The 114,823-nt window shown below is 63.9% G+C and carries 99 protein-coding genes, 4 tRNA genes, 1 other RNA gene and 2 pseudogenes (1 of these 106 cut by a window edge); 46 read left to right on the forward strand and 60 right to left on the reverse strand.

The genetic code is table 11. The features are described 5' to 3' along the window. The 3 genes in view from recD to recC are tightly spaced (each overlapping or abutting the next) and all read right to left on the reverse strand, a layout consistent with a single transcriptional unit that may run on beyond the window. Positions 1-1,113: the 5' portion of an exodeoxyribonuclease V subunit alpha gene (gene recD / locus BGI51_RS02710; RefSeq protein ID WP_252977193.1), read on the reverse strand. The gene continues 969 nt to the left of window position 1, outside the view; only the first 1,113 of its 2,082 coding nucleotides appear in the window; it begins with the start codon at positions 1,111-1,113; its stop codon lies beyond the left edge, outside the window. Then, the gene (recB, locus tag BGI51_RS02715) at positions 1,106-4,768 is read right to left on the reverse strand and encodes an exodeoxyribonuclease V subunit beta (protein WP_187980232.1); all 3,663 of its coding nucleotides are present in this window, start codon (positions 4,766-4,768) and stop codon (positions 1,106-1,108) included. The genes recD and recB overlap by 8 nt, the downstream gene beginning before the upstream one ends. Further along, positions 4,765-8,196 (reverse strand): exodeoxyribonuclease V subunit gamma, encoded by a 3,432-nt coding sequence (gene recC, locus BGI51_RS02720; protein WP_187980233.1) that lies wholly within the window; start codon positions 8,194-8,196, stop codon positions 4,765-4,767. The genes recB and recC overlap by 4 nt, the downstream gene beginning before the upstream one ends. A 182-nt stretch (positions 8,197-8,378) precedes the next feature. Between recC and BGI51_RS02725 the strand changes: the two genes are divergently transcribed. Beyond that, on the forward strand, positions 8,379-8,876 hold the full coding sequence (locus tag BGI51_RS02725) for a hypothetical protein (RefSeq protein WP_187980234.1): 498 nt from the start codon (positions 8,379-8,381) through the stop codon (positions 8,874-8,876). A 12-nt stretch (positions 8,877-8,888) separates the two neighbouring features. Here BGI51_RS02725 and yacG read toward each other — a convergent pair whose 3' ends face one another. The 5 genes and pseudogenes from yacG to pilB all read right to left on the reverse strand — a co-directional run bounded on the left by yacG (position 8,889) and on the right by pilB (position 13,685). After that, positions 8,889-9,086 (reverse strand): DNA gyrase inhibitor YacG, encoded by a 198-nt coding sequence (gene yacG, locus BGI51_RS02730; RefSeq protein WP_007160931.1) that lies wholly within the window; start codon positions 9,084-9,086, stop codon positions 8,889-8,891. Continuing rightward, complete coding sequence (gene coaE / locus BGI51_RS02735; RefSeq protein WP_187980235.1) at positions 9,083-9,694, reverse strand: dephospho-CoA kinase; 612 nt, start codon at positions 9,692-9,694, stop codon at positions 9,083-9,085. Before coaE ends, yacG begins: the two co-directional genes overlap by 4 nt. Further along, positions 9,691-10,562, reverse strand: a pseudogene (locus BGI51_RS02740) (prepilin peptidase). The gene coaE and the pseudogene BGI51_RS02740 overlap by 4 nt, the downstream one beginning before the upstream one ends. Further along, on the reverse strand, positions 10,562-11,779 hold the full coding sequence (locus BGI51_RS02745; RefSeq protein ID WP_187980236.1) for a type II secretion system F family protein: 1,218 nt from the start codon (positions 11,777-11,779) through the stop codon (positions 10,562-10,564). Before BGI51_RS02745 ends, BGI51_RS02740 begins: the two are co-directional and overlap by 1 nt. Positions 11,780-11,990: 211 nt before the next feature. Beyond that, a complete protein-coding gene (pilB, locus tag BGI51_RS02750; RefSeq protein WP_187980237.1) occupies positions 11,991-13,685 on the reverse strand; it encodes a type IV-A pilus assembly ATPase PilB in 1,695 nt (564 codons plus the stop codon). A gap of 212 nt (positions 13,686-13,897) precedes the next feature. On the opposite strand from pilB, the gene BGI51_RS02755 reads away from it, so the two are divergent. Continuing rightward, on the forward strand, positions 13,898-14,362 hold the full coding sequence (locus BGI51_RS02755) for a pilin (protein ID WP_187980238.1): 465 nt from the start codon (positions 13,898-13,900) through the stop codon (positions 14,360-14,362). Between the two features lie 68 nt (positions 14,363-14,430). Here the strand turns inward: BGI51_RS02755 and BGI51_RS02760 are convergent, their stop codons facing one another. Further along, positions 14,431-15,468 (reverse strand): SDR family oxidoreductase, encoded by a 1,038-nt coding sequence (locus tag BGI51_RS02760; protein ID WP_187980239.1) that lies wholly within the window; start codon positions 15,466-15,468, stop codon positions 14,431-14,433. A 290-nt stretch (positions 15,469-15,758) separates the two neighbouring features. Between BGI51_RS02760 and BGI51_RS02765 the strand changes: the two genes are divergently transcribed. The 6 genes from BGI51_RS02765 to cyoE all read left to right on the forward strand — a co-directional run bounded on the left by BGI51_RS02765 (position 15,759) and on the right by cyoE (position 21,012). Next, a tRNA-Thr gene (locus tag BGI51_RS02765) sits at positions 15,759-15,834 on the forward strand. 406 nt (positions 15,835-16,240) lie between these two features. Further along, positions 16,241-17,164: a ubiquinol oxidase subunit II gene (gene cyoA, locus BGI51_RS02770; protein ID WP_133861286.1), complete on the forward strand. Its 924-nt coding sequence runs from the start codon at positions 16,241-16,243 to the stop codon at positions 17,162-17,164. Positions 17,165-17,167: 3 nt separating this feature from the next. Continuing rightward, the gene (gene cyoB, locus BGI51_RS02775) at positions 17,168-19,156 is read left to right on the forward strand and encodes a cytochrome o ubiquinol oxidase subunit I (RefSeq protein WP_158896248.1); all 1,989 of its coding nucleotides are present in this window, start codon (positions 17,168-17,170) and stop codon (positions 19,154-19,156) included. A 4-nt stretch (positions 19,157-19,160) separates the two neighbouring features. Continuing rightward, positions 19,161-19,775, forward strand: a complete 615-nt coding sequence (locus BGI51_RS02780) for a cytochrome o ubiquinol oxidase subunit III (RefSeq protein ID WP_133861288.1) — start codon at positions 19,161-19,163, stop codon at positions 19,773-19,775. Then, positions 19,775-20,113 (forward strand): cytochrome o ubiquinol oxidase subunit IV, encoded by a 339-nt coding sequence (gene cyoD, locus BGI51_RS02785; RefSeq protein WP_133861289.1) that lies wholly within the window; start codon positions 19,775-19,777, stop codon positions 20,111-20,113. The genes BGI51_RS02780 and cyoD overlap by 1 nt, the downstream gene beginning before the upstream one ends. A gap of 11 nt (positions 20,114-20,124) precedes the next feature. After that, on the forward strand, positions 20,125-21,012 hold the full coding sequence (gene cyoE, locus BGI51_RS02790) for a heme o synthase (RefSeq protein WP_252977194.1): 888 nt from the start codon (positions 20,125-20,127) through the stop codon (positions 21,010-21,012). A 69-nt stretch (positions 21,013-21,081) separates the two neighbouring features. Here the strand turns inward: cyoE and BGI51_RS02795 are convergent, their stop codons facing one another. From BGI51_RS02795 to rluD, 10 genes are all read right to left on the reverse strand, one after another. After that, the gene (locus tag BGI51_RS02795) at positions 21,082-24,999 is read right to left on the reverse strand and encodes a pilus assembly protein (protein ID WP_252977195.1); all 3,918 of its coding nucleotides are present in this window, start codon (positions 24,997-24,999) and stop codon (positions 21,082-21,084) included. Then, entirely contained in the window at positions 24,996-25,574 is a 579-nt protein-coding gene (locus tag BGI51_RS02800; protein WP_252977196.1) for a pilus assembly PilX family protein, read from the reverse strand. Before BGI51_RS02800 ends, BGI51_RS02795 begins: the two co-directional genes overlap by 4 nt. Before the next feature lie 32 nt (positions 25,575-25,606). After that, a complete protein-coding gene (locus BGI51_RS02805) occupies positions 25,607-26,404 on the reverse strand; it encodes a PilW family protein (protein WP_187980242.1) in 798 nt (265 codons plus the stop codon). A 1-nt stretch (position 26,405) separates the two neighbouring features. Continuing rightward, positions 26,406-26,999 (reverse strand): type IV pilus modification protein PilV, encoded by a 594-nt coding sequence (pilV, locus tag BGI51_RS02810; RefSeq protein WP_187980243.1) that lies wholly within the window; start codon positions 26,997-26,999, stop codon positions 26,406-26,408. After that, complete coding sequence (locus tag BGI51_RS02815) at positions 27,000-27,533, reverse strand: GspH/FimT family pseudopilin (RefSeq protein WP_187980244.1); 534 nt, start codon at positions 27,531-27,533, stop codon at positions 27,000-27,002. It lies immediately after the preceding gene. Between the two features lie 270 nt (positions 27,534-27,803). Next, a tRNA-Lys gene (locus tag BGI51_RS02820) sits at positions 27,804-27,879 on the reverse strand. A gap of 91 nt (positions 27,880-27,970) precedes the next feature. Next, a tRNA-Asn gene (locus BGI51_RS02825) sits at positions 27,971-28,046 on the reverse strand. Positions 28,047-28,208: 162 nt separating this feature from the next. Beyond that, positions 28,209-30,773, reverse strand: a complete 2,565-nt coding sequence (gene clpB, locus BGI51_RS02830; protein ID WP_187980245.1) for an ATP-dependent chaperone ClpB — start codon at positions 30,771-30,773, stop codon at positions 28,209-28,211. Positions 30,774-30,904: 131 nt separating this feature from the next. After that, positions 30,905-31,636: a peptidoglycan editing factor PgeF gene (pgeF, locus tag BGI51_RS02835; protein ID WP_187980246.1), complete on the reverse strand. Its 732-nt coding sequence runs from the start codon at positions 31,634-31,636 to the stop codon at positions 30,905-30,907. Further along, positions 31,633-32,592: a 23S rRNA pseudouridine(1911/1915/1917) synthase RluD gene (rluD, locus tag BGI51_RS02840; RefSeq protein ID WP_187980247.1), complete on the reverse strand. Its 960-nt coding sequence runs from the start codon at positions 32,590-32,592 to the stop codon at positions 31,633-31,635. Before rluD ends, pgeF begins: the two co-directional genes overlap by 4 nt. 188 nt (positions 32,593-32,780) lie before the next feature. Between rluD and BGI51_RS02845 the strand changes: the two genes are divergently transcribed. Next, the gene (locus BGI51_RS02845; RefSeq protein WP_007160812.1) at positions 32,781-33,806 is read left to right on the forward strand and encodes an outer membrane protein assembly factor BamD; all 1,026 of its coding nucleotides are present in this window, start codon (positions 32,781-32,783) and stop codon (positions 33,804-33,806) included. Positions 33,807-33,873: 67 nt separating this feature from the next. On the opposite strand, the gene BGI51_RS02850 is transcribed toward BGI51_RS02845, so the two are convergent. Beyond that, complete coding sequence (locus BGI51_RS02850) at positions 33,874-35,496, reverse strand: NAD+ synthase (RefSeq protein WP_187980248.1); 1,623 nt, start codon at positions 35,494-35,496, stop codon at positions 33,874-33,876. A gap of 131 nt (positions 35,497-35,627) precedes the next feature. Between BGI51_RS02850 and BGI51_RS02855 the strand changes: the two genes are divergently transcribed. The 3 genes from BGI51_RS02855 to BGI51_RS02865 are packed head-to-tail and all read left to right on the forward strand — an operon-like array spanning position 35,628 to position 38,777. Next, positions 35,628-35,876 (forward strand): PP0621 family protein, encoded by a 249-nt coding sequence (locus tag BGI51_RS02855; RefSeq protein ID WP_187980249.1) that lies wholly within the window; start codon positions 35,628-35,630, stop codon positions 35,874-35,876. Then, a complete protein-coding gene (locus BGI51_RS02860) occupies positions 35,860-37,434 on the forward strand; it encodes a sensor histidine kinase (protein ID WP_187980250.1) in 1,575 nt (524 codons plus the stop codon). Before BGI51_RS02855 ends, BGI51_RS02860 begins: the two co-directional genes overlap by 17 nt. A gap of 2 nt (positions 37,435-37,436) precedes the next feature. Next, positions 37,437-38,777 carry a sigma-54-dependent transcriptional regulator gene (locus BGI51_RS02865; RefSeq protein ID WP_187980251.1) on the forward strand — a complete coding sequence of 447 codons (1,341 nt, stop codon included), beginning with the start codon at positions 37,437-37,439 and terminating at the stop codon, positions 38,775-38,777. Here the strand turns inward: BGI51_RS02865 and thiO are convergent, their stop codons facing one another. Further along, on the reverse strand, positions 38,778-39,881 hold the full coding sequence (gene thiO, locus BGI51_RS02870; protein WP_187980252.1) for a glycine oxidase ThiO: 1,104 nt from the start codon (positions 39,879-39,881) through the stop codon (positions 38,778-38,780). It lies immediately after the preceding gene. A 95-nt stretch (positions 39,882-39,976) separates the two neighbouring features. On the opposite strand from thiO, the gene BGI51_RS02875 reads away from it, so the two are divergent. The 7 genes from BGI51_RS02875 to BGI51_RS02905 all read left to right on the forward strand — a co-directional run bounded on the left by BGI51_RS02875 (position 39,977) and on the right by BGI51_RS02905 (position 47,498). Beyond that, positions 39,977-40,501, forward strand: coding sequence for a GspH/FimT family pseudopilin (locus BGI51_RS02875; RefSeq protein ID WP_187980253.1), 525 nt, complete (start codon positions 39,977-39,979; stop codon positions 40,499-40,501). A 63-nt stretch (positions 40,502-40,564) separates the two neighbouring features. Beyond that, a complete protein-coding gene (locus tag BGI51_RS02880) occupies positions 40,565-41,074 on the forward strand; it encodes a GspH/FimT family pseudopilin (RefSeq protein WP_252977199.1) in 510 nt (169 codons plus the stop codon). Continuing rightward, positions 41,071-41,574 carry a type IV pilus modification protein PilV gene (pilV, locus tag BGI51_RS02885; protein ID WP_187980254.1) on the forward strand — a complete coding sequence of 168 codons (504 nt, stop codon included), beginning with the start codon at positions 41,071-41,073 and terminating at the stop codon, positions 41,572-41,574. Before BGI51_RS02880 ends, pilV (BGI51_RS02885) begins: the two co-directional genes overlap by 4 nt. After that, positions 41,571-42,668, forward strand: a complete 1,098-nt coding sequence (locus tag BGI51_RS02890; protein WP_187980255.1) for a PilW family protein — start codon at positions 41,571-41,573, stop codon at positions 42,666-42,668. The genes pilV (BGI51_RS02885) and BGI51_RS02890 overlap by 4 nt, the downstream gene beginning before the upstream one ends. After that, positions 42,665-43,150, forward strand: a complete 486-nt coding sequence (locus tag BGI51_RS02895; RefSeq protein WP_187980256.1) for a pilus assembly PilX family protein — start codon at positions 42,665-42,667, stop codon at positions 43,148-43,150. The genes BGI51_RS02890 and BGI51_RS02895 overlap by 4 nt, the downstream gene beginning before the upstream one ends. Positions 43,151-43,164: 14 nt before the next feature. Then, complete coding sequence (locus BGI51_RS02900) at positions 43,165-47,037, forward strand: pilus assembly protein (RefSeq protein WP_187980257.1); 3,873 nt, start codon at positions 43,165-43,167, stop codon at positions 47,035-47,037. A 2-nt stretch (positions 47,038-47,039) separates the two neighbouring features. After that, a complete protein-coding gene (locus tag BGI51_RS02905) occupies positions 47,040-47,498 on the forward strand; it encodes a type IV pilin protein (protein ID WP_187980258.1) in 459 nt (152 codons plus the stop codon). A gap of 15 nt (positions 47,499-47,513) precedes the next feature. Here the strand turns inward: BGI51_RS02905 and ispH are convergent, their stop codons facing one another. The 6 genes and pseudogenes from ispH to murJ all read right to left on the reverse strand — a co-directional run bounded on the left by ispH (position 47,514) and on the right by murJ (position 54,828). Continuing rightward, the gene (gene ispH, locus BGI51_RS02910) at positions 47,514-48,458 is read right to left on the reverse strand and encodes a 4-hydroxy-3-methylbut-2-enyl diphosphate reductase (RefSeq protein WP_187980259.1); all 945 of its coding nucleotides are present in this window, start codon (positions 48,456-48,458) and stop codon (positions 47,514-47,516) included. 34 nt (positions 48,459-48,492) lie between these two features. Continuing rightward, positions 48,493-48,939 carry an FKBP-type peptidyl-prolyl cis-trans isomerase gene (locus tag BGI51_RS02915; protein WP_187980260.1) on the reverse strand — a complete coding sequence of 149 codons (447 nt, stop codon included), beginning with the start codon at positions 48,937-48,939 and terminating at the stop codon, positions 48,493-48,495. Next, on the reverse strand, positions 48,932-49,435 hold the full coding sequence (lspA, locus tag BGI51_RS02920) for a signal peptidase II (protein WP_133861310.1): 504 nt from the start codon (positions 49,433-49,435) through the stop codon (positions 48,932-48,934). Before lspA ends, BGI51_RS02915 begins: the two co-directional genes overlap by 8 nt. Beyond that, positions 49,428-52,262, reverse strand: a complete 2,835-nt coding sequence (gene ileS, locus BGI51_RS02925) for an isoleucine--tRNA ligase (RefSeq protein ID WP_187980261.1) — start codon at positions 52,260-52,262, stop codon at positions 49,428-49,430. Before ileS ends, lspA begins: the two co-directional genes overlap by 8 nt. A gap of 1 nt (position 52,263) precedes the next feature. Continuing rightward, a complete protein-coding gene (ribF, locus tag BGI51_RS02930; RefSeq protein ID WP_133861312.1) occupies positions 52,264-53,211 on the reverse strand; it encodes a bifunctional riboflavin kinase/FAD synthetase in 948 nt (315 codons plus the stop codon). Between the two features lie 79 nt (positions 53,212-53,290). After that, positions 53,291-54,828: pseudogene (gene murJ, locus BGI51_RS02935) on the reverse strand (murein biosynthesis integral membrane protein MurJ). A gap of 243 nt (positions 54,829-55,071) precedes the next feature. Here murJ and rpsT point away from each other — a divergent pair. Next, positions 55,072-55,350 carry a 30S ribosomal protein S20 gene (gene rpsT, locus BGI51_RS02940; protein WP_007160795.1) on the forward strand — a complete coding sequence of 93 codons (279 nt, stop codon included), beginning with the start codon at positions 55,072-55,074 and terminating at the stop codon, positions 55,348-55,350. 95 nt (positions 55,351-55,445) lie between these two features. On the opposite strand, the gene proB is transcribed toward rpsT, so the two are convergent. From proB to rplU, 4 genes are all read right to left on the reverse strand, one after another. Then, positions 55,446-56,564, reverse strand: coding sequence for a glutamate 5-kinase (gene proB, locus BGI51_RS02945; protein ID WP_017640856.1), 1,119 nt, complete (start codon positions 56,562-56,564; stop codon positions 55,446-55,448). A gap of 15 nt (positions 56,565-56,579) precedes the next feature. After that, positions 56,580-57,791 (reverse strand): Obg family GTPase CgtA, encoded by a 1,212-nt coding sequence (gene cgtA / locus BGI51_RS02950; protein ID WP_133861314.1) that lies wholly within the window; start codon positions 57,789-57,791, stop codon positions 56,580-56,582. A gap of 122 nt (positions 57,792-57,913) precedes the next feature. Next, a complete protein-coding gene (gene rpmA / locus BGI51_RS02955; RefSeq protein ID WP_007160792.1) occupies positions 57,914-58,174 on the reverse strand; it encodes a 50S ribosomal protein L27 in 261 nt (86 codons plus the stop codon). Between the two features lie 26 nt (positions 58,175-58,200). Next, positions 58,201-58,515, reverse strand: a complete 315-nt coding sequence (gene rplU / locus BGI51_RS02960; protein ID WP_007160791.1) for a 50S ribosomal protein L21 — start codon at positions 58,513-58,515, stop codon at positions 58,201-58,203. A 400-nt stretch (positions 58,516-58,915) separates the two neighbouring features. Between rplU and BGI51_RS02965 the strand changes: the two genes are divergently transcribed. Both BGI51_RS02965 and BGI51_RS02970 read left to right on the forward strand, forming a co-directional pair. Continuing rightward, on the forward strand, positions 58,916-59,890 hold the full coding sequence (locus BGI51_RS02965) for a polyprenyl synthetase family protein (RefSeq protein ID WP_133861316.1): 975 nt from the start codon (positions 58,916-58,918) through the stop codon (positions 59,888-59,890). Between the two features lie 137 nt (positions 59,891-60,027). Next, a complete protein-coding gene (locus BGI51_RS02970) occupies positions 60,028-60,282 on the forward strand; it encodes a PA4570 family protein (RefSeq protein WP_007160789.1) in 255 nt (84 codons plus the stop codon). 12 nt (positions 60,283-60,294) lie between these two features. Here BGI51_RS02970 and BGI51_RS02975 read toward each other — a convergent pair. From BGI51_RS02975 to BGI51_RS03010, 8 genes are all read right to left on the reverse strand, one after another. Then, positions 60,295-60,370, reverse strand: a non-coding RNA gene (locus tag BGI51_RS02975) — sX9 sRNA. Between the two features lie 61 nt (positions 60,371-60,431). After that, complete coding sequence (locus BGI51_RS02980) at positions 60,432-61,049, reverse strand: FKBP-type peptidyl-prolyl cis-trans isomerase (RefSeq protein ID WP_187980262.1); 618 nt, start codon at positions 61,047-61,049, stop codon at positions 60,432-60,434. A gap of 41 nt (positions 61,050-61,090) precedes the next feature. Further along, positions 61,091-61,249 (reverse strand): DUF2256 domain-containing protein, encoded by a 159-nt coding sequence (locus BGI51_RS02985; RefSeq protein WP_133861318.1) that lies wholly within the window; start codon positions 61,247-61,249, stop codon positions 61,091-61,093. Further along, positions 61,246-62,796: a cryptochrome/photolyase family protein gene (locus BGI51_RS02990; protein ID WP_187980263.1), complete on the reverse strand. Its 1,551-nt coding sequence runs from the start codon at positions 62,794-62,796 to the stop codon at positions 61,246-61,248. Before BGI51_RS02990 ends, BGI51_RS02985 begins: the two co-directional genes overlap by 4 nt. Further along, positions 62,793-63,098: a DUF6482 family protein gene (locus tag BGI51_RS02995; RefSeq protein ID WP_133861320.1), complete on the reverse strand. Its 306-nt coding sequence runs from the start codon at positions 63,096-63,098 to the stop codon at positions 62,793-62,795. The genes BGI51_RS02990 and BGI51_RS02995 overlap by 4 nt, the downstream gene beginning before the upstream one ends. A gap of 147 nt (positions 63,099-63,245) precedes the next feature. After that, entirely contained in the window at positions 63,246-63,734 is a 489-nt protein-coding gene (locus BGI51_RS03000; protein ID WP_133861321.1) for a TIGR00645 family protein, read from the reverse strand. 80 nt (positions 63,735-63,814) lie between these two features. Next, complete coding sequence (locus BGI51_RS03005) at positions 63,815-64,156, reverse strand: hypothetical protein (RefSeq protein ID WP_007160783.1); 342 nt, start codon at positions 64,154-64,156, stop codon at positions 63,815-63,817. Between the two features lie 161 nt (positions 64,157-64,317). After that, a complete protein-coding gene (locus BGI51_RS03010) occupies positions 64,318-66,762 on the reverse strand; it encodes a Lon protease family protein (protein ID WP_187980264.1) in 2,445 nt (814 codons plus the stop codon). A gap of 229 nt (positions 66,763-66,991) precedes the next feature. Here BGI51_RS03010 and BGI51_RS03015 point away from each other — a divergent pair, with 229 nt between their 5' ends. The 3 genes from BGI51_RS03015 to BGI51_RS03025 all read left to right on the forward strand — a co-directional run bounded on the left by BGI51_RS03015 (position 66,992) and on the right by BGI51_RS03025 (position 68,805). Continuing rightward, positions 66,992-67,336, forward strand: a complete 345-nt coding sequence (locus BGI51_RS03015; protein ID WP_133861323.1) for a hypothetical protein — start codon at positions 66,992-66,994, stop codon at positions 67,334-67,336. A 69-nt stretch (positions 67,337-67,405) separates the two neighbouring features. Continuing rightward, complete coding sequence (locus tag BGI51_RS03020; RefSeq protein WP_187980265.1) at positions 67,406-68,269, forward strand: EamA family transporter; 864 nt, start codon at positions 67,406-67,408, stop codon at positions 68,267-68,269. A gap of 41 nt (positions 68,270-68,310) precedes the next feature. After that, a complete protein-coding gene (locus tag BGI51_RS03025) occupies positions 68,311-68,805 on the forward strand; it encodes a gluconokinase (RefSeq protein WP_187980266.1) in 495 nt (164 codons plus the stop codon). A 17-nt stretch (positions 68,806-68,822) separates the two neighbouring features. Here the strand turns inward: BGI51_RS03025 and BGI51_RS03030 are convergent, their stop codons facing one another. The 9 genes from BGI51_RS03030 to BGI51_RS03070 all read right to left on the reverse strand — a co-directional run bounded on the left by BGI51_RS03030 (position 68,823) and on the right by BGI51_RS03070 (position 78,687). Then, the gene (locus tag BGI51_RS03030; protein ID WP_158891792.1) at positions 68,823-69,617 is read right to left on the reverse strand and encodes a thymidylate synthase; all 795 of its coding nucleotides are present in this window, start codon (positions 69,615-69,617) and stop codon (positions 68,823-68,825) included. Positions 69,618-69,744: 127 nt separating this feature from the next. Continuing rightward, positions 69,745-70,641: an ABC transporter permease subunit gene (locus tag BGI51_RS03035; RefSeq protein ID WP_133861327.1), complete on the reverse strand. Its 897-nt coding sequence runs from the start codon at positions 70,639-70,641 to the stop codon at positions 69,745-69,747. Continuing rightward, a complete protein-coding gene (locus tag BGI51_RS03040; RefSeq protein WP_133861328.1) occupies positions 70,638-71,546 on the reverse strand; it encodes an ABC transporter permease subunit in 909 nt (302 codons plus the stop codon). The genes BGI51_RS03035 and BGI51_RS03040 overlap by 4 nt, the downstream gene beginning before the upstream one ends. Next, positions 71,543-72,697: a polyamine ABC transporter ATP-binding protein gene (gene potA, locus BGI51_RS03045; protein WP_133861329.1), complete on the reverse strand. Its 1,155-nt coding sequence runs from the start codon at positions 72,695-72,697 to the stop codon at positions 71,543-71,545. Before potA ends, BGI51_RS03040 begins: the two co-directional genes overlap by 4 nt. A 55-nt stretch (positions 72,698-72,752) precedes the next feature. Further along, entirely contained in the window at positions 72,753-73,811 is a 1,059-nt protein-coding gene (locus BGI51_RS03050) for a polyamine ABC transporter substrate-binding protein (protein WP_169853377.1), read from the reverse strand. Between the two features lie 149 nt (positions 73,812-73,960). Continuing rightward, entirely contained in the window at positions 73,961-75,058 is a 1,098-nt protein-coding gene (locus BGI51_RS03055) for a polyamine ABC transporter substrate-binding protein (protein WP_133861330.1), read from the reverse strand. Positions 75,059-75,163: 105 nt separating this feature from the next. Further along, a complete protein-coding gene (locus BGI51_RS03060) occupies positions 75,164-76,522 on the reverse strand; it encodes an aspartate aminotransferase family protein (RefSeq protein ID WP_187980267.1) in 1,359 nt (452 codons plus the stop codon). Positions 76,523-76,544: 22 nt separating this feature from the next. Continuing rightward, the gene (locus tag BGI51_RS03065; protein ID WP_133861332.1) at positions 76,545-77,903 is read right to left on the reverse strand and encodes a glutamine synthetase family protein; all 1,359 of its coding nucleotides are present in this window, start codon (positions 77,901-77,903) and stop codon (positions 76,545-76,547) included. Positions 77,904-77,937: 34 nt separating this feature from the next. Further along, on the reverse strand, positions 77,938-78,687 hold the full coding sequence (locus tag BGI51_RS03070) for a gamma-glutamyl-gamma-aminobutyrate hydrolase family protein (protein ID WP_187980268.1): 750 nt from the start codon (positions 78,685-78,687) through the stop codon (positions 77,938-77,940). A 406-nt stretch (positions 78,688-79,093) separates the two neighbouring features. Between BGI51_RS03070 and BGI51_RS03075 the strand changes: the two genes are divergently transcribed. Further along, the gene (locus BGI51_RS03075; RefSeq protein ID WP_133861334.1) at positions 79,094-80,470 is read left to right on the forward strand and encodes a glutamine synthetase family protein; all 1,377 of its coding nucleotides are present in this window, start codon (positions 79,094-79,096) and stop codon (positions 80,468-80,470) included. A 142-nt stretch (positions 80,471-80,612) separates the two neighbouring features. Continuing rightward, on the forward strand, positions 80,613-81,710 hold the full coding sequence (gene aguA / locus BGI51_RS03080; RefSeq protein ID WP_187980269.1) for an agmatine deiminase: 1,098 nt from the start codon (positions 80,613-80,615) through the stop codon (positions 81,708-81,710). A 60-nt stretch (positions 81,711-81,770) separates the two neighbouring features. Here aguA and BGI51_RS03085 read toward each other — a convergent pair whose 3' ends face one another. The 3 genes from BGI51_RS03085 to desA form a co-directional block, all read right to left on the reverse strand. Next, positions 81,771-83,147 (reverse strand): OprD family porin, encoded by a 1,377-nt coding sequence (locus BGI51_RS03085; protein ID WP_133861336.1) that lies wholly within the window; start codon positions 83,145-83,147, stop codon positions 81,771-81,773. Between the two features lie 780 nt (positions 83,148-83,927). Continuing rightward, the gene (locus BGI51_RS03090) at positions 83,928-84,905 is read right to left on the reverse strand and encodes a sensor domain-containing diguanylate cyclase (protein ID WP_133861337.1); all 978 of its coding nucleotides are present in this window, start codon (positions 84,903-84,905) and stop codon (positions 83,928-83,930) included. Between the two features lie 113 nt (positions 84,906-85,018). Then, positions 85,019-86,212 carry a delta-9 fatty acid desaturase DesA gene (gene desA, locus BGI51_RS03095; protein ID WP_133861338.1) on the reverse strand — a complete coding sequence of 398 codons (1,194 nt, stop codon included), beginning with the start codon at positions 86,210-86,212 and terminating at the stop codon, positions 85,019-85,021. A gap of 250 nt (positions 86,213-86,462) precedes the next feature. Between desA and oscA the strand changes: the two genes are divergently transcribed. From oscA to BGI51_RS03125, 6 genes are all read left to right on the forward strand, one after another. After that, complete coding sequence (gene oscA, locus BGI51_RS03100; RefSeq protein WP_133861339.1) at positions 86,463-86,648, forward strand: sulfur starvation response protein OscA; 186 nt, start codon at positions 86,463-86,465, stop codon at positions 86,646-86,648. 77 nt (positions 86,649-86,725) lie between these two features. Next, complete coding sequence (locus tag BGI51_RS03105) at positions 86,726-87,727, forward strand: sulfate ABC transporter substrate-binding protein (RefSeq protein ID WP_187980270.1); 1,002 nt, start codon at positions 86,726-86,728, stop codon at positions 87,725-87,727. A 106-nt stretch (positions 87,728-87,833) separates the two neighbouring features. Next, positions 87,834-88,646 carry a sulfate ABC transporter permease subunit CysT gene (gene cysT, locus BGI51_RS03110; protein WP_133861341.1) on the forward strand — a complete coding sequence of 271 codons (813 nt, stop codon included), beginning with the start codon at positions 87,834-87,836 and terminating at the stop codon, positions 88,644-88,646. A 10-nt stretch (positions 88,647-88,656) separates the two neighbouring features. Next, entirely contained in the window at positions 88,657-89,523 is an 867-nt protein-coding gene (cysW, locus tag BGI51_RS03115; protein ID WP_158891769.1) for a sulfate ABC transporter permease subunit CysW, read from the forward strand. A gap of 6 nt (positions 89,524-89,529) precedes the next feature. Beyond that, a complete protein-coding gene (locus BGI51_RS03120; protein ID WP_187980271.1) occupies positions 89,530-90,498 on the forward strand; it encodes a sulfate/molybdate ABC transporter ATP-binding protein in 969 nt (322 codons plus the stop codon). A gap of 230 nt (positions 90,499-90,728) precedes the next feature. Continuing rightward, complete coding sequence (locus BGI51_RS03125) at positions 90,729-92,192, forward strand: methyl-accepting chemotaxis protein (protein ID WP_437179446.1); 1,464 nt, start codon at positions 90,729-90,731, stop codon at positions 92,190-92,192. Here the strand turns inward: BGI51_RS03125 and BGI51_RS03130 are convergent. The 3 genes from BGI51_RS03130 to gabD form a co-directional block, all read right to left on the reverse strand. Then, positions 92,189-93,385, reverse strand: coding sequence for an HDOD domain-containing protein (locus tag BGI51_RS03130; protein ID WP_187980273.1), 1,197 nt, complete (start codon positions 93,383-93,385; stop codon positions 92,189-92,191). The genes BGI51_RS03125 and BGI51_RS03130 overlap by 4 nt on opposite strands. Before the next feature lie 113 nt (positions 93,386-93,498). Further along, positions 93,499-94,779 carry a 4-aminobutyrate--2-oxoglutarate transaminase gene (gabT, locus tag BGI51_RS03135; protein WP_187980274.1) on the reverse strand — a complete coding sequence of 427 codons (1,281 nt, stop codon included), beginning with the start codon at positions 94,777-94,779 and terminating at the stop codon, positions 93,499-93,501. A gap of 220 nt (positions 94,780-94,999) precedes the next feature. Beyond that, the gene (gene gabD / locus BGI51_RS03140) at positions 95,000-96,448 is read right to left on the reverse strand and encodes an NADP-dependent succinate-semialdehyde dehydrogenase (protein ID WP_187980275.1); all 1,449 of its coding nucleotides are present in this window, start codon (positions 96,446-96,448) and stop codon (positions 95,000-95,002) included. A 342-nt stretch (positions 96,449-96,790) separates the two neighbouring features. Between gabD and BGI51_RS03145 the strand changes: the two genes are divergently transcribed. From BGI51_RS03145 to sugE, 4 genes are all read left to right on the forward strand, one after another. After that, a tRNA-Arg gene (locus BGI51_RS03145) sits at positions 96,791-96,867 on the forward strand. Positions 96,868-97,118: 251 nt separating this feature from the next. Continuing rightward, positions 97,119-97,349, forward strand: coding sequence for a hypothetical protein (locus tag BGI51_RS03150; protein ID WP_187980276.1), 231 nt, complete (start codon positions 97,119-97,121; stop codon positions 97,347-97,349). Positions 97,350-97,449: 100 nt separating this feature from the next. Further along, complete coding sequence (locus BGI51_RS03155; RefSeq protein WP_187980277.1) at positions 97,450-97,836, forward strand: hypothetical protein; 387 nt, start codon at positions 97,450-97,452, stop codon at positions 97,834-97,836. 173 nt (positions 97,837-98,009) lie between these two features. Then, positions 98,010-98,327 (forward strand): quaternary ammonium compound efflux SMR transporter SugE, encoded by a 318-nt coding sequence (gene sugE / locus BGI51_RS03160; RefSeq protein ID WP_158896176.1) that lies wholly within the window; start codon positions 98,010-98,012, stop codon positions 98,325-98,327. A 10-nt stretch (positions 98,328-98,337) separates the two neighbouring features. Here sugE and BGI51_RS03165 read toward each other — a convergent pair whose 3' ends face one another. After that, positions 98,338-98,808: a hypothetical protein gene (locus BGI51_RS03165; protein WP_187980278.1), complete on the reverse strand. Its 471-nt coding sequence runs from the start codon at positions 98,806-98,808 to the stop codon at positions 98,338-98,340. 28 nt (positions 98,809-98,836) lie between these two features. On the opposite strand from BGI51_RS03165, the gene BGI51_RS03170 reads away from it, so the two are divergent. The 9 genes from BGI51_RS03170 to BGI51_RS03210 all read left to right on the forward strand — a co-directional run bounded on the left by BGI51_RS03170 (position 98,837) and on the right by BGI51_RS03210 (position 108,546). After that, positions 98,837-99,997, forward strand: a complete 1,161-nt coding sequence (locus BGI51_RS03170) for a PQQ-dependent sugar dehydrogenase (RefSeq protein WP_252977200.1) — start codon at positions 98,837-98,839, stop codon at positions 99,995-99,997. 323 nt (positions 99,998-100,320) lie between these two features. Beyond that, on the forward strand, positions 100,321-101,394 hold the full coding sequence (locus BGI51_RS03175) for a saccharopine dehydrogenase family protein (protein ID WP_187980279.1): 1,074 nt from the start codon (positions 100,321-100,323) through the stop codon (positions 101,392-101,394). Between the two features lie 66 nt (positions 101,395-101,460). Continuing rightward, positions 101,461-102,402 (forward strand): Gfo/Idh/MocA family protein, encoded by a 942-nt coding sequence (locus BGI51_RS03180; RefSeq protein ID WP_187980280.1) that lies wholly within the window; start codon positions 101,461-101,463, stop codon positions 102,400-102,402. 109 nt (positions 102,403-102,511) lie between these two features. Beyond that, the gene (locus BGI51_RS03185; protein WP_187980281.1) at positions 102,512-104,152 is read left to right on the forward strand and encodes a methyl-accepting chemotaxis protein; all 1,641 of its coding nucleotides are present in this window, start codon (positions 102,512-102,514) and stop codon (positions 104,150-104,152) included. A 166-nt stretch (positions 104,153-104,318) separates the two neighbouring features. After that, positions 104,319-104,573, forward strand: coding sequence for a hypothetical protein (locus BGI51_RS03190; protein ID WP_133861354.1), 255 nt, complete (start codon positions 104,319-104,321; stop codon positions 104,571-104,573). Positions 104,574-104,937: 364 nt separating this feature from the next. After that, positions 104,938-105,831 carry an SDR family oxidoreductase gene (locus BGI51_RS03195; protein WP_187980282.1) on the forward strand — a complete coding sequence of 298 codons (894 nt, stop codon included), beginning with the start codon at positions 104,938-104,940 and terminating at the stop codon, positions 105,829-105,831. A 5-nt stretch (positions 105,832-105,836) separates the two neighbouring features. Next, positions 105,837-107,636 carry a glycoside hydrolase family 15 protein gene (locus BGI51_RS03200; protein WP_187980283.1) on the forward strand — a complete coding sequence of 600 codons (1,800 nt, stop codon included), beginning with the start codon at positions 105,837-105,839 and terminating at the stop codon, positions 107,634-107,636. After that, positions 107,633-108,214, forward strand: coding sequence for a DNA-3-methyladenine glycosylase (locus tag BGI51_RS03205; RefSeq protein ID WP_187980284.1), 582 nt, complete (start codon positions 107,633-107,635; stop codon positions 108,212-108,214). Before BGI51_RS03200 ends, BGI51_RS03205 begins: the two co-directional genes overlap by 4 nt. Before the next feature lie 41 nt (positions 108,215-108,255). Beyond that, positions 108,256-108,546, forward strand: coding sequence for a DUF2845 domain-containing protein (locus BGI51_RS03210; protein ID WP_187980285.1), 291 nt, complete (start codon positions 108,256-108,258; stop codon positions 108,544-108,546). Between the two features lie 661 nt (positions 108,547-109,207). Here the strand turns inward: BGI51_RS03210 and BGI51_RS03215 are convergent. The 5 genes from BGI51_RS03215 to pstS form a co-directional block, all read right to left on the reverse strand. Continuing rightward, positions 109,208-110,494, reverse strand: coding sequence for a putative porin (locus tag BGI51_RS03215; protein ID WP_187980286.1), 1,287 nt, complete (start codon positions 110,492-110,494; stop codon positions 109,208-109,210). Between the two features lie 291 nt (positions 110,495-110,785). After that, entirely contained in the window at positions 110,786-111,550 is a 765-nt protein-coding gene (gene pstB / locus BGI51_RS03220) for a phosphate ABC transporter ATP-binding protein PstB (protein ID WP_133861360.1), read from the reverse strand. Positions 111,551-111,555: 5 nt separating this feature from the next. Further along, a complete protein-coding gene (pstA, locus tag BGI51_RS03225) occupies positions 111,556-112,431 on the reverse strand; it encodes a phosphate ABC transporter permease PstA (RefSeq protein ID WP_044341612.1) in 876 nt (291 codons plus the stop codon). Further along, complete coding sequence (gene pstC / locus BGI51_RS03230; protein ID WP_187980287.1) at positions 112,431-113,405, reverse strand: phosphate ABC transporter permease subunit PstC; 975 nt, start codon at positions 113,403-113,405, stop codon at positions 112,431-112,433. Before pstC ends, pstA begins: the two co-directional genes overlap by 1 nt. Positions 113,406-113,481: 76 nt before the next feature. After that, positions 113,482-114,495: a phosphate ABC transporter substrate-binding protein PstS gene (gene pstS / locus BGI51_RS03235; protein ID WP_007160735.1), complete on the reverse strand. Its 1,014-nt coding sequence runs from the start codon at positions 114,493-114,495 to the stop codon at positions 113,482-113,484. Positions 114,496-114,823: the final 328 nt, after the last annotated feature.

The raw sequence follows: 114,823 nt of genomic DNA on the forward strand, positions 1-114,823 counted from the left end.
GGCCTCGGCATCCCGACAGAGATCGCCCAGCACCGCGCCCGCCTCCACCGAGGCCAGCTGATCCTTGTCACCCAGCAGGACCAGGCGTGCCCTGGGCGGCAAGGCCGCCAGCAGGCTGGCCATCATTTCCAGGTCGATCATCGAGGCTTCGTCCACCACCAGCACGTCCAGCGGCAAGGGCTGCCCGCGGTGATGGCGGAAGTGGCGGGTGTTGGGCCGACTACCCAGCAGCCGGTGTACCGTGGTCACCCCGGTGGGGATGTGCCGACGCAACTCGTCGTCCACCGGCAGGCGACTGACCTGGCCGCCGATGGATTCGGTGAGGCGCGCAGCCGCCTTGCCGGTCGGTGCGGCCAGGCGGATACGCAGGGGGCGACCGGCCGCCACCGCGGGCGCCTGGAGCAGCGCCAGCAGTCGCACCACGGTGGTGGTCTTGCCGGTGCCGGGGCCGCCGGTAATGATGCTGAAGGCGCCCCGTACCGCCAGGGCGCAGGCCAGTTTCTGCCAGTCGGGTTCGCCACCCGCGTCGGGATCCGGCGGAAACAGCCGGTCGAGGCGCTCCGCTAGATCCGCCGGCAGCGGCTCGAGAGTGGCCAGGCGCTGACGCAGGCTGGCGGCCACCGCCCGTTCGTAACTCCAGTAGCGCCGCAGGTAGAGGCGCTCGCCGCCCAGCACCAGCGGTCGTTCCGGACAGCTGCCGTCGCCATCGACCAGGACGCTGGCCCGCAGCGCCCGCTGCCAGGCGTCGAGGGTCTGGCCATGCAGCAACTGCGACGGCAAGAGCGAAGCGCGCGCCTCGTCGCCCTCGGGCGGCAGCGACAGGGCGGCGTCGGGATTGCGCAGGGTGGCGGCGAGGTCCAGGCAGACATGGCCATGGCCGAGTTGATGGCTGGCCAGGGCGGCGGCCAGCAGCACCGCCGAGTCGCCCTGGGGTTCGAGTTCGCCGAGAAAGCTGGTGAAGGCCCGGTCCACCTGGCGCAGCCAGCCGCGCTGCACCCAGAGCTCCAGCAGGCGAAAGAGGTCGTCACGCTGTTCGAGCGGGGCGAGGGGACGCTCCTGGGCCAGGGATGCCAGGCGCAGCAGCCGTTCGGTGGCGGGGCTGAAATCAGACATGGGCATTCTCCGCACCACTGAACAGCAGATCCAGGGTCTCGATCAGGGCCTGGGCGGGCCGCTCGACGAAGACGCCGTGGCCGGCCGGATCGCAGCCGCGCAGGAAGAGGTAGACGGCGCCGCCGAAGTGGCGCTCGTAGCTATAGTCGGGTAGCCGCGCCTTGAGCAGCCGGTGCACAGCCAGGCTGTAGAGCACGTACTGCAGGTCATAGCGCTTGGCCAGGACAGCGGCCTCCATGGCCGCACGGGTATAGGCCCCGGCCTCGGCGCCCAGCCAGTTGGACTTGTAGTCCACCACGAAATAGCGGCCCTCGTGCTCGAAGACCAGGTCGATGAAGCCCTTGAACAGGCCGTTGAGCTGGCCCGGCTCCAGCATCGGCCGCGCCTGGCCGCCATGGGTGCCACGACTCACCAGATCATCCAGCCGCTCCAGATCGACGCCATGGGTGGCGAACCAGAATTCCATCTCCACCTGGTAGCGCGCCAGTTCGCCCAGGTGCTGACTGCCTCCCGGCAACGGCAGCGGCAATTCCAGCAACTGGCGCAGCCAACCCTGCAGGATGGGAATCCAGTGATTCCAGCCACGCCGCTGGCAACGTCGGGCGATCAGGTCGTCCAGCCGCTCGGGCGCAGCCTGGATGGCGGTGAAGCCTTCCTCGCCGACCCACTCCAGCAGGCTGTGCAGAAAGGTGCCAGGACCGGGTCCGCGGGGAAAGCGGTGCAGGTCTTCGCCAGCCGCCGGCTGACGCGCCTCGTCCGGAGCGAGGCGATCATCGTCGAACAGCTTCTGGGCCGCCGGGGTATCCAGGTCCAGCTCCAGATTGAACGGCCCTTCCTCCCGCGCCTCGCCCAGCCGCGTGCCGATGCGCAGGGCACTGTAGGAGGCGATCCACCAGTCCTCGCGGGCCGCCCGCCGGGCTGTCAGCGCCTTGAGGGTCACCGGGGCTTCACGGGCCTCGGGCAGGCGGGCCGGATCGGCGGCGGGCAACGGCAGAATCAGGGTGTCGGATTGCGCACCGACCAGGGTGGTCAGGGCCGCGTCCAGGGCCGCCGAACTCGCCAGGGGCTCGCCACCGGTGGCCAGGTAGCCCAGAGCACTGCGGGCGAAGCCGGATTCCTTGCTGCGCCCGCGCTTGAGATCGACCACCCCGACCCAGCAGGCATGGCGGGCCCGGGTCAGGGCGACATACAGCAGGCGCAGGTCTTCGGCCAGACGCTCGTCGTCGGCGCGGGCCAGTTCCTCGGCGGAGGGCTTGAAGGTCCGGCGCACCTGCCCCTGGTCATCGTGATAGCGCAGCGGCAGCGTGGCGCCCTCCTCGGCGCGATAGGCGCAGGCGAAGGGCAGGAACACCAGCGGGTATTCCAGGCCCTTGGACTTGTGCACCGTCACCACCTTGACCAGCTCGGCGTCGCTTTCCAGGCGCAGGATCTGCTCGTCGGCGGCCCCCTGGGCGGCCAGCTGCTCGGCCAGGTGGCGAATCAGCGCCTGCTCGCCGTCCAGCTCGCCAGCGGCGCGCTGCAAGAGCTCGGCGAGGTGCAGCAGATTGGTCAGCACCCGCTCGCCATCGGCGCGGGCCATCAGCCGCTGCGGCAGCCGGAAGTCCTGCAGCAGGCGCCGCAGCATGGGCAGCACCCCCTGGCCGCGCCAGAGCTGGCGATAGCCACGGAATTGCAGGACCCGCGACTCCCAGGCCTGCTCGTCGTGGTTGAGGGCATCCAGTTCGGCCAGCGGCAGGTCGAGGGTCAGGCTGCCCAGCGCGGCGCGCAGCCGGCGATCCACATCGGGCTCGGCGCAGGCCTTGAGCCAGTCCAGCAGGCAGCGGGCCTCCTGGGCGGTGAATACCGAGTCCTTGTCCGACAGGTAGACGCTGCGCACCCCGCGCCGCACCAGCGCCTGGCGCACCGCCTGGGCTTCGCTGCCGGCGCGCACCAGGATGGCGATATCGGCGGGCCGCAGCGGCACCAGTTCGCCGTCTTCACGGCGAAAGCCGGCCCTGTCCTCGGCGGCCAGGCTCAGCAACCGGACGATCTCGCTGGCGGTGCTCTCGGCCAGGGTGGCGCGATAGGCGGTGCCGGCCAGGGGCTCGTCGCTCGCCAGTTGCCAGAAGGTCAGGGCCGCACCCGGCACGCCGTCGATTTCCAGGGCTTCGCGCCGGCCCTGGGCGCGAACCGGCTCGAAGGGCACCGGATTGTCCTCACCCTGGCGGAACAGGAAGGCAGCGCGCGGTGCCGTCATCTCGCCATGTTGGAATACCTGGTTGACCGCCGCGACCATGGCGGCGGTGGAGCGGAAGTTGGTATCCAGCGAGTGCAGGTGGCCGGCATTGGCGCGACGTGCCTGCAGATAGGTATGGATATCGGCGCCGCGAAAGGCATAGATGGCCTGCTTGGGATCGCCGATCAGGAACAGTCCGGTGCCCTCCCCTGCGCCGTAGACGGTGCTGAAGATGCGGTACTGCACCGGATCGGTGTCCTGGAATTCGTCGATCAGCGCCACCGGGAACTGCTCGCGGATCAGCGCCGCCAGCCGCGCGCCGGCGCCATCGGCCTGCAGCGCCCGATCCAGGCGGGTAAGGATGTCGTCGAAACCCAGCTCGGCGCGGCGCAGCTTCTCGCGCTCGAATTTCTGCTGCACCCAGGCCGCCGCGTGCTCCAGCAGCGGCACCTCGGGGCTGGGCAGCTCGGCCAGTTGCCCGGGCAGCCGCGCCATGGCCGCCAGGGCCGGATGATCCGGCGGACTGGCCTTGGTCCAGGCCTCGGCGAAGCCCTCCTCGGTCAGCCGGGTAAAGCCGGTGCCGATATCCAGGTCCTCGCTGGCGGGATTGTCCGCCCAGGCGACCAGCTTGTCGCACCAGGGCCCGAAGAATCTCTTCTGCAACTTGCGGCCGTCGACCACCTTGGCATCGCAGCCGGCCTGGCAGAGTTCGCGCAACTCTTCCGCCCACTTGCTCCAGGGCGCCTTGAGCCGCGCCAACCGCTCTCGGCGTTCGGCCAGGGCGGTAGCCAGCAAGGCGGCGGGTTCCCCCCGAGGCGCGCCCAGGGCCTCGCTCAACAGGGGTCGCAGGCGTAAGGCCAAAGCACGGGGTTCGCCCCAGTGCTCGATCACCCAGTCCAGCGCTTCCCCTTCGAGGGGATAGCAGAAGCGCCGCCAGTAGTCGCGCACCACCTGGGTGAGCAGCTCGCTCTGGTCCTGCTCCAGGTTCTGCACGAAGAGACTGCCGCTGTCGAAGGCGTGCTCACGGAGCATGCGCTGGCACCAGCTGTGGATGGTGGAGACGGCCGCTTCGTCCATCCACTGGGCGGCGATGTCCAGGCGCCGGGCGCAATCGGCCCAGGCCTCGACGGCGAAGTCCTCGCGCAATTCGGCGAGCAGCGGATCGGGCGCGGCGATCTCGTCGCGAAAGAAACGCGCGGCTTCGGCCAGGCGATGGCGAATGCGATCGCGCAACTCCTGGGTGGCGGCCTCGGTAAAGGTCACCACCAAGATCTGCGGCGGCAACAGCTCGCGGCCGAAGGCCGTCTCGGGCGTGCCGTGGCCCAGCACCAAACGCACATAGAGCGCGGAGATGGTGAAGGTCTTGCCGGTGCCGGCACTGGCTTCGATGAGCTGATTGCCCTGCAGCGGAAAGCGCAGGGCGAGCGGACGCTGACTCATGCCTGTCCCTCCCCGCCCACCACCTGCCAGCCGGCGGTGTGCACCGGCGCATAGAGCGTCTGGCACCAGCCATCGAATTCCTCGTCGGCCAGCAAGGCGGCGAAGTCCGGATACTGCCGGCGCAGTGCCGGGTGGGTCGCGGCCTCGCCCTGATAGGCCTGCTCGGCGGCGGCCAGGGCCTTGTCCGGGTCATTGGCCAGCCAGGCGAAGGCGGTGCGCGGCGCGACGGGCAGTGGACGTCGCTGCCCCAGCGCCCAGGCATCGAGCAACTCGTTCAGCTGCCGCCGGGCCAGCTCGGCGTCCAGCGGCGCCAGCAGCAGCGTCAGATCGGTCGCCACCACCGCGGTGCTAAGCTGCAGGCCACCGGCCGCGGCGACCAGATGCTGCACCCAGGGTCGCAGCAGCCGATGCCATTTGCGAGTGCGGGTATTGCCCAGGCCATTGGCCTGGGCGGTCAGGGCCAGCAGGCCTTCGGGGCCACGACGCAGCCGTTCGAGGTTGGCCACCAGTTGCAGCTCCTTATGGGCGAGATCCAGGGTCACGGCCTCTTCCAGGGGTTCGGGCCAGCGCAGCGCCAGGGCCTCGACCTGGGCGACCACGGCGGGCAGCGGCTCGCGCAAGGCCCGCCCGGCCCGTTCGCCAAAGCCCGCCAGCGGCAAACGACCGCTGCCGCGCAGGCGCTCGGCGGCGGCCATCAGCGCCTGATCCGCTTCGGCCGGCGTGGCCAGCGCCGCCGCCAGCAGGTCTTCGCCCAACTGGTAGCGGGTCAGGGCATCCAGACCGAAGGGCTCTTCGTCTTCCGCCGGCGCATCGGGCGCCGCGAAGTGCACCTTGAGGCGATTGGCGAAGAACAGATCCACCGGTCCGCGCAGAAAGCGCGCCAGGTCATCGAGGCCCAGGGGCTCTTCGGGTACCAGCGGCGGCAACAGGTCATCCTCATCGCGCGTGGTGCGGTCATGCATGCCCAGCCATTCGGCGGCAAAGCTGAAATAGCCGCGCTCGCCACGGAAATAGCGGGCGCTGAAGGGCTGCAGCGGATGCGCCTGGGTGAGGGCCGGGAGCAGACGCTCCGGCTCTTCTTCATGACCCTCCAGCCGCCAACCGGCCTGGAGATGGTCACGCAACTGGGCGACCAGCACCGACGGCGGGCGCTCGCTATTGTCGCGGATGCTGCGCCCCACCCAGCTGACATAGAACTGATCGCGCGCCGAGAGCAGCGCCTCCAGCAGCAGATAGCGGTCGTCTTCACGCCGCGAGCGGTCACCGGGACGATAGTCCTGAGCCATGAGATCGAAATCCAGCGGAGACTGGATGCGCGGATAGGCGCCATCGTGCATGCCCAGCAGGCAGACCACACGGAAGGGAATGGCGCGCATGGGCATCAGGGTGCAGAAATTGACCGCCCCGGCGAGAAAACGCTGGGCCAGTCCCCCGGAATCCAGTCCGGCCAGCCAGGCCTCGCGGACCACGGTGAGCGGCAGCTCTTCATCCAGGGCGACGTCCTCGCACAACTCCAGCCAGCGCTCACGGAGATTTTCCAGCTGCTCCAGCAGATATTCGTCGTGCTCGTCCTGGGCGCTGAAGAACAGCGCCAGCAGCGCCTGCAGACGGGCGCCCCACTCCGTTGGCCGGGCTGGCTGGGCCAGTGCCGCCTGGGCCGCGTCCAGGGCATCGAGCAGATCCACCAGCGGCCCGACCAGGGCCGCGTCCAGGCCACCCACCTCGTCGAAGGGCTCGATATCGCCCAGGGCGGCGCCGCTGCCCACGGCGTAGCCCAACAGCATGCGCCTCAGCCCGAAGCGCCAGGTGTTCTGCGTCAGCCCCTCGGGCAGATCGAGACGACTGCGCTGCTCGGCATCCAGCCCCCAGCGCACGCCGGCGCCTTCCAGCCAGAGGTGCAGGGTCGGCAGATCGCCTTCGCGCAGTCCGAAGCGGGCGCGCAGCGCCGGCACATCCAGCAGATCGAGGATCTCGCTCAGGGCGAAGCGGCTGTCGGGCAGCTGCAGCAGATGCTCCAGGGCGATCAGCAGCGGCTGGAAGCCACGCTGGTGCTGATCGGCCAGACTGAAGGGAATGAAACGCGGATCCTGACGTTCGAGCTGACCGAACACCGCGCGGATGTGCGGCGCATAGGCATCGATGTCCGGCACCATGACGATGACGTCGCGTGGCCTGAGGCTGTCATCGCTGCTGAAGCGCGCCAGCAACTGGTCATGCAGAATCTCCACTTCGCGCTGCGGACTGTGGGCCATATGGAAGCGCATGGACCTGTCGCGCGCCGGATCCACTGCCGGCCAAAGCTCACGGGTCTCGCTCAGCGGACGCAATTCGAGGATATCGTCCTGCAACTGGCCGAGCAGGTGCTGGGGTTCGGTGTCGGCGAAGAGGTCGATGCGCCCGCCGTTGAGGTCCTCGAACAGGCGCCGATAGCCATCGGGTTCGTCGAATTCGTCCAGCAGGTGGATGTAGTCGCGGCCCTGCTTGCCCCAGCTCGCCAGCAGCGGCTGGCCGTGCTGGTGCAGCGCCTCGGCATCCAGGGTCTGCGGCATGCCCGGCTTGCGCTGCTGACGCCGGTAGTTCTGCCGCAACAGGTCTTGGTCGGCGACGATGTCGGACCAGTGATGGCGACAGGGATTGTGCACGCAGAGCAGCACCTGGCTGAAGCGCGCCAGAGCGGCCAGGGCCTCGAGGGTCTGCGCCGGAATCGCCGACAAGCCAAAGATCACCACCCGCCGCGGCAGACCGGCCGGCGGCTCGCTCGCCGCCTGCATCAGCTCCAGAAAGCACCGGTGCACCCCGGCGCGGCTGCGGGCCAGGCCACCGTCGCCCACGTCGGCCAGCAGCGCCCGCCACAGCTGCGCCTGCCAGCGACAACTCTCCGGCAGCGGGCGCCGGCCGTCACGCAGGCTGGCCAGCAGATCGCGGCCCGCCGCCCAGTCGTTGAGCCAGTCGGCGCGATAGACCTGGTAGCCGTCATAGAGATCGGCCAGCCGCTCGGCCAGCTGGTATCTCTTGCGCAGATCGCCGTCATCGTCGAGAAAGCGCCGCAGCGCGGCGAAGTCCGGCTGCAGGAGTAGCGTCGGCAAGAGCCGCATCAGGCGCCAGGTCAGGGGCGCGCGGTCCAGTGGCGAGGAAGGCGGTACCTGGTCACGACCCAGCACCTGGCGATAGGTCCGCCAGAGAAAGGCCGCCGGCAACTGCACCTCGAGGGCTGCGGCCACTCCGCAGCCGCCTTCGTCGTCCCCGCGCGGATCTTCGGCCAGCGCCAGCTTGAGCCACTGGGCGATGCCATTGCTCTGCACCAGCACCTGTTCGTTTTCCAACGGTGCCAGGGGATAGCGCCGCATCCAGCCGACCGCCAGGCCGCGCAGCTCTTCGAGCCGATTGCCGTGTACCACCATGAATCCGGGAGTGAGCGCCTCGGACATCCTACGCCTCGCTGTTCGCTGTCTGCGGCCAGGGTAAGGATCACCCGCGCCGGATACCAGTCCGCAATGTGCTTACTGACGCATGACACAGCGCACAGCCGCCCGCGTCTCCCCGCCTGCGACGGGGTTCCAGCCGGTAGACTCACAATCTATCGGCCGTCGGCCATAGACAGGATGTTTTCATGCGTTTCCTCGTTGCCCTCCCCCTGCTTCTGGGCGCTGCCCTCGCCCATGCCGATAACGGCGAGCCCGTCGACTGCGCCAGCCTGCAGGCCCAATTGCCGCTACCGGTGCTCCAGCAGACCTCGGGCCTGCCGCTGGCCTATGCCCGGCAGATTGCCGGCGGCTGCGCCTTCACGGACCGCGACACCGGCCAGCCGGCCAACTACCTGCTGGGTCTGTCGGCGGGCTACGAGAATGGCGGTCGGGCGCTGCCCAAGCTGCGGCGGCAGGTGCAATCCTTGAGCGAACAACTGGAGTGCAAGGCCATCGACGGCCTCGGCGAGGGCGCCAGCGCCTGCAGCAAGCCCTTGCTGGGCACTCAGGTGTTCTTCATCAAGCGCGACCGCATCCACACGATCACGGCGTCCAGTCCGCTGGAATACGAGAAACCCGAGTTGGCCGCCAAGCTGCGCCAGGCGGCCCAGGCGACCGCCCAGGCCTGGGCGCAGCGGCTATAGGGAAGGCGCGTCCTAGTGGCCGCGGCGATTGAGGTCTTCGGAGTAAAGATCGTCTTCCAGCTCATTGCCCGGGATGGCGTGTTCTTCCGCCGCCCAGGCACCCAGGTCGATCAATTTGCAGCGGTCGGAACAGAAGGGCCGGTTGGCGCTCTTCTCGCTCCATTCCACGGGTGCGCCACAGGTGGGGCAATCCACGGTAAGAGTGCTCATGCTTGGCCTCCGTCAAGGGTCAGATAAAAGGAATGCAGGCGCTCCACCTCGGTGTGGAGCTGGGCGAGATCGCCGTCGTTGCAAATGACGTCATCCGCCTTGGCCAGGCGCTCGGCACGCGGCAGCTGTGCCGCCAGAATGGCCCGCACCTGAGTCTCGTCCACCCCGTCGCGACGCATGGCCCGCTCAAGCTGCAGCGCTTCCGGCGCGTCTATCACCAGCCCCCGCCGGACCAGCGCCCGCTGCCCGGATTCGAACAGCAGCGGCGACACCAGGATGGCATAGGGCGACGCTGCGCGGGCCAGGGCCGCCAGGATTTCCTGGCGAATGAGAGGATGCAGCAGGGCTTCCAGCCAACGCCGCTCAGCCGGATCGGCAAAGATCGCCGCCCGCAGCGCCGCCCGATCCAGGCTGCCATCCGGTCGCAAGACAACCGACGAAAAATGCCCAGCGATCTCGGCCAGCGCCGGCCGTCCCGGTTCCACCACCCAGCGGGCGGCCTGATCGGCGTCGACACAGGTGATGCCCAACTGGGCGAAATGCTCGGCAGCGGCGCTCTTGCCACTGCCGATGCCCCCGGTCAGGCCGAGGGTCCAGGCAGAAGTCATCGGAATCCGGCGAAGTTCAGGTACAGGCCGGTTATTTGATCACCCCAGAGCAAGGCAATCCACCCCGCCACGGCCAGATAGGGACCAAAGGGCAGCGGCGTACTGGTTTCCGCCCGCCGCAGCCGCAGGGTGATGACACCCAGGATGGCGCCCACCAGCGATGACAGCAGGATGGTCAGGGGCAGGATCTGCCAGCCCCCCAGGCACCGAGCAGCGCCAGCAGCTTGAAGTCGCCATAGCCCATGCCTTCCTTGCCGGTCACCAGGCGGAACAGCTGGAACACCAGCCACAGACTCAGATAACCCGCCACCGCGCCCCAGACGGCATCGCCGAGGTTGGTGAACAGCCCAAACTGATTGGCGATCAACCCCAGCCACAACAGCGGCAGAACGATCACGTCCGGCAGCAGCTGATGATCGGCATCGATCAGACTGGCCGCCAGTAGCCCCCAGGTCAGCAGTAGAAAGGCCCCGCCCTGCCAGGTGACGCCCAGATGCCAGATGACCCAGGCGGACAACAGTCCACAGGCGAGCTCAACCAGCGGATAACGCAGGCTAATGCTCGACTGACAGCCCTTGCAACAACCGCGTAAGAGCAGATAGCTCAACACCGGCACGTTTTCCCAAGGCCGCACGGCACGCTGGCAATGGGGGCAACGGGAACCAGGCCGCGCCAAATTGAAAGCGGTCCCCACGGGCTCGGCCGGCAGCTCCAGCACCTCACGCGCCTCCGTCTGCCAATCCCGCCTCAGCATCACCGGCAGCCGATAGACCACCACATTGAGAAAGCTGCCTACCAGCAACCCCAGGATCAGCGCGCACAGCGCCGCGGCCAGCGGCACACCGGCCAGGAACTCCAGCAGGACCATCAGACGACGTTGCCGAGCTGGAAGATGGGCAGGTACATGGCAATGATCAGACCACCCACCAGGACCCCCAGAACCGCCATGATCATCGGCTCCATCAGGGTGGTGAGGTTGTCGACCATGTTGTCGACCTCGTCTTCATAGAAGGTCGCCACCTTGGACAGCATCTCGTCCAGGGAACCGGACTCTTCACCGATGGCCGTCATCTGGATGGCCATGGACGAGAACACCCCGGTAGTGCGCATGGAGAAGTTGAGCTGCATACCGGTGGAGACATCGCCCTTGATCTTCTCCACGGCGTTGCGGAACACCACGTTGCCGGTCGCACCGGCGACCGAGTCCAGAGCGTCTACCAACGGCACACCGGCCGCAAAAGTGGTGGCGAGAGTACGGGCATAACGGGCAATGGCCGACTTGTAGAGAATGGAGCCAATCAATGGGATCTTCAGGAGTCCACGGTCGGTAGCATCGCGAAACCTTTCAGACCTTTTATAAAAGTTCCGCAAAACGAAAGCGAGTAAAAATAGCCCGCCAAGCACAAGCAGCCACCACTCCTGCAATATCTCTGAGATACCGATGACGAACAGTGTGAATGCTGGCAACTGCGCTCCGAAGCCTTCAAATACTGACTGAAACTGCGGCACCACCTTGATCAACAAAATAGCTGATACAATTATTGCAACGACGATGACCGCCGCTGGATAGGTCATCGCTTTCTTTATTTTCTTCTTAAGCGCTTCCGTTTTTTCCTTATAGGTGGCAACTCTATCCAATAGGGTTTCCAGCGCGCCAGACTGCTCACCAGCATCTACAAGATTGCAATAAAGATCATCAAAGTATTGCGGCTGCTTGCGTAAAGAATTGGCCAAACTATTGCCTGCGGAAACATCCTGCTTAATATCATCTACCAGCTTCCGCATACTTAGATTTTCAAAGCCCTCGCTAATGATGTCAAAGGCTTGCAACAGAGGTACGCCCGCGTTCATCATGGTCGCCAGCTGTCTGGTGAACAGCGCGATGTCCATGGGCTTGATCTTTTTGCCCTTGCCGAATATCGACATCGACTTCTTGCGCACCCGGGTTGGGTTGATCCCCTGCTTGCGCAACTGTGCTTTGATCAGCGCGGGATTCAGGCCTGTCATCTCGCCTTTCACCTTGGTCCCTTTGCGGTCGGTCCCCTCCCAGGTGAAGCTGCTCATCTTGATAGCTTTATCAGCCATGGCCTCGACTCGTCAAAGACTCGGCCCGTCGAGACGGGCCCGTCAAAAGAATGCTCTGTGCAGAGCGGGTTGCGGCTTTAAAGGCAAGCATCGCGCCAAACGTCGACGGCTTTAGCGCTCTGCGTCAATCAAGACGCATGGACAGCAACTATCCGACGCACCGCTCTAGTCCCCTCTCCCTCTGGGAGAGGGCTAGGGTGAGGGAAAGCCACTAGTCCTTAGTCACCCGATTGATCTCCTCCAGACTGGTAATCCCCTGCATCGCCTTCACCAGTCCTGACCGCCGCAGATCATTGAAGCCCTCTTTGCGCATCCGCGCCGCGATCTCGATGGAGTTGCCCTCCTCCATGATCATTTGCTGCAACGCTGGCGTGACCTTCACCACCTCATAGATCCCCACTCGCCCGCGATAACCCGCATTGCAGTCCTCGCAGCCGATGGGCTGGTAAAGGGTGAAACTGCCGACCTCCTCCTCGCGAAAGCCTTCGGCCAATAACGCCTCACGCGGCACCTCATGGACTCTCTTGCACTTGTTGCACAGCTTACGCGCCAGTCGCTGAGCGATGATCAGATTGACCGAGGTCGCCAGGTTGAAGGCGGGCACCCCCATGTTCCGCAGGCGCGTCAGAGTTTCTGCCGCGCTGTTGGTGTGCAGGGTGGACATCACCATGTGACCGGTCTGGGCCGCCTTGATGGCGATCTCCGCCGTTTCCAGGTCTCGAATCTCACCCACCATGATCACGTCAGGATCCTGACGCAGGAAGGCCCGCAGCGCCTGGGAGAAGTCGAGTCCCTGACGCGGGTTAACGTTGACCTGGTTGATGCCTTCCAGATTGATCTCCACCGGATCTTCAGCGGTGGAAATATTGATGTCTTCGGTATTGAGGATATTGAGGCCGGTATAAAGGGAGACCGTCTTGCCGGAACCAGTAGGCCCGGTCACCAGGATCATTCCCTGCGGCTGCTTGAGTGCCTGCAGATAGAGCTCCTTCTGCACATCCTCATAGCCCAGGGCATCGATTCCCATCTGGGCGCTGGAGGAATCCAGGATCCGCATCACGATCTTCTCGCCCCAAAGAGTGGGCAAAGTATTTACGCGGAAGTCGATGGACTTGGTCTTGGAGACCTTGAGCTTGACGCGGCCATCCTGTGGTTTGCGCCGCTCGGAGATGTCCATATTGGACATCACCTTGAGCCGCGCCGAAATTCGCGATACCAGCTGCACTGGCGGTCGAGCGGCCTCGTGCAGGACACCGTCGGTGCGGAAACGCACCCGGTACATCTTTTCGTAGGGCTCGAAATGCAGGTCGGACGAACCCTTCTTGATGGCATCGAGCAGCATCTTGTTGACGAACTTCACCACTGGCGCATCGTCGGCATCAGAACCCGCAACAGCTTCCTGTGGCCGCTCCCCACCTTCGGCCTCTAGATCAAGATCAAGATCGGACAGCTCCAAACCACCGGTACCCGTATCTAGATATCGCTCGATGGCTTGGTGCAGCTTGTCATCTTCGACCAGCACCACCTCGACCGCCAGTTTGCTGCCAAAGGACACATCATTGATGGCCTGCTGATTGGTCGGATCAGAGAGTGCGATAAAGAGCTTGTTGCCTCTTTTGCTCAGAGGCAGGAAGTGATGCTGCTGCATCAGCTTTTCGTTGACAATATCCTTAGGCAGCTGCTCCTTGTCGATGGCCGCCAGATCGAGAAAGGGCACGCCAAACTCCTGAGCGGCCAGTTCCGCTAGGGGACGACTCTGTACCAGCCGCTGCTGAACGAGATAAGTTACCAGCGGCACCTTGGCCTGCTTGGCCTTGACCACTGCCTGCTGGGCTGCCGCCTCTACCAACAGCTGCGCATCCACCAGCTGCTTCGCCAATCCCGATAGCATTACCGTTTCGTTCATCGTCATTTCTACCCTTGGCTACAGAAAGCGTTATAGCACTGCCCACCGCGCCTACAAAATGACGCCGGACAGCTGACATTTTTTGTCATCACCTGCCCCTTTATTGACGCCCATCACGAAGAGAACGTGCTGCAGTCGCCATCTTTCTTTGGCACGGCCTGTGCTATACCTAAAACAGGCATGTTGGCCTGATCCAACCTCGGAGATTTGGAATGAAAGCTCAAAAAGGCTTTACTTTGATCGAACTGATGATCGTGGTAGCGATCATTGGTATTTTGGCAGCGGTGGCTATTCCGCAGTATCAAAATTATGTAATAAGAGCAAAACTTGGTAATGCGCTGACTGCAGCAGACACGCTTAAACAAGCTGTTGGTATCTGCTCCCAAGAAGCTGGAGGCGTACTGACAAACTGTAACACCACCACTTCCGGTACCGCGACCGATATTCCAGCGTTCACCGCGACCAAAGAAGTCGCAAGTGCTTCAGTAGCAGCCGGCGTCATTACGCTTACTCTTGGCACAGGCATTGGCACCGATATTGACGGAAAGAAAATACAATATACGCCGACTGTCAACGCCTCAAACATTACCTGGTGCGTTGGCAGCAGCATTGCAGACGCAAACGCAAAGGCGTTTACCAAGAAGAACAGCGTTGGCACGTGTACCGATCCTAGCTAAATATAGCCAAGATCTTAGAAACACTAAAGCAATGCCTGACACTTGTCAGGCATTGCTTTTTTCGCAAGCTAAAATCCGCGCTCGATAAAACAAAAATATCTTTTTAGACTACGGCATCCCCTTCCCCCAAACGCCCCCACCACAGTCCCCGTACTAAAACTCGCATCCTCCTCTGCCAACGCCACATACAACCCCGCCAACTCAGCCGGCTGCCCTGCCCTGCCTAGCGGCGTGTCCTGACCGAATTCCTTCATCTGCCCTTCCAATTGCCCACCCGCTACCTGCAGCGGTGTCCACACCGGACCCGGTGCCACGGCGTTGACGCGAATGCCCTTCTTGGCCAATTGCTTGGCCATGCCCTTGGTGAGATTGAGGATGGCGGCCTTGGTAGAGGCGTAATCGATCAGCTCTTCACCGGGATCGTAGGAATTCACCGAGACGGTATTGATGATGCTGGCGCCCGGCGGCAGGTGAGGGATGGCTGCCTTGCTGAAACGGAAGACGTGATAGACGTTGGTTTTGAAGGTCTGGTCGAATTGCTCGTCGGTGATCTCGAGGATGTCCGCCTTGCTCTGCTGATAGGCTGCGTTATTCACCAGGAGATCCAGACCGCCGAGTTGCTGGATGGCCTTGCTCACGACTTCTTCGCAGGCCTCCTGGGTACGGATGTCAGCCGGCAGGGTGATGGCCTTGCGACCGGCTTCGGTGATCAGCTTGACCACTTCCTGGGCGTCGGACTCTTCGGAAGGGTGATAGTTGATGGCCACATCTGCCCCCTCGCGAGCGAAGGCGATAGCCACGGCGCGACCGATGCCGCTGTCGCCACCGGTGATGAGGGCCTTGCGCCCGGCCAGACGGCCCGAGCCGTGATAGCTGGTCTCGCCATGGTCGGGACGCGGCTCCAACTTGCTGGTCAGCGCCGGCCATTCCTGGCGCTGCTCCTTGAAGGGTTCGCGACTATACTTGGTGCGCGGATCCTGCAGCGGCCTGGCGGGGCGAGTCGCGCTGGTGCCTTCCTGAGCGACGGCAGCGCCTGACGCAGCGGCGGCGAGCCCGACGGCGGAGCCGACGAGTACGGTACGACGGGTAAGGGAGTAATCGGTCATCGAGGCTCTCCGCACGGGCAGCTATCTATTGGCAGGATCATGGGGTCGAAGCTGCGGCAAGGCTGGATACGCAAAGATTAGGTATGACGACTCGGGCAAAGGTTTCCCGAATGGACTCCGCTCCTGACCACTGACCTCGCCTTCCAGAAGTCGCGTCAGGCCGAGAAGCATTGGCGAATCGTGAAATCCAGCGCAGACAGCAGTGCGACACATCGCCACAGGCCGCCATACGCGCTCAATGACCAGGCTTGCACAGCAGATAACTGAAGACTTATCATTGAAAGCTTCGTGCCGGTGTAGCTCAGTTGGTAGAGCAGCGCATTCGTAATGCGAAGGTCGTAGGTTCGACTCCTATCTCCGGCACCATCCTTCCGCTTCGTCCTCTCCGTGTCTTTTCAAAGCCTTCAAGGCCTTAGCCGCCTTGGGCCGCGCCTCTCTGCGCCCTTCCCCAACCTGCGCCTTGCCTGAGTGCCAACCGCACTAGTCCGATCAAACTGGCGACTCCCCGTCCCTCGGCTACTCTTACCCAGCGCATGACAGTGCCTTACACCGCCTGATTTCGCCTTTCTTGACGGCCGGCAAGACCTGAACGGTGGCTGACCAAAGGGTCGAATATCCAGCCCCTCTGTGGCACCATACCGCGCTGCGAAATCCCGCAATTTCTGCAATCCATCAGTCTGCCGCACGGATGCCTGTCCGTTGCGGAGCATGAGGCTGGCGACAGGCACGTTGAGAGAATAACCACGATGAGCCGCTCTACTGAGGTCGTGAGATGAAACTAACGAAGTATCTAAAACCAACCGGTTGGCTTCTGGCCGGTGCCGCCGCGCTGCTGCTCAGCGGGTGCGACGCCGTGCTGCTGGATCCGAAAGGCTCCATCGGCGTGCAAGAGCGCAACCTCATCTACACAGCGTTCGGCCTCATGCTGATCGTGGTGATCCCGGTCATCGTGATGACCTTCCTGTTCGCCTGGAAGTACCGCGCTACCAACAAGGAAGCCAAGTACACCCCGAACTGGGCCCACTCCTACAAGATCGAAGCCGTGGTCTGGCTGGTCCCCCTAGCCATCGTGGTGTTCCTGAGCATCCTGTCCTGGAAGACCTCCCACGAACTGGATCCCTTCAAGCCGCTCGATCATCCCGAGCAGCCGCTGGTGATCGAAGCGGTCTCGATGGACTGGAAATGGCTGTTCATCTATCCCGAGCAGGGCATTGCCTCGGTGAACGAGATCGCCATTCCGGTCAATCGTCCGGTGCAGTTCAAGATCACCTCCGAGTCGGTCATGAACACCCTGTCCATCCCGGCCCTGGGCGGCATGATCTATGCCATGTCCGGCATGCAGAGCCAGTTGCACCTGATCGCCGATCACCCCGGCGAGTTCGAGGGTCGCTCGGCCAACTACAGCGGCGCCGGCTTCTCCGACATGATCTTTACCGTGCACGCGGTACCCACCGCTGGCGATTTCGACGCCTGGGTGAACAAGGTCAAGCAATCGGGTGGCAAGACCCTGGATCAGGCGAGCTACACCGAGCTGGCCAAGCCCAGCGAGAAGCAGCCGATCGCCTACTACTCGACGGTCGAGCCGGATCTGTTCAGAACGGTCATCAAGAAGTTCATGAAGTCCGACTTCAGCAAGCAGACCGATCACGTGATGGACATGAGCCAGCACGGCGGTCAACACGGTACCGAGGAATAAGTTATGTTCGGTAAATTAACTCTGGCGGATATTCCGTATCACGAGCCGATCATTCTCGTGACGTTCGTTGTGGTCGCCCTGGGCGGCCTTGGACTCATCGGGGCGCTCAGCTACTTCGGCAAGTGGGGCTATCTCTGGAAAGAGTGGCTGACCACCGTCGACCACAAGAAGATCGGCGTGATGTACTTCATCGTCGCGCTGGTCATGCTGCTCCGTGGCTTCTCCGACGCCATCCTGATGCGTAGCCAGCAGGCCATCGCCTCTGGCGGCGCCGAGGGCTACCTGCCACCGCACCACTACGACCAGATCTTCACCGCCCACGGCGTGATCATGATCTTCTTCGTGGCGATGCCGTTCGTGGCCGGCCTGATGAATGTGGTGACACCGCTGCAGATCGGTGCCCGCGACGTGGCCTTCCCCTTCCTAAACTCACTGAGCTTCTGGCTGTTCGTGGCCGGCGCCGTGCTGATCATGATGTCGCTGTTCGTGGGCGAATTCGCCGCGACCGGCTGGGTGGCCTATCCGCCGCTGTCAGGCATCAAGTACAGTCCAGGCGTAGGGATGGACTACTACATCTGGGCCCTTCAGCTTTCCGGTATCGGGACGACCCTGACCGGCGTCAACTTCTTCGTGACCGTGCTGAAGATGCGTACCAAGGGCATGACCCTGATGCGCATGCCGATCTTCACCTGGACCTCGTGGTGTACTGCCATTCTGATCATGGCGGCCTTCCCGATCCTGACCGTGACCCTGGCACTGCTGACCTTGGACCGTTACCTGGGCTTCCACTTCTTCACCGCGGAAGCCGGTGGCAACCAGATGATGTACACCAACCTGATCTGGGCCTGGGGCCACCCCGAGGTATACATCCTGATCCTGCCGGCCTTCGGCGTGTTCTCGGAAGTGACCTCCACCTTCAGCAAGAAGCGTCTGTTTGGCTATGTATCGATGGTCTGGGCGACGGTAGCCATTACCGTGCTGTCCTTCATCGTCTGGCTGCACCACTTCTTCACCATGGGTTCGGGCGGTAACGTCAACGCCTTCTTCGGCATCGCGACGATGATCATTGCGATCCCGACAGGGGTGAAGATCTTCACCTGGCTGTTCACCATGTACCAGGGTCGTATCCAGTTCACCTCGCCGATGCTCTGGACCCTGGGCTTCATCGTGACCTTCAGCATCGGCGGCATGACCGGCGTACTGCTGGCGGTACCGGGTGCGGACTTCGTGCTGCACAACAGCCTGTTCCTGATCGCCCACTTCCACAACGTGATCATCGGCGGCGCCGTGTTCGGCTACTTCGCCGGCATGATCTACTGGTTCCCGAAGGTGTTCGGCTTCAAGCTGAACGAGAAGCTGAACAAGCAGGCCTTCTGGTGTTGGCTGATCGGTTTCTACGTCGCCTTCATGCCGCTTTACATGCTGGGCTTCATGGGCATGACCCGTCGTCTGAACCACTACGACAACCCTGACTGGCACCCCTTCCTGGTGACCGCCGCCATTGGCGCCGGCATCATCGCCTTGGGCATCCTCAGCCAGCTGTGGATGTTCTACGTCAGTATCCGCGACCGCAATCTGCCGGAAAACGTGGACGTGACGGGCGATCCGTGGGATGGCCGTACCCTGGAATGGTCGACCTCGTCGCCGCCGCCCTTCTACAACTTCGCTGAAGTGCCGGAAGTGCACGACATCGACGCCTACTGGGGCATGAAGGAAAAAGGCATCACCGAGAAGAAGGATGCGGACTACAAGAAGATCCACATGCCGCGCAACACCGCTGCCGGCATCGTGATCAGCTTCTTCGCTCTGATCCTCGGCTTCGCCCTGATCTGGCACATCTGGTGGCTGGCCATCGCCAGCTTCGTGGGTTGCATCGTCAGTGCGGTCGTCCGCAGCTACGACGACGATGTCGACTACTACGTACCGGCGGAAGAAGTGGCGCGAATCGAAACCGCGCGCATTCAGTCCCTGGCGAAATTCAAGCAGGCCTAATCCAATGGCGAATCAAGTTATGCATAACGAAGTCGCCCATGCCGAGGAGCATGGGCACCACGACGCCGGATCGATGAAGACATTCGGCTTCTGGTCCTACCTGATGACCGACTGCATTCTGTTCGGGACGCTGTTTGCGACCTATGCAGTCCTGAGCGGGGCCCATGCCGATGGCCCCTCCCAGAAGGACATCTTCGAACTGTCGTTCGTCCTGGTCGAAACCTTCCTGCTGCTGTTCTCCAGTATCACCTACGGCTTCGCCATGATTGCTCAGCACCATGGCAGCAAGGGTGGCGTTCTGGGCTGGCTGGCGGTCACCTGGCTGTTCGGTGCCGGCTTCATCGGCATGGAAGTCTATGAGTTCCATCACCTGATCGAAGAGGGCTACGGCCCGGATCGCAGTGCCTTCCTGTCGTCGTTCTTCGCGCTGGTCGGTACCCACGGTCTGCACGTGAGCTCGGGTCTGATCTGGATGATCGTGCTGATGCTGCAGGTCGCTTCCAAGGGCCTGACCACCACCAACGTGACCCGCCTGTCGTGCCTGAGCCTGTTCTGGCACTTCCTGGACATCATCTGGATCTTCGTCTTCACCATCGTCTATCTGATGGGGGTTCTGTAATGGCGCACGATCATAACGCCCACGGGCACACCGCCGAGAGCCATGGCACTTTCAAGAGCTACATGGTCGGCTTCATCCTGTCGGTCATCCTGACGGTCATTCCCTTCGGTCTGGTGATGTTCCCCACCTTCTCCAAGGGCGCGACCCTGGCGATCGTGGTGATCATGGCGGTGGTACAGCTGCTGGTGCACCTGTACTTCTTCCTGCACCTGAACACCTCCGAAGAGCAGCGTTGGAACGTGATCTCCTTTGGTTTCACCGTGGTCATCGTCGGTATCGTGGTCGTGGGATCCCTGTGGATCATGTACCACATGCACAACAACATGATGATCCACTGAACCGGGCCGACGTGATGATCAAGAAGTACCTTCTCGTGACGAAGCCGGGCATCATCTTCGGCAACCTGATCTCGGTTGCCGGCGGGTTCTTCCTGGCGTCCAAAGGGAGCATCGACCCGCTGTTGCTGCTGGCGACGGCGATCGGGGTGTCGTTGGTCATTGCTTCCGGCTGCGTGTTCAACAACGTGATCGATAGGGACATCGATCAGAAGATGGAAAGAACCTGCAATCGCGCCCTGGTCCAGGGCACGATCTCCTCGAAGGTGGCGCTGGCCTATGCCGCCCTCCTCGGCCTGGCCGGGGTGGGGCTGCTGTACGGGGCGACCAATCTGGTCGCCACCGCCTTCGCGGTGATGGGTTTCGTGGTGTATGTAGGGCTCTACAGCCTCTGGCTGAAGCGCACCTCGGTATACGGCACCCTGGTCGGCAGCCTGTCCGGTGCCGCACCGCCGGTGATCGGCTACTGCGCCGCCAGCGGCCAGTTCGACAGTGGCGCTGCGGTACTGCTGCTGATCTTCTGCCTCTGGCAGATGCCGCACTCCTATGCCATCGCCATCTTCCGTCTCAAGGACTACACCGCGGCCTCGATTCCGGTACTGCCGGTAGCCAAGGGTATCGCGGTGACCAAGCGTCACATCGTCTGGTACACCGTGGCCTTCATGGCCGCCACCCTGCTGCTGACCGTGCTCGGCTATGCCGGCTACGTCTATCTGGCAGTGGCCGCCGTGATCGGCGCCTGGTGGCTGCGCCTGGCCTTCATGGGCTATCAGGCCGAGAACGACGTGCAATGGGCACGCAAGCTGTTCGGGTTCTCCATCATCGCCATCACCGCCCTGAGCGTCATGATGTCGGTGGACTTCCAGATCCCGGGTGACGTGCTGCTGACCTACGCGCGCTGAGACGCCCCGCTCCATGAAAAAGCCCGGCCTGGTGCCGGGCTTTTTCATGCCTGGGTGAAAGCACCTCCACTAGTCCTGGTTGGTGATGACGCGCCAGGTCTGACGGCGGCTGGGTTGGGGCGGTATAAACAAAGACTTATCACCACACTCAGTACCGACGCAGGAAGATCCATATGTGGAAAGGTCTGCGTAGGTCCCACCTATACTGCTACCTTCGTTTCTGTAGAGAAACGGCACGATACCCCCTAGCAAACCATCCAGCTGAATACGTCCATAAACCGTATCTGAACCCAGATCAAACAGACCGCTATTGTTGCCACCCGTGTAAGGGTTTAAGGCATAGAGATAAGTAGTGACCCCGCTGGTACAGATGTCAGTACTGGGTATCAGTGAACTCATCAACAGCGTGCCTCTGAACAGCTGAGGCTCGTTGACCACCAGCTCGCCATTCAGCGGCAGATTGAGGTACCAACCCTGCTTGCCATTAACAGCGGTGATGGAGTCATAGCTCACCGAAGTCATCGAGACTGTATTCGCCGTGCTGCTGACGCTGGATCCGGCAGAGCTGGTGTAACTGATGCGCTGATCGTTGCCCAGGGTCTGTTGCTGCAGATTGGCAGTGGTCAGCGCTGGGGTACTGCCAGCTGCCGAGCCGTCGGTCTGGCGATCCCAGATGCCATAGAGGGTCATGGCCTTGCCGGGATTGGCGATGGCATCGTTGGCTTCGAGGTACTTGCCGGTGCCAAAGATCACCAGATGCCCTGTTCCACTGGGATGGGCGATCACCAAAGGACTTGCGGTGATTGGCTGTGCCAAATTGGTGAGACCGCGTGCGACACTGCTAGCCTCGGCGGTGTACAGCGGGCGATTGCCGAAGGCCACCCGCAATTCATTTGGCAAGGCAGAAGTGGTTAGCGAGCTACCGATCAAGTCGAAGCGCCAGAGATTGCCCCGCAGATCACCTGCGTACGCATAGTCGCCGACTAAGTCGCCATCGACATCGGCGACGAAGGGCGAACTCAGACCGTTGGGAGTGGCCTGGCCATCACTGACAGGCAAGGCCTTCACCAGGCTGCCATTAGCCACGTTCATCACGTACAGCACCGCGTTGTCTTGATCACTGTTGTAGCCGTTGCTGACTACCACGCCCCAGCTTCCCGTGTGCAGCCGAGTAATCACGGGCTGACCATAGGTGAAGCCCAGGTTCTTGTAGTCGGCATCCGCAGCTGATTTTTCCCAGAGCAATTTCGGCGCGTCGGGATTGGTGATGTCCAGGGCGAAGATACCCCGCCCCCCTCCACGCAGCGTGCCGATCAGCACAGTATGCCAGGCGCTGTCGAAATAGACGTCCCCCACCACCGGCGTGTTGTCAACGTAGGACTGATGGCCACCACCGTTGTAACTGCGCTCAGTCAGCCGCGGGAGATTGGCCATGACGGCGCTGGGGACGAAGGCAAAGACTTCCTGCCCCTGGTCATCGAAAGCATGCAGCATGCCGTCGTTGGCCCCTACATAGATGCGTCGTGCCCGGGACGCATTGGAAGCGCGGAAGGTCGCGTAGGTATTGTTGCCTACCATCGCGTTCATCAGGGCGATGGGACTGTTGGGAGCGGCCACCACCACCGGTGAGGAATTCACGATGTCACCGAGGATCTGGCTACGCGGGCGCAAGGACGGCTTGGCTCCGGGCGTTTCCAGGCTGCGATCCCCGCGCAGATAATCCACCCGGCGACTGCCGTAGGTGTCAGTGGCGCCGCTCGAGGTCCTATTAAGCACGAGTTGTTGATCGGCAGTCAGATTCTCCCAGGTAAAATCGGCCCGGACGCCGCCCTTGGCCATGTAGATCTTGCGGGTCGCAAAGGCGGTGTTGCCAGGGGGGAAACGGGTATTTAGCTGCTGAGCGGCGCTCCATATCCGAGTCCGGGTGGCGGCGGTGCGCTGGTACTTGATGACGTCCCCGCTCCAGTCGGTACTGGAAAAGGATGGGACATAGGAAAAAAGCGCAGTGGTGTTTCCTACTCGGGTAGGAGAAACGGTCTGGCTAGCCCCGACGCTGGTGGACTGGGTAATGCGCGTGACGACCTTGCCAAGGGAAGTGATCAGGTCGCTGGCGTTCTCGGCGCTAAAGAACTCACCCCGCGAGTTGATCGCGGCGTGCCAGAGATCATAGACGTTGTTCTGATTGACCGAGTTGTCCGCCCCGGCCACTGGCCAGGCCGTGGTGCCTGCTGTCAATCCTGCATAGCCACCAGAGAAGGTATCGCCACCCCAGGCCGGATTGACCAGGGCACTGCTCAGCCCGATGCCGACGTAGAAGCCGGTGAGATGCTGCCAGGTCGCCGGATCGTTACGCGGATTCCAGTAAGGGGGCAGCGTTCGGGCGCCCTGGATCTCGCCGGTGCTGACCGTATTGTAGGGAGACACCTTGTTGTCCAGGTTGGGCTGGGCATCGGTACGCCAGTAGAGAAAGGCCAGATCTGCAAGAGTGCTGGGTGTACCGTCCTGGAACGGCGCCTGGAGGGAGTACTGCTGGCCGTCCGGGAGGGTTGCGGCGGTACCGTCGACGTTGCCGGAATTCAGCGCAGAGTTCCAGATACCATCGGTCACCACCAGACTGTAGCTGGCACGACATCCATAGACTGGTGCTTCGCTACTACCTGGCTGAGAGGCATAGGGACTTTCACTGCCCGTGGTCTTAAGTAGTTCGCCGACCCGGGCAACCGCCTGGAGCAGGGGCGTGCTCTGGTTGTAGTAGACATCGCCCAGCCAGGTGAAGAAAGCCGCCCGGTGCGCGCCAGTGAAGGGCCGCAGGCGATTGTCGTAGGCCGCTGGACTCGAGTTGCCTATGCCGCGACAGTTGGCATTGGCCGTCACCAGGATGCAGCTGTCGTTGGTACCCAGCGCCTGCCAACCGAGCCGAATATTTTCCGAAGCATCTGCCAAGGCCAGATTGGTCGCCGTTTGGGCAGCCAAGGCACGGCTGCGATAGAAGGAATACCAGTTGGCGAAGTTCTGTCGCTCGTCCGTGCCATTGGGACCGGATGCGGGGCTGACCAGTACCCGCCGGTAGCAGCCATCGGACTGCAGGGCGGCGGGAAGACAGGTACTAAGCGTCGTATCGTAGAGATAGTAATAGGCCTGTGCGCCGGTAATGGCAGCAGAGACATTGGTGTTGGCCGTGACCGTATAGTTGACTGAAGAAATTACCCCGAGCAGCCCATAGTTCACGTTGCGAGTACAGGTAACGTTGCTGTAGGTAACAGCCGGCGTATTGGCGATGCTCGCGCTACAACTACCATTAAGCGCCGCCCCGGTCAGCAAGCGCTGCAGCAAAGAAGCATCGCTGATACTGACCTGGGCACCATTGACGCTCTCGGTAAAGCCAGCCCCCAGCAGAATGTTGAGCAGCGTGAGGGTGCCATAGGTCGAACTGGTGCCACGGTAGGTGCCGCTACTGAAAAAATCCTGGGAAGGATTTTCGGCCAACATGCTCGGACTATTGTTCTGCAACCCTGGATTGCCGTATGCGTTGCCCCGGGCCACATTGGGATCGGTGGTGACCAGATTAGGGTTGTAACTCCAACTTACCCGGTAATCGGTGGCCAGATTGACGCTGCCCAAGCCGGGGCGATAGCCATTAACGTAGGCACTAGTGAAGCTGGTAGTAAGGCGCGTACGGGTCAAGCCACTCGTATCGCTGTAGCTCACGGTATAGGGCGCGGGATAAGTGATTGCCGGGTTGTAGTAGAGGCTGTTAAAGGCTGCAGACTTGGCACGCCGCGTCGGGCGGATGGCATCGGTATTGGACGCATCCGGCACCACCGCCATCTGCATGCTGGTGGAGTTATCCAGGGTCACGAACAGATTGGGGCCCACGCTGTTGGTAAGGAACAGGGGCTGCTGACTGAGATTCAAAGCCGTGGCCTGGATGCGGTCTACACCCACCACAGCCATCAGAGCGACGACTCCCAGTACGACTCGACTCATGGCACCTCCAGCAAGACGACGCTTTGCAGTATCACCGGGAAGCGCCTGCCCCTGTCTTGAGCCACGGCCGTCACCCGAAACAGATTGGTGACTGGCGCCGAGACATCGACCGAGCTGCTGCCGATGGCCGTCACTACCCAACGGGGTGTCTGGGCGAAGGAAGCGCTGCCATCTGAGCCGCGATAGGCGACCGTACGAGCCGTAGGCGCCCGGGGATCATCCTGATTCGACTGCAGCGCCGCGACAGCCCAGGTCTGGGTCAGGGCGCTATTATCGAGATCGCTGGCCTTGGTCAAGATGCAGAGGTCACCGCTAGGAGTTTCGGCGAACGCCTCGTTCAAGGTAGGCACGCTATCCAGGCAGCTAGCGAAACCTGCGCTGAAGGCGGTAAAGGCTGGCTCCTGGCTGAGGGCCATCAACCGCCGCTCCCCCTCGCGCAGGGCGGCCTCCGCGGCATTGAAGGCCTGGGTGTTTTCCAGGGCGGCGCCGCCGCTGCGGGCCTGCAGCAAGGTCTGACGCATGCTGGAGGCGGCCAGCAGCGACAGCAGTAATAACATTACCAGGGCGATCAGCAAGGTCGCACCGCGCTGACTGACACTGACGGAAGTCATAGCGCGAGATTCCTGAGGGTGACGGTACTCTGCAGGATCTGCATAGGTCGACTGGCGTCCGCGATCTGCAGTCCGGTAAGGGTTTGCCAGTTGGCAGCCGCATTGCTGGCCACGTCACTGGGTAGCGCCTCGCGGGTGTTGAGTAGCGCCGCATAACGCACCGCGGGCGCATCCGCCTTGGGTGGAATGGACCAGCGAAAGTCCTGCAACCCCTGCACCAGCACCTCGCTACCTTTTGGGGTTAGAGTGCCATCTCGCTCGCTCCAGACCGTGCATCTCAGAGTGCCATCGCCTGGAATGTCGCTTGCCATATATCGCAGCTTTATCAGGACATTACCGCCGGTGTTGAGATTCACCCGGGGAATGACATTGCCCAGGCAATCCAAGTCCTTGCCGTCCAACGCCCCCTGATAGCGAATGCATACCCCGGTAGGCGCCTCGACGCTGTCCGTAGTCGCGCCAATGGTGACGCCAGGGTCAAAGACAGGGCATTTGATGCCATCGACTGGATCTTCCTTGGAGTCAACCCTGGGAAAGGCTGCCTCCAAATTGCCCTGATAGCGGATGTCGGCGCGGAAGCCGGTGCGCGCGAGTTGCCGATCGAGTACCTGGAAGATCAGCTGGGCGTTGTTGCGATTGCCGGTCTGGCCCTGCTGGAAGAGAAAGCTGCGCTTGTTGTTGATATAGATCTGCGAAACGCCCAGCACCAGAAAGGTGCCCACGGTCAGGGCGATCATCATTTCGATGAGTGAAAAGCCCTGGTGCCGGCTACGCGCAAAAAGTCTAATGCTCATGTCATAACTCCGAGCGTAGAGCGTAGTAACAGATACCAGCTGGGCAATTCAGTTGATCATTACTAACGTCTTGCCAGGCGATTACTACCATCACCGTTGCTCGTGCGGTGTTTTCGCAGACAGTCAGCGGTATCCCTGGATCCGTGGGACTTGCTGGCAAGAGAGGTACCTTGGACGCTGGACACACTGCGAAACTGCTGGCGATCAAGGCGTCCGTCACGGGTAGCAGCGCCTTTGCCTGATTCAACCAGCAAACCAGATCCTGACCCGCTACCGTCTCGCCGCCCGCAGAGCGATCCCGGGTCAAACAGGTCTTGCCGGCATCGAGTGCCTTGGTGCGAAAGTTGGTGCCGGGCTGCTTGATGTAGGCCCCGTCGATCTTGACCTTGTCACTGGCCACCACCTGGTCGCGGTTGCTGCGCATCAGTTCAAGCAGCTCGTTGGCCAGCACCATGGCGTTGCTGCGTTGCACCGAATCCTGGGACAACGCCACGCTACGCGTCTGCAGGGCGACCATGCCCAGCACGCCGATGCAGATGATCACCAGACTGACCAGCACCTCGATCATGCTGAACCCACCTTTGCGGCGCTTCATCTAGGTGCACCCCACGACGCTGGCACGGTTAGGCGTGTAGTCGATTACCGTCAGCACCCCACCCTGGTTGAGGGTGAATTGCTTGCCCTGGGTGAGCGCATTGGTGGCGCAGACGCGAATGGTGGCTTCGCCGCTGAGTTTCAGACTGCCATTGGGCTGGAAAGTCAGACTGGTAAGGGGAGCACCGCCGATGAAACCCGTCCCGTTGACGCCATTTCCCAGCCCGCCACTGTATTGCCGCAGGACTTCGGCATTGGGCAGCACCACGGTCTTGGCTGTGGTGATTTTCAGCGCGCCCATCCAGCCATTGGTATCTTCCGGCTCGGTGGTGATCACGACGTTCACTCCCCGGCTCATGGCTTCACTGCGCGCGTAATAGAGCGCGCGCTGCAACTCCCCGGCTGCCGCCTGGACGCGGTTGCTTTGCACCAGGTTCGCGAAGCCAGGCGCCGCTAGCGCCGTGACGATGCCCAGCAGCGCGATGACGACCAGGACCTCGATGAGCGTGAAACCCGAGAGGCGTTTCGACTGCATTCCCACCGCCTGAAAGCTCGTTACTTCACCTGATAGTAGTAAGGGCTCAGGCAGCCGCTATGACCGGCTATCGCTTCTATTTGCGAGGAAAGCTACCCGGATAAAGGTGTTCACCGGAGATGAGCGAAATAGAGCACAGCGTGATGAGCCGAGGATGGCAAGGCGGAATACGGGAAGCAGAAAGATTTCGGGATGACGCTCAGCCTGGCGCTGAGAAAATAATGTCCCAGAAACGCAAAAACCCTCCTGACGGAGGGTTTCTGGTAAAAATGGTGGGTCGTGCAGGATTCGAACCTGCGACCAATTGGTTAAAAGCCAACTGCTCTACCAACTGAGCTAACGACCCAAATATGGTCGGGGTAGGGGGATTCGAACTCCCGACATCCTGCTCCCAAAGCAGGCGCGCTACCGGGCTGCGCTATACCCGAGAATGGAAGTGGCTCCGCGACCTGGACTCGAACCAGGGACCCAATGATTAACAGTCATTTGCTCTACCGACTGAGCTATCGCGGAATTTCTCTCTTCCAACCCCTCTTACGTAAGTGCCTTTCGAGCTTTGCCGTAAGTGAGGTGCGCCATTTTACGGAAGTAGAAACAGACGTCAACACCTAGCCTGCTGTTTTTTCACAAATTTATCGGAAACGCCGGGCGACCCTGGGATCACCCGGCCATTTCCTAGGCGAAGACGATCTCGTCGCCCTCCAGTCGACCCTGGATCCGGCTGTTCGGCGCGAAGGCACCGGACAGGATGCGCTGGGCCAGCGGGTTCTCGATCCAGCGCTGGATCGCCCGCTTGAGCGGACGTGCCCCATAGACCGGGTCGTAACCCACCGCGACCAGCTTGTCCAAGGCCTCCGGGGTCAGCTCCAGGTGCAGATCGCGCTCGGCCAGGCGCTGACCCAGTTGCTGCAGCTGGATCTCAGCGATACCGGCGATCTGCTCGCGCCCCAGGGGCTCGAACACCACCACCTCGTCGATACGGTTGACGAACTCGGGCCGGAAATGCCCCGCCACCGCATCCATCACCGCCGCCCGCTGGGCATCGGGATCGCCCACCAGCTCCTGGATCTGCGCCGAGCCCAGGTTCGAGGTCATGACGATCACCGCATTGCGGAAGTCCACGGTACGTCCCTGGCTGTCGGTCAGGCGACCGTCGTCCAGCACCTGCAGGAGGATGTTGAACACATCCGGATGAGCCTTTTCCACCTCGTCGAGCAGGACCACCGAATAGGGTTTGCGCCGTACGGCCTCGGTCAGGTAGCCGCCCTCCTCGTAGCCGACGTAGCCGGGCGGTGCACCGATCAGGCGAGCCACGGAGTGCTTCTCCATGAACTCGGACATGTCGATGCGCACCATGGCGTCTTCGGTATCAAAGAGGAATTCCGCCAACGACTTGCACAGCTCGGTCTTGCCCACCCCGGTCGGGCCGAGGAAGAGGAAGGAACCGCTGGGCTTGTTGGGGTCCGACAACCCGGCCCGCGAGCGACGCACGGCGTTGGCCACGGCGGTGACCGCCTCGTCCTGGCCGATCACCCGGTTGTGCAGGGCCTCTTCCATGCGCAGCAGCTTGTCGCGCTCGCCTTCGAGCATCTTGCTGACCGGAATGCCGGTCCACTTGGAGACCACCTCGGCGATCTCGTCTTCGGTGACCTTGTTGCGCAAGAGCTGGTTGGCCGGCTTCTCGTGCTGGTCGACCATCTGCAGACTGCGCTCCAGATCAGGAATGGTGCCGTACTGCAGCTCGGCCATGCGATTGAGGTCACCCTTGCGCCGGGCCGCCTCCAGCTCGGTACGCGCCTGCTCGATGCGCTGCTGCAACTGGGCGGAATCCTGGACCTCGGCCTTTTCGGCTTTCCAGATTTCCTCCAGGTCGGCGTATTCCTGTTCGAGGCGGGCAATGTCTTCGTCGAGTTTTTCCAGACGCTTGCGCGCGGCCTCGTCTTCTTCCTTCTTCAGCGCCTGACGTTCCACCTTGAGCTGGATCAGCCGGCGATCGAGGCGATCCAGGGCCTCCGGCTTGGAGTCGATCTCCATGCGGATGCGGCTGGCGGCCTCGTCGATCAGGTCGATGGCCTTGTCCGGCAACTGGCGGTCGGTGATGTAGCGATGGGACAGCTTGGCCGCGGCGATGATGGCGCCGTCGGTGATGGCCACCTTGTGGTGCACCTCGTAGCGCTCCTTGAGGCCCCGCAGGATGGCGATGGTGTCCTCTTCGCTCGGCTCGTCCACCAGCACCTTCTGGAAGCGTCGCTCCAGAGCCGCGTCCTTCTCGATGTACTGGCGGTACTCGTCGAGGGTGGTGGCACCGACGCAATGCAGCTCACCACGGGCCAGGGCCGGCTTGAGCATGTTGCCAGCATCCATGGCGCCCTCGGCCTTGCCGGCGCCGACCATGGTGTGCAGTTCGTCGATGAACAGGATGATGCGGCCTTCCTGCTTGCTCAGTTCGTTGAGCACGCCCTTGAGGCGCTCCTCGAATTCACCGCGGAACTTGGCGCCGGCGATCAGGGCACCCATGTCCAGCGCCAGCAGGCGCTTGTCCTTGAGGCCGTCGGGTACTTCACCATTGATGATGCGCTGGGCAAGGCCCTCGGCGATGGCGGTCTTGCCGACGCCGGGTTCGCCGATCAGCACCGGGTTGTTCTTGGTGCGGCGCTGCAGGACCTGGATGGTGCGGCGGATCTCGTCGTCCCGGCCGATCACCGGGTCGAGCTTGCCGTCCTCGGCACGCTTGGTGAGATCGACGGTGAACTTGTCCAAGGCCTTGCGGCTGTCCTCGGCATTGGCGTCGTTGACCGCCTCGCCGCCGCGCAGGTTGTTGATGGCGTTCTCCAGCGCCTTGCGCGAGACGCCCTGCCCCAGCAGCAACTTGCCGAGGCGGGTGTTCTCGTCCATGGCGGCGAGCAGCACCAGCTCGCTGGAGATGAACTGGTCACCCTTCTGCTGGGCCAGGCGATCGGCCTGATTGAGCAGGCGCGCCAGATCCTGGGAAAGATTCACATCGCCGTTGGGATTCTGGATCTTGGGCAGCTTGTCCAGCTCTTCGGCAAGGGTCTTGCGCAGGCTGGCGAGGTCGAAGCCGACCTGCCGCAGCAGCGGGGAAATGGAACCGCCCTGCTGTTCGAGCAGGGCAGAGAACAGGTGCAGAGGCTCGATGGCCGGATGGTCGTGGCCGACGGCCAGGGACTGGGCATCCGACAGGGCGAGCTGCAGCTTGCTGGTGAAACGGTCTATACGCATGGGCAAGGTCCTATCTGAAACGCGGGACAGCGCGACAGTAAGGCGCTTTCGATTACCCGCGGGAATGACCTTTAGATAGGGGCGATGCGTAACGATTCAAGCCAGAGAGGCTTGACATCCCAAAAAAAGACCTAGGGCTTGATCCAGATCAGGCTGGCGAAGCGCCCGGTACGGGCGGCGCGCCGATAGGAAAAGAAACGCTGGTCATCGGCGAAGGTATCGAAGCCGCCACCATAGACCGCCGTGATGCCCTGAGCGGCGAGACGCAGACGAGCCAGGGCATAGAGATCGCCCAGGTACTTGTCCCCGCCCCTGGCCACGAAGCAGCGCTCGGCGTCGCCCTGCTGGGCGACAAAGGCCTCACGCACCTCGGCACCGACCTCGAAGCTGGCCGGACCTATGGCCGGGCCCAGCCAGACCAGTACCTCGGCGGGGGCTACCTCCAGACTGGCCGCGGCAGCTTCCAGTACGCCACCTGCCAGACCGCGCCAGCCGGCATGGGCCGCCGCGACGCGGGAGCCGTCACGCCGGCAGAACAGCGCCGGCAGGCAATCGGCGGTCATCATGGTCACCGCTACACCGGGCGTGGCCGTCCAGGCCGCATCGGCACGCAGCACCTGCGTAGGATCGGCTTCGACGACAGCGGTACCATGGACCTGTTCGAGCCAGGCCGGCTGACACCCCAGGGCTTCGCCCAGGCGTCGACGATTCTCGGCAACCGCCGCCGGATCGTCACCGACGTGATTACCGAGGTTGAAGCTGGCGAAAGGCGACTGACTGACCCCACCCAAACGGGTGGTGACGCAGGCCTGGACGCCGACCGGCGCCGGCCAGTCCGGCCGCAGCCAGTCGGCGCCGATCATTCGAAGGATTCCCGGTCCTGGCGCAGCAGATCCAGCAGCCAGACCAAATCCTCGGGCAGCGGCGACTCCCAGCGCAGGCGCTCGCCGGTCACCGGATGATCCAGTTCGAGGAAGCGCGCGTGCAGCGCCTGGCGCGGAAATTCGCGCAGGGTCTTGATCAGGGTCGGATTGGTCGCCGGCGGGATCTTGAAGCGCCCGCCATAGACCGGATCGCCCACCAGCGGAAAACCGACGTGGGTCATGTGCACACGGATCTGGTGGGTGCGCCCGGTTTCCAGCTTGACCCGGGTATGGGTATAGGCGCGGAAGCGCTCCAGCACGCGGTAGTGACTGACAGCGGGCTTGCCGCCGGCGATCACCGCCATCTGCTGGCGACGCTGGGAATGACGACCGATGGGCGCATTGACCGTGCCGCCGGCGACGATCACCCCGGCGACGACGGCTTCATAGATGCGGCTCACCGAGCGTGCCTGCAACTGGGCGACCAGATGGGTATGGGCTTCCAGGGTCTTGGCCACCACCATGAGTCCGGTGGTGTCCTTGTCCAGGCGATGGACGATGCCGGCACGCGGCACGCTCTCCAAGCCGGGCACGTGGTGCAGCAGGGCATTGAGCAGGGTGCCATCGGCATGGCCGGCGGCCGGATGCACCACCAGACCGGCCGGCTTGTCGAGCACCAGCAGGTGATCGTCTTCGTAGACGATGTCCAGCTCGATGTCCTGGGCCACCCATTCGCCCTGGGCCTCGCGTTCGGCTCGCAGCGCCAGCTGGGCGCCACCATGGACGGTGTCGCGCGGGCGCAACACGGCGCCGTCGACGGTCAGGCTGCCGTCCTTGATCCAGGCGGCGAGACGCGAGCGAGAGTGTTCGGCGAACAGCTGGGCAGCGACCTGATCGAGGCGCTGACCACCCAGTTCGTAGGGGACTTCGGCATTGAGAACGATGGATTCGGACATGGATCTGCGCGGGCAATGGCAGGGCTTTTGGAATCGGCCCGACCCTGTGGTTAAATACGGCGACTTTTTTGCCCCGGCATTCCGGGTCGATCATCATAACAGGACGGTTCCGGCCCCGTCACAGGCTAGGTGAGTGCTCTCCGCGCTCATCCCTGCACCGCCGACCGTTTCGGGGAATCCAAGCCGCCATGCAATTGAAGCACCTGCTGCTGGTCACCAGCCTAGTCCTCACCGCCGCCTGCTCCTCGAAAGCGCCCGAGGTTCCGGAAAATCTGCCGGAGGGCGAGCTCTATACCCAGGCTCAGCGCGATATCTCCAACAGCAGCTACACGGATGCCATCAGCAAGCTGAAGGCCCTGGAGTCGCGGTATCCCTTCGGTCGCTATGCCGAACAGGCCCAGCTCGAGCTGATCTACGCCAACTACAAGAACGGCGAGCCGGAAGCGGCGCGCACGGCGGCGGATCGCTTCATCCGCCTGCATCCGCAGCACCCCAACGTCGATTACGCCTACTACATGAAGGGCGTGTCCTCCTTCGAACAGGATCGCGGCCTGCTGGCGCGCTTCCTGCCGCTGGACATGACCAAGCGTGATCCGGGCGCGGCGCGCGACTCCTTCAACGACTTCGCCCAGTTCACCAGCCGCTTCCCCAACAGCCGTTACGCCCCGGACGCCAAGGCGCGCATGGTCTATCTGCGCAACCTGCTGGCGGCCTACGACGTGCACGTCGGCCACTACTACCTGACCCGCAAGGCCTACGTGGCCGCCGCCAACCGCGGTCGCTACGTGGTCGAGAACTTCCAGGGCACCCCGTCCGTGGGTGACGGCCTGGCGATCATGACCGAAGCCTACAAGCACCTGGGCCTCAACGACCTGGCGGCCACCAGCCTGGAAACCCTCAAGCTCAACTACCCGGACAACGTCAGCCTCAAGGATGGCGAATTCCAGCTGCGCGAGCCGGACGACAAGGATCAGCAGCGCTCCTGGCTGACCCGTGCGACCCTGGGCCTGATCGATCGCCCGAGCGATCCGCTGCCGCCCGGCGAGACCCGCGCCAGCCAGGACATCCAGCGCAAGTACCAGGAAGAGCGTGACAATCTGGCGCCCGAGCTGCGCATCGTCGACCCGGCCGAGGCCGAGAAGGCCGGTGGCGCGACGCCGGCGCCGGCCAAGCGTTCCTGGTTCAGCCGCCTGACCTTTGGTCTGTTCGACTGATTCCGCGTCGGACGTGAAAAGGGGAAGCCAGTGGCTTCCCCTTTTTTATTGCGCCGGAACCGGTGACCTAGTCGCCAATGCGCCAGCCCGAGGTGATGGGGTAGCGCCGGTCACGCCCGAAACCGCGCTGGGTGACCCGGGCGCCCACCGCCGCCTGGCGCCGCTTGTATTCGTTGAGATCCACCAGGCGCAGCACCCTGCGCACCGTTTCCTCGTCGAAGCCGGCGGCGACGATATCCACCGCCGAGAGATCCTGCTCGACATACAGGCGCAGGATCTCGTCGAGCACCGGATAGGGCGGCAGCGAGTCCTCGTCCTTCTGGTCGGGCGACAGCTCGGCCGACGGCGGGCGGTCGATCACCCGCTGCGGAATCACCTCGCCATCTCGATTGCGGTACTCGCAGAGGCGGAACACCAGGGTCTTGGGCACATCCTTGAGCACGTCGAAGCCGCCGGCCATGTCGCCATAGAGGGTGGCGTAACCGACGGCCATCTCGCTCTTGTTGCCGGTGGTGAGCACCAGATAGCCCTTCTTGTTGGAAATGGCCATCAGCAGGGTTCCGCGGCAACGCGCCTGCAGATTTTCCTCGGTGGTATCCCGTCCGAGCCCGGCGAATTCACCGGCCAGGGTCTCCTGGAAGGCCTCGACCATGGACGCGATGGGCAGCACGCTGTAGCGCACCCCCAGGCTCCGTGCCTCGGCTTCGGCGTCTTCCAGGCTGATCTGGGCGGTGTAGTGGTAGGGCATCATCACCGCCTCCACCTGCTCCGCGCCCAGCGCATCCGCGGCGACCGCCAGCACCAGGGCCGAATCGATACCTCCGGACAGCCCCAGTACCACGCCCTTGAAGCCGTTCTTGCGCACGTAGTCGCGCACCCCGAGCACCAGGGCGTCATAGACGCTGGCCTCCAGCGAGGCGACGGGAGTGAGCACGGCCGGCTGCGGTTGCAGAGCCTCATCGAAGATGACCGGATAGAGCCCCTCGAAGAAGGCCGGCGCGCGCTGGCTGACCTGCCCCCGGGCATCGACCACGAAGGAATGGCCGTCGAACACCAGTTCGTCCTGACCACCCACCTGGTTGACGTAGACCACCGGCATGTTGCCTTCGCGGGCACGTTCGCCCACCACCGCCTCGCGCTCGGACTGCTTGCCGCCGTGGAAGGGTGATGCATTGAGGTTGAGCATCAGCCGCGCCCCGGCCGCGCGTGCCTTGGCCATGGGCTCGGCGAACCAGATGTCCTCGCAGATGGTGACGCCGATGGGCACGCCCTGGTAATCGAACACCGCGGCACTGTCGCCCGGCTCGAAATAGCGCTTCTCGTCGAACACCCGGTAGTTGGGCAATTGCTGCTTGCGATAGAAGGCCAACTCGGCGCCATCGCGATAGACCGCGCAGGCGTTGTAGCGCCGTCCTTCCTCCAGCCAGGGAAAACCCACCAGCACATGGATACCGGCAATCTCCTGGCGGATCCGCTGCAAGGCCTGCTCGATGCGGCGCTGCATGCTCGAGCGCAGCAGCAGGTCCTCCGGGGGATAGCCGCACAGCGACAATTCCGGGAAGACGATGAGATCGCCGTGCAAGTCATCCCGGGCCTCGCGGGCTGCGGCGATGATCCGATCCACATTGCCGTGGATGTCGCCGACCTTGAGGTTCACTTGCGCCATCACGACGTTCAGCAGCTGACTCATGCACTCTTCCTTGCCCGATTGATCGGCGCATTTTCCCGCATGCAGCGAAGCGGGACAATCGATGCCATGCAGGGCTCACCGGCTGCGGCAGCCCTGCTAAACTCCACCCTCCTTCACGCTGCGAGATCGCCATGGGTCTGCTTCGCCTGCTGTTGTGGCTCGTCCTCCTGGGCGCGCTGTTCTGGATGATCAGACGCTGGTGGCGCGGCAAGACGCAGACGCCCCCCGCCAAGGCACCCACGCTGCCGCCCAATGCCATGGTGCGCTGTGCCCATTGCGGCGTGCATGTGCCCCAGGCAAGAGCCCTGGCCGATGGCGAAGGCCAGCGCTGGTATTGCAGCGCCGAACACCGCCGGTTGCAGCATGAGCGCCGCGACTGATCCAGGCACCCTGAGAGCCGACGCGGTCCTGCGGCTCTATCATCTCTATCGCATCGTCATCGGCCTGGCGCTGGTGGTGCTGATTTCCAGCGACCTGGATCAGCACTGGCTGCGCACCGTCGACGGCCAGCTGTTCCGCCAGGCCAGCTGGGCCTACCTCGCCATCAACGCCGTGCTGGCGGTCGGCCAGCGGTTGTTGCGTGGCCGCGCCTTTACCCTGGCGCTGATCGACATCCTCGCCCTGGGCGGCCTGTTCTTCCTGGCCGGCGGCATCGCCAGCGGCATGGGCAGTCTGCTGGTGGTGACCGTCGGGGTGTCCAACGTCCTGATCCGTGGCCGCCGCGGCCTGCTGATCGCCGCCCTGGCCGCCATCGCCCTGCTGCTGGCGACCGGCTATCTCGACCTGCGCCGCGGCGACAGTGGCAGTGGCTATGTGCAGGCAGCGGGCCTGGGCACCCTCTGCTTCGCCACGGCGCTGCTGGTTCAAGGCCTGGTCCGGCGCCTGTTGGACAGCCAGGCCCTGGCCGAAACCCGCGCCACCGCCGTGGCCGAATTGGAAGCCCTCAACGCGCTGATCCTCGAACGCATGCGGACCGGTATCCTGGTATTCGATGCCGAATACCAGGTGCTGCTGGTGAATCCGGCAGCCCGCCGCCTGCTGGGGGTGGACGACGAGGACACCATCGCTCCCCTGGCCCTGGGGCTCGCCCAGCGCCTCGAGGAATGGGAGCGCAATCCCAGTATCCGGCCCGCGCCCTGGCGCGCCTATGCCAACGGCCCCCTGTTGCAACCCAGCTTCGCCCGCCTGCAGCAGGGCGAGGGTGAGCGGGTGCTGACCTTTCTCGAAGACGTCTCACGCATCGCCCAGCAAGCCCAGCAACTCAAGCTCGCCTCCCTCGGCCGTCTCACCGCCGGCATCGCCCACGAGATCCGCAATCCGCTGGGCGCCATCAGTCACGCCGCGCAACTGCTGCAGGAATCCGAAGAACTGGCCACGCCGGATCGGCGCCTGGCGCAGATCATCCAGGACCAGTCGCGGCGGATGAACCGGGTGGTGGAAAACGTCCTGCAGCTGTCACGCCGCCAGCAGGCCGCCCCCCAGCTGATCGACCTGCGCTACTGGGCGCACCGTTTCGCCGGGGAGCTGCGCCCTACCCTGCCCGCCGGCCAGACGCTGCACGTCAAGACCGAGCCTGGCACCCTGCAGACGCACATGGATCCTCACCAGCTGGGCCAGATCCTGACCAACCTGGTGCAGAACGGCCTGCGCTACAGCTGCCAGAAGAATGGCATCGGCCAGGTCTGGCTCAGCACCTACCGCGATCCGGAAAGCGACCTGCCCATCCTCGAGGTGGTCGACGACGGAGCCGGCGTCGCCGCCGAGCAGCTCGACCACCTGTTCGAGCCCTTCTTCACCACCGAAAACAAGGGGACCGGGCTGGGCCTGTACATCTCCCGCGAGCTTTGCGAGAGCAACCAGGCCAGACTTGGCTATCATCCCTTGGCGAATGGCAGCTGTTTTCGCATCACCTTCGCCCATCCCCGCACAATGAGCTGAGCATGGCCCGACAGAAAGTCCTGATTGTCGACGATGAACCCGATATCCGCGAACTCCTGGAGATCACCCTGGGGCGGATGAAACTCGACACCGCCAGCGCCAAGAACATCGCCGACGCCCGGGCCGTCCTCGAACGGGAAAGCTTCGACCTCTGCCTGACCGACATGCGCCTGCCCGACGGCTCGGGACTGGATCTGATCCAGTTCATCCAGCAACGCTTTCCGCAATTGCCGGTCGCCATGATCACCGCCTTCGGCAGTCTGGAAACCGCGGTCCAGGCCCTCAAGGCCGGTGCGTTCGACTACCTCACCAAGCCGGTCGACCTGCCGCGCCTGCGCGAGCTGGTGGGCACCGCCCTGCGGCTGTCCGGGCCTGCCCCGGCAGTGACCGGCGCCAGCGAAACCCAGCTGCTTGGCGAATCGCCGCCCATGCGCGCCCTGCGGGGCCAGATCGCCAAGCTGGCGCGCAGCCAGGCGCCGGTCTATATCAGCGGGGAATCGGGCAGCGGCAAGGAGCGGGTGGCACGACTGATCCATGAGCAGGGCCCGCGCGCGGGCCGCCCCTTCGTCCCGGTCAACTGCGGCGCCATCCCTTCGGAACTGGTGGAAAGCGAATTCTTCGGCCATCGCAAGGGCAGCTTCACCGGCGCCATCGAAGACAAGCAGGGCCTGTTCCAGGCCGCCCAGGGCGGCACCCTGTTTCTCGACGAGGTGGCCGACCTGCCACTGCCGATGCAGGTCAAGCTCCTGCGCGCCATCCAGGAAAAGGCCGTGCGCCCGGTAGGCAGCCAGCAGGAGATCAGCCTGGACGTGCGCATTCTCAGCGCCACCCACCGGGATCTCGCCGCCGAGGTCGCCGCCGGGACCTTCCGCCAGGATCTCTACTACCGCCTCAACGTCATCGAACTGCAGGTGCCGGCTCTGCGCGAACGTCGCGAAGACATCGGCGCCTTGGCCAGCCACATGCTCGAACGTCTGGCACGCGATTCCGGTCTGGCCGCGGCCACGCTGGGCGACGATGCCCTGGCCAAGCTCAAGAGCTACAGATTCCCCGGCAACGTGCGGGAACTGGAAAACATGCTGGAGCGGGCCTACACCCTCTGCGAAGGCGACGTCATCCGCCCGGCCGATCTGCGCCTGGCCGATGCGCCAGCGGCCACCGCCACCGGCGAAGCCAGCCTGGCCAACATCGCCAATCTGGAAGACCACCTGGAGTCCATCGAGCGCCAGCTGATCATGCAGGCGCTCGAAGAGACCCGCTGGAATCGCACCGCCGCCGCAGAGCGCCTGGGCCTCTCCTTCCGGTCGATGCGCTACCGACTGAAGAAGCTCGGCATCGACTGATCAGCCCGCCGCCAGCCGCGCGCCTGGCGCATAGGGCGCCGGATCGATGATCGGCGTGCGTTCGGTGAGCAGATCGGTCAACAACTGGCAGGACGCCGGCGCCAGCACCAGGCCGTTGCGATAGTGCCCGCAGTTGAGCCACAGCCCGGGCAGCTCCGGCACCGGCCCGATGAAGGGCACGCCATCCGGCGATCCCGGCCGCAGTCCCGCCCAGTGCGCCACCGGCGCCTGGTCGGCCAGCGCCGGCAGCAACTCGGCAGCCGACGCCTGCAGACTGGTCAGCGCCTCGGCAGTTGGGGTCTTGTCGAACTCGGCATGCTCCAGGGTGCTGCCGATGAGGATATGACCATCACGTCGTGGTATGGCGTAGCGCCCCTTGGCCAGCACCATGCTGGTCAGAAAGCCCACCGGCTGGCGATACAGCAGCATCTGCCCCTTCACCGGCCGCACCGGCACCGCCATCCCCAGGGTCTGCAGCAATTCCCCGCTCCAGGCACCCGCGCACACCACCACGGACTCGGCATGGATGGCCTCGCGCGCGGTCTGCACGCCCACCACGCGCTCGCCCTGGCGCAGGAAGCCGGTCACCGGCGACTCGCTCACCAGCGTCACATTCGGCATGCGCAGCAGGGCTTCGCGCAGGGCGCGCACCAGCCGGGGATTGCGCACATTGGCCACCCCCGCCATGAAGACCGCTCGCTCATAGCCCGGCCCCAGCACCGGGACCCGCTGCCGTACCTCCGCGACCGACACCGCCGCCAGCGGTCGCACATTGCGGCGCGCCCAGTCCAGCGCCTCGGCTTCGTCCTCAAGGTCGAGCCAGTACAGCCCGGTCACCTCGACCTCGGGGTCCACCCCCGTTTCCTGCCGCAGCCGTTCCCCCAGCACCGGATAGAAATCCTGCGACCAGTGCGCCAGCGCCGTCACCGCCGGCTGATAACGCCAGGGATACAGCGGCGAAACGATCCCGCCGCCAGCCCAGGACGCCTCCCGCCCCGGCTCGCCACGCTCGACCACCACCACCCGCCGACCGCTCAAGGACAGGCAATAGGCCGACATCAGCCCTAGCGCACCCGCCCCGACCACCGCTACATCAAAGCTCACGTCACACCTCTACATCCTGCAATTGACTATTCCGCCGTCTTGGCGCAAAACGGCTAGCGCGGCCAGGAAGGCCGCCTACCCACAAGGACGTCAACATGACCTATCGCATCGCGCGAGGCTTCAGCCTCTTCGAATCCCTGATCTGCCTCAGCGTGCTGAGCATCGTCGCTTCCCTCGCCATTCCCGCCTTCGGTGGAATGCTGCAGCGCAATCGTCAGCAGCTCGCCATTCAACAACTCAGGGAGACGGTCAACTTCGCCCGGGCGGCTGCCATCAACGGTTCTGGCAGCGTGTCCATCTGTCATGCACCGGCAGGCGACTGCGACAGCTCGAATCTCTGGTCGGTCACCACGCGGGTCTTCCGCGACTGGGATCGCGACGGCCTTCAGTCAGCCGAGGAGCCCACCCTGCTGACCAGTCAGCTCCCCGACGGCCTGCACTGGCGCTGGAACAATTTCCGTACGCTACCTCATCTGACGTTTTTGAACAGCGGTGTGACCAACGCCCTGAACGGCAGCTTCATCCTCTGCCAGGGCACCGAGCCGCGCGCACGACTGGTCCTGAACAAGGCCGGACGGATCGAAGTGACGAATCTTCGTACCACTGATCGCTGTGCCTGAAAGCACTGACCAAATACCTTGCCGTTTTGACCGGATATCCGCCGTACGCTGGCCCAGCCACGCATGATCCCCCATGCTTGGCCTTACAGCCTGGCGAAAAAGACGATGCGTACCCAGTACGGCTTTACCCTGATCGAAACCATGGTAGCGATCGCCATTCTGGCGATCGTGATCAGCATTGCTGCGCCATCCTTTACCCGAATACTGCAAAGCAATCGTGCGGCTGTGTTAAGCAACGAGTTGCTGGGCACCCTGCAACTCGCGCGGTCCGAAGCTCTAAAGCGGCGGACCAATGTCGTGCTCTGTCGCAGCACCGCAGGTAGCAACGTTTGCGTAGACGGCGCGGACTGGTCATCCGGCTGGCGCCTGATGCAAGGCACCATCGTGTTACGAACCTGGGAACCTATCAGTGGTGGCACTCTCACGGGTCCTAGCACAGGCATTACCTATCAAAGCAATGGCCTCAGTGGCGCTCAGGCAACATTTACGATTACTACGGCGCCCACGTGCAGCCGTACCATCCAGATCAGCGCAACCGGTAATGCCACGGTCAACGCAGGTGGCTGCCCATGAGCGGGTACGGATGGCAAAAGGGCGCCACCCTGATCGAGGTATTGGTCGCCATGCTCATCCTGGCTATCGGCTTGCTGGGTCTGGCCGGTTTGCAGACAGTGAGCGTGCAGAGCAACCAGGGCGCCTACTATCGTTCCCAGGCCACCATTCTGGCCAATGACATCGTGGATCGCATGCGCGCGAATCGAGTTGCAGCGCTGGCCAACCGGAGCAGCTATTCAGTGAGTTTTCCGACCTCAAAAAGCGACAACGCGCTTTCGGGTTCAGCGGCCCAGCAAGACGTAAATGGCTGGCTAAATGCCTTGGCTCTTAGCCTTCCCCAAGGCACAGGCAGCCTTAGCCTGGATAACAGCAACGCAGTCATCGTCACCATCTGCTGGAATGATCGCCGCGCTGCCATCAAATCGGCTCAGGCGGTGGCGCCGACAAGCGACAGTTGCAGCAGCCCTGCCACTAGCAACAGCAGCTTCGAGCTCTTCACCTACAGGACGCAGCTATGAGGCCCATCTCAGCCAAGCGGCAAGGCGGCCTTTCCATCATAGAGTTGATGATAGCCCTGCTACTTGGGCTGCTATTGATGGGCGGCGTACTGCAGCTGTTCCTATCCTCCAAACGTACCTACCAGACCAATTCGGCGCTGTCGCAAGTGCAGGAGTCAGGACGCTTCGCCTTGGAATTTCTGTCCTTCGACCTGCGGAACGCGGGTTATCGAGGGGGATGCCTGACAGCTCTCACCAGTTTGCTGCCGACCACCCTCACCCAACAGGAGGATGGCACGGACGATATCCGCTATGTCTTGACTACGGGTATACAGGGCTGGAGTAACACGAGTGATGTCAATAACCAAGCCCCGAACAGAACGCCCCCTTGGTTCAAGCCAACCTTCGATGCACGCACGCCTGACACCGATGTAGTCTTTCTTGCACATGCGGTGACACCTGCCGGTGTCTTGCTGACTGGCGCCACGGCAACCCAGATCTCGACCTCCGCCGGCCTACCTCAGAATCGTCTGCTGGTCATCAGCGACCCATTGAGCTGCCATCTGTTCGCCAATCAGAGCGCGGTCAACGACAATCGTGTATCCCTACCCAATGGCAGGACCTTCGCCCCACACGACTACGGCACCACCATCGCCAAGAACACCAGTAGCAGCACCAGTCCCAGCACTAGTAGTGACATGGCTCAGCTGTTGCTTTATCAAAGCGTGGTGTATTACCTGCAGAACAATCCTGATACCGGTGTCCCTTCACTCTGGCGCAGGGTCTACGACGGCCTCAATCAACCAGCGGAAGAACTGGTCAGTGGTATCCAGCGGCTCCAGATCCGTTATGCCACAGCAACCACTAATGGCAGCCTCAGCACCTCGGGTACCGGTATCTATAAAGACGCTAGCGATATTACAGATTGGCAAAGCGTAGTCTCGGCACGCATCCGCCTGCTAGCCGTGAGTCGCGAGCGCAATGCCGTCACGCCCAATCAACAGGTGGTCTTCAATGATCCTCCGGTCCAGGGTGTCGATCCACTAACCATCGCCGATGGCCGCATTGGCCAGGTCTTCACTCTTACCGTCAGCATCCGAAATCACCTGCCATGAATCAGCTTCCCTCGGCACAGCGCGGCGCGATACTGATCGTCACCCTGGTGATGCTACTGCTCTTGACCTTGCTAGCCCTTGGCAGCATGCGTGGCACGACCCTTGAGGAGCGCATGGCCGGAAATCTGCGTGACGAAAGCCGAGCCTTCCAGGCTGCCGAGATGGGCCAACGAGTCGCCGAGACGTGGGTAATGAACGCCAGTCTCGCTACGCTGCAGAACATGATGGTGCCACGGTCCGTAACGATCACTCCGCCAGAACTGCAGTCGACCATCTACAGCATCGTGCCGCTGCCCGGGGTCACCCTGCGAACTGCTGGAGGGGATATAGGTAGCAGCAAACCCATCACGACCAGCGTCGTCCGTATCCTTAGCAAGGGTCAGGGTGCAGCTCAAGACTTGTCCCTCTCTAGCAACGGTCAGTCCGCCAGCTCTGCAGCCAGTTCCAGCGTAGAAATCAGTACCCTTTACATCAGGCGTTAGGCCCGGAGATTTCCATGCGCCGATCTACTGCACCTTTCAGCCGCCTTAGCACTTCTGGCCTGCTGGCTTGTCTCGCCATAGCGCCATTAGCCCAGGCGACCGTTTCGCAATCGCCTCTGGTAACCGGTGGTGACATACCCGGTAGTCTCGCGCTGGTACCGTCAGTAGAGTGGCCGACGGTACTTTCCGTAGCCAACCTTGGCAGCTATAGCTCAGCCAACACCTACAGCGGCTATTTCGACTCCAATAAGTGCTACGTATACAGTTACGCGAATGCAACCGGTCAAGGTGGTACCAACTTGGATAACAGTTGGTTTCAGCCTCAAAGCGCCGCTACCGGCCGTAAATGCACGGGCGCCAAGCAGTGGAGCGGTAACTTTCTCAACTGGGCCGCGACACCTACCATCGATCCGTTTCGCAGCGCCCTGACAGGTGGTGCTCGCGTCAGGGATACCGCAACCCTTACGGTGCTTCAAAAAGCCCGACATGACGGGCAGAACAGCGCTGGCAATCGCCTTAACACTGATCAAGGGGTTATACCTCCGTCCGAAATCGCCGGCGCAACGCCTTTCGCAGCCACTTGGGACAACCTCTACGTTCGGTTGGAAGGTCAGGGTTTCGACATGCTGTTTTCCAACTGGAACGACCGTATTGGCGGCGGCGGTTCCGCGAACTATGGTTATGGCAACAACTGGTCTGAGGTCTGGGTTGATCTGGACCCAAGCAATACGCGTCAATGGGATGGCAACAATCTTCGCAGAGACTACTACCCCGGAGGTATTGCCCTTTATACCAACAGCGTCTATCGCGTGCGCGTTCAGGTACGGGTCTGTAATCCGGCGGTAGGCATTGAAACTAACTGTAAGCGTTACTCGGACACCAACTACAAGCCCGAAGGCTTGCTACAACAGTATTCAGATCGACTACGCTACTCAGTATTCAGTTATCTCAACGATTCCGATCAGCTTCGCGATGGCGGCGTACTCAGAGCCAACCAGGCATTCATCGGCCCGGTAAATCCTGACCAGAGCAGCAACTCCAGGACGGAGTGGGACGCGACCACTGGTGTTCAAAGTATCAATCCTTCACCTACCGAAGCCAGCGACACACCGGGCACTACAGGCATCACCAACAGTGGCGTCATCAATTACCTGAATAAATTCGGCTCAATGCCCTATGACGCCCAGAAAAACTATCGAAATTTGAAAAGTTTAGATCCGGTCAGCGAGCTCTATTACACAGCCATCCGCTATTTCAAGAATCAAGGCAACGTGGCCTCTTATAGCAATCTCACCGGGAACGCGACCAATCGTTATGCTCAAGCCGATGGCTTCCCAGTTGTTACCAGCTGGCAAGACCCCATCACCTACTCTTGCCAGAAAAACGTGATTCTCGGTATCGGTGATACCAATACCTGGCAAGACAAGAATCTCCCAGGAGGCGACACTTCCTCAGGTGGCGAACCCGCTAAGCCCCCCGAGGTGACAGCAGACACCACGGTGAATGTACAAACCGCCACCCAGAAAGTTGCCTCGCTGGAAAACATCACCATCAACACGCCCTTTACCGGCCGTGGAAACTCGGCCTATATCGCCGGCCTTGCCTACGATGCCCATACCCAAGATCAGCGCTCGGATCTGGCCGGCAATCAAACGATATCCACCTACTGGATGGACGTTCGGGAAAACCAGACGCTCGCTGGAAAAAGTCAGAACCAATATTGGCTTGCAGCCAAATATGGTGGCTTCGTAGTACCCAGTAATTTTCAACCCTATGCAACCACGACCACTCAGGCCAGCATCACCGAAAACCTTTGGACAACCAACGGCGAAACCCTGCCGACAGGAGACAAACGTCCGGACAACTTCTTCGTGGCCAGCGACGCTCAAGCCATGACTACCAGTCTGAAGAACGCCTTTGCTAAAATCGCTAGCGAAACCAGTAACACCAGCACCTCTCTGGGCGCCAACAGTGGCTCTCTGGAAACCGGCACAGCTTTCTACCAAGCGAACTTCAGTGCCCGTTACTGGAGCGGGGATCTGATTGCAAAGACCTTCAATACCGACGGCACCCTGTCTGCCACCAGCCTCTGGAGCGCTGCGGCCAAGCTGGATGCCCAGTCCTGGTCTACGCGCAAGATATTCACCATGGGGCCTTTTACGGGTACCAACCTGGTATCGACGGATCGCCAGAACTTCGACTGGGATGGCATCAAAGCGGAGGGGCAGACCGCGCTACGTCGCAATACCGACGGCAGTCAAGCCAGTGAGGATGAGGGCAAACGTCGATTGGCCTATCTGCAGGGCAACCGCAGCGAGGAAACCGCCGCCTCCAATCCCTTGCGTAAGCGTGCTAGTCGCCTAGGCGATATCGTCAATTCCGACCCGCTGTATGTAGGTCAGCCAGACTACGGCTATAACCTGCTGCCTAGCGCCCTTGGCGGCGATCAATACATCGCTTTCCGCCAAGGCACAGCCTATAAGAACCGCACACCTTTGATCGTCGTCGGCGCCAACGATGGCATGTTGCATGGCTTTGATGCCAGCCTTACCAGCTCGGGTGGAACCGAACTTTTTGCCTATGTGCCTCAAGCAGTGATGGGCAACCTCTACCGGCTGACCCAAAGCAACTACAGTCATAGATACTTCGTGGATGGCTCTCCAGCGACTTCTGACGTCTACTTCGGCAACAGTTGGCATACTCTGATCGTAGGCACCACAGGGGCCGGTGGCAATGGAGTCTTTGCCTTGGATGTCACGAATCCTGGAGCTATGACGAATCAAGCAGCGCTCTGGGAGTTTTCCTCTCCAGACATGCGCTATCCCATTCAAAAGCCGGCCATCGTCGCCCTACCCAATGGCAAATTCGGCGTCATCGTCACCAGCGGCTTTAGCGATAACGCCGTGACTTCAGGCAAGGTATGGATTCTTGATGCCAGCAATGGCGATGTACTCAAGACCTTTACCCTTACCACCACGGGCGGCCTGGGCGAGCCGCTGGCGATAGATCTGAATAATGATCGCATCACTGACTATTTCTATGTAGGAGATACGGCCGGGAATCTGTGGCGTTTCGACGTTTCCAGCACGGATAGCACGGCCTGGCAAACGCCTAGTGCCCCTATGTTCATTGCGACTGCCGGCAACGCTAGTAACGCTGCCAGACAACCCATCACCGCTCCTCTCAGCGCGGCCCTGAATACCGATGGCAAAGCCATCATCCTGTTCGGGACCGGTAGCTACTTTCAGATAGGCGACAACAACCTGACTGGTACGCCGCGCATGGAAACCTTCTACGGGATCGTTGATCGCGGCCAAACGGTTACCAGAAGTCAGCTGCTTGAGCAGAAGATCCTCAACGAGCGAACGGTTGGCACAAGAAAAGGACGTCGTGTCAGCACCTTCGACCTTACCTCAAACCAAGCCGGCTGGTTCTTGGACCTGGTGTGGAAGAGCGCAAATGGCGGGCCGGGTACTTTGACCGGAGAAAGAGTGGTTTCGTCGAGTAGACTGCACGGTGGTGCATTGGTATTCACGACACTGACGCCTTCAAGCGACCCGTGCACCGGCGGCGGCACCAGCTGGACCATGGCAATCAATCCGTTAAATGGCGGTTCGCTGAAATACACCTATTTCGACCTGAACCAAGACAATCAACTGAACGATAGCGACAACGACACCTTGCTCGGAGGAAACATACCTGACTCCGGCATGATAGATATCAATGGCGGTATTCTCAAAACACCTACCATATTGAATAGGGATACCTTGGCGGATGGTACTCCTTCATCTACAGACGTGCTTTATGACAGCCAAGGCAACCGTCTTGTTATTCCTAAAGGAACGAGGACATCAGGGCGAGTCTCTTGGCGAGAAATCAGGAACTGATTATGCCTGCATCCAATAAGTGGCCACATCTACCCAGACAGACTGGCTTCACGCTCATTGAACTTATGATCGTGGTGGCCATCGTCGGCATCCTGGCCGCCATCGCCTATCCGTCGTATCAGGAGCACATACGCAGGGCTAACAGAGCTGATGCCCAGGCCTCACTCATGGAGTTGGCACAGTTTATGGAACGAAACTACACCCGCCTGGGACGCTACACCACAGATGCGGCCGGTACGGCACCCACCCTGCCGTTCACTACCGCTCCCAAGGATGGAGGGCGGCCCGTTTATGATTTGAGCCTGAGTGCGGTGACGGCTACTGGCTACACCCTTCAGGCGGCCCCTCGTGCAAGCGGCCCCATGGCCGGCGATCGCTGCGGCAACTTGACGCTCGACAATGCCGGCTTGAAGGGCCAAAGCGGCACCGGCGCCACTACCGCCGACTGCTGGCGCCGCTAGGGCGCCAGGGACGTCCTATACCGCCTTTACCCTGAGCTCTCGCGGCAGGGTGAAGGTGATGTGTTCCGGCTCGCCTTCCAGCTCGATCTCGCCGGTGGCGCCCCAGCTCTGCAGCTGGTCGATGACGCCGCGTACCAGGACCTCGGGGGCTGAGGCGCCGGCGGTGACGCCGATGCGCTGCACGCCTTCGAACCAGCTCTGCTGCAGGTCTTCGGCGCCGTCGATGAGGTAGGCCGGAGTGCCCAGACGTTCGGCTAGTTCGCGCAGACGGTTGGAGTTGGAGCTGCTGGGGCTGCCCACTACCAGCACTACGTCGCTTTCCAGCGCCAGGGTCTTTACCGCGTCCTGGCGGTTGGTGGTGGCGTAGCAGATGTCGTTCTTGCGCGGGCCGTTGATGTGGGGAAACTTGGCGCGCAGGGCGTCGATCACAATGCGGGTGTCGTCCATCGACAGGGTGGTCTGGGAGACATAGAACAGGGCTTCGGGATTGCGCACCTCGAGCCTTGCCACGTCCTCCTCGTCCTCCACCAGGTAGATGGCACCGCCGGCACGGTCGTCGTACTGGCCCATGGTGCCCTCCACTTCCGGATGCCCGGCGTGGCCAATGAGGATGCACTCCTGGCCGTCGCGGCTGTAGCGCGCGACTTCCATGTGCACCTTGGTCACCAGCGGGCAGGTGGCGTCGAACACCTTGAGGCCACGCTCGGCGGCCTCGCGGCGCACGGCCTGGGAGACGCCATGGGCGCTGAAGATGAGAATGACATCGTCCGGTACGTCGGCCACGTCTTCGACGAAGACGGCGCCCCGGGCGCGCAGGTTGTCGACCACGAACTTATTGTGCACCACTTCGTGACGCACATAGATGGGCGGACCGAAAACGTCCAGCGCCCGATCGACGATGTCGATGGCGCGGTCCACGCCGGCGCAGAAGCCGCGGGGATTGGCGAGCTTGATCTGCATAGGCTCCTCTGCCCGCTTCACGGGCGGCGGTAGATCAGTGGGAGACGGCAGGCTCGATGGCCAGGATGTCCACGTCGAAGGTCAGCACACGGCCGGCCAGCGGGTGGTTGAAGTCGATGATCACCTGCTCGTCGTCGTAGCTCTTGACCACGCCAGGCATCTCGCCACCGGCGGCGTCGCCGAAGATGATCAGCAGACCGGGCGACAGCTCCATGTCACTGAAGTCGTCCCGGGCCATGGTCTGCAGGTTGCCGTCGTTGGGCTGGCCGAAGCCGCGCTCCGGTGGAATGGTCAGGCTGGTCTTGGTACCGGCTTCCAGGCCGAACAACGCCTGCTCGAAACCGGGCAGCAGATTGCCGTCGCCAACGGTGAAGGTGGCCGGCGCCTTGTCGAAGGTGCTGTCCACCACGTCGCCGTTCTGCAGCTTGATGGCGAAATGCAGGGTGACCCGGGTATCCGGGCCGATGGTGATTTCAGCCATGGGCTTCCTCGGGCTTCTTCTTGCGGAACATGTCCAGGGCCAGCATCACGGCACCGACGGTGATGGCGCTGTCGGCCAGGTTGAAAGCCGGGTAGTACCACTCCTGGCGCCAGTGCACCAGGATGAAGTCGATGACGTGGCCCAGCACCAGGCGGTCATAGAGATTGCCCAGGGCGCCACCAAGGATCAGGGCCAGGGCGATGGCGGTCCAGGTGTCGTTGCGCAGGCGCTTGAGCCAGACCACCAGGACCACGCTCACCACCGCCGCGATGCCGGCGAAGAACCAGCGCTGCCAGCCGGAGTGATCGGCCAGGAAGCTGAAGGCAGCGCCCGGGTTGTAGGCCAGGGTCCAGCTGAGGATGTCCGGAATCACCGGCACCTGCTGGTAAAGCGACAGGTTGGCCTGGAAGTAAAGCTTGGTCAGCTGATCCAGCAGGATCACCAGCACACTCAGGGCCAACCAGGGCAAGGCACCGAAACGCTGGGCGTCACGCATGCTCACGTACCTCGCCTGCGCCGTAGACGTTGGTCACGCAACGCTCGCAGATCTCCGGGTGTGCGGCATCCTGGCCGACGCTGTGGCTGTGATGCCAGCAACGGGCGCACTTGGGGGCCTCGGACTTGCGCACCACCAGCTTGAGTCCACTCAGTTCGCTGGTCACGGCGCCTTCCGGGGCCTTTTCCAGCGGCTGGACAGCGGCCTGGGACGAGATCAGCACGAATCTGAGTTCGTTGCCCAGGGCCTCCAGTACGGTCTGCAGGGCGCTGTCGGCGTAGAGGGTGATCTCCGCCTGCAGGCTGCCACCCAGGGTCTTGGCGGCGCGCTGGTTCTCCAGCTCCTTGTTGACCGCGGCCTTGACCGCCATCACCTGATCCCAGTAGGCGCGATCCAGGGTCGCGCCCTCGGGCAGGGCGAAGAGGCCGTCGTACCAGGTGGTCAGCATCACCGACTCTTCACGCTCGCCCGGCAGGTACTGCCAGATCTCGTCGGCGGTAAAGGACAGGATGGGCGCGATCCAGCGCACCAAGGCTTCGGCGATGAGATACAGCGCGGTCTGGCAGGAACGCCGCGGCAGGCTGTCGGCGCCGGTGGTGTACTGGCGGTCCTTGATGATGTCGAGGTAGAAGCCGCCCAGCTCCTGCACGCAGAAGTTGTGCACCTTCTGGTAGACGTTGAGGAAGCGGTACTCGGCGTAGGCCTGCTCGATTTCCTGCTGCAGCAGCAGGGCGCGATCCACGGCCCAGCGATCCAGGTCGATCATGTCCTCGGGGGCGACACTATTGACCGCCGGATCGAAGCCGGACAGGTTGGAGAGCAGGAAGCGCGCGGTGTTGCGGATGCGACGATAGGAGTCGGCGCTGCGCTGCAGGATTTGGTCGGAGACGGCCATCTCGCCGGTGTAGTCGGTCGAGGCGACCCAGAGACGCAGGATGTCGGCACCCAGGCTGTCGATGACCTTTTGCGGAGCGACCACGTTGCCCAGCGACTTGGACTGCTTGCGGCCCTGTTCGTCCACGGTGAAACCGTGGGTCAGCAGTTCCTTGTAGGGGGCATGGCCGTCGATGGCGCAACCGGTCAGCAGCGAGGAGTGGAACCAGCCGCGATGCTGGTCGGAACCCTCAAGGTAGAGATCGGCTACCGGACCCTGGTCATGGGCCAGCTCGGCATGGGAGCCACGCAGCACGTGCCAGTGGGTGGTGCCGGAATCGAACCAGACGTCGAGGGTGTCGCGACTCTTGTCGTACTGACCGGCTTCTTCGCCGAGCAGTTCGGCGGGATCGAGCTTGAACCAGGCTTCGATGCCCTCGCGCTCGACGCGCTGGGCGACCTCTTCCATCAATTCGACGGTGCGCGGATGCAGCTCGCCGCTTTCCTTGTGAGTGAAGAAGGGAATCGGCACACCCCAGTTGCGCTGGCGCGAGATGCACCAGTCGGGACGGCCGGCGATCATGCCGTGCAGCCGCGCCTGGCCCCAGGCCGGGACGAACTGGGTCTGCTCGATGGCCGCCAGGGAGCGCTCGCGCAGGGTGGCGCCTTCGTTGGGCTGCTTGTCCATGCCGACGAACCACTGGGCAGTGGCGCGATAGATCAGCGGGGTCTTGTGGCGCCAGCAGTGCATGTAGCTGTGATTGATCGCTTCGTGCTTGAGCAGCGCGCCCGCCTCTTGCAGCGTGGCGACGATGGCCGGATTGGCCTTCCAGATGAACTGGCCACCAAACAGCGGCAGCGACTCGGCGTAGACGCCATTGCTCTGCACCGGATTGAGGATGTCGTCGTTGCTCAGGCCGTATTGCTTGCAGATGCGGAAGTCGTCCTCGCCATAGGCGGGCGAACAGTGCACCACACCGGTCCCGGCGCCCAGCTCGACGTACTCGGCCAGGTAGATGGGCGACAGCCGCTCGTACAGCGGGTGGCGGAAGTTGATCAGCTCCAGGGCGGTACCCGGGGCGGTGGCGATCACCTCGCCCTGCAGGCCGTAGCGCGCCAGGCAGCTTTCCACCAGCTCCTCGGCCAGCAGCAGCAGGCGGTCGCCGACATCCACCAGCGCATAGGTGAATTCGGGATGCACGTTGAGCGCCTGGTTGGCCGGGATGGTCCAGGGGGTGGTGGTCCAGATGACGATGGCGGTCGGCTTGGCCAGCGCGCCGAGGCCGAAGGCGGCTGCCAGCTTGTCGGCATCGGCGATCGGGAAGGCCACGTCGATGGCGTCGGAGCGCTTGTCCTGGTACTCCACCTCGGCCTCGGCCAGGGCCGAGCCGCAGTCGAAGCAGAAATTGACCGGCTTCAGGCCCTTGAAGACGAAGCCCTTCTGGACCAGTTCGCCCAGCGCGCGGATCTCGCCGGCCTCGTTGGCGAAGTTCATGGTCAGGTAGGGATTGCTCCAGTCACCCAGCACGCCCAGGCGGACGAAGCCGGCCTTCTGCTCTTCGATCTGCTCGCTGGCATAGGCGCGGCAGCGCTCGCGGGTCAGGTCCGCCGGCTGATTCTTGCCGAAGGTGGTTTCCACCTTGTGCTCGATGGGCAGGCCATGGCAGTCCCAGCCCGGCACATAGGGGGCATCGAAGCCGGCCAGGGTCTTGGAGCGGGTGATGATGTCCTTGAGGATCTTGTTCAGCGCATGACCGATGTGGATGCTGCCGTTGGCATAGGGCGGACCGTCATGCAGGATGAAGGTCGGACGGCCCTTGCCGATGGCGCGCAGCTTCCCGTACAGGTCGATGTCCTGCCAGCGCTTGAGCGCTTCCGGCTCGCGCTGCGGCAGGCCGGCTTTCATCGGGAATGCCGTTTCCGGCAGGTTGAGCGTCGCTTTGTAATCGGTCATGTCAGTCCAGGCTCGTTGACGGTTGCCCCTGCCAGTAGGCGCGGGCCGTGGCGACGTCCGCTTCGATCGCCGCCTTGAGGGCCTCCAGAGAGGCGAATTTCTGTTCGTCGCGGACCTTCTGCACGAAGGTCACGCTGAGGTGGCGACCATAGAGGTCGCCGGAAAAGTCCAGCAGATGGATTTCCAGATGCGGACGGCCATCGCCCTGCACCGTCGGTCGCTGGCCAATGTTGGCCACACCGGGTACCACCTGCCCATCGATCAGGCTGCTGACCAGATAGACGCCGCGCAGCGGCGGTCGGCGCCGCTTGAGCTGAACGTTGGCCGTGGGCCAACCCAGCTGACGCGCCAGCTTCTGGCCGTGCAATACCCGCCCCGAAAGGCTGTAGGGGCGTCCCAGCATGCGCGCGGCCAGGGCCAGATCGCCGTCGGCCAGAGCCTGGCGGATCAGGGTGCTACTCACCCGCAGGCCGTCCAGCTCGACGGTGGTGGCGGCTTCCAGGGTGAAGCCATGGTCGCGGGCGGCCAGATTCAGGTAGGTGAAGTCGCCGGCGCGGTCGCAGCCGAAGCGGAAGTCGTCGCCGATCTCCAGGTGCTTCACCCCCAGGCCGTCCACCAGCACCTGCTGAACGAAGGCCTCGGCGGACAACTCGCGCAGCCGCCGATTGAAATTCAGGCAGAGCACGTTGTCGACGCCCAGGCGCGCGAAGCATTCCAGCTTCTCGCGCAGGCGGGTCAGGCGCACCGGCGCGATGTCGGGCAGGAAGAATTCGCGGGGCTGCGGTTCGAAGATCACCACGCAACTGGGCACCCCGAGCTCCGCCGCTCGCTCACGCAGCCGCGCGAGGATGGCCTGGTGCCCCAGGTGAACCCCGTCGAAGTTGCCAATGGTGGCAACGCAGCCCTTGGGAAAGGCGTCGAGATGATGGAGACCGCGAAACAGCTGCATGGATAGGGATTGCTCAGAAATTAATCGATTATATCCGGATGCCCGCCGCGAGGACAGGCGCACACCCGGCCTTGTGCAATCACAGCACCGCGCGCCGATTGAAGTCGCGCACGCGGAAGCCGAGCAGGAAGAGACTGGCGAAATAGGCCAGCACCCCCGCCGCGACCAGGCCGCCCAGACGCAGCAGGCGCTGCCACATCAGTCCTTCGCTCCAGCTGGGCAACAGCTGCATCAGACCGAACAGGACGGCGGTCATCACCGCCACCGCGATCAGCAGCCGGAGCAGGAAGCCCGTCCAGCCCGGTTGGGGGATGAACAGGTTATGGCGGCGCAACTGCCAGAATAAAAGGCCGGCGTTGAGACAGGCCGCCAGACCTATGGCCAGGGCCAGGCCGACGTGCTGCAGCGGCCCGATCAGGATCAGGTTGAGCACCTGGGTCACCGCCAGGGTGAAGATGGCGATCTTTACCGGCGTCTTGATGTTCTGCTGGGCATAGAAGCCCGGCGCCAGCACCTTGACCAGGATGATGCCGAGCAGTCCCACGGCATAGGCGACCAGCGCCCGCTGGGTCATCAGGGCGTCATGGGCATCGAAGCGACCGTACTGGAACAGCGAGACGGTCAGCGGCTCGGACAGCAGCGCCAGGGCCGCGGAACAGGGCAGCACCAGCAGGAAGCAGAGTCGCAGCCCCCAGTCGAGCAGTCGCGAATACTCCTGGCGATCAGCCTTGGCGTAGGTGCGCGACAGCGCCGGCAGCAGGATGGTCCCGAGCGCCACGCCGAGCACTCCCGAAGGCAACTCCATCAGGCGATCGGCGTAGTACATCCAGGACACCGAGCCGGCCGCCAGGAAGGAGGCGAAGATGGTGTTGATGATCAGCGAGATCTGACTGACCGAGACCCGAGGATCGCCGGCCCCATCTGCTTCATGACCCGCCAGACACCGGTGTCGCGCAGATTCAGCCGCGGCAGCACCAGCATGCCGATGCGCTTGAGGTGTGGCAGCTGATAGAGGAACTGGGCCAGGCCACCCACCAGGGTCGCCCAGGCCAGCGCCATGATCGGCGGATCGAAATAGGGCGTCAGGAACAGCGCGAAGATGATCATGCTGATGTTGAGCAGGGTCGGCACGAAGGCCGGTACGTTGAATCTGTTCCAGGTATTGAGCACGGCGCCGGCCAGGGAGGCCAGGGAGATCAGCAGGATGTAGGGAAAGGTCACCCGCAGCAGGCTGGACGTGAGGGCGAATTTCTCCGGGGTATCGGCAAAGCCCGGCGCGGTGATCCAGATCACCAGGGGCGCGGCCAGCATGCCCAGCACCGTGACCACCGCCAGCACCAGGGTCAGCAGGCCGCTGACATAGGCCAGGAAGGTCCGGGTGGCCTCCTCGCCCTGCTGGGCCTTGTATTCGGCCAGGATGGGTACGAAGGCCTGGGAAAAGGCGCCCTCGGCGAAGATGCGGCGCAGGAGATTGGGCAGCTTGAAGGCGACGAAGAAGGCATCGGTGGCCATGCCGGCGCCAAAGGTGCGGGCGACGATGGTGTCGCGCACGAAACCCAGCACGCGGGACAGCATGGTCATGGAGCTGACGGCGGCCAGGGACTTGAGCAGATTCATGACTGGGAGAGGACTCGGTGAACGCAGCGGGACGTGACGAAGGAAGCGCGCGAGCGCAGTCGTGCGATGGGCACAAGCGATCGAGTGTAACGAGGCCCTTCATCGGCGACCAGCCGGATATCCATCCAGACGGCCTTGACAGCCGCCGCCAGGGACGTCAAGATTCGCGACCTTAATTTAGCTCTGTACTTGCTACAGAGTTCGCTCTGTACCCAATACAGTCTTTTTCGAAGGAGCTCCACGGTGGCTAACTCCCCCTCCGCCAAAAAACGCGCCAAACAGGCTGAGAAGCGTCGCAGCCACAATGCGAGCCTGCGCTCCATGGTGCGTACCTACATCAAGAACGTCGTCAAGGCGATCGAAGCCAAGGACCTGGAAAAAGCCAAGTCCGCTTACGTTGCTGCCGTTCCGGTCATCGACCGCATGGCCGACAAGGGCATCATCGACAAGAACAAGGCCGCTCGTCACAAGAGCCGCCTGAACGCTCACATCAAGGCCCTGGCTACCCCCGCCGCTGCCTGATAAGCGTTCGAACAAAAAACCGGCCTAGGCCGGTTTTTTATTGCCTGCGATTCAAGAGCCTAACGCCTCCGGAGAAGCGCCAGGCTCGACGATCGTCAGACCAGGACCAGGTTGTCCCTGTGGATCAGTTCGGGCTCGTAGACGTAGCCCAGCTCGACGACGATGGCATCCGAGGGCCGCCCCAGGATGCGCCGCGCTTCGGTCGCACTGTAGTTGACCAGGCCACGCGCCACTTCGCGCCCATCCGGACCGACGCAGGCGACCATCTCGCCACGCCGGAAGCTGCCTTCCAGCTCCCGCACCCCCACCGGCAACAGACTGCGATGACCGCCCACCAGGGCCTGCACCGCGCCCGCATCCAGGCGCAGGGTGCCGCGCACCTGCAGATGCCCGGCCAGCCACTGCTTGCGCGCCGCCACCAGGCCGCGCTCGGGTGACAACAGGGTCCCCAGCTGCTCGCCCTGCTGCAGGCGACTGAGCACCTGCTGGATACGCCCGCCGACGATGACGGTATAGGCACCGGAACGCGCCGCCAGACGGGCAGCACGCAGCTTGGTCTGCATGCCGCCACGCCCCAGGGCACCACCGGTACCGCCAGCGACCAGATCCAGGGCCGGATCGTCGGCACGCGCCTCGCTGATAAGACTGGCGTCGGGGTTGTTGCGCGGATCGGCGTCGAACATGCCATCGCGATCGGTAAGGATGACCAGCAGATCAGCCTCGACCAGGTTGGCCACCAGGGCCGCCAGGGTGTCGTTGTCGCCAAAACGAATCTCGTCGGTCACGACGGTATCGTTTTCGTTGATCACCGGCACCACGCCCAGGCTCACCAGCGTCCGCAAGGTACTGCGGGCGTTGAGATAGCGCTTGCGATCGGACAGGTCGTCATGGGTCAGCAGGATCTGCGCGGTCTGTACCTGGTGCTCGGCAAAGCTGGATTCCCAGGCCTGCACCAACCCCATCTGCCCTACCGCCGCGGCCGCCTGCAACTCGTTGATGGCGGTCGGGCGCTGCGCCCAGCCGAGCCGGCTCATGCCAGCCGCCACCGCACCCGAGGACACCAGTACCAGCTCGATGCCCGCCTGGTGCAGAGCCACCATCTGCTCGACCCAACCGGCCATGGCCCCACCGTCCAGACAACGACCGTCGTCGGTCAGCAGGGCACTGCCGATCTTTACCACCCAGCGCTGGGCGCCAGACACCTGATCACGCATGGGCAAGCTCCTTTCTTACCGTACGTAGAAGATTTCCGGACCGTCGCCGTCGTCTTCGTCATCGAAGTCGTCATCGGCATCGTCCACCGCCTTGACCCCGGAACGACGCAGGGCACGCTGGTCATCCAGCGCCTGCAGCCGTGCCCGCGCCTCGTCCTCGATGCGCTGATCGAGTTCTTCCAGCGCTTCGGCATAGGCCGGATCCTCGGCAAGGCGCAGGGTGCGCTCGTCGAGATACTGCATGATCGCCTGACAGAGCTGCTCGGTCCCTTCGCGCTCAAGCGCGGAGATGACAAAGACCGGACCCTGCCAGTCCAGGTGCTCGACCACCGCCTTGAGGCGCTCTTCGCGCTCGTCGTCGAGCAATTGGTCGGCCTTGTTCAGCACCAGCCAGCGGTCACGTTCGCCGAGCGCCGGGCTGAACTTGGTGAGCTCGTTGATGATGGTCTCGGCAGCCTCGGCCGGATCGCTCTCATCCAGCGGTGCCATGTCGACAAGGTGCAGCAGCAGGCGGGTTCGCGCCAGGTGCTTGAGGAAACGGATCCCCAGACCGGCGCCTTCGGAGGCACCCTCGATCAGCCCCGGAATGTCGGCGACCACGAAGCTCTTGAAGCGCCCCACGCTGACCACACCCAGGTTCGGCACCAGGGTGGTGAAGGGATAGTCCGCCACCTTGGGCTTGGCAGCCGACACCGCACGGATGAAGGTGCTCTTGCCGGCATTGGGCAGGCCGAGCAGGCCGATGTCCGCCAGCACCTTGAGCTCCAGCTTGAGATCACGCTCTTCGCCGGGCTTGCCGGGCGTGGTCTGCCGCGGCGCACGGTTGGTGCTGGACTTGAAACGGGTATTGCCGAGGCCGTGCCAGCCGCCCTGGACCACACGGATGCGCTGACCGGGCTGGGTCAGGTCGCCGATGATCTCCTGGGTCGCCGCATCGATCACCGTGGTGCCCACGGGTACCGGCAGCACCAGGTCTTCACCCTTGGCGCCGGTGCACTCGGTGCTCCCGCCCTTTTCACCGTTCTGCGCGGTGAAACGTCGGGTGTAACGGTAATCGACCAGGGTGTTCAGGTTGATGTCGGCTTCAAGCCAGATCGACCCGCCATCGCCGCCGTCACCGCCATTGGGGCCACCCTTCTCGATGAATTTCTCCCGGCGGAAACTCATCATGCCGTTGCCGCCGTCACCCGCTTTTACGTGTATGGATACTTCATCGACGAATTTCATCTGGACCTCCCGCGCTCGCGGGCCGCTGCAAACAAGGAAATAGCTTAACTACAAGGGAAATAGCTTAACTACAAACGAAAAAGCCCCGTCGGGTAGACAGGGCTTTTCTTTCGTCACGGGCCTTAGGCGGCGGCGACGATGCTCACGTAACGACGGCCAAAGGCGCCCTTCACGTCGAACTTGATCACGCCGTCCACTTTCGCGAACAGGGTGTGATCCTTTCCGAGGCCCACGCCGTAACCGGCATGGTACTGGGTGCCGCGCTGACGCACGATGATGTTGCCGGCCTTGACGACCTGGCCGCCGTACAGCTTCACGCCAAGGCGTTTGCTTTCGGAATCGCGACCGTTACGAGTAGAACCACCCGCTTTTTTGTGTGCCATGAGTCAATTCTCCGTTAGAGGCGAGATCAGGCCTGGATGCCAGTGATCTTGATTTCGGTGAACCACTGACGGTGGCCCTGACGCTTCATGTGATGCTTACGACGACGGAATTTGATGATGGTGACCTTGTCGTGACGGCCCTGGGCGGTCACTTCGGCGGTCACTTTGGCACCATCAACGACCGGCAGACCGATCTTGACGTCGTCACCGTTGCCAACCAGCAGAACCTGGTCGAAGGTGACGGTTTCACCGGTGGCGATGTCGAGCTTCTCGACCTTCAGGTATTCGCCTTCGGCGACCTTGTATTGCTTGCCACCGGTAACGATAACTGCGTAGGACATGGTAAATCTCCGTTAAACCTGCTCACCCGGTGCTTTATAGGAGGTATCGTCGACCGGCATGGCTGCACGGGACCGGAAGGACCGCCGCGCAATTGCGTAAGACAGGGGGTTAACCCTAGGAATGTTCAGGGCCCGCGATTCTACGCAAGCCCGGGCCAGGAGGCAAGAGCCGTCCGCCCGCGCCTTGACAGCCCCCCACCCCACCCCTAGCATGCCGCGCAACCTCGTTCAGCGGCCATGCCGGGCCGGTGCCCAGCCGAATCGGCAGGAGCGGCGAGCCGCGGGAGCGCGATGGCAATCCCTGGGCATGGCACTCGTGCCGGTCCCTAGGGCATAGTCTGGCGGTCATGCGCCATCCGGCCGCCTGAATATTGCCCGGACCTCCAGTGGACACCTCTCAATGACGCAGCAATCCCAGTCCTTCTATCGCGTGGTGACGGACGATTTCGCCGCCGTAGACGGCATCATCCGCCAGCAGCTGACCTCGCGCGTGCCGCTGGTCGAGAAGATTGGCGACTACATCGTCTCCGCGGGCGGCAAACGCCTGCGTCCGCTGCTGGTCCTGCTGGCCGGCAAGGCGCTCGGGCGCGCCGACCACGATCTGCAGCTGCTGGCGGCGACCATCGAATTCCTGCACACCTCCACCCTGCTGCACGACGATGTCGTCGATGCCTCGGGGATGCGCCGCGGCCGCTCCACCGCCAACGCCCTCTGGGGCAATGCCCCCAGCGTGCTGGTCGGCGACTTCCTCTATGCCCGCTCCTTCGAGATGATGGTGGCGCTGGGCTCCATGGAGGTGATGCGCATCATCTCCCAGGCCACTCGCGTCATCGCCGAGGGCGAGGTGCTGCAGCTGTCGAAGATCCGCGACGCCAGCACCACCGAAGAGATCTACATGGAGGTCATTCGCGGCAAGACCGCCATGCTCTTCGAGGCCTCCACCCACAGTGCGGCGATCCTGGCCGACGCCAGCGCCGAACAGGCGGACGCCCTGCGCCGCTATGGCGATCATCTGGGCGTGGCCTTCCAGCTGGTCGACGACCTGCTCGACTACCAGGGCGACGCCGTGGCCCTGGGCAAGAACGTCGGTGACGACCTGGCCGAAGGCAAACCGACCCTGCCGCTGATCGTGACCATGCGCGAAGGCACTGCCGAACAGGCCGCACTGGTACGCCAGGCGATCCGCCAGGGCGGCAGCCAGGATCTGGAAGGCGTGCGCGCCGCCGTCGAAGCCGCCGGCGCCCTCGACTATACCGCGCGCAAGGCGCAGGAATTCGCCGAGCGGGCCATCGCCTGCCTGGATGCCCTGCCCGCCAGCGAATATCGCGACGCGCTCGCCGACCTGGGTCGCTTCTCGGTGGCCCGTACCCACTGAGGCCTGCCGTCGACTGACCAGGCCCGCCGTCGCCAGACTGCGGGCTTTTTCATGTCCTACTAAAAAAGTCAGGTAATCGGCTTGCTATTTAGCGAATAAGAATTATTCTCATAAATAGCACAGCAGGAGCTCTTGCCATGACTTATCTGATCGACGCCTGGCTGGACCGGCCGCACCCCTATCTGCGCATCCTCAACCGGGAAACCGGCAAGGTCTGCGCGGAACTGGACGAGACGGCCCTGGAAGAACTCAAGGACCTGGGCGAGCTGGACCTGCACAGCCTCACCTCCAGCGAACCGCGGGTGGTGAAGGAGCAGATCCGCCAGGTCTTCCTGTTCAGCTACGCCTTGGCGCTGCGCCCGGACAACGAGGCGCTGCGGCTGGACTGCTGAAGGCCGGAGAGTGGCCAACAGAACGTAGCGAGCGGTTGTTAGGCGGGTGCGCGCGGAGCGCAGAAACCGCAATGTACAAGTGGTACATGAGGATTTCGAGCACGGCACGCACCCGCCTGGCGGACGCGCAGTAGTTTTGTTGGTCGCTCTTAAAGGACGTCGAGCAGCTCCACGTCGAACACCAGCACGCTGTGCGGCGGGATGCCGCCGACGCCCTGGGCGCCATAGGCCAGTTCACTGGGCACATGCAGGCGCCACTTGCTGCCGGCAGGCATCAGTTGCAGGGCTTCGGTCCAGCCGGCGATCACGCCGCCCACCGGAAACTCGGCCGGCTGGCCGCGCTGGTAGGAGCTGTCGAACACGCTGCCGTCGATGAGGGTGCCGTGGTAGTGGGTACGCACCTGGTCTTCGCGAGTCGGCGTAGCGCCTTCACCCTGGGTGAGCACCTCGTATTGCAGACCGGACGGCAGCACCACGACGCCAGGGCGCTCGGCATTGGCCTTCAGGTAGTCGACGCCTTCCTGGGCGGCCGCGGCGGCCTTGATCTGGGCTTCCGCCTGCATGCGCTCGCGGATGACCCGGAAGCTGGCGTTCAGCGACTCGACGTCCACCCGGGACTCCTGGCCGTCGAAGGCCTCGTTGAGACCGGCGAGCACGGCTGCCAGCTGCATGCCGGGGACCGGATTCTGGCGCAGCTGATCGCCCAATTGGCGGCCGATGCCATAGCTGACGCGGGCTTCGTCGGTGTCGAGCAGAATGTCGTTCATTGCAGCCTTTCCATCGTCAAAAAGGAGCCGAGCCTAGCACATCAGCGACTCGACTCGCCGCCGCCCAGGCTGCCACGCTGCCGGCGACAGCGCTCGGAGCAGTAGCGCACCTCGTCCCAGTCGCGCTCCCACTTCTTGCGCCAGGTGAAGGGCCGTTGGCAGACCGGACAGAGCTTGGTGGGCAGATCGGCCTTCTTCATAGGGATTCTCCTGCGTCGAGACGTGCCAGCAGTGCCTCGCCCCGCTGCCACAGCGCCTGTTGCCGTTCGGGCGTCTGACGATCGAGATTGCGATAGAGATTGAGCATGCGCGGATAGTCGGCGAAGCGCCCGCGATGGCGGATCAGGAAATGCCAGTAGAGGGCATTGAAGGGGCAGGCCCGCTCGCCCAGCGCCTCGCCGACCTGATAGTGGCAGCCCTTGCAATAGTCGGACTGGCGACGGATGTACTGGCCGCTGGCGCAATAGGGCTTGCTCGCCAGATAGCCACCGTCCGCGTGCATTACCATGGCCTGGGTGTTGGGCAGCTCGACCCACTCGAAGGCATCCAGATAGACCGCCAGGTACCACTCGCCGATGGCCTGGGGCGCGATGCCGGCCAGCAGGGCGAAGTTGCCGGTGACCATCAGCCGCTGGATATGGTGGGCGTAACCCAGCGCCAGGGTCTGGCCGATGGCTTCGCGCATGCAGGCCATGCGGGTCGTCCCGGTCCAGTAGAACTCCGGTAGCGCCCGGCTATTGCCCAGCACATTGAGCTCCCGGTAGTCGGGCATGCGCAGCCAGTAGACGCCATGGACGTACTCCCGCCAACCGATCAGTTGACGCAGAAAACCCTCGGCGCTGTTGAGCGGCACCCTGCCCTCGCGATAGGCGGCGTCCACGTCGGCGCAGAGCTGACGCAGGTCCAGCAGCCCGATATTGAGTGCCGCGCTGATCCGCGCGTGATGCAGATAGGGCTCGCCATGGGCCATGGCGTCCTGGTAGCGGCCGAAGTCGCGCAGACCCGACGCGAGGAAATGCTGCCAGAGGCGCTCGGCATCGGTACGGGTCACCGGATAGTCGAAGCCCTCCAGCCGGCCATAGTGATGGGCGAAGCGCTGCCCGACCAGGTCGAGCACTTCCCGGGTACAGGCATCGGGCGGACAGCTGAAGGGCTCGGGGACAGAATGGTGCCTGGGCAGGGCCTTGCGATTGTCCCTGTCCAGATTCCAGACCCCGCCACAGGGTTCATCCTCCCCTTCCATCAACCAGCCGTGTCGTCTGCGCATGCCGCGGTAGAAGGCCTCCATGCGCAACTCGGTGCGGGCCCCGGCCCAGCGGGCGAAGGCGCCGCGGCTGCAGAGGAATCGGTCGTCGCCGTGCCACTGCACAGGCACCGCCAGAGCGAGACCCCGCAAGGCCTGTTCCAGACGCCATTCGCCGGTTTCGGTCAGATGAACCTCGCACGCGCCCGTCCTCTTCGCCCAGAAAGCGATCTCGGCCGGCAGCGAGCTCTGGTTGTCCGGGTCATTCAGGGTGCGGTAATGGACCTGGAAGCCATGCGTGCGCATCTCGCTGGCGAAGTGGCGCATGGCGCTGAAGATCAGGGCGATCTTGCGCGGATGGTGCGGGACGTAGCTGGTTTCTTCCTGGACCTCGGCGAGCAGCAGCACGTCTTGCACGGGATCGGCATTACGCAGGGAGGCCAGCCGGGGCGACAACTGATCGCCAAGGATCGGCAGCAGGCGCCGGACGGCGCCGTTGCTCAAGAGGCGTTCCGGTAGTTCAGCGGGATCTTCAGGGGTTCCGAGGAGCGTGGCGCCATGCCGACCATCTCGTCATAGGCGCTGTGCTGGATGAGAAAGCACGGCAGCGGCGGCAGGTCGGCCAGCAGACGGCGGGCCTGGGCAGCGGAGCCCAGGCGGTAGAAGTGGCCATCCCGGCCGGTCAGCCGCGTGCGACCGTCCTGGGTGAGCACCTCGAGCACATAGAAGCCGCCCTCGATGGACAGCAGATTGAGTTCACGGACCTCGCCGGCCTGGGCGCGCTGGGTCAATTCCGGCAATTGCATGGAAACCTCCGGGTCGCGATCGACGCCAGGGTTGGTATCGATCGGCAGCTGTGAGCATTCGACAACCTAGGACAAGCAAGCGCAGCGGCGCAATCCACAAAGCGTAAACGAAAGCTGCCGGCGGCGGACAAGTGGCCGCCCGGCCCGTCAGTGCTTGGTCAGCCGATCCAGATAGCCCATGGCGAAGGCCGAGACCACGAACACCAGATGGATGATCACGTACCACTTGAGGTATTCGGGATTGGTGTTCTGGGCATCCATGAAGATGCGCAGCAGGTGGATCGAGGAGATGGCGACGATGGAGGCAGCCACTTTGTTCTTCAGCGAGCCCGAATCCATCTTGCCCAGCCAGCTGAGCTTTTCCGAGCCTTCATCGATGTCCAGCTGGGAGACGAAATTCTCGTAGCCGGAGATCATCACCATGACCAGCAGGCCACCCACCAGCGCCATGTCGATAAGCGACAGGACCAGCAGGATCAGTTCGGCTTCGGTGGATTGGAAGATGTGCGGCAGGACGTGGAAGACTTCCTGAAAGAACTTGAGCGCCAGCAGGACCAACGCCAGGGACAACCCCAGATAGATGGGGGCCAGCAGCCAGCGGGAGGCGTAAAGGGCTTTTTCGATCAGACGTTCCATGCAGACTCGCTCGGATTACCAGGGCCGGGCGAGTATACCGGGGCGGTGCGGGCGGACCAATGCGGCAGGTTGTACCTGACTCAGGCGTCGGGGCCGACCTGGAAACGCACCTGCTGGTGGGCACGTTCGCCGTTCATCTTGCGCAGCTCGCTCTGCATGTGCAGGCGCCAGATCTGGGTCTCTTCGACCTGGATATAGCCCTGTTCCACCAGGTTTTCGGCGATGGCGGTCATGACGCCTTCGGCCGCCTTGGGACCGTGGAAAGGCCCCTGGGCCTTGATTGCGGTGGGCTGCTGGCCATTCAGGCCGGCGGCGCACAACAGGGTCCAGAGGCCCTGTTCCTGACCGAGCGGCTTGATTTCGCATTCGATACGGGTGACGAGGCCCAGGCAGGGACGGATCAGGGTAATGGTGCGGGACATGGCGTCATCCTCTCGAAGCGCTCAATGCTCGCCGTTCCTAGGCCAGAGGTATCCACAAAGGCTGTGGACAACCCTGTTGGTCAACAGGGGGCAAGCGGGTCTGGGCGCCGTGCTACTTGGGCTGCGACGCCTTGTACAAAATCCGACCTGCCCCCTGGAGCTCAGTTCTCCTGCGCTTCGTTGTTTTTCCCTTTTGCCTTGGAGTTATCACTGAGTTTGTCGGCCAGTTCATCTTCCAGCTCGAGCTCGGCGATTTCCTTGAGACGCTGTACCACGCGCGCATTGACGCTGCCGTCCGGGAAGCGACCCTTGGCATCCGGTGCCCCGGCGGGCTCGCCCACCAGCAGCGACAGAGCCTCGTCCGCCTGGCGCACGGCATAGACATGGAACAGCCCCTCGCGCACCGCTGCCAGCACGGTCTCGTCGAGCATCAGGTTGGTGACGTTGGCGCGCGGGATGATCACGCCCTGCTCGCCGGTCAGACCGCGGGCCTGACAGAGGCGGAAGAAGCCCTCGATCTTCTCGTTCACCCCGCCGACCGGTTGCACCTCGCCGAACTGGTTGATGGAGCCGGTAATGGCGAAGCACTGCTTGAGCGGCGTGCGGGACAGCGCGGAGATCAGGGTGCAGGCCTCGCCGAGGGAGGCGCTGTCACCATCGACATAGCCATAGGACTGCTCCAGGGCGATGCTGGCCGAGATCGACAGCGGGAATTCCTGGGCATAGCGACTGCCCAGGTAGCCGGTCAGGATCATCACGCCCTTGGAGTGGATGGGTTGTCCGAGGCTGACCTCGCGCTCGATGTCGAGGATGCCACTGGCGCCCGGGTAGACCGTGGCGGAGATGCGCGCCGGCATGCCGAAGGCGGAATCGGCCACCTCCAGCACGGTGAGGCCGTTGCACTTGCCCACCGCGGCGCCCTGGGTGTCGATGAGGATGAGTCCGGTCAGCATGTCGTCCAGCACCCGGGCGCAGACGCGACCGGTGCGGGTTTCCTTGGCCTTGAGTGCACGCTCGACATGGCCCTTGTCGGTACGCTCGTCGCCGGCCAGGTGGCGGATGAAGTCGGCTTCGCTGACCAGCTGGAACAGATCGCCGATACGCGCCGACAACCGGCCCTGGTGCTCGGCCAGCCGCGCGCTGTAGGTGGCCAGCCGCGCTACGGCCGCCGAGGTCAGGGGCGCCATGCCCTCTTCCGAGGTGCGCGTCTTGAGCAACTGGGCGAACTGCTCGAGGCTCTCATCGCGCAGTGGCAGCTCCTCGTCGAAGTCCACCAGCACCCGGAACATCTCCTGGAAGTCCGAATCCAGCTCCTGCAGGGTGTAGTAGATGTTGCGCGAGCCGATGATGATGACCTTGAGCTGCAGCGGGATCTGCTGCGGCGCCAGGCTCATGGCGGTGAGCCGACCCAGCTCGGCCAGCGGCGATTCCATCTTCAGCTGACGCGAATGCAGGGCGCGCTTGAGGGCGTCCCAGACGAAGGGCTCGGTCAGCAGCTTGTCCGCCTCGACGATGAGGAAGCCGCCATTGGCGCGGTGCAGCGCGCCGGGGCGCAGCTGGCGGTAGTTGGTGTAGAGCGCGCCCTGATCGGACTGGTACTCGATGCGACCGAAGAGGTTGTCGTAGGTCGGGTGGGACTCGAACACCACCGGGGCACCACCGGTGACGTGGTGGCCGATGATCAGATTGGGCTCGTATTGCTCGCGCAGCTCCTTGCGCCGCTGCATGTCGGGCTTGGCGTCGTCGGCCAGTTGCTCGACCACCGTCTTGAGCAGGTCCACCTGCATCGCCTGCAGATAGGCGCAGACCCCGGGGTTGTCGTTGTACTTTTCCGACAGCGGCGCCAGCAGCGGTTGCAGCGCCTGGATGATGGTGTCTTCGTTCAGGGCACGCAGCTGGTTGCTCGATTCCCGGCGCCACTGCGGCAGGCTGGCCAGCTCTTCGTTGAGACGCTCTTCCAGGCTGGAGATGTCGGCGTGGAACCGCTCCCGCTCGGCCTCGGGCAACTGGGCGAAGTCGGCTTCATCCAGCGCCTTGCCTTCCTTCATCGGGGTGAAGGCGACATTGTTGGCGTCGCGGTAGAGGGCGATTTCCTTTTCCAGGGCGAGCTTTTCCACCACGTCCAGCGCCTGGTCATAGCGCTGGTTGAAGGCGCGCTCGATGGCGCTCTTCTTCTGCTGGAAGGCCGGATGCTCGAATACCGCCGGAAAGGTGGCCAGCAGGTTGTCGATGAAATGGGCCATGTCGGCCACGAAGGCCTCGCCCTCGCCGGGAGGCAGCTCCAGCACGCTTGGCGCCCGGGGCTCTTCGAAGTGATTCAGGTACACCCAGTCGTTGGGCGTCGGCTGGCGCTTGGCTTCGGCCTTGAGATAGCGCTGGACGAAGGAGAAACGACCGGTGCCCGGCTCGCCCATGACAAAGACGTTGTAGCCGGGCCGCGGCATGGCCACGCCGAACTGCAGGGCTTCCACCGCGCGCTCCTGACCCAGGATGCCGCGAAAGGGCTCGAGCTGATCGGTATCGGCGAAGGAAAACTGTTCGGGGGCGAAGGGGCGGGTCAGCTCATCAGGGGCGAGCCGGAGACCGGCTGCGACGGGATCGTGCATCGTAAGTCCTTGTCAGGCATGCAAGCAGTGCCCGCATTCTGCGACCGGGATGACAGCCGAAGCAAGGCAAGCGGCGCTCCGCCGCGTATTTAAGCGCAGCGGTTCGAGGGGCTTGCCATGACGTCCGTCGGTATTTTTCAACCCAGGCGTTTTTTGACGAAATTCTCACCAGGCGCCAACTAAGCTTTCTCCATAGGGATCAGACGTAGTATCCCGTGAGGAGGCTCCCATGGCTGTCTCTCGTCGTCTCGCCTCGCTGTTCATCCTGCTGGCCAGTCTCGCGGCCTGCACCAGTTACCACGACCAGTTGATCGCCAAGGGCTATCCCCCGGCCTATGCCGATGGCTTCAGCGACGGTTGCCAGACCGGCAAACAGGCGGTCAATGGCATCGGTTACGAGCACAAGGACGCCCGTCGCTTCGCCGCGGAAAAGCCCTACCAGCAGGGGTGGGACGCGGGCTACGCGCAATGCGTGCAGGTGGCCCAGCGCGAAGAGCAGCAGCGCTTCATCGAGCAGGTCCGGGAAAATCGCGAAAGCGCCGAATCGCTGCTGCAGCGCTCGAGAACACGTTGAGGTCGCAGCCAACCTTGCGACCCTGACCGGATGACCTATGCTGGCGGGCCCGCTAGTCGAGCCCTGCCGATGTCTGCCCGCTCTCCGCTGTTTGCCGTCGCCCTGCTGCTGGTCGCCATGACCTCGATCCAGACCAGCGCCAGCCTGGCCAAGACCCTGTTCCTGCGTCTCGATCCGGTGGGCGTCACCACCCTGCGGCTGATCTTCGCGGCTCTCGTCCTGCTGATCGTGCTGCGCCCCTGGCGCAACTTCCGCCGCGCGGCGCTGGGCAGCCTGCTGGGCTATGGCGTCGCCATGGGCGTGATGAACCTGACCATCTACCTGGCCATGCAGCGGCTGCCGATCGGCATCGCCGTCGGCCTGGAATTCGTCGGTCCGCTGGTGGTGGCGCTGTGCGCCCTGCGCCGCTGGCTGGACCTGCTGTGGATCGTGCTGGTGGTGGCCGGCCTGGCCGTGCTCCTGCCCTTCGGCCACAACGCCTCGGCACTGGATCCGCTGGGCACCACCCTGGCCCTGGGGGCTGGCGCCTGCTGGGCGATCTACATCGTCCTGGGCAAGCGCGCCGGCGCGGTTCACGGTACCGGCACGGTGGCTTTCGGCGCGACCATCGCCGCCCTGGTCGTGCTGCCCATCGGCATCGTCCACAGCGGCAGCAATCTCTTGCAACCGGAAATCTGGCCGCTGGCGCTGGCCCTGGCGCTGATGTCCACGGCCATTCCCTATGCCCTGGAAATGGTCGTCCTGACCCGCCTGCCGGCCGCCACCTTCGGCACCCTGATGAGTCTGGAACCGGCGCTGGGCGCCCTTTCCGGCTGGGTATTCCTCGGCGAGATCCTGGGCGTCGCCCAGTGGTTCGCCCTTGCCTGCATCATCGCCGCGTCCATCGGCGCCACCTGGAGCAGCCGCCTGACCCCGGAGCAAACGCCACTCTAGACACTCTATAGCGAGGCGAATCCTCACGCGGAGCGACGACGATGATCTATCTGATAATGGGCGTTTCGGGCAGTGGCAAGACCACCCTGGGCGAACTCCTGGCCAGCCGGCTGGACTGCCGTTTCGACGATGCCGACACCTTTCACAGCCAGGCCAACAAGGACAAGATGGCCAAGGGCATCGCCCTCACCGACGAGGATCGCTGGCCCTGGCTGGATGCCATCCACGACGCCATGCAGCAGGCGCAGGCCGAAGGCACCACGCGGGTGTTCGCCTGCTCGGCGCTGAAGAAGGTCTATCGCGATCGCCTGCTGAACGGCCTGGAAGGCGTCCGGCTGCTGTTCCTCAAGGGCTCACCCGAGCTGCTGGCCGAGCGCATTGGCAGTCGCCGCGGGCATTTCTTCGATCCCAAGCTCCTGCAGAGCCAGCTCGACACCCTGGAGGCGCCGGATCACCTGGAAGCCCAGGTGCTGGACGTACGCAAGGCGCCCGACCAGTTGGTGGACGAGGTGCTTGAGCACGGCAACGGCGCCTGAGCGCGGCGGCCGCCGGCTCAGACCGCGACCGGCGCCTTGATGTGCGGATGGGCCTGGTAGCCTGCCAGTTCGAAATCCTCGAAGCGGAAGGCGAACAGGTCCGTGACCGCCGGATTGAGCTTCATGGTCGGCAGCGGCAGCGGTTCGCGGGTCAGCTGCAGATCGGTCTGCTCCAGGTGATTGGCATAGAGATGGCAATCACCGCCGGTCCAGATGAATTCGCCCGGTTGCAGTCCGGTGACCTGGGCCACCATCAGGGTCAGCAGCGCGTAGCTGGCGATGTTGAAGGGCACGCCGAGGAAAATGTCCGCGGAACGCTGATACAGCTGGCAGCTCAGCCGGCCATCGGCGACATAGAACTGGAACAGCGCATGGCAGGGTGGCAGCGCCATCTCGTCCACCAGCGCCGGATTCCAGGCCGAGACGATCAGCCGCCGCGAGTCGGGCTTGGCGCGGATCATGTCCACCACCCCGGCGATCTGGTCGATATGGCGACCGTCCGGTGCCGGCCAGCTGCGCCACTGGTAGCCATAGACCGGGCCCAGCTCGCCGTTCTCGTCGGCCCACTCGTCCCAGATGGACACGCCGTTGTCCTTGAGGTAACGGATGTTGGTCTCGCCCTGCAGGAACCACAGCAGCTCGTGGATGATGGATCGCAGATGGCACTTCTTGGTGGTGACCAGGGGAAAGCCCTCGGCCAGATCGAATCTCATCTGGTAGCCGAAGACGCTGTAGGTCCCGGTGCCGGTGCGGTCGCTCTTGAAGGTGCCGTGTTCGCGCACGTGGCGCATCAGGTCGAGGTACTGTTTCATGGCGGGAGCGCTACCTGGCAAAAGGCAAATGGTATCAAATCGCGCCTCGCGAGAGCGGTCGCGCTTGTCGCAGCCCTGACCATCGGACACAAAAAAGCGGCCCTGAGGCCGCCTTTTCCATCAATCCTCAGCTGTTGGCCGGCGGCGCCATGAGGGTCGCCGTTTCGCGTTCGCGCCGGGTAATCTCCGAGGCCGTGGCGTCCATGGCTTCCTGCAGGCCCTGCAGGCGCTTCTTCTCGGCGCGGCGGGTGAAGTACCAGGCGAAGAAGGTGAACAGCGAGACCGCCAGGAGGATCAGGCTGGCGATGGCGTTGATTTCCGGCTTCACGCCCAGACGCACCGCGGAGAACACCTCCATGGGCAGGGTGGTCGAGCCGGGGCCCGAGACGAAGCTCGCCAGCACCAGGTCGTCCAGCGACAGGGCGAAGGACATCATGCCGCCCGCCGCCAGCGAGGGCGCGATCATGGGAATGGTGATCAGCAGGAACACCTTCCACGGCCGGGCGCCCAGGTCCATGGCCGCCTCCTCGATGGACAGGTCCAGTTCGCGCAGGCGCGAGGAGACCACCACCGCCACATAGGAGGAGCAGAAGCTGGTGTGGGCGATCCAGATGGTGGTCACGCCGCGGTCCTGCGGCCAGCCGATCAGTTGCGCCATGGAGACGAACAGCAGCAGCAGCGACAGACCGGTGATCACCTCGGGCATCACCAGCGGCGCCGTGACCATGCCGCCGAAGACGGTGCGGCCGCGGAAGCGCGGGATGCGGGTCAGCACGAAGGCCGCCAGGGTGCCGAGGATCACCGAAGAGATGGCCGTGTAGAAGGCGATCTCCAGCGAGCGGAACACCGCGCTCATCAGCTGGGTATTGTCCAGCAGGCCGACGTACCACTTCACCGACCAGCCGCCCCAGACGGTCACCAGCCGCGACTCGTTGAAGGAGTAGATGACCAGGATGACCATCGGCAGGTAGATGAACAGCAGCCCGAGCACCAGCATCAGGTTGGTGAACTTGAGGCCTTTCATAGCTTGCCCTCCAGTTCCTTGGCTTGGTTTCTGTTGAACAGCACGATGGGCACGATGAGGATCACCAGCATCACCACCGCCAGGGCCGAGGCCACCGGCCAGTCACGGTTGTTGAAGAATTCCTGCCAGAGCACGCGGCCGATCATCAGGGTCTCCGGGCCACCCAGCAGCTCGGGAATGACGAACTCGCCCACCGCCGGAATGAACACCAGCATGCAGCCGGCGATGATGCCGTTCTTGGACAGCGGCACGGTGATCCTCCAGAAGCTGGTGAAGCGACTGGCACCCAGGTCGCCAGCGGCTTCCAGCAGGGTCAGGTCATGCTTCACCAGATTGGCGAACAGCGGCAGGATCATGAACGGCAGATAGGAATAGACGATCCCCAGGTACACCGCGAAATTGGTGTTGAGCATCTGCAGCGGACTGCTGATGATCCCCAGATTCATCAGGAAGCTGTTGATCAGGCCGTTGGTGGACAGCAGCCCCATCCAGGCATAGACGCGGATGAGGATGGCGGTCCAGGTCGGCATCATGATCAGCAGCAGCAGCACCGTCTGCTTCTCGCGACTGGCCCGGGCGATGGCGTAGGCCATGGGATAGCCGATCAGCAGACAGATCAGGGTGCTGATGCCGGCCATCTTCAGCGAGCCGAGGTAGGCGTCCAGATACAGCGGATCGTCGGCGAACATCAGGTAGTTGCCGAAGTTGAGCGCGATATCCAGTTGCTGATCGGCGTAGGTGAACAGCTCGGTATAGGGCGGAATGGCCACGTCCGCGACCGAGAAGCTGATCTTGAGCACGATCAGGAACGGCAGCAGGAAGAACAGGAACAGCCACACGAAGGGCACGCCGATGGTCAGGCGGCGGCCATCGAGCAGGCGCTTGAGCAAGGGAGGTCTGGTCATGCTTGCAGTACCACGCCGCTGTCGTCTTCCCAGTACACCACCACGGCGTCATCCCAGGTGGGTCGCTTGCCGAGGCGCTCGGCATTGGCGATGAAGCACTGGACGATGGGGCCGGTGCCCAGCTTGACGTGATAGACCGAGTGCCCGCCCAGGTAGGCGATATCGTGCACGGTGCCGCTGCACCAGTTGTAGTCGGGATGCTCGTGATCCGCCGGCAGGCTGGTGCCCATCAGCAGTTTCTCGGGGCGCAGGGCGAAGGTGACCTGCTTTTCCTGGGCGCGGGTGCTGATGCCGTGACCGATGTAGATCGGTCGCTCCAGTTGCGGACTGTGGATGATGGCGTGGTCGGCACCGTCGTCGGTCAGCTCGCCGTCGAAGACGTTGACGCTGCCGATGAACTCGCAGACCAGCCGGCTCGCCGGGGTCTCGTAGATGTCCATGGGGCTGCCCACCTGGGCGATCCAGCCCAGGTGCATGATGGCGATGCGCTCGGCCATGGTCATGGCCTCTTCCTGGTCGTGGGTCACCATCACGCAGGTCACGCCCACGCGCTCGATGATCTCCACCAGTTCCAGCTGCATCTGCGAGCGCAGCTTCTTGTCCAGAGCGCCCATGGGTTCGTCGAGCAGCAGCAGCTTGGGCCGCTTGGCCAGGGAGCGCGCCAGGGCCACCCGCTGGCGCTGGCCACCGGAGAGCTGGTGCGGCTTGCGCTTGGCGTACTGGGTCATGTGCACCAGCTTGAGCATCTCGGCCACGCGGGCGTCGATCTCGGCCTTGGGCAGCTTGTCCTGCTTGAGACCGAAGGCGATGTTCTGCTCCACGCTCATGTGCGGGAACAGCGCATAGGACTGGAACATCATGTTGATCGGCCGCTCGTAGGGCGGCATGTCGGTGATGTCCACGCCATCGAGGAAGATGCGCCCCTCGCTGGGTCGCTCGAAACCGGCCAGCATGCGCAGCAGGGTCGACTTGCCCGAACCCGAGCCGCCGAGCAGGGCGAAGATCTCGCCCTTGTTGATGGTCAGGGAGACGTCGTCGACAGCGACGGTTTCGTCGAACTTCTTGGTGACCCGGTCGATCTTGACCAGGACTTCCTTGGCTTTCTTGTCGCCGGTGGCGGCTTTCTTGAAGGCACTGGTGGCAGTCGCCATGTACATCTCCCCAGGAAAATCGGGGACCGGTCGGACCGGTCCGCTTTAGCGTTGGTTATTTGCCGGACTTGACCCGCGTCCAGCTGCGGGTTTCCAGGCGCAGGAGTTGCGGGGGCAGCTCCTTCATGACGTACAGCTTGTCCATCACCGCCTGTGGCGGATAGACCGTCTCGTCCTGCCGCAGCTCGGCATTCATCAGCTCGCCCGCCTTCGGATTGGGGTTGGCGTAGCCGACATAGTCACTGACCTTGGCGATGACCTCGGGCTGCAGCAGATAGTTGATGAAGGCATGGGCCTCCTTCACGTTCTTGGCATCCTTGGGGATGGCCAGGAGGTCGAACCAGAGGTTCGCGCCCTCCTTGGGAATCGCGTAGCCGATGTTGACGCCCTTCTTCGCTTCCTCGGCACGCGAACGCGCCTGAAAGACATCGCCGGAATAGCCGAAGGCCACGCAGATGTTGCCGTTGGCCAGATCCGAGATGTACTTGGAGGAATGGAAATAGGTGATGTATGGCCGCACCTTGAGCAGCTGGGCCTCGGCCTTCTTGTAGTCGTCGGGATTGGTGCTGTTGGGGTCGAGTCCCAGGTATTGCAGGACTGCCGGATAGACCTCATCGGGCGAATCCATGAAGGAGACGCCGCACTTGCTCAGTTTCTTGAGGTTCTCGGGTTCGAACAGGATGGCCCAGGAATCGAGCTTGTCGGTGCCCAGCGCGGCCTTGACCTTGTCGACATTGTACCCGATGCCGTTGGTGCCCCACAGGTAGGGAACGCCGTATTGGTTACCCGGATCGCTCTTTTCCAGCTGCTTGAGCAGCGCCGGATCGAGATTCTGCCAGTTCGGCAGCTGGCTCTTGTCCAGTTTCTGGAAGGCGCCCGCCTTGATCTGCTTGGCCAGGAAGTTGCTCGAGGGCACCACCACGTCATAGCCGGTGTGGCCGGCCAGGAGCTTGCCTTCGAGGGTTTCGTTGGAATCGAAGACGTCATAGACCGGCGTGATGCCGGTGGCCTTCTGGAAATCCTCGAGCGTGGTCTCGCCGACGTAATCGCTCCAGTTGTAGACGCGTACCGTCGGCTCGGCGACGGCAGTTCCCATGACGGTCAGGGTAGTCATGGCCAGCAGGGTTTTACGCAACGAAAGCACGGGCGGCTCCTTTCATGGTGGGCATCGGCGGCGACACCCTTTCAGCGGTCCATACAGACGTACGGCACGCCGGAGTGACTCCGGCGTGCCGTCCTTTCAGTCGCACGCGGCGACCGAACTCACTTGCCGGACTTGATGGTGGTCCAGGTACGGGTCATCAGACGCTGGGTCTTGGCCGGAAGATCCGGGAAGGCGTACAGCTTGGTCATGGTTTCCTGGGTCGGATAGATCCCCGGGTTGGTGCGGATCGCTTCAGCTACGAGCGGCGTCGCCTCCTTGTTGCCGTTGGGATACTGCACGTAGTCGCTGACCGCCGCGATCACCTTGGGCTCCATGATGTAGTTGATGAACTTCAGCGCGCCCTCGGGATTCTCGGCATCCTTGGGAATGGCCATGGTGTCGAAGAAGGTGCCGGCGCCTTCCTTGGGAATGTTGTAGGCCACGGTCACGCCGTTCTTGGCGTCGGCCGCGCGGGCCTTGGCCTGGGCGATGTCGCCGGAATAGCCGACCGCCACACAGACGTTGCCGTTGGCCAGGTCCGAGATGTACTTGGAGCTGTGGAAGTAGGTGATGTACGGACGCACCTTGAGGAACAGCTCCTCGGCCGCCTTGATCTCCTTGGGATCCTGGCTATCCGGCTTGTAGCCGAGGTAGTGCAGACCGGCGGGAATGATCTCGGTGGGCGAATCCAGCACGGCCACGCCGCAGCCCTTGAGCTTGGAAAGGTTCTCGGGCTTGAAGATCAGGTCCCAGGAATCCACCGGGGCGTTGTCGCCCAGGGCGGCCTTGACCTTGGCCGGGTTGTAGCCGATGCCGATGGTGCCCCAGAGGTAGGGGATGGCGTACTGGTTGCCCGGATCGCTGACCTCCAGGGTCTTCATCAGCTGCGGATCCAGGTTGCTGTAATTGGGCAACTTGGACTTGTCCAGCGGCTGGTAGACGCCGGCCTTGATCTGCTTGGCCAGGAAGGAGTTGGACGGCACCACCACGTCGTAGCCGGAACGGCCGGCGAGCAGCTTGGCTTCGAGGGTCTCGTTGCTGTCGTAGACGTCATAGACCACCTTGATCCCCGACTCCTTCTCGAAGTTGGCGATGGTGTCTTCGGCAATGTAGTCGTTCCAGTTGTAGACGTGCAGGACCTTGGGGTCCGCCGAGGCGTTACCGGCAAAGAGGCCGGCCAGGCTCAGCGCTAGAAGAGTCTTGCCAAAAACATTCATGCGGTGGTGCTCCTCAAGTCATCGTTGGTCTTTTGATTCGGCGCGCGGCCAGCGCCCGCGCGCAGTCTGGCAAGGTCCGCCGCCAGGCTCAAGCCTTGGCGGCCATTAGCCACGCTGGCGCAGCAGCTCATGGGTCTGATCGAGGCTCAGCCGCGCCAGGGTGACCAGTTCGTCGATGGACTCCGGCGTGATCACCAGCGGCGGCGCGATGATCATGGTATCGCCCACCGCGCGCATCACCAGACCATTGCGGAAGCAGTGCTCGCGACAGAGCATGCCCGCCCCACCCTCGTACCGCGCCCGCGTCTTCTTGTCGCGCACCAGCTCCAGCGCCGCCACCATGCCGACACCCCGGGTCTCGCCCACCAGCGGATGGTCGGCCAGCTCCGCCCAGCGTTTCTGCAAATAGGGTGCCGTGGTGCTGCGAACCCGGTCGACGATGCCTTCGTCGCGCAGGATGCGGATGTTTTCCAGGGCCACGGCCGCGGCCACCGGATGCCCGGAATAGGTGAAGCCGTGATAGAACTCGCCGCCCTCGTCGAGCACCCTGACCACTTCGTCACGCACCACCACGCCGCCCATGGGCACATAGCCGGAGGTGAGACCCTTGGCGATGGGCATGAGGTCCGGAGCATTGCCGTAGTACTGGCTGCCGAACCATTCGCCGGTGCGGCCGAAGCCGCAGATGACCTCGTCGGCGATGAAGAGGATGTCGTACTTGTCGAGGATCTGGCGGACCCGCGGCCAGTAGCTTTCCGGTGGAATGATCACCCCGCCGGCGCCCTGGATGGGCTCGGCGATAAAGGCGGCGACGCGCTCCTCGCCGACCTCCAGGATTTTCCGCTCCAGCTGATCGGCCGCCCAGACGCCGAATTCCTCCGGACTCATCTCGCCGCCCTCGCCGAACCAGTAGGGCTGCGGGATATGCACGATGTCGGGCAGCAGGCCGCCCTGCTCGTGCATCGCCGCCATGCCACCCAGGCTGGCACCGGCCAGGGTCGAGCCGTGGTAGCCATTCCAGCGGCCGATGACCACGCGCTTCTCCGGCTGGCCCTTGGTTGCCCAGTAATGGCGCACCAGGCGCAGCACGGTGTCGTTGGCCTCCGAGCCGGAGCCGGTGAAGAACACGTGGTTCATGCCCTCCGGTGCCAGCTCGGCGATGGCCTTGGCCAGCTCCAGTACGGGTGGATGGGCGGTCTGGAAGAACAGGTTGTAATAGGGCAGTTCGCGCATTTGGCGGCTGGCCGCCTCGACCAGTTCTTCACGACCGTAGCCGACGTTGACGCACCAGAGTCCGGCCATGCCGTCGAGGATGCGCTGGCCCTCGCTGTCCCAGAGGTGCACCCCCTCGGCGCGGGTGATGATGCGCGCGCCCTTCTCGTTGAGCTGGCGATAGTCGGTGAAGGGCGCCAACAGGTGCCGGCGACTCAGGTCCTGCCAATGGGCGGTGGTAAAGGTAGTCACGAAGCCTCTCCTTGAATCGCGGTCAGACGCTGAGCAGCAGGAATTCCCGCTCCCAGGAACTGATCACGCGCTTGTAATTCTCATGTTCGGCGCGCTTCACCGCGACGTAGCCGCGGGTGAAGCGACTCCCCAGATAACGCTCCAGGGTGGCCGACTGCTCCATGCGCTCCAGGGCGGCTTCCAGGGTCAGCGGCAGGCGCAGGTTGCGACGCTCGTAGCCGCGCCCCTGTACCGGGGCACTGGGCGAGACATTCTCGATCATGCCCAGATAGCCACACAGCAGGCTGGCCGCCAGGGCCAGATAGGGATTGGCATCGGCGCCGGCCAGGCGGTTCTCCACCCGGCGATTCTGCGGATCGGAATCCGGCACGCGCAGACCCACGGTGCGGTTCTCCTCGCCCCACTCGACGTTGACCGGCGCCGAGGTGTCGGGCAGGAAGCGGCGGAAGGAATTCACGTTGGGCGCGAACAGCGGCAGCGCCTCGGGAATGTATTTCTGCAGGCCACCGATGTGGTGCAGGAAGAGTTCGCTCATGCTGCCATCGGGGTTGGAAAACACCGTCTTACCGGTCTTCAGATCCACCACGCTCTGGTGCAGGTGCATGGCGCTGCCGGGCTCACCGGTCATGGGCTTGGCCATGAAGGTGGCGGTGACGTTGTGCTTGAGCGCTGCCTCGCGCAGGGTGCGCTTGAAGACGAAGATCTGGTCGGCCAGGTGCAGCGGATCGCCGTGACGGAAGTTGATCTCCATCTGCGCGGTGCCTTCCTCGTGGATCAGGGTATCCAGATCCAGTGCCTGGGCCTCGCACCAGTCGTACATGTCTTCGAACAGCGGATCGAATTCGTTGGCCGCATCGATGGAAAAGGACTGGCGCCCGGTTTCCTGGCGCCCGGAGCGGCCTACCGGCGGCTGCAGCGGATAGTCGGGATCGTCGCTGCGCTTGGTCAGGTAGAACTCCATTTCCGGCGCGACGATGGGCTGCCAGCCGTGCTCGGCATAGAGCTTGAGCACCTTCTTGAGCAGGTTGCGCGGCGACAGCTCGATGGGGATGCCGCGCTTGTCGTAGGTGTCGTGGATCACCAGGGCTGTGGGTTCCAGTGCCCAGGGCACCAGGAACACCGCGCGATCGTCCGGCCGGCAGTGCATGTCGATGTCGGCCGGATCGAGCAACTCGTAGTAGATGTCGTCGTCGACATAGTCCCCCGTCACGCTCTGCAGCAGCACGCTCTCCGGCAGGCGCATGCCCTTTTCGTTGAGGAACTTGGCGGTGGGGGAAATCTTGCCGCGGGCGATACCGGTCAGATCGGCGACCAGGCATTCCACTTCAGTGATCTTGCGTTCTTTCAACCAGGCGGTGAGCCGGTCAAGCGGGGTGCTCATAAAGACCTCGAAGGTTCGAGCGGGATGAACAGCATCAGCGTTCGGCAGCGCGCGCCTTGCAGGCCTTGCCAAACGCCTTGAACAAGGCGAGATGGACCGGGTGACTGCGCACCTTCCATTCCGGGTGCCACTGCACGCCACAGGCAAAGGTGCGGGCTTCGCGGACCGAGACGGCCTCGATCAGGCCGTCGGGCGCCAGGGCCTCGGCGCGCAATCCCGGTGCCAGGCGATCGATACCCTGGCCATGGATGGAATTCACGTCGAAGCGTGCCGGCAGCTCCAGGGACTCGAACAGGCCACCGGCCTGGACCTCGACCGGATGGTGCAGGCCATAGTGCTCTTCCAGGGTCTCGCCGCGTTCGCGGTGGTCCATGAGCGAGCCGACCTCGTGCACCTTCTGATGCAGGCTGCCGCCAAAGGCCACGTTCATTTCCTGGAAGCCGCGGCAGATGCCCAGCACCGGCACCCCGGCCGCCACGGCGGCGCGCAGCAGCGGCAGGGTCACGGCATCGCGGGCCGCGTCGTGCAGGGTGCCGGGCTCGCTGGGCGTGCCCTGGTAATGATGGGGCTCGACGTTGGATGGCGAACCGGTGAACAGCAGACCGTCCAGGCGCTCGAGCAGGGCCTCGGTGGCGATGAGATCGGCCAGCGCCGGAATCACCAGTGGCATGCCCTCGGCGCCCTCCACCACCGCGCGCAGATACTTGTCACCGGCGATGTGAAAGGGATGCAGGCCAAGTTGCCTGGTACAGGCTGTGACACCTATGAGGGGCAGCGCGGACATGGGACACCGGGTTGAACAGGAATCATCCGAGCCTAGTCTTGTTCGTTATTTTTCACAACCACCGGCAAAAAGTTTCGAGATTCTGCACAGAAGCGGCGAAACAGAGGCGTTCCAGCCCCGCCGAATGCGCCAAAAACAGGCACCTGCGCACCACCCCTGAGCAGGGTTGCCTCCAGTTGACTTTGGTCCGCCTTTCGGATTGACTCCAGGGTGGTAACTCCGCTGATTGATATTTTTAACAGGGGCGCTGACAAAGCGTCGGAGCGCAGGCGAGACCGTACTCTCAGGTCGCTGTCGGATCGACAGCGGGCACTCGTGCCCTCACTGCGGTTGGCCCACTGGGCAAACAGGCGCATCAGGCGCTAACCGTTTTGTCGAGCGCAGCCAAAAGCAAAGGTGTTTCATCATGTCGGTACCCCCGCGTGCCGTTCGTTTGGATGAAGCGACCGACTTCCTCAGGGAACATCCTGAGGTCCAGTTCGTCGATCTTCTGATTGCGGATATGAATGGCGTGGTGCGTGGCAAACGCATCGAGCGCACCAATCTGCCCAAAGTCTTCGAGAAAGGAATCAACCTCCCCGCTTCGCTGTTCGCCCTCGACATCACCGGCTCCACCGTCGAAAGCACCGGTCTCGGGCTCGACATCGGCGACGCCGACCGCGTCTGCTTCCCCATCACCGACACCCTCTCCATGGAACCCTGGCAGAAGCGCCCCACCGCGCAGCTGCTGATGACCATGCACGAGATGGAAGGCGAGCCCTTCTTCGCCGATCCCCGCGAGGTCCTGCGCCAGGTCGTCCAGCGTTTCGACGAGCTCGGACTCACCGTCTGCGCCGCCTTCGAGCTGGAGTTCTATCTGATCGATCAGGAGAACATCAACGGCCGCCCGCAACCGCCGCGTTCGCCCATTTCCGGCAAGCGTCCCCAGTCGGTCCAGGTCTATTCCATGGACGATCTGGACGAGTATGCGGACTGCCTGCAGGACATCATCGACGGCGCTCGCGCCCAGGGCATTCCGGCCGACGCCATCGTCGCCGAATCGGCTCCGGCGCAATTCGAGGTCAACCTCAATCACGTTGCCGACCCGATCAAGGCCTGCGACTACGCCGTGCTGCTCAAGCGCCTGATCAAGAACGTCGCCTATGACCATGAGATGGACACCACCTTCATGGCCAAGCCCTACCCGGGCCAGGCGGGCAACGGCCTGCACGTCCATATTTCCCTGCTGGACAAGGACGGCCGCAACATCTTCGCTGGCGAGGATCCCGAGCAGAACGCCGCATTGCGTCATGCCATCGGCGGTGTGCTCGAGACCCTACCCGCCTGCATGGCCTTCCTCTGCCCCAACGTGAACAGCTATCGCCGCTTCGGCTCGCAGTTCTTCGTGCCCAATGCGCCGAGCTGGGGCCTGGACAACCGCACCACCGCCCTGCGCGTTCCCACCGGCACGCCGGAGGCGCACCGCATCGAGCATCGGGTAGCCGGCGCCGACGCCAACCCCTACCTGCTGCTGGCCGGCGTCCTGGCCGGCGTGCACCATGGCCTGACCCGGCAGATCGAACCCGGCCCGGTCACCGAGGGCAACTCCTACGAACAGCACGAGCAGAGCCTGCCGAACAACCTGCGCGATGCCTTGCGCTACTTGGACGACAGCTCGGTGATGGCGGAGTACATCGACCCGAAGTACATCGACATCTTCGTCGCCTGCAAGGAGCACGAGCTGGAGGAATTCGAGCACTCCATCTCCGACCTCGAGTACAACTGGTACCTGCACACCGTGTAGGGATCTGCCTGCCGACCGGTCCTGCACCGGTCGGCAGCTGTTCTGCGGTACCGCCGGAGTCCTGCGCGTGTTCACGCCCGCGGCCCCCTGCCGGCCTTTCCCCCTTCTCAGCCAACGACGACTCTGGACGGAGAGCTTCGCCATGACCACCCTTACCACGCCGCGTGCCGACGGCTTCCACATGCCGGCCGAATGGGCCGACCAGCGCCAGATCTGGATGGTCTGGCCCGAGCGCCCGGACAATTGGCGCCTGGGCGGCAAGCCCGCCCAGGCCGCCTTCACTGCAGTCGCCCAGGCCATTGCCCGTTTCGAGCCGGTGACCATCGGCGCCTCGGCGAGTCAGTACGAAAATGCCCGTGCCCGCCTGCAGCACCCGAACATCCGGGTGGTGGAAATCAGCAATGACGACGCCTGGTGCCGCGATACCGGCCCGACCTTCGTCAGCGACGGTCAGGGTGGCGTGCGCGGTGTGGACTGGAGCTTCAATGCCTGGGGCGGCTTGGATGGCGGCCTCTACTTCCCCTGGCAGCGGGATGACCAGGTCGCCGGCAAGATCCTCGCGATCGAGAATCTGCCGGGCTATCGCACCCCGGACTTCGTCCTTGAAGGCGGCTCCATCCACGTCGATGGCGAAGGCACCCTGATCACCACCGAGGAATGCCTGCTCAACGCCAATCGCAATCCGCACCTGGATCGCGAAGCGATCGAGCGCTACCTGAGCGACTACCTGGCGGTGGACAAGGTCATCTGGCTGGCCCACGGCCTGTACAACGATGAAACCAACGGCCACGTGGACAATTTCTGCTGCTACGTGCGTCCGGGCGAGGTGCTGCTGAGCTGGTGCGACGATCAGGCCGACCCCAACTACGGCCGCTGCCGCGAGGCCCTGGCCGTGCTGGAGCGCGAAACCGATGCCCGTGGTCGCACCTTCAAGGTGCATCGCATCGTCACCCCGGGTCCGCTGTTCGCCAGCGAAGACGAATGCCGCGACGTGGATGCCTGCCTCGGCACCCAGCCACGCCGGGCCGGTGAGCGGCTGGCCGCCTCCTACGTCAACTTCCTCATCGTCAACGGCGGCATCATCGCCCCGACCTTTGGCGTTCCCGAGGACGACGAGGCCCTGCGTACGCTGCAGGCCTGCTTCCCGGAGCACGAGGTGGTACAGGTTCCCGGCCGCGAGATCCTGCTCGGCGGTGGCAACATCCACTGCATCACCCAGCAGCAGCCGACTGGTCGCTGATTTCCGGCGGAAACGAAAAAGCCCGTCTTGCGACGGGCTTTTTTCTGACCTGAGCGCGGCTTAGAGCAGCGGCAGGGTGTAGCTGACGATCAGACGGTTTTCGTCGACGTCGCGCTGGCCCGGCACACCGGCTTGGGAAACGGCCGGCAGGTCGGAACGCAGCATGGCGTTACGCCAGGTGAAGCCCAGACCTTTCAGCTGGCCTTCCGGGATCACGTAGCTGACGGTCAGGTCGCGTTCCCATTCCATGGCGTCGCCAGTACGGGTACGGATGTTGTCACCGCGCTGATAGATGACGCCAGCGGTCAGACCCTTGACGCCCAGCTGAGCGAAGTCATAGGAGTAGCGAGCCTGCCAAGTGTCTTCGCCGGAACGGGTGAAGTTGTTGATCTGAATATCGGTGATGGCATAGGTCGAAGCGCCACCGTTCTCGTTCAGGTAGGGGAAGGCGCTGTTGCCGTTGCTGCCCTGATAGCCCAGACCAAAGGTGTGGCCGTAGATCGAGTAGGTGAACAGGCCGCTGTAGAGGCGGTTGTCGATCTCGCCAGTAGTACGGGTACCACCGTAGTAGCCACTGGACACGTAGAGACCGGTGCTGTCGGCCTTGCGGTTCTCGCCCTGGCTGTTGCTATCGAAATAGCGCAGGTCGGTCTTGAAGGTACCGTCGCCCAGCTTGACGCTGTGCACCAGACCCAGGAAGTGCTGGTTGTAGAAGTCTTCCAGCTGACCGAAGTAGTACTGCAGGGTCAGGTCTTTGGTGACCTTGTAATCGGCACCGACGAAGCGGAAATGGTCGCTGTTGCGACGCAGGGCGGCATTCGCAGCACCGTTGGAACCGGCGATGGACAGATCGTCTTCGTCGGTGGAGTTACGGTTCTTGGCACGCTCGAGCTGGCCGGCGGTCAGGGTCACATCCTTGATGTCTTTGGACGTGATCTGAGCACCCTGGTAGGTCTGTGGCAGCAGACGACCGTCGTTCGAGACCACAACCGGCAGCTTCGGCATCAGGGTGCCGTAGCGGAACTCGGTTTCGGAGATCTTCATCTTGGCGGTAGCGCCCAGGCTGCTGAACTCGTCTACAGCGCTGTTATCGGTATCGCGCGGGAACATGGTGCCGTTCTGCACGCTGCCACCGGTACCGCCGTTGGCCTTGCCACCGCTGTCCAGACGCAGGCCCAGCATGCCGACCGCATCGACGCCGAAGCCAACGGTGCCCTGGGTGAAGCCCGACTGGTAGTTCAGCATGAAGCCCTGGCCCCAATCCATCACGCGGGAAGGATTGGCCGTACCGTTGCGGTTGTCTGTGTTGATGTAGAAGTTACGCAGACTGAGGGTAGCTTTGCTGTCTTCGACGAAGCCGGCAGCGTGGGCGGCGGCAATGAGGGACAGGTTCAGACAGGCCGCGGAGACCGCGACCACCAGTGGCTTCTTGACCATGAGTGCTCCAGGGGTGAATCGTTGTTATGCGGCCACCAGAGGTGTCAGCGCCTGCTGGTGGTATGCCCGACGGGCCGTGCGGAAGGGAAAGCTAGAGGGCTTTTATTTCAATTTGGAGAATTATCCCGGGCCTGGTCGACTTTTAATTTGCGACTTCAAGCACAGGTCCCCTGCCACCCTCTTCCACGTTGCGAAAGCTAATTGCAAAAAAGCATTTCGTCTAGCGATACCTGGCTGAAAACCCGCCCTGTGGTCTTCCGCTCTGACTGTTCGGTCATGGCCCAAGGGAACCTGCGCCGCCTACGCCGATGGCAAGGCTCGCCTTTCCCCGAGAAGACGCCATCCAAAGCGATACACCCTGAGGCTCTGGAACGGGCTTCCCAGGGTTCTGGCGAAATATTTGAAAACGGCCAATTTCAGCATCACAAAGGCAGGATCTGAAGGAATCCCCTATCTGCCTCAAGGACTTGTAATTTTTTGCGACTGCTCCGTCAGTCGATTTGCCCTGAAGACGGCGCCTATCGCCCGTACGACGTACCGCATGCTCTGCTGCAAGGGCGACCTTGCGCAGCCGAGCGCGCGGGAACATTCCTTTTAATCGAGGGGAGCCGCTGCGTCAGCCAGGACGGCCAACAGGACACGGAGCAGAGATCAGTTGCAGGCCAGCTGGACAGGGAAGCAAGGGGGGACAGAGGACCAAGTGAGAGGGCGTGACAGCGGTGGTCGGAACCGCGAATCAGGTCGCCTGAGCTGCCCTCGGAGCGGTCTGGCAAGGGATATTCAACCCTGGACGACTTGATCCTTGCCCTGGCGCTTGGCCCGGTACATGGCCTCGTCCGCTCGCACATAAAGGGCGTCGAGAGACTCGTCGCCCTCCCGCAACACGGTGACGCCCTGACTGATGGTGACCTTCAGCGGGCCCTCGGCGCTGGGTACTGCCAACTGCCGCACGGCACGCTGTAGGCGCCCGCCGATCTGCAATGCCAGGTCACTGTCACAACCCGGCAGCAGCAGGGCGAATTCTTCGCCACCGATACGGCCGAACAGATCCCCGCGGCGGGTGGTCTGGGCGCCGCATTCGGCAACACGCTGCAACACTTGATCACCCATCTGGTGACCGAAACGGTCGTTGATTTTCTTGAAGTCGTCGATGTCGAGCAGCAGGAAGGCCAGGGGCTCGCCTTCGCTCTGGGCGAATTCGAAGGCGCGCTGGGCACTCTCGAAGAAGTGTCGACGGTTGCTGCTGCGGGTCAGGACGTCGGTGGTGGCGAGCCGTTGCAGCTCCTCCTCCATGCGCTTCTTGTCGGTGATGTCTTCGGCGATACCCACCACCAGCAGCGGCATGCCGGCCTCGCTGCGCTGACTGACAAAGCACTTGTCGCTGAGCCAGCGGATCTCGCCGTCGGCGCGGATGATGCGGTACTCGCGAGACTCCACGGCGCCCTGCTCGATCACCTGCTCCAGGGTGCGCTGGGCGTACTCCAGGTCGTCGGGATAGATGTTGTTGAGCCAGGTGCTGTAGTCGCTCAATACCAGGGACTGGGAGCGACCGAAGATCTGTTCGTAGGCGGGACTGACATAGATGATCTGGCGAGTGCGCCAGTCCAGAGCCCAGAGCACCGCGTTGACGCTTTCCAGCAGCGCGCTGAACAGCTGCTCCCGGTCACGCAGGCGATCTGTCTCGGCCCGCGAATGCAGGAGAGCCAGCAGATTCTCTTCCGGTGTGGGAAGAGCAGACAGAGAGGGTTGTTCATCCATATACACATGCGCCTACGCGGGGTCCTGAGGGAGTTAGAGACAGCTGAAACCAGCCTGGTTCAATCCCCGCATAGAGCAGCCCACCGCTTCGGTGGGCTTTTGTGAAGCCTTTCTCAAGCAGTTCCGGCCGGCCGCAGGGAATAGGTTTTCAGCTGTTCGGCGAATTCGCGCAGGGACTGAATGCCGCTCGCTTCGGCTTCGCCGATCCACTGCCGGGTCGCGGCCAGCATGTCGTGGCCGTTGGCGCTGGTCCGGGCCCAGATCTGCTGCAGCGCCAGGCGCTTTTCGTAGATCAGCTTCAGCGCCTGACTGTGCTCGAGCAGTTCGTCGATGCGCACCTGATGGCGAGCCTTGAGCAGACTGGTCTCGCGGGCCAGCAGCCCCCGGGCGCGACGGAACAGCGGACGCTGGGAGGGCGCCGCACTGCCCCGCTCCTGCCGCAGCAGCGGGCCGATCACCTGCTGGCGGTACTGGGCCATGATCTGGAAGCGGTTGTTGAGGATGGCCATGGCGGTGTCCATGTCCAGCTGCCCCTTGCCTTCGATGCGGTGGGCGATGGGGGCGACACGGTTGACCTTGGCCAGACGCAGCCAGGTGAACAGCTTGATCCAGGCCCAGCCCATGTCGAATTCCCAGCGCTTGACCGACAGCTTGGCCGAGTTGGGATAGGTGTGGTGGTTGTTGTGCAGCTCTTCGCCACCGATGACGATGCCCCAGGGGATGAGGTTGGTGGCGGCATCGCGGCATTCGAAGTTGCGATAGCCCACGGCATGGCCCAGGCCATTGACCACACCCGCGGCCCAGAAGGGAATCCAGACCATCTGCACGGCCCAGACGGTGAGACCCAGGGCACCGAACAGGGCGATGTCGATCAGCAGCAACAGCACCACCCCCATATTGCGGGTGCGCGGATTGGAGTAGAGCTTGCGCTCGATCCAGTCGTCCGGGCAGTTCTTGCCATAGATGCGCAGGGTATCGGCGTTGTTCGCCTCGGCCTTGTACAGCTCGGCGCCGCGCCGCACCACGGTGGCAAGGCCCTTGTGCACCGGGCTGTGCGGGTCCTCTTCGGTTTCGCACTTGGCGTGGTGCTTGCGGTGAATGGCGGTCCACTCACGGGTGTTCATCGCCGTGGTCAGCCACAACCAGAAGCGGAAGGCGTGCCTGAGCGCAGGATGCAGCTCCAGCGAACGGTGGGCGGAGTAGCGATGCAGGTAGACGGTGACACTGACAATGGTCAGGTGGGTCAGCAGCAGGGTGACCACCACCAGTTGCCAGACCGACAGGTCAAGCAGGCCGTTGTAGCTCATGGACGCAAAGGACCTCGCGCGGGTTGTGTAGTGCAGCTGTCACTGAAAGTTCAGTGAACAGGCGTTCGCGCATTATTGCCGGGGTGGGCGATAAATCCAGCCCTCCCTTTTGCTACACAACGTGTCCTTCACAGACTGCTAATTCTAAAAGTGAATAAACAAAGCATTATTAGCACTTTTAAGAAATAAAGATCGGCCCCCTAAGATGGCGCCACTTCCCCGCCCACCGCTGTACACGAGGACGCCACCCATGAGCTCCGTTCCGTTCCGCAGCCTGGAAAACCAGGACGAAACCGCACTGCTCCGCGATATCCAGCAGGCTTTGCGCGGACTGAGATTCGGCGCCATCGAGATCACCGTGCACAACGGACAGGTGGTGCAGATCGAGCGCAAGGAAAAATTCCGGCCTCAGACCGGCCAAGCCAACAAGCCCTGAGTTCTCGCGGTCAGCGGACGAGCGGGCAAGGTGCCCGCCAGACGGTGTCCGGCTTTCTCACGTCAAGGAGCCTTTTCATGTCGATTCGCCGTTTCGCCCTGGCCGCGCTGGCCGGAGCCCTGTTCGCCACCCAGGTCCACGCCGTCGAATTGCTCAACGTGTCCTACGATCCGACCCGCGAGCTCTACCAGCAGTACAACGCCGCCTTCGCCAAGCACTGGAAGACCGAGACCGGCGAAGACGTGACCATCAAGAATTCCCATGGTGGCTCCGGCAAGCAGGCGCGCTCGGTGATCGATGGCCTGCAGGCGGATGTGGTGACCCTGGCGCTGTCCGGCGACATCGATGCCCTCAATCTGCACCAGCAGCTGGTCGACCTGAATTGGCAGAAGCGTCTGGCGGACAACAGCACCCCCTACACCTCGACCATCGTCTTCCTGGTCCGCAAGGGCAATCCCAAGGGCATCAAGGACTGGGACGACCTGGTGAAGAAGGATGTCCAGGTCATCACCCCCAATCCCAAGACCTCCGGCGGTGCCCGCTGGAACTTCCTTGCCGCCTGGGCCTATGCCAAGGCCAAGTACGGCAGCGATGCCGAGGCGCTCAAGTTCGTTACCGAACTCTATCGCCACGCTCCGGTGCTGGACACCGGCGCACGCGGCGCCACCATCAGCTTCGTGCAGCGCCAGCTGGGTGACGTTTTGATCGCCTGGGAAAACGAAGCCTATCTGTCGCTGAAGGAAGAAGGCGGCGACCAGCTGGAGATCGTCACCCCGTCGCTGTCGATCCTGGCCGAGCCGCCGGTAGCCGTGGTGGACAAGGTGGTCGACAGGAAGGGTACGCGCAAGCAGGCCGAGGCCTACCTGCAGTATCTGTACAGCCCCGAGGGCCAGCGCATCGCCGCGCAGAATTTCTATCGCCCCCGCGATGCCAAGGTGGCGGCGGAATTCAAGGATCAGTTCAAGCCGGTCAAGCTGGTGACCATCGACCAGGAATTCGGCGGCTGGAAAGAAGCGCAGCCGAAGTACTTCGCCGACGGCGGCGTGTTCGACAAGATCTTCGCCGACATCAACAAATAGCGCCCCAGCCGGGACGGCTCACGCTGACCGGCCCGGAACAGGTATCGTTCCACCCCTCTGCGCCCTGGCGAATGCATCGCCGGGGCGCCTTGCAGAAGGACGTCTCATGTCTCGCCGTCTCTCCCCGGTCATACCCGGCTTCGGGTTGACCCTGGGATTCTCCCTGACCTACCTCGCGCTGATCGTGCTGATCCCGCTGGGCGCCATGTTCCTGCATGCCAGCCAGCTGACCCTCGGCCAATTCTGGTCGCTGATCACCGGGCGCCAGGTGCTGGCCGCACTGCAGCTGTCCTTTGGCACGGCCCTGCTCGCCGCCCTGGTCAACGGCATCCTCGGCACCCTGCTGGCCTGGGTGCTGGTGCGCTACGAGTTTCCCGGGCGCAAGCTGATCGATGCCATGGTCGACCTGCCCTTCGCCCTGCCCACCGCGGTGGCCGGCATCGCCCTGACCGCGCTCTATGCGCCCAACGGCATGATAGGTTCGCTGTTTCCTTTCAAGATCGCCTATACCCCGATCGGCATCACCCTGGCGCTGATCTTCGTCACCCTCCCCTTCGTGGTGCGCACCCTGCAGCCGGTGCTGGCGGACATCCCCAAGGAAATCGAGGAAGCCGCCACCTGCCTGGGCGCGCGCCCCTGGCAGGTGTTCCGCTACGTGCTGGTGCCTACCCTGCTGCCGGCCTGGCTGACCGGTTTCGCCCTGGCCTTTGCCCGCGGTGTGGGCGAGTACGGCTCGGTGGTGTTCATCGCCGGCAACATCCCGTTCAAGACCGAGATCCTGCCGCTGCTCATCGTCTCCAAGCTGGACCAGTACGACTACACCGGTGCCACCGGCATCGGCGTGTTCATGCTGCTGGTGTCCTTTGTCATGCTGCTGCTGATCAACATCCTGCAGCGCCGCATCCAGCCCAACATCTAAGGACGACCGCATGAGCCTCATGACTTCGACCAAGGCCGATGCGCGCGCCAGCAAGCAGCGCACCCCGGTGGCCATCGCGCTGATCGCCAGCGCTTGGCTGATCTTCCTGCTGGTTCTGGTGCTGCCGCTGTACATGGTGCTGAGCCAGGGCCTGGCCAACGGCATCGGCGCCTTCTGGGACGCCATCAGCGAACCGGATGCGATCTCGGCGCTCAAGCTGACGCTGTTCGCCACCGCCATCTCGGTGCCCCTGAATCTGGCCTTCGGCCTGGCCGCGGCCTGGTGCGTCACCAAGTTCGAGTTCACCGGCAAGAGTCTGCTGATCACCCTGATCGACCTGCCCTTCTCGGTCTCGCCGGTGATCGCCGGTCTCATCTATGTGCTGCTGTTCGGCGCCCAGGGATTGATGGGTCCTTACCTGCAGAGCGTCGATGTGCAGATCGTCTTCGCCGTGCCCGGCATCGTGCTGGCGACGATCTTCGTCACCTTTCCCTATGTGGCCCGCGAACTGATCCCGCTGATGCAGGAACAGGGTACCCAGGAAGAAGAAGCGGCGCGCCTGCTGGGCGCCAGTGGCTGGCAACTGTTCTGGCACGTGACCCTGCCCAACGTGAAGTGGGCACTGATCTATGGCGTGGTGCTCTGCACCGCGCGGGCCATGGGCGAGTTCGGAGCGGTGTCGGTGGTCTCCGGCCATATCCGCGGCCTGACCAACACCCTGCCGTTGCACATCGAGATTCTCTACAACGAATACAACATCGTCGCCGCCTTCAGCGTGGCGATCCTGCTGCTGATGATGGCCCTGGTGATCCTGCTGCTGCGGCAGTGGAGCGAGAGTCGCCTGAGCCGCCAACTGCAGCACCGTGATGAGGAATAAGGCGCCATGAGTATCGAGATCCAGGGTATCAACAAGAGGTTTGGCGCCTTCCAGGCGCTCAAGGACATCAACCTGCACATCGAGAGTGGCGAGCTGGTCGCCCTGCTCGGCCCCTCGGGCTGCGGCAAGACCACCCTGCTGCGCATCATCGCCGGCCTGGAAGCGCCGGATACCGGCAATATCGGCTTCCATGGCGAAGACGTCTCCGGGCGTGACGTGCGCGATCGCAACGTCGGCTTCGTCTTCCAGCATTACGCACTGTTCCGCCACATGACGGTGTTCGACAACGTGGCCTTCGGCCTGCGCATGAAGCCGCGCCGCGAGCGGCCGAGCGAGGCGCAGATTACCAGCAAGGTGCACGAGCTGCTGAACATGGTGCAGCTCGACTGGCTGGCCGATCGCTATCCCGAGCAACTCTCCGGTGGTCAGCGCCAGCGCATCGCCCTGGCCCGCGCCCTGGCGGTGGAGCCCAAGATCCTGCTGCTCGACGAACCCTTCGGCGCCCTGGATGCCAAGGTGCGCAAGGAGCTGCGCCGCTGGCTGGCACGGCTGCACGAAGAGATCCATCTGACCTCGGTGTTCGTCACCCACGACCAGGAAGAAGCCATGGAAGTGGCCGATCGCATCGTGGTGATGAACAAGGGCCAGATCGAGCAGGTCGGCTCGCCCGTCGAGGTCTACGAACAGCCGGCGAGCGACTTCGTCTATCACTTCCTCGGTGACTCCAACCGCCTGGCCCTGGGCGAGCAGGAGGTGCTGTTCCGTCCGCACGAGGTGGAGCTGGAGCGTGAGCCGCGAGCGGGTTATCACGCCGCCGAAGTACGCGACATCCGGCCGCTGGGCGCCACCACCCGGGTCACCCTGAAAGTGCCGGAGCAGACCGAGGTGATCGAGGTGGAGCTGGTCAGGGACCACCCGGTGCTGGCTGGGCTGCAACGGGGTGCGCCGCTGCATTTCCTGCCGCGTACGCCCTGAGTCCGTCGCCGGCGGCTAAGACCAAAGTCGTAGCCGCCAGGACCAGACAGCGGTTGCAACCTCCGGAAAGCGGGCTCCATGATCGACGAAACTGACACCCGTCACACTTCGTCCTCGATCGAGCAGAATAACAAGGAGGTCGCATGCCCAGGCGCTGGCCCGTCGTGTTGTCGCTTCACCTGGCCCTCCTCGTGGCCGCGCTGCTGCTCTGGCAGTGGCTGGCGCTACCCATGGCCGCCGGCGTGGGACTGGTGCTCGCCGCTGCCCTCTGGCCCTGGTTGCTGCTGCGCAAGGCCGCAGCGCCGCCCGCGCCCGCCTCGTCCTTCGACGAGCTGACCAGCGATCTCTCGCGCAGCACGGCGCGCAACGCCGTGGCCATCGCCGGTGTGGCCTTTGCCGCCCAGCAACTGGCGGCCCGGGTGCAATCCCAGGCCAGCACGGCCGCGCAGATTTCCAGCAGCGCCGCTGCCCTCACCCAGACCGAGCATGACAGCGCCGGCAGCGCCCGCCAGGCCCTGGCGGTGGCGCAGCAGGTGCACCAGCGCAGCGAGGCCGGCCAGGACGCCCTGAATACGGCGATCGCCGCCATCCGCGCCCTCAGCGAGCACGCCCGCCAGAGCCGCGAACTGATCGCCGGCCTGAGTGCCCGCACCGACAAGATCCAGCAGGTCACTGAGGTCATCCAGGGTATCGCCAGCCAGACCAACCTGCTGGCGCTCAATGCCGCCATCGAGGCCGCACGCGCCGGGGAACACGGGCGCGGCTTCGCGGTGGTCGCCGACGAGGTCCGGGGCCTGGCGGCGCGGACCTCCAGCGCAACCGGCGAGGTGGGGCTGATTGTCGCCGACGTCAGCCAGCAGACCGACGCCGTGGTGGCGCAGATCCAGCAACTGGCCCAGGCGCTGGACGACGGCGTGCGCCAGGTCGAGCGAACCGGCGAAGGCCTGCAGGAGATCGCCCAGCTGGCGCAGACCGCCGAGCGCCAGGCCGCGGATATCGCCCAGGGCACCTCGGCCAATCTCGCCCAGCTGGAAAGCCTGGCCCAGGCGGTGGAGCAGGTGCACCGCGATCTGGCCGACAGCGAGCGCCAGACCAGCCGGCTCAGCGGCGCCGCCGACGAACTGGTGGACATGGCCGAAGCCAGCAGCGAACGCCTGGCCGAGGTCGGCCTGGACAGCTATCACCAGCGCATCTTCGAACTGGCGCGCCAGGGCGCGGATGCCATTGGCCGGCGCTTCGAGGAAGACCTGGCCGCCGGGCGCATCACCCAGGACGCCCTCTTCGACCGCCAGTACCAGCCCGTGCCCGGCAGTCAGCCGGCCAAGTACCGCACTCGTTTCGACAGCTATACCGATGGCGTGCTACCGGCGATCCAGGAACCGCTGCTGGACCAGCATCCCGGTCTGGTCTTCGCCATCGCCTGTACGCCGGAAGGCTATGTGCCCACCCACAACCGTGCCTTCGCCCAGGCACCTACCGGCGACGTGGCGGTGGATACGGCGCGCAGTCGCAGCAAGCGCCTCTTCAGCGATCGCACCGGCAAGCGCTGCGGCAGCCATCAGCGCCGCCTGCTGTTGCAGACCTACATGAGAGACACCGGCGAGGTGATGCACGACCTCTCGGTACCGATCCTGGTGAACGGCCGGCACTGGGGCGGACTGCGCCTGGGCTATCGCCCCGACAGCGCGCGCTAGCCCAGCTTGAGCTGGGTGACCGCCAGTTGCCAGACCGCGGCCTCCAGACCGAGCATGCGTCCGGCCTTGTGCTCGAGCAGGGTGTCGAGAGACTCGCCCGAGGCGGGATTCGCCGCCTGCGCCGCCAGGTGCAGGATCAGCGACGGCTTGGGCAGCACGCCGTGCAGGCTGTGCACCGCGGCCACCAGCTCGCGCAACTCCAGTGGTAGCCGCCAGTGCCGCTGCAATTCCGCGGAAAACTCCAGGCTGTAGCTCAGCAGCGCGCGCTCCAGCGCGGCCTCATCGATAACGCCACCCCCGTCGCACCAGCGCTGCACGCCTTGCAGCACCGCCAGTTCACCCAGGCGATGCAGCAGGCCGGCGGTGTAGCAACGCTCGGCGTCTTCGCGCACATAGCGCAGCGCCAGCAGCCGGGCGCAGTCGGCAGCGCGCTGGGCAAGGCGCAGGTAGCCCTCGGCGCGTCCGGCCAGCAACGGCTCGGCCAGACGGGTCGCCCGCCGCAGGCTCAGGCCCAGGACCAGATTGAGGGTGAAGCCGACGCCCAGCCGCGGCAGGGCCTGGCTGAGGGTCTGGCAGGATTGGCCGACGCGCTGGGAAGCGCTGTTGGCCGCCGCGATCAGGGTCGCCGTGACCAGGGGATCCTGGCCGAATTCGGTTTCCAGCTCGCCCAGGCTGCAGCTCTCGCTCTCGCGACAGCGCTCGATGATGGCCGGCAGATCGGCGAACAGCGGCACGGCGTCGATTTCGGCGGCCATGCGCTGCAGATGATCGTCCAGGGAGCCCAGGACGGCAGTACTGGCCGCCTGAGACGCGTCTCCCGCGGGTGGCAACAGACTGCGCAGACGACGCAACACCTCTTCCGCCGCATAGGGTTTGACCAGATAGGCGGTAGGCGCCAGGCGCAGGGCCGCGCGTACATAGGCGGCGTCAGCCTGTTCGGACAGCAGGATCACCGGCTGCAGCGGCTGGGCGCCGCGCTGGCGGATGCGGCGCAGCAGGTCGAGTCCATCGCAATCGGCCGGTCGCTCGACGATGATCAGCGCACATCTCTTGCGTTGATCCAGTTCGGCAAGGGCCTGATAGCCATGGCCGTATTCATGCACCAGGGCATCGGCACGCACGGCCAGCACCAGTGACTTGAGCAGGTCACGGGTCCAGGGATTGGCGTCGACGATAAGTATCAGGGGCGGCATCCCAACCCACTCCTGCTTGAGGAAAGCGAAGCGGCGGATGATGCGTCAAAGCGGACTTTATGCCAAGCGTGTCACAGAAAAACCGCCCTCCAGGAGGGCGGTTCGGGTAGGACTCAGGCCAATTCGGCGAAGCACTCGCCGATAATGGCCAAGCCGCGATCCAGCTCTTCGTCGCTGGCGGTCAGGGGCACGAGGATGCGCAGCACGTTGCCGTAGCTGCCGCAGCTGAGCAGGATCAGCCCCTTCTGGCGCGCCCGGACCACGATCTGGCTGGTCAGCTCGGCATCGGGTTGCTCGATGTCGCCTTCCTTGCCCAGCTCCATGGCGATCATGGCGCCCAGGCCACGGACGTCGCAGATCTGCGCGTGCTTGGCGGCCAGTTCGCGCAGACCCGCGGTGAGGCGCTCACCCACGGCCTTGGAGCGGTCCAGCAGCTTTTCTTCCTCGAAGGTCTCGATCACCGCCAGGGCCGCGGCGCAGGCGATGGGGCTGCCGGCATAGGTGCCACCCAGGCCACCGGGGGTGACGGCATCCATCACCGTGGCGCGACCGGTCACGCCCGACAGCGGGAAACCGCCGGCGATGGATTTGGCGAAGGTCACCAGGTCGGCGTCGACGCCCATCTGCTCCATGGCGAAGAAGGTCCCGGTACGACCGGCGCCGGACTGGACTTCATCGGCGATCAGCAGGATGCCGTGGGTATCGCACAGCTTGCGCAGGCGCTGCATGAATGCCTTGGGCGCGGCATAGAAACCGCCCTCGCCCTGCACCGGCTCGAGGATGATGGCCGCGATGTCGCCAGGGGCCGCATCGTTCTTGAAGATGCGCTCGACGCTGGCGATGGCGTCATCGACGCTGATGCCATGCAGTTCGCAGGGATAGAGCGCGCGATAGACGCCGCCGGGCATGAGGCCCATGCCGGCCGAATAGGGCGCGACCTTGCCGGTCAGCGACAGGGTCATCATGGTGCGGCCGTGATAGGCGCTGGAGAAGGCGATGACGCCGGCGCGCTGGGTGGCGGCGCGGGCGATCTTGACGGCATTCTCCACGGCTTCGGAGCCGGAGTTGAACAGTGCGGTCTTTTTCGGGAAGTTGCCCGGCACCAGTTCGTTGAGCTTTTCGCAGACCTCGACATAGGGCTCGTAGGCCAGCACCTGGAAGCAGGTGTGGGAGACCTTGGTCAGCTGCTCCTGTACGGCCGCTACCACGCGCGGATGCAGGTGGCCGGTGTTGAGCACGGCGATGCCGCCGGCGAAGTCCAGGAACTCGTTGCCCTCGACGTCCCAGACCTTGGCGTTCTCCGCACGGGCGACGAAGATCGGGTGGGTCTGGCCGACGCCACGGGCGACGGCGGCGCTGCGACGGTGCATCAGGGAATCATTGGTGTGGCTCATTGCAGTCCTCGATGGCCGCTCATCGTGGCGGCCGGCTACGGGAAAGGCGCGGACCGGATTCCGGGCAGCATACGATGATCGACTGCCAACGGCCCGGCGTCCGCGCCGGGAGAAATCTTTGGATCGGCGGGCCCCGTTGGGCTTCGACGATGGAGCCGTCTCAGCCCAACCTACCTATACCGTAGGTTGGGCTAAGCGTAGCGAAGCCCAACGAGAGCGATCAGATCCCCAGGCAGAGGTACTTGATCTCCAGGTAGTCCTCGATGCCGTACTTGGAGCCCTCGCGGCCCAGGCCCGAAGCCTTGACGCCACCGAAGGGTGCGACTTCGTTGGAGATCAGGCCGGTGTTGATGCCGACCATGCCGTACTCCAGCGCCTCGGCCACGCGGAACACGCGGGACAGGTCGCGGGCATAGAAGTAGGAGGCCAGGCCGAATTCGGTGTCGTTGGCCAGCTCGATGACCTCGGCCTCGTCCTTGAAGCGGAACAGCGGCGCCAACGGGCCGAAGGTCTCTTCCTTGGACACCTTGGCGCTCCTGGGCACGTCGGCGAGGATGGTCGGCTCGAAGTAGCTGCCGCCGTTGGCGTGGGCCTTGCCCCCGGCGATGACCCTGGCGCCCTGGCTCACGGCGTCGTCGATGTGTTCCTTGACCTTGGCCGCCGCCTTGGCGTCGATCAGCGGGCCAATGGTCACGCCCTCTTCCAGGCCGTTGCCGACCTTGAGCTTGGCCACCGCGGCCTTGAATTTCTCGGCGAAGGCGTCGTAGACACCGTCCTGGATATAGAGGCGGTTGACGCAGACGCAGGTTTGGCCAGCGTTGCGGTACTTGGAGGCGATGGCGCCTTCCACGGCCTTGTCCAGATCGGCGTCGTCGAAGACGATGAAGGGCGCGTTGCCGCCCAGTTCCAGCGACAGCTTCTTGATGGTGGGCGCGCTCTGCTCCATCAGCTTGGCACCGATCTCGGTGGAGCCGGTAAAGGAGATCTTGCGCACGATGGGGCTTTCGGTCAGCTCGGCGCCGATTTCGGCGGCGGAGCCGGTGACCACGCTCAGCACGCCCTTGGGAATGCCGGCGCGCTCGGCCAGCTCGACCAGGGCCAGTGCCGAGTACGGGGTCTGGCTGGCGGGCTTGATGACCATGGTGCAGCCGGCGGCCAGGGCCGGACCGGCCTTGCGGGTGATCATCGCGGTGGGGAAATTCCACGGCGTGATGGCGGCGGTGACGCCGATGGGCTGCTTGATCACCAGGATGCGCTTGTCGGCCTGGTGGCCGGGGATGGTGTCGCCATAGATGCGCTTGGCTTCTTCGGCGAACCACTCGATGAAGGAGGCGGCATAGGCGATCTCGCCCTTGGCCTCGGCCAGCGGCTTGCCCTGCTCCAGGGTCATCAGCCGGCCCAGGTCGTCCTGGTTCTCGATCATCAGCTCGTACCAGCGCCGCAGCTTGGCCGAACGCTCCTTGGCGGTCAGCGCGCGCCAGCCCGGCAGGGCGCGGTTGGCGGCGTCGATGGCACGTTTGGTCTCGGCGCGACCGAGCTTGGGAATGGTGCCCAGGGTCTCGCCGGTGGCCGGGTTGTCCACCTTGACGGTGGCACCGCTGTCGGCGTCGATCCAGGCGCCGTCGACATAGGCTTGCTGGCGAAACAGGGAAGCGTCTTTGAGCTGCATTACGGTCTCCTTGGCTGAAAGGGCCGGAAGCAAGGGCATGACACCCCTGCGCCTGCGATAGGGTCAGGCCTGGAAACGCTGGCATCGCCACCGTTCAGCGCCCGCTCGAGCAACGTCCGAACCGCCCTAGGCGTTCGAAATATTGAACGCATCCTAGGAGAATCCTGAACCCCTGCGCAAGAGCGCTAGCCAGGTTTTCGCGTCGCCCTCCTCCTTGTTTATGCAGCCCTTGCTACGCCCCGCGAAACAGTCGTTCAAAATCAACAACATCGTGCATCCGGGCATGGACGGTCGGGGGCAAGGTGAGTATGATGGCGACCGATTCAGCGTCACCGAATCGCTGCACTCGTAGCTCAGCTGGATAGAGTACTGCCCTCCGAAGGCAGGGGTCGTGGGTTCGAATCCCGCCGAGTGCGCCATCTCCCGTTCACCGTCGCGTGAACCTCAGCAAAGCCCGCCATCGCGCGGGCTTTGCTGTTTCTGGCTGTCGCTCAAGCCTTTCCAAGATGCACAGACCGTTCGTGAAAGGACCTTCGCCAGATTGCCGGCGTGATTTCTCTGACCATTATCACTACCCCACTCGCGATTCTGATCTAAGCTCTGCCCCTAGACCCGCTCCAACCAGCCGGCCGGATGCCGATACCCTGGGATCACCTCGCAAGGACGCCTCATGAGATACCTCCTGACCAGCTCGGTCACCCTTTTTCTCGCCGCTCCGCTCCTGACCGAAGACACCGCCCTGGCCCAGGCCGGCCATGCCATCCGTCCAGGGATAGAGGCAGCGGCGCACTCCCTGAATCTGTCGCTGCTGCAGAGCAGTGCGGTCGGCAGGGGCCCGGTGGCCGAAGGGGCGCGGCTGCAGCTGGCGGCGCTGGAACGGCAGGTGCGGCGAGACGACTAGCCTCAGGACTTTGCCAAGGCCTGGCGCAGAGCCCGGCTTGAACGAAGCGCCCGAACCGGGCTCTCAAGGTCTCCACTACGGCCACCCCGAGGAGACCTGGATGAAATCCCTGATTCCCCTGTTGCTGCTGCCCCTCGCCCTGGGCGCCTGTACCCGGGAGCCGGTTCGGCAGGACGACCTCGGCCTGCCGAGCTGCAATCTGGCAGAACAGCGCGCCGTGCCGGGCGAACTTGGCGGATCGATCACGGATCCGCGGCAGGCGCATATCTCGCTGCGCGCCAATGTGCTGTTGGCGGATGTGAGCACGGCGCGCAAGGCGCGGCGGATCAGTCAGGAGCAGGCGACGGCCTTCAGCGAACGCATCGCCGCGGTGCGTAGCCAGACCGATGACCTGGTCAGGCAGCAGGGCTTTCTCAGCGCGGCCGAGCGGGCCAGTTTCGATCGGGAATTCGACGGGATCGCCACGCAGATCTGCCAGCCGCGCTAGCGGACGGGTGCGCCTGACCAGGTTGGGTCGAAAGGCGCGGCCATGAACGGCTAGGATAACGGCATCGATCAGGTGGTAAGGCAACTTGCCGCCCTCTTCTCTTGGCCCCGGGGACGACCCCGGCGATTGGTGGGCAGCGTTCCGGGACGGCCCGGTTTTACAGGAGGCCGTCGTTGGCTTGGTTCTATCTGGTGTGCGCGGGACTGCTCGAGGTGGTCTGGGCGTTCTACATGAAGCAATCCGCGGGCTTCACCCGCCTCACGCCGACGATCATCACCGGGGTCGCCATGGTGGCCAGCGTAGCGCTGCTGTCGATCTCCATGCGCAGCCTGCCGCTGGGCACCGCCTATACAATCTGGACCGGTATCGGCGCGATCGGCGCCTTCATGGTCGGCATCCTGGTGCTGGGCGAGGCGGCGAGTCCGCTGCGCATCCTGGCCGCCGCGCTGATCGTCAGCGGGCTGGTGCTGATGAAGCTGACCTCGTCCTGAGCGCCCTCCCCTAGCGCGGGAGCACCGAGCGCGCCAGCCAGATGAACAGCAGCCCGCCAAGCAACCCACCCACGGCCATCGCCAGCAGCCCTTCCAGGGTGCGCGTGGCGTAGATAAGCACCGGCATGGGCGCGAAGGCGTCGATCAGTCGGATGGCAGCGATCAGGCTGAGACTGCTGGCCAGCGGCAGCAGGCAGGCGCGATAGGAACCGCCGTGACGACCCAGCCAGAGGGCCGCGGCAAAGGCTGGTAACCAAGCGGCGAGCACGATGGCGGCATAGACGGGTCCGAAGCCCAGCAGATCATCCAGCGAGGTGCGCCCGCGCGTGGCCAGGTCGATCGGCTGGCCGAGTCCCTGGAGGGCGGCCAGGTTGTATTGGGTCTGCACCAGGCTGCCCCAGGCGGTGGTCAGCAGCAGGGCCGCGGCGAACGCCAGCAGGGTGCGCGGTTGCAACAGGGCGCGCCAGAGCGGTTGGGGCATGGTCGGAAAATCCCTTGGAGAGAGGCAGATGCTAGCGAAAGCGGGTACCCGGAACAGACCTCAAGCGTTACCTAAAGCTTCCGGCCGCTGGGCCTGGCTGGCATGGCTGGCCCTGCTGGCGGTTCCGCTGGCGCTGGCGGCGCCGACCTACCGGATCGAGACGGTGGCGACCGGGCTGGATAGACCCTGGTCGCTGGCCTTCCTGCCCGATGGCCGGGCGCTCCTGACCGAGGGCACCGGGCGCTTGCGGCTGCTGGTACCGGACGGTGCCGGCCGCCTCAGGCTGCAGGCGCAAGCCGTGAGCGGACTGCCCGAGCTCTATACCGAAGGCCAGGCCGGTCTGCTCGAGGTGCTGCCAGACCCGGATTTCGCTGGCAACCAATTCATCTATCTCTCCCATGCGACCGGCACGCGCCAGGCCAATCATTTGAAGGTGGTGCGCGCCCGGCTGGACGGCGGACGCCTGCAGGACGTCCAACCGCTGTTCACCAGCCAGCCGGCCAAGGCCTTCGGGCAGCACTTCGGGGCGCGGATGGCCCTGCTCGGCGACGGCACCCTGGCCATCGCCCTGGGCGACGGCAACGTCGAGCGCACCGATGCCCAGCGCCTGAATACCCACCTGGGCAAGATCGTGCGCATCACCCGCGACGGCCAGGTGCCGGCGGACAATCCCTTCCTCAAGCGACCCGGCGCCCTGCCGGAGATCTACAGCCTCGGCCATCGCAATCCCCAGGGTCTGGTCTGGGTGGCCGAGCGCCAGGCGCTGTACGAGCACGAGCACGGCTCCAAGGGCGGTGACGAACTCAATCTGATCCGCGCGGGCGCCAACTACGGCTGGCCGCTGACCACCGGCGGCGTGGACTACACCGGCGCGCGCATCTCGCCCTTTCGCGAGTTGCCGGGCATCACCCCACCGCTGCTGGAATGGACGCCGTCGATCGCGCCCGCGGGCATGACCTGGTACGACGGCCAGGGCTTTCCCGCCTGGCGCGGCAGTCTGTTCGTGGCGGCGCTGCGAGAGAAGTCGGTGCGGCGGATACCGCTGGTGGAGGGTATGCCTGGTCAGCAGGAGCTTTTATTCCAGGAATTGGACCAGCGTCTACGCGACGTGCGCAGCGGCCCGGACGGCAATCTCTGGCTGCTTACCGATGGTGAGGACGGTCAGCTGTTGCGGGTGGTGCCGGGGTAGGTAGCGAAAGAGCCGTGATGCCGATCCGGTACAGCACCAGTTGCGGCCATGCCGGTGCGCGGTAGGTTGGGTTGAGCGCAGCGAAGCCCAACGTCGCCTCGGGGCTCGCCATGGTGGGCTTCGACGATAGAGCCGTCTTAACCCAACCTACGGAGACATCGATAGCCTGTCGGGGCGGCAACTCGGGTAAGCCACGAGCCGCCTCGTCGAAACGACGAATACTCCGCCGTTTCGTCAAATAAAGAACAACGATTCGACGCTCTGACGCTCACATCTGACAGCGCCGCTTTTTAAGCTGGAGCCTCAACCACGGAGGATCCCCCATGAAAGTCACCCTGCTCGGCGCCGGCCATATCGGCTACACCATTTCGCAATTGCTGCACGCCAGTGGCGACTACCAGGTGACGGTGGCGGATCGCGACGAGCGCGCCCTGGCGGCCATCGCCGCCCTGGGCGTGCAGACCCGGACCCTGGATACCGCCGACGCCAGCGCCCTGGCCGCGGCCCTGGACGACCAGGACGTGGTGCTCAATGCCCTGCCCTATCATCTGGCGATTCCGGTGGCCCAGGCGGCCAAGGCCACCAACACCCACTATTTCGACCTGACCGAAGACGTGAAGGCGACCAAGACCATCCGCCAACTGGCCGAAGGCGCGAGCAATGCCTTCATGCCCCAGTGCGGTCTGGCGCCCGGCTTCATCGGTATCGCCGCGCACTCCCTGGCCAAGCGCTTCGATAGCGTGCGCGAGGTGAAGATGCGTGTCGGCGCCCTGCCGGAATTCCCCACCAATGCCCTGAAGTACAACCTGACCTGGAGCGTCGACGGCCTGGTCAACGAGTACTGCCACCCCTGCGAAGCCGTGCGCAACGGCGAGCTGCAACTGGTGCAGCCGCTGGAAGGCCTGGAACACTTTTCCCTGGACGGCGTGGAATACGAGGCCTTCAACACCTCGGGCGGCCTGGGCACCCTCTGCGAGACGCTGCAGGGCCAGGTGGAAACCCTGGACTACAAGACCGTGCGCTATCCCGGTCACCGTGACCTGATGAAGTTCCTGCTGGAAGACCTGCGCCTGGCCGGTGACCAGGAGCAGCTCAAGAACATCCTGCGCGGCGCCGTGCCCACCACCATGCAGGACGTGGTGCTGGTGTTCGTCACCGTCAGCGGGATGCGTGGCGGCAAGCTGGTGCAGGAGGTGTTCAGCCGCAAGATCTTTGCCGCCGAGCGCGACGGTCGCCTGACCAGCGCCATCCAGATCACCACCGCCGCCGGCATCTGCACCGCCCTGGATCTGTTCCGCGAAGGCAAGCTGCCGCAGCGCGGCTTCATTGCCCAGGAACAGGTGGACATGGACGCCTTCCTGGCTAACCGCTTCGGCAAGGCCTACCAGCCGGCCTGATCGGGGAAGCTTAGCGGTAGACCAGGGGTCCATAACGGAACAGTTACCGTTGGAGGACCCCTCGTCATGCTCAGCGTTGCCATCGTCGGTTGCGAACAGATCCACGCCCAGGACTACCTGGACACCAGCCTGGCCGATCCGCGCGTGCGGGTGGTGGCGGTGGCCAGCGAACGCGATCCCGCCCGCGCCCGGCGCCTCGCTGCCCCTCGGGGTCTGCCGGTAATGGATGACTTCGCTCGGTTGCCCGAGGTGGATCTCGCCTTCGTCACCACCGCCATCGAGGATCACGAGGCGGCGGTGACCGCCCTGCTCCCGCGCGCTCGGCACCTGTTCGTGGAGAAGCCGCTGGCCGTCTCGGCAGCCCGCGCCTCGGCCCTGGCCGATCAGCTCGCCGGGCGTTCCTGCTTCAGCGGCTTCTATCTGCGCACCGACCCGGCCCTGCAGCTGTTGCGCCAGCGGGCGCGGGACGGTGCCATCGGCAGCCTCAGCCACCTGTCACTGACCGCCGGCCATCCGGGCCTGCTGGAGGGCTGGCTCAGCGATTGGCCGGCGCATCTGGACGAGCGCCGCATGGGCTATGGCGCCTTTGGCGACCTGGCCGTGCACCTGCTGGATTTCAGCGCCTGGCTATGCGGTGAGGCCCTGACGGTCGTCCATAGCCGACTGGACCGCGATCCGCGCTGGCCGCTGGATCATGGCGGCGAGGCCTTGCTCCAGGCCGGTGATCTGCCGATTCATCTGCGCGCCAGCGCCACCCTACGCGGTCCGCGGCTGGCCATTCGTCTGGACGGTAGCGAGGGAACCCTGGAGCTTTCCGCGGGGCGCCTGGTGCTGCACGACGCCAAGGGCAATCGCCAGGTGCTGGCCGAGGGCGTGGACCCCGGCGTGCCCCAGGGCGCCCAGGCGGTGTTCGACCAGCTGCTCGGCCAACCGCGACCGGAACTGGCCGGTCTGGCGGATGCCCTGAGGGCCAATCGGCTGCTTGATAGCCTCTATGGACGCGGTTGAAGGCGGAATCGAACGCTCCGGGCCCACCTAAAGGTCGGACTGTTGGTGCCGATAGCGAGGGTATCCAGCGCAACTTGGCTGATACCCACCTCGCAGAAAGGAAGGCTCCATGGTCTGGTTCAACAATCTGGCACTGGCGAAGAAACTCGCCATGGCCTTTGGCCTGTGCACGGCCATCACCCTGGGCATCGGCGCCGTCGGCTTCAGCGGTATCCGCAGCGTCAACGCCCAGCTGGATAACGTGCTGGGCGACACGCTGCTCTCCATCAGCCTGCTCAACGATGCCAAGAGCAATGTCATCGGCCACAACCGCGATCTGTTCCGCGTGCTGTCCATGGCCTACGGCGAGGCACCCCAGAGCGAACTCCAGACCGTCATCACCTCTCTGCGCGACAACCAGGCCGATGCCGAAAAACCCTTCGCCGCCTATCGCACCACGCCGCTGCAGGCCGATGAAAAGCAGGCCGGTGATGCCTTCGAGCAGGACTGGAAGAGCTATATCGCCGGTACCGACGCCATCCTGGCGCGACTGGCCGCCAAGGACGTAGCCGGTGCCGCCAAGCTGTTGAACGAGCAGGTGCAACCCACCTACCGCAAGACCATGGCCTCGTTCAAGATCATGATTCAGTCCAACAAGCGCCAGAGCGCCGAAGCCGGCGACGCCGCGCATGCTGCCTACCAGAAAGCGGTCTGGGCACTCGGCCTGGGGCTGCTGCTGGCCACGCTCTGTGCCCTGGCGCTGAGCATCGTCATCACGCGCCTGATCGTTTCGCCCATCCGCCAGGCGGTGGGCAGCGCCGAGCGCGTCGCCCAGGGCGATCTGACCCTGCCGATCCAGAGCAGTCGCCGCGACGAAGTCGGCCAGCTGCTGCAGGCCCTCGGCGGCATGCAGCGGAGCCTGAAAGACACCGTGCAGCAGATGGCCGGTGCCTCCAGCCAGCTCGCCGCGGCCGCCGAGGAATTGCACGCGGTGACCGAGGAGAGTTCGCGTGGCCAGGTCCGCCAGCACGACGAGGTGCAGCAGGCTGCCACCGCAGTCAATCAGATGACCGCCGCTGTGGAAGAGGTGGCGCGCAATGCCGCCTCTACCTCCACTGCCTCCCAGGACACCAGCCGCGAAGCCCAGCAGGGTCGCGAGCAGGTGCAGCAGGCCGCCCAGGCCATGGCGGTGATGACCGGCGAGATCACCGATTCGACCCAGAAGGTGCAGACCCTGGAAGGCCAGGTGCGCGAGATCGGCAAATTGCTGGAGGTGATCCGCGGGATCGCCGAGCAGACCAACCTGCTGGCGCTCAATGCCGCCATCGAAGCCGCCCGGGCAGGCGAACAGGGCCGCGGCTTCGCCGTGGTGGCGGACGAGGTCCGTGCCCTGGCCCATCGCACTCAGGGGTCCACCGGCGAGATCGAACGCATGATGAGCGCCGTGCGCAGCAGCGCCGAGGAAGCGGTGGGTGCCATGCACAAGAGCCAGTCCCTGGCCGACAGCACCCAGGCGCGCGCCAATCGGGCCGGTGAAGCCCTGGACCGCATCGCCGCCGGGGTCGCCCAGATCGAGGAGCGCAACCTGGTGATCGCCAGTGCCGCCGAAGAGCAGGCCCAGGTCGCCCGCGAAGTGGATCGCAATCTGGTCAACATCCAGGACCTGTCCACCCAGACTGCTACCGGGGCCCAGCAGACGGCCGCCTCCAGCCAGGAGCTGTCGCGACTGGCCACCTCCTTCCAGAGCCTGGTGGCGCAATTCCGTTACTGATCGGCCACCCAGGGGACCTTCCGACCGGCGGTCAGCCTGCCCTCGCCGCAGCGAGTGGCAGGCTTCCCGCGCGGCCATGGGTCTGCCCACGTGACGCGCCGATGTTCGGAATTGAACATTGTGTGCCAGCGCGGTTCTGAACAGAAAGACCTGAATGGATGCTCCCATGCGCTTTACCTACGATGCCCGCCGCAGCTACCGCCTGATCGGCCTGGACGATGGTCGTCTGGCTGGGCAATTGCTGTGTGGGCAGCTGTACATCATGGTCGCGGGCGATGGAAAGCAACCGCAGTCCTATGCGCAGCTGGAAGATGACCAGTTGCGCACCGCCGAGGGCCAGCTGATCGGCTGTCGCGACGCGGATATCCTTACCCTGCAGCGAACTGGCGTAGCCCTGCGGCTGGAGCCACTCGACGCCTGAGGCAGAACGGCTAGCGCGATTCTCTCTATCTCGGGCCACCAGCATGGCCTCCACCACCGGGCGGCGGTATGAACAGCCAGTACCCGGGCAAGCACAACAGGGCCGCCAGCGCGGCCACTTTCGCGCTCTTCGCCATCACGACGATCGCTCCTGCCGAAGAGCCCTTCCCTTCTCCCCGTCATTGGACGCCAGGCCAAGCCGGAAAAGGCATAGACATGGGTTGAAGTCAGGCAAGAACGCCGTCCGGCCCGCTACATCCGTCGCCGGTCGGTGGGAACCTCTTACGTAACTTGTCGCTCCATTTCCTTGAACGTCATCGAAAAGATGCCAAACGGGCGCCTTTTGGCCCCCTTCAGGAGATGTCATGTCCAGCGACAACCAGTACAGCATGCAGAACCCCCTTACCCAGTATCCCCAGCCGGAATTTGCCAAGCAGCCCCAGCAGGCCCCGGGTCTGGCCCAGGCCATGGAACCGCGCCCCGATCATGGCGAGGCCAGCTACAAGGGCTTCGGTCGCCTGGCCGGGCGCAAGGCGCTGATCACCGGCGCGGATTCGGGAATCGGTCGGGCCACGGCCATCGCCTACGCTCGGGAGGGTGCCGATCTGGTGCTCAACTACCTGCCCGAGGAAGAGGCCGACGCCCAGGAAGTGGTCAAGCTGGTGGAAGCCGAGGGTCGCAAGGCCGTCTGCGTTCCCGGTGACCTGAAGGACGAAGCCTTCTGCACCCAACTGGTGAGCAAGGCCAAGGAGGCCCTGGGTGGCCTCGACATCCTGGTCAATGTGGCTGGCAAGCAGACCGCCGTGCAGGACATCGCCGAGCTGACCACCGAGCAGTTCGACGCTACCTACAAGACCAACGTCTACGCCCTGTTCTGGCTGTGCAAGGCCGCGCTGCCGCACCTGCCGGCTGGCGCCGCCATCATCAACACCACCTCGATCCAGGCCACCCAGCCCTCGGAATTCCTGCTGGACTACGCCTCGACCAAGGCGGCCATCACCAACTTCACCAAGGCGCTGGCCAAGCAGGTCGCCAGCAAGGGCATCCGCGTCAATGCCGTAGCCCCCGGTCCCTTCTGGACGCCGCTGCAGCCCAGCGGTGGTCAGCCCCAGGAGAAGATCCCCACCTTCGGCGGCGAGACGGTGTTCAAGCGTCCCGGGCAGCCGGCGGAACTGGCGCCCATCTATGTACTGCTGGCCTCCCAGGAGTCGAGCTATGTGACCGGTGAGGTCTATGGCGCCACCGGAGGCATGGGCTGACGGCCATGGCGGCCTTCGATCCCGCCCGCCAGGATGGCTACGCGCCCCTGGCGGGCTATGCCGCCCTCTCCGATGGGCGTTCGGTCGCCCTGGTGGCGCCGGACGGCTCGCTGGACTGGTGGTGCGTGCCCAACATGGATTCCGCACCGCTGTTCGACCGCCTGCTGGATGCCCCGGCAGGCGGTTTCTTTTCGATCGCGCCGGTGGCCGACTATCGCGTCGAGCGCGCCTACCGTGAAGACAGCAACGTCCTGGAAACCTGCTTTCACACCGCTGACGGCAGCGTGCGCCTCACCGAATCGCTCAACAGCGGCTCAGCCGGACGCCTGCCCTGGTGCGAACTGGGTCGCCGCGTCGAAGGCCTTTCCGGACGGGTCGAATTGCGTATCGAGCTGGTACCCGGGACCCAGGGCCAGACCGTGTCGCCCTGGATGCGCAGCACCCCCAATGGCGAGGTCATGCACGTCGATGGCGTGATGGCCACCCTGCGCTATTGCGAGCGGCTGGAGATCCTCCAGTGCGATGATCGCCGACTGGTGGCGCGACTGGTACTGGAAGCCGGGCAACGCAGCGTCCTGGCCTTGACCGCGACCGAGAACGAACCCCTGGTGGTGCCCTCCCTGGACGAGGTGGACCAGCGTATCGATCGCAGTGACCAGGCCTGGCGCGAATGGGCCCAGGGCTTCGCCTACCGGGGCGAATTCCTCAGCGAGGTGAAGCGCTCGGCGCTGGCCCTCAAGCTGCTGCTCTACTCCCCTACCGGTGCCATCGTCGCCGCCGCCACCACCTCGCTGCCGGAACGCATCGGCGGCGACAAGAATTATGAATACCGCTATGCCTGGGTGCGTGATGCGGTCTTTACCATCAAGGCCTTCTTGCGCCTGGGTGCCCTCGGCGAGGCCCAGGCGGCCCTGGCCTGGATCCAGAACGTCATCCGCCGCCACGGCAATCGCCTGCACACCTGCTTTACCCTGGAAGGCGAACTGGCCCCCGAGGAACGCATCATTCCGGTTCCTGGCTATCGCGACTCCCAGCCGGTACGCGTCGGCAATCGCGCCAGCGCCCAGTGTCAGCTGAGTCTCTATGGCGATCTACTGGAGACCTTCCGCCTCTATGCCAGCAAGGGCCATGTGCTGGATTTCGCCACCGCCAGCCTGCTCACCGACCTGGCCAATCTCTGCGCCGATGGCTGGCGCCAGCCGGATGCCGGCATGTGGGAATTGCCTGAAGAGCGCCACTACACCCTGTCCAAGCTGGGCTGCTGGTTCGCCCTGGACCGCGCCGTGACCCTGGCCCGCGATGGCCATATCCCCGACGCCATGTGCGGCCGCTGGGCGCGCGAGCGCGACCGCATCCGCGACTGGGTCAACCAGCACTGCTGGAGCGAACGCAAGCAGGCCTATACCTTCTATGCCGGTACCGAGCGCCTGGACGCTGGGCTGCTGCTCGGCATCCGCTTCGGCTTCGACGGTGGTGAGCGTTCGGTCAGCACCCTGGCGGCCATTCGCCGTGAGTTGGCCCATGGACCTCTGGTCTATCGCTATAGCGGTGCCGAGCAGGAAGAAGGTGCGTTCCTAGCCTGTTCCTACTGGATGGTCGAGGCCCATGCCGTGCTGGGCGAGGTGGACCAGGCGCGGGAACTGATGCGCGAGGTCCTGGCCGCCAGTCTCAATGGCGTCGGCCTGATGACCGAGATGCGCGATCCCCGGGATGGCGCGGCCCTGGGCAACTTCCCCCAGGGCCTGAGTCACCTGGCCATGGTGCATGCGGCGCTGATCCTGGAAAAGCCGGAGCCCGAGGCGTGAGCGATCTGGATTTCACCCGTCCGGTGGACGAGGTCGCCCGGCAACTGATCGGGGCGACGCTCAGGGTCGAGGGTGTGGGCGGCCTGATCGTCGAGACCGAGGCCTACGACGGCGAAGACCCGGCCTCCCACAGCTTTTCCGGCCCCACTCCGCGCAACCGCGCCATGTTCGGTCCGCCCGGGCATGCCTATGTCTATCGCTCCTATGGCATCCACTGGTGCTTCAATCTGGTCTGCCGCGAGGCCGGGCATGGCGCGGGTGTGCTGATCCGCGCGCTGGAGCCACTGTGGGGTCTGGAGGTGATGCGGGAACGTCGGGGCGGCCTGGCCGATCGCCTGCTGTGCGCCGGTCCCGGCCGGCTATGCCAGGCCCTCGCCATCGACGGCAGTCACGATGGCTTGCCGCTGATCGAGCCACCCTTCCTGCTGGAGCCCGCGGCTGCCGAGGTAGCGGTGATCGCGGGCCCGCGCATCGGCATCAGCCGCGCGCGCGAGGTGCCCTGGCGCTTCGGCCTGGCCGGTTCGCACTATCTGAGTCGTGGCTTTGCCAAAGCGCCCCAGCCCGGCGATAACAGCTAGGCTGAAGGCAACGACCGTTGCCGCAACCTCTCGGAGGCCCCATGCGCGCCAGTCAGCTGCTGCCTATCGCCCTGCTCTTTCCCCTCCTCGCCCAGGCGAGCCTGCGCTGTGGTCAGAGTCTCGTCGAGGAAGGCGACAGCGTCGAACAGGTGCTGGCCGCCTGCGGCGCCCCGGCCGAGCGCAAGATCAATCCACCGGCGCTGCGTAACAACAACGTGCCCAAATTCAATGCCGCCGAGACCCAGTTCTGGACCTATGGCCCGGAGAACGGCGCCTCGCGGCACCTCAAGTTCATCGACGGCAAGCTGGTGGAGATCAGAGTCGAGCGTTAGCGGGAAGCCTCCTTCACCCCAACCCTCTTCCGGAGGGAGAGGGAGAAAAGCACCAGCTCCGACGCAGGGGCGAGGCGGCTCAGGCGTAGGTTGGGTTGAGCGCAGCGAAGCCCAACGGCCAGACACCCTCACCCCAACCCTCTCCCTGAGGGTGAGGGAGAAAAGCACCAGCTCCGACGCAGGGGCGAGGCGGCTCAGGCGTAGATTGTGTTGAGCGCAGCGAAGCCCAAAGGCCAGACACCCTCACCCCAACCCTCTCCCGGAGGGAGAGGGGGAAAAGCAGCAGCTCCGACGCAGGGGCGAGGCGGCTCAGGCGTAGGTTGGGTTGAGCGCAGCGAAGCCCAAAGGCCAGACACCCTCACCCCAACCCTCTCCCTGAGGGAGAGGGGGAAAAGTAGCAGCTCCGACGCAGGCGCGAGGCGGCTTAGGCGTAGGTTGGGTTGAGCGCAGCAAAGCCCAACGGCCAGACACCCTCACCCCAACCCTCTCCCGGAGGGATAGGGGGAAAAGCAGCAGCTCCGACGTAGGGGCGAGGCGGCTCAGGCGTAGGTTGGGTTGAGTGCAGCGAAGCCCAACATTTGCCAGGCGAGTTTCTCCATCGAGCAGGCAAAAAAGAACCGCCCGAGGGCGGTTCAAGAGGAGCACGACCTCAGGGTCGTGGTTAGAACTTGGCTTCCAGGTCCAGCTGCAGGGTCTTGACGTCGGCGTCGCGGCGGAAGCGGCTGGCGGTATCGGACTCGGCGAGGAAGTAGGTCAGGCCCACGCCGAAGTTCTTGTCGATGTCGTAGCCGAGCTTGAGCTTGTGGCCGCGGGCCCCGGTCGAGCCGTTGCCGAAGTCCGAGTCGGTGAAGGCACCAACCACGGCGTTGCGCTGGACATCGCGGTAGTTGTATTCCAGCCCGACCCGCTGCATCAGCTTGGTCTTGGCGCCCACCAGCCAGGCGGTGTCCTCGCCGTCGTCGGCCTTGTCATTGACCACGTACTGGCCATAGAAGGACAGCGGCACCCACAGCTTGGTCAGGTCCAGCTGGGCGAAGCCCTCGTAGAGCTGGAAGCGGTCGGTGGTGTTGCCATTGACCGCCAGGGCGCAGGGCGAGGTGACCGAGCCGGTGGTCGGGCAGGTGCTGTCCTGGTCCTTGTCGTAGGCGTAGACGCTGCCACCGACCATCAGCTTGGCGGCATCGCCCAGGTTGAAGCGGCTGCCGAGCTGACCGGCGTAGAGGCGCAGGTCGTGCTTGAATTCATAGCCTTCGCCGTCGACGTTGTCCTTGAGCACGTAGTAGCCGGTGCTGCCGAACAGCTCGGCGCCGCCGCCCAGATCGTACTTGTAGGTGCCGGCCAGGCCTTCGGGGTTGATGTCGGCGTCCCAGATGACATCGCCGGTGCTCACCCACTGCTGGCCCATCTTGCCACCCACCAGATGCAGATTCGGCAGCGCCGTGGGGTGGTAGTCGATGTAGGCCTGATCCAGCCAGAGCTGCTTCTTGTTGAAGTAGCCGTTGAGGTCCTGGTTGGTGGAGCGGGCATCGTCGCCGCCGCCGGTGGCGATGCGGATGCCGGTGTCCACCTGCGGATTGATTTCGCTGTAGGCGCCCAGTCGCGCGCGGATGCGCTGGCGGTCCCGGTCGCGGCCGTTGTTCGGCTCGCCGCTGATGTCGATGCTCTCGTGGCGCACCCGCACGTCGCCCTTGATCTGGGTCTTGGCGGCCCAGGCCAGTTTCTTCTCGAAATCGGAGGTCTTCTGCTGCTGGGCGACCTGGGCGGCACGTGCCTGCTGCTCCTGCTGCAGATCGCCGCGCAATTCGCTGTACTGGGCCGGGGTGATGGAGCCGTTGGCCTTGAGCATGTCGAGCAGCTTCTCATCGACCGCGGCACTCGCGGCGGCCGAGCAGGTGGCCAGGAGCACGCCCGAGAACAGCGCCGTGAATCGATAAGGGTTAACAGACATCGGCAGATCTCCTTTCAAGACTATCCAGGGAGTGATGGCTGGCAGTGCAGCCCGTCACGAAGCTGGGTCAGTCTCGGCAGAAGAGATGTCATTTTGCTTGCAGGAAGATAAAGCTTTTAATTCAAGCCATTGAATATAAAGAAAAATTTAATCAAACCTTCATTCATCCCGGACGGCTCGCCAGTGGCTCGGAATGGAACACGCTGAGCGGACGCCCTGGCCCGGCGCTTTCCGACCGCCCAAGAAAAAGGCCACTCCGGGGAGTGGCCTTGCCGAGTGCCGGCGAAATCCTCAGCCGAAGCGACCGGTGATGTAGTCCTCGGTCTGCTTCCTGTCCGGCTTGGTGAAGATCTTGTCGGTCTTGTCCACTTCGATCAGCTCGCCCAGGTACATGAAGGCGGTGACGTCGGAGCAGCGCGCCGCCTGCTGCATGTTGTGGGTGACGATGACCACGGTGAACTCCTGCTTGAGTTCGGCCAGCAACTGCTCGATGCGCGCGGTGGAGATGGGGTCCAGGGCCGAGGTCGGCTCGTCCAACAGCAGCACCCGCGGACGCAGGGCGATGGTGCGGGCGATGCACAGCCGCTGCTGCTGACCGCCGGAGAGACCCAGGGCACTCTGGTTGAGCTTGTCCTTGACCTCGTCCCACAGCGCCGCGCCGCGCAGCGCCTGCTCGACGCGATCCTGCAGCTCCACGCGGGACAGCCGCTCGTGATGGCGGATGCCGTAGGCGACGTTGTCGGCGATCGACATCGGGAAGGGCACCGGCTTCTGGAACACCATGCCGATGGTGCTGCGAAGGCGGCTCAGCGAGTACTTGGGATCGAGGATGTTCTCCCCGTCCATGAGGATCTCGCCGCTCGCTTCCAGCCCCGGGTATTCCGAGTAGATGCGGTTGAAGATGCGCAGCAGCGTGGACTTGCCGCATCCGGACGGGCCGATGATGGCGGTGATCTGCTTGGCCGCAATGTCCAGGTTGATCGACTTGAGCGCCTGGTGGCCCTTGTAACGGAAGCCGACGTCGCGCGCCTGCAGTTCCGGTATCTGCGTCTGCATGGTAGTCACTTGGAATCCCGGTTACGAAAGAAGAAGCGAGAGGAGAGGTTCAGGAGCAGCACGAACAGTGTCAGCAGCAGGGCGCCGGCCCAGGCCAGGTGCTGCCAGTTCTCGAACGGACTCATGGCGAACTGGAAGATGGTCACCGGCACGGTGGCCATGGGCTTGAGCACGTCGGCGTTCCAGTACTGGTTGCCGAAGGCGGTGAACAGCAGCGGTGCGGTCTCGCCGGTGATGCGGGCGATGGACAGCAGCACCCCGGTCACCACGCCGGCGCGGGAGGCGCGCAGCAGGATCTGCAGGGTCACCTTCCACTGGGGAATGCCCAGGGCCAGCGCCGCTTCGCGCATGGCCGGCGGCTGCAGCTGCATCATCTCGTCGGTGGTACGGGTCACCACCGGCACCACCAGCATGGCCAGTGCCAGGGAGCCGGCGAAACCGGAGAAGCCCAGGCTGCCACCGGAGTACTGGTTCAGCGTCACCACCACGGCGGTGTAGATGAACAGGCCGATGACGATCGACGGCGCCGACAGCAGGATGTCGTTGACGAAACGCACCACCAGCCCGAGCTTGGAGTGGCGGGCGTATTCGGCCAGCCAGAGGCCGGCGAGGATGCCGATGGGCGCGCCGATGGCGGTGGCCAGCAGGGTGATCAGCACGCTGCCGAACAGGGCGTTGGCCAGACCGCCGTCGGCGGCGCCGGGCGGCGGCGTCATCTCGACGAAGAGGGCCGGGCTCAGGGCGCTGACGCCCTTGATCAGGGTGGTGCCGAGGATCCAGGCCAGGAAACCCAGGCCGAGCACGGCGGCGGCGCTGCCAAAGATCAGCGCGAGGCCGTTCTTGATCCGCCGCTTGCGATAGAGATAGGCGTCGATGTGCATCAGTTACCTGCCTTGCGCGACAGTTGCGACAGCATCAGCCGTGCCGCCAGCAGCACGAAGAAGGTCACCACGAACAGCAGGAAGCCCAGGGCGATCAGCGAAGAGCGGTGCAGATCGGTGTAGGCCTCGTTGAATTCGTTGGCGATCACCGAGGCGATGGAGCTGCTCGGCATCATCAGCGAGAGCGAGAACTGGTGGGCGTTGCCCAGCACGAAGGTCACCGCCATGGTCTCGCCCAGGGCGCGGCCCAGGCCGAGGAAGGCGCCGCCGACCACCGCCGAGCGGGTGTAGGGCAGCACGATGTCCCAGCAGACTTCCCAGGTGGTGGAACCCAGGGCGTAGGCCGATTCCTTGAGCTGGGCCGGCACGCTGCGGAACACCTCGTACATCACCGAGGTGATGAAGGGCAGGATCATGATCGCCAGGATGATGCCGGCGGTCAGCATGCCGATGCCCAGCGGCGGGCCCTGGAACAGCACCCCGATCACCGGGATGGCGCCAAGGTAGTCGTTGATGAAGGGCGAGATGTAGGCGGCCATGAAGGGGCCGAAGACGAACAGGCCCCACATGCCGTAGATGATCGAGGGAATGCCCGCCAGCAGCTCGACCGCGGTGGCCACCGGGCCGCGCAGCCAGGGCGGCGCGATCTCCGAGAGGAACAGGGCGATGCCGAAGGCGGTGGGCACGGCCAGCAGCAGGGCGATGAAGGAGGTCATCAGGGTGCCGTAGATGGGCACCAGGGCGCCGAATTTCTCGGCGCCGACATCCCATTCGGCCGAGGTGATGAAGTCCAGGCCGAAGGTCATGAAGGCATGGCGACCGCCCCAGAGGGTGGACGCGGCGGCGCCGACCAGTACCAGCAGTACCAGCAGCGCGGCGGAAAACAGCAGCCGGCGGAACCAGACATCGGCGCGGGTATCCCGGCGGATGCGCTGTTCCTGAACGGCGGAGAGGGGCAGGGTCTGGTCGGTCATGGAGCTTTCCGTCTACCTGGAAGGACGCGCGAAACCGCCTGGACCCCAGGGGATCCAGGCGGCGGAACAGTCGTGCTTACTTCTTGAAGTCGGACGCCCAGTAGCCTTCGATCTGCTTGACCAGGGTGTCCGGGACCGGGACGTAATCCAGGGCCGCGGCATCCTTCTGGCCATGCTCAAGGGACCACTTGAAGAAGTCGAAGGCGACCTTGCTGCGCTCTTCGTTCTTGGGTTCCTTGTACATCACGATCCAGGTGGTGGCGGTGATTGGCCAGGCGTCGGCGCCCGGGGCGTTGGTCATCAGCAGGTTGAAGTCCTTGGCGCTCTTCCAGTCGGCGGTGGCGGCGGCGGCCTGGAAGCTCTTGGCTTCGGGCTGCACGAAGTTGCCGGCGGCGTTCTTCAGCTGCACGTGGGTCATCTTGTTGGTCAGCGCATAGGCGTACTCGACGTAGCCGATGGAGCCCTTGATCTGCTTCACGTAGGCGGCGATACCCTCGTTACCCTTGCCACCCACACCGACCGGCCAGTTGACGGTGGTGCCGAAGTTGAACTTCTCCTTCCACTCCGGGCTGACCTTGGCCAGGTAGTTGGTGAAGTTGTAGGAGGTGCCGGAGCCGTCGGAACGACGCACCACGGTGATGGCGCCCTCAGGCAGCTTCATGCCGGGGTTCAGCGCGGCGATGGCCGGGTCGTTCCAGGTCTTGATCTCGCCCATGAAGATCTTGGCCATGGTCGGACCGTCGAGCTTCAGCTTGCCGGGCTCGATGCCTTCCACGTTGATCACCGGCACGATGCCGCCAATGATGGTCGGGAACTGGCCCAGACCGCCCTTCTGCAGGTCGTCGGTGCTCATGGGGGCGTCGGTGGCGCCGAAGTCCACGGTGCCGGCCTTGATCTGGGCGATGCCGCCGCCGGAGCCGATGGACTGATAGTTGATACGGTTGCCAGTCTTCTCGCTGAAGCCTTGCGACCACTTCGACAGAACGGGGAAGACGAAGCTCGAGCCGGCGCCCGTGACATCCACGGCGTGAGCGGCGGTGCTCAGGCAAAAGGCCGACAACAACAGAGAGAGGCTGAACGTGCGTTTCATGGTGGCTCCATTACCTAGTGAGGGCTGGCGCTAGGCTATTGCCGAAATGTGACAATTAAGTGTCAGCGGCATGACGAAACAGGGACGGCAGAGCGCCATCATTGCGGGCGGCGGCTACCGTTCCTGCGCTGGCAAGCCAAGGTGTCCGCGCCTGGGCCTCGCAGCAGGCCGCTTCGACAATCCACCCCGCACTGCGGACGGCAGAGGGGTCGCCTTCGTCCTGGCCAACCTCTACAGGCGACCTCCGGTGGTCACCAGACGACACGCCTGTCTGCCGCCCGCGGTCGTCTCAGCAGCCTGTGCCGTGGCCACGATCCAGCCATGGCGG

This window comes from Pseudomonas oryzihabitans, assembly GCF_014522265.1.
GTDB lineage: Bacteria > Pseudomonadota > Gammaproteobacteria > Pseudomonadales > Pseudomonadaceae > Chryseomonas > Chryseomonas aestiva.

Bases quoted from the DNA above. Each gene is read 5' to 3' on its own strand.
- recB (WP_187980232.1), bottom strand. From the start codon at position 4,768: ATGAGTCAGCGTCCGCTCGCCCTGCGCTTTCCGCTGCAGGGCAATCAG.
- recC (WP_187980233.1), bottom strand. From the start codon at position 8,196: ATGTCCGAGGCGCTCACTCCCGGATTCATGGTGGTACACGGCAATCGG.
- BGI51_RS02725 (WP_187980234.1), top strand. From the start codon at position 8,379: ATGCGTTTCCTCGTTGCCCTCCCCCTGCTTCTGGGCGCTGCCCTCGCC.
- yacG (WP_007160931.1), bottom strand. From the start codon at position 9,086: ATGAGCACTCTTACCGTGGATTGCCCCACCTGTGGCGCACCCGTGGAA.
- coaE (WP_187980235.1), bottom strand. From the start codon at position 9,694: ATGACTTCTGCCTGGACCCTCGGCCTGACCGGGGGCATCGGCAGTGGC.
- BGI51_RS02745 (WP_187980236.1), bottom strand. From the start codon at position 11,779: ATGGCTGATAAAGCTATCAAGATGAGCAGCTTCACCTGGGAGGGGACC.
- pilB (WP_187980237.1), bottom strand. From the start codon at position 13,685: ATGAACGAAACGGTAATGCTATCGGGATTGGCGAAGCAGCTGGTGGAT.
- BGI51_RS02755 (WP_187980238.1), top strand. From the start codon at position 13,898: ATGAAAGCTCAAAAAGGCTTTACTTTGATCGAACTGATGATCGTGGTA.
- BGI51_RS02760 (WP_187980239.1), bottom strand. From the start codon at position 15,468: ATGACCGATTACTCCCTTACCCGTCGTACCGTACTCGTCGGCTCCGCC.
- cyoA (WP_133861286.1), top strand. From the start codon at position 16,241: ATGAAACTAACGAAGTATCTAAAACCAACCGGTTGGCTTCTGGCCGGT.
- cyoB (WP_158896248.1), top strand. From the start codon at position 17,168: ATGTTCGGTAAATTAACTCTGGCGGATATTCCGTATCACGAGCCGATC.
- BGI51_RS02780 (WP_133861288.1), top strand. From the start codon at position 19,161: ATGGCGAATCAAGTTATGCATAACGAAGTCGCCCATGCCGAGGAGCAT.
- cyoD (WP_133861289.1), top strand. From the start codon at position 19,775: ATGGCGCACGATCATAACGCCCACGGGCACACCGCCGAGAGCCATGGC.
- BGI51_RS02795 (WP_252977195.1), bottom strand. From the start codon at position 24,999: ATGAGTCGAGTCGTACTGGGAGTCGTCGCTCTGATGGCTGTGGTGGGT.
- BGI51_RS02805 (WP_187980242.1), bottom strand. From the start codon at position 26,404: ATGAGCATTAGACTTTTTGCGCGTAGCCGGCACCAGGGCTTTTCACTC.
- pilV (WP_187980243.1), bottom strand. From the start codon at position 26,999: ATGAAGCGCCGCAAAGGTGGGTTCAGCATGATCGAGGTGCTGGTCAGT.
- BGI51_RS02815 (WP_187980244.1), bottom strand. From the start codon at position 27,533: ATGCAGTCGAAACGCCTCTCGGGTTTCACGCTCATCGAGGTCCTGGTC.
- clpB (WP_187980245.1), bottom strand. From the start codon at position 30,773: ATGCGTATAGACCGTTTCACCAGCAAGCTGCAGCTCGCCCTGTCGGAT.
- pgeF (WP_187980246.1), bottom strand. From the start codon at position 31,636: ATGATCGGCGCCGACTGGCTGCGGCCGGACTGGCCGGCGCCGGTCGGC.
- rluD (WP_187980247.1), bottom strand. From the start codon at position 32,592: ATGTCCGAATCCATCGTTCTCAATGCCGAAGTCCCCTACGAACTGGGT.
- BGI51_RS02845 (WP_007160812.1), top strand. From the start codon at position 32,781: ATGCAATTGAAGCACCTGCTGCTGGTCACCAGCCTAGTCCTCACCGCC.
- BGI51_RS02850 (WP_187980248.1), bottom strand. From the start codon at position 35,496: ATGAGTCAGCTGCTGAACGTCGTGATGGCGCAAGTGAACCTCAAGGTC.
- BGI51_RS02855 (WP_187980249.1), top strand. From the start codon at position 35,628: ATGGGTCTGCTTCGCCTGCTGTTGTGGCTCGTCCTCCTGGGCGCGCTG.
- BGI51_RS02860 (WP_187980250.1), top strand. From the start codon at position 35,860: ATGAGCGCCGCGACTGATCCAGGCACCCTGAGAGCCGACGCGGTCCTG.
- BGI51_RS02865 (WP_187980251.1), top strand. From the start codon at position 37,437: ATGGCCCGACAGAAAGTCCTGATTGTCGACGATGAACCCGATATCCGC.
- BGI51_RS02875 (WP_187980253.1), top strand. From the start codon at position 39,977: ATGACCTATCGCATCGCGCGAGGCTTCAGCCTCTTCGAATCCCTGATC.
- BGI51_RS02880 (WP_252977199.1), top strand. From the start codon at position 40,565: ATGATCCCCCATGCTTGGCCTTACAGCCTGGCGAAAAAGACGATGCGT.
- pilV (WP_187980254.1), top strand. From the start codon at position 41,071: ATGAGCGGGTACGGATGGCAAAAGGGCGCCACCCTGATCGAGGTATTG.
- BGI51_RS02890 (WP_187980255.1), top strand. From the start codon at position 41,571: ATGAGGCCCATCTCAGCCAAGCGGCAAGGCGGCCTTTCCATCATAGAG.
- BGI51_RS02895 (WP_187980256.1), top strand. From the start codon at position 42,665: ATGAATCAGCTTCCCTCGGCACAGCGCGGCGCGATACTGATCGTCACC.
- BGI51_RS02900 (WP_187980257.1), top strand. From the start codon at position 43,165: ATGCGCCGATCTACTGCACCTTTCAGCCGCCTTAGCACTTCTGGCCTG.
- BGI51_RS02905 (WP_187980258.1), top strand. From the start codon at position 47,040: ATGCCTGCATCCAATAAGTGGCCACATCTACCCAGACAGACTGGCTTC.
- ispH (WP_187980259.1), bottom strand. From the start codon at position 48,458: ATGCAGATCAAGCTCGCCAATCCCCGCGGCTTCTGCGCCGGCGTGGAC.
- BGI51_RS02915 (WP_187980260.1), bottom strand. From the start codon at position 48,939: ATGGCTGAAATCACCATCGGCCCGGATACCCGGGTCACCCTGCATTTC.
- lspA (WP_133861310.1), bottom strand. From the start codon at position 49,435: ATGCGTGACGCCCAGCGTTTCGGTGCCTTGCCCTGGTTGGCCCTGAGT.
- ileS (WP_187980261.1), bottom strand. From the start codon at position 52,262: ATGACCGATTACAAAGCGACGCTCAACCTGCCGGAAACGGCATTCCCG.
- ribF (WP_133861312.1), bottom strand. From the start codon at position 53,211: ATGCAGCTGTTTCGCGGTCTCCATCATCTCGACGCCTTTCCCAAGGGC.
- proB (WP_017640856.1), bottom strand. From the start codon at position 56,564: ATGCGTGATCAGGTGTCTGGCGCCCAGCGCTGGGTGGTAAAGATCGGC.
- cgtA (WP_133861314.1), bottom strand. From the start codon at position 57,791: ATGAAATTCGTCGATGAAGTATCCATACACGTAAAAGCGGGTGACGGC.
- rpmA (WP_007160792.1), bottom strand. From the start codon at position 58,174: ATGGCACACAAAAAAGCGGGTGGTTCTACTCGTAACGGTCGCGATTCC.
- rplU (WP_007160791.1), bottom strand. From the start codon at position 58,515: ATGTCCTACGCAGTTATCGTTACCGGTGGCAAGCAATACAAGGTCGCC.
- BGI51_RS02965 (WP_133861316.1), top strand. From the start codon at position 58,916: ATGACGCAGCAATCCCAGTCCTTCTATCGCGTGGTGACGGACGATTTC.
- BGI51_RS02970 (WP_007160789.1), top strand. From the start codon at position 60,028: ATGACTTATCTGATCGACGCCTGGCTGGACCGGCCGCACCCCTATCTG.
- BGI51_RS02980 (WP_187980262.1), bottom strand. From the start codon at position 61,049: ATGAACGACATTCTGCTCGACACCGACGAAGCCCGCGTCAGCTATGGC.
- BGI51_RS02985 (WP_133861318.1), bottom strand. From the start codon at position 61,249: ATGAAGAAGGCCGATCTGCCCACCAAGCTCTGTCCGGTCTGCCAACGG.
- BGI51_RS02995 (WP_133861320.1), bottom strand. From the start codon at position 63,098: ATGCAATTGCCGGAATTGACCCAGCGCGCCCAGGCCGGCGAGGTCCGT.
- BGI51_RS03000 (WP_133861321.1), bottom strand. From the start codon at position 63,734: ATGGAACGTCTGATCGAAAAAGCCCTTTACGCCTCCCGCTGGCTGCTG.
- BGI51_RS03005 (WP_007160783.1), bottom strand. From the start codon at position 64,156: ATGTCCCGCACCATTACCCTGATCCGTCCCTGCCTGGGCCTCGTCACC.
- BGI51_RS03010 (WP_187980264.1), bottom strand. From the start codon at position 66,762: ATGCACGATCCCGTCGCAGCCGGTCTCCGGCTCGCCCCTGATGAGCTG.
- BGI51_RS03015 (WP_133861323.1), top strand. From the start codon at position 66,992: ATGGCTGTCTCTCGTCGTCTCGCCTCGCTGTTCATCCTGCTGGCCAGT.
- BGI51_RS03020 (WP_187980265.1), top strand. From the start codon at position 67,406: ATGTCTGCCCGCTCTCCGCTGTTTGCCGTCGCCCTGCTGCTGGTCGCC.
- BGI51_RS03025 (WP_187980266.1), top strand. From the start codon at position 68,311: ATGATCTATCTGATAATGGGCGTTTCGGGCAGTGGCAAGACCACCCTG.
- BGI51_RS03030 (WP_158891792.1), bottom strand. From the start codon at position 69,617: ATGAAACAGTACCTCGACCTGATGCGCCACGTGCGCGAACACGGCACC.
- BGI51_RS03035 (WP_133861327.1), bottom strand. From the start codon at position 70,641: ATGAAAGGCCTCAAGTTCACCAACCTGATGCTGGTGCTCGGGCTGCTG.
- BGI51_RS03040 (WP_133861328.1), bottom strand. From the start codon at position 71,546: ATGACCAGACCTCCCTTGCTCAAGCGCCTGCTCGATGGCCGCCGCCTG.
- potA (WP_133861329.1), bottom strand. From the start codon at position 72,697: ATGGCGACTGCCACCAGTGCCTTCAAGAAAGCCGCCACCGGCGACAAG.
- BGI51_RS03050 (WP_169853377.1), bottom strand. From the start codon at position 73,811: ATGACTACCCTGACCGTCATGGGAACTGCCGTCGCCGAGCCGACGGTA.
- BGI51_RS03055 (WP_133861330.1), bottom strand. From the start codon at position 75,058: ATGAATGTTTTTGGCAAGACTCTTCTAGCGCTGAGCCTGGCCGGCCTC.
- BGI51_RS03065 (WP_133861332.1), bottom strand. From the start codon at position 77,903: ATGAGCACCCCGCTTGACCGGCTCACCGCCTGGTTGAAAGAACGCAAG.
- BGI51_RS03070 (WP_187980268.1), bottom strand. From the start codon at position 78,687: ATGTCCGCGCTGCCCCTCATAGGTGTCACAGCCTGTACCAGGCAACTT.
- BGI51_RS03075 (WP_133861334.1), top strand. From the start codon at position 79,094: ATGTCGGTACCCCCGCGTGCCGTTCGTTTGGATGAAGCGACCGACTTC.
- aguA (WP_187980269.1), top strand. From the start codon at position 80,613: ATGACCACCCTTACCACGCCGCGTGCCGACGGCTTCCACATGCCGGCC.
- BGI51_RS03085 (WP_133861336.1), bottom strand. From the start codon at position 83,147: ATGGTCAAGAAGCCACTGGTGGTCGCGGTCTCCGCGGCCTGTCTGAAC.
- BGI51_RS03090 (WP_133861337.1), bottom strand. From the start codon at position 84,905: ATGGATGAACAACCCTCTCTGTCTGCTCTTCCCACACCGGAAGAGAAT.
- desA (WP_133861338.1), bottom strand. From the start codon at position 86,212: ATGAGCTACAACGGCCTGCTTGACCTGTCGGTCTGGCAACTGGTGGTG.
- oscA (WP_133861339.1), top strand. From the start codon at position 86,463: ATGAGCTCCGTTCCGTTCCGCAGCCTGGAAAACCAGGACGAAACCGCA.
- BGI51_RS03105 (WP_187980270.1), top strand. From the start codon at position 86,726: ATGTCGATTCGCCGTTTCGCCCTGGCCGCGCTGGCCGGAGCCCTGTTC.
- cysT (WP_133861341.1), top strand. From the start codon at position 87,834: ATGTCTCGCCGTCTCTCCCCGGTCATACCCGGCTTCGGGTTGACCCTG.
- cysW (WP_158891769.1), top strand. From the start codon at position 88,657: ATGAGCCTCATGACTTCGACCAAGGCCGATGCGCGCGCCAGCAAGCAG.
- BGI51_RS03120 (WP_187980271.1), top strand. From the start codon at position 89,530: ATGAGTATCGAGATCCAGGGTATCAACAAGAGGTTTGGCGCCTTCCAG.
- BGI51_RS03125 (WP_437179446.1), top strand. From the start codon at position 90,729: ATGGCCGCCGGCGTGGGACTGGTGCTCGCCGCTGCCCTCTGGCCCTGG.
- BGI51_RS03130 (WP_187980273.1), bottom strand. From the start codon at position 93,385: ATGCCGCCCCTGATACTTATCGTCGACGCCAATCCCTGGACCCGTGAC.
- gabT (WP_187980274.1), bottom strand. From the start codon at position 94,779: ATGAGCCACACCAATGATTCCCTGATGCACCGTCGCAGCGCCGCCGTC.
- gabD (WP_187980275.1), bottom strand. From the start codon at position 96,448: ATGCAGCTCAAAGACGCTTCCCTGTTTCGCCAGCAAGCCTATGTCGAC.
- BGI51_RS03150 (WP_187980276.1), top strand. From the start codon at position 97,119: ATGAGATACCTCCTGACCAGCTCGGTCACCCTTTTTCTCGCCGCTCCG.
- BGI51_RS03155 (WP_187980277.1), top strand. From the start codon at position 97,450: ATGAAATCCCTGATTCCCCTGTTGCTGCTGCCCCTCGCCCTGGGCGCC.
- BGI51_RS03165 (WP_187980278.1), bottom strand. From the start codon at position 98,808: ATGCCCCAACCGCTCTGGCGCGCCCTGTTGCAACCGCGCACCCTGCTG.
- BGI51_RS03170 (WP_252977200.1), top strand. From the start codon at position 98,837: ATGCTAGCGAAAGCGGGTACCCGGAACAGACCTCAAGCGTTACCTAAA.
- BGI51_RS03175 (WP_187980279.1), top strand. From the start codon at position 100,321: ATGAAAGTCACCCTGCTCGGCGCCGGCCATATCGGCTACACCATTTCG.
- BGI51_RS03180 (WP_187980280.1), top strand. From the start codon at position 101,461: ATGCTCAGCGTTGCCATCGTCGGTTGCGAACAGATCCACGCCCAGGAC.
- BGI51_RS03185 (WP_187980281.1), top strand. From the start codon at position 102,512: ATGGTCTGGTTCAACAATCTGGCACTGGCGAAGAAACTCGCCATGGCC.
- BGI51_RS03190 (WP_133861354.1), top strand. From the start codon at position 104,319: ATGCGCTTTACCTACGATGCCCGCCGCAGCTACCGCCTGATCGGCCTG.
- BGI51_RS03195 (WP_187980282.1), top strand. From the start codon at position 104,938: ATGTCCAGCGACAACCAGTACAGCATGCAGAACCCCCTTACCCAGTAT.
- BGI51_RS03200 (WP_187980283.1), top strand. From the start codon at position 105,837: ATGGCGGCCTTCGATCCCGCCCGCCAGGATGGCTACGCGCCCCTGGCG.
- BGI51_RS03210 (WP_187980285.1), top strand. From the start codon at position 108,256: ATGCGCGCCAGTCAGCTGCTGCCTATCGCCCTGCTCTTTCCCCTCCTC.
- BGI51_RS03215 (WP_187980286.1), bottom strand. From the start codon at position 110,494: ATGTCTGTTAACCCTTATCGATTCACGGCGCTGTTCTCGGGCGTGCTC.
- pstB (WP_133861360.1), bottom strand. From the start codon at position 111,550: ATGCAGACGCAGATACCGGAACTGCAGGCGCGCGACGTCGGCTTCCGT.
- pstA (WP_044341612.1), bottom strand. From the start codon at position 112,431: ATGCACATCGACGCCTATCTCTATCGCAAGCGGCGGATCAAGAACGGC.
- pstC (WP_187980287.1), bottom strand. From the start codon at position 113,405: ATGACCGACCAGACCCTGCCCCTCTCCGCCGTTCAGGAACAGCGCATC.
- pstS (WP_007160735.1), bottom strand. From the start codon at position 114,495: ATGAAACGCACGTTCAGCCTCTCTCTGTTGTTGTCGGCCTTTTGCCTG.